Source organism: Campylobacter sp. RM9334, assembly GCF_020138145.1.
Classification (GTDB): Bacteria; Campylobacterota; Campylobacteria; order Campylobacterales; family Campylobacteraceae; genus Campylobacter_E.
Genome location: NZ_JACGAX010000002.1, coordinates 1 through 115343, shown reverse-complemented (window position 1 = coordinate 115343; position 115343 = coordinate 1). Strand labels below are relative to the sequence as shown.

The window sequence follows — 115343 nt, the reverse complement described above, 5'->3', positions numbered from 1 at the left end:
AATCACAGCTTTTAATTTACACCAATTTGGAGGTCAAAATGGCTTTGGATTCGGCAAGAAAAGCTGAAATTATCAGCAAATATGCAAGATTTGGTGGCGACACAGGTTCGTCTGAAGTTCAAATTGCTTTACTTACAGAAAGAATTGCAATATTAACAGAACACTTAAAAGTATTTAAAAAAGACTTTTCATCAAGACTAGGACTACTTAAATTAGTTGGTCAAAGAAAAAGACTTTTAAAATATTTAAAAGCTACAAAATACGATGTTTATGTTAAATTAATTAACGAATTAAACATTAGAGATAAATAATTCTTAGCCCCTTTTTGGGGCAAAATACTATGATTTTATACGATAATTTAGAAGAAATTACCTACCTTGAAAAACTAGCAAATTATCTAAGCTCTAAAGATATTGAGCTTGTTTTAACCAATAATGATGAAATGCAAGAAATCAATAAAAATACAAGAAATATTGATAAAACTACTGATGTTTTAAGTTTTCCACACGATAATTCTTTTTTAGATACTAATTTTTTAGGCTCATTAGTTATTAATACCGAACTAGCAAAAACTAAAGCTTGTGAATTAGGGCATAGTTTAGAAGATGAAATATCTTTATTATTTATTCATGGAATGTTACATTTATTAGGGTATGACCACGAAATAGATAATGGCGAAATGAGAGCAAAAGAGATTGAGCTAATAAAAGAATTTAATTTACCAACAAGCCTTATAGTAAGAACTTTAGATTAAATCTTTTTATGTAGAATGATAACTATTTTATTTTTTAAAAGGATATTCTATGGAACAAAATGCTTTAGTTCAATTTTTACCATTAATCGTATTATTTGCGATTTTTTATTTTTTAATTATTCGCCCACAACAAAAACAAGCAAAAGCACATAAAGAAATGCTAAATTCACTTACTAAAGGTGATAAAATAGTTACTAATGGTGGTTTAATTGTTGAAGTTGTAAAAACTGAAGATGATTATTTAAAAATTAGATTAAATGATGATGTTGTTGCTAAATTAGATAAAAATTTTGTAGCTAGAAAAGTAGAAAACACAAATAATTCGGAAGCAACAAAATAATGCGTAATCAAAAAACAAAAAGTATCACATATCGTTTTTATGTTTTAGTTTTTGTTACACTTTTTGGCATATTTTTAAGTGTGCCAAGCTTTTTTTCTATAAATGGTCCTAAGATTAATTTAGGGCTTGATTTACAAGGCGGACTTCATATGCTTTTAGGTGTAGAAACCAATGAAGCTATAAAGTCTAAAGTAAAATCAATCGCTTCAAGTATTAATTATTCTTTTAATAAAGAAAATATTTTAACTGATGGATTTAAAAGTAATGATGGTGTAATACATTTTGAACTACTAGATAAAGATGATACTGCTAAAGTAGATAAAATAATTAAAGAACTAAAAGGCTTAAAAGTTAGTGTTAATAATTCTTTTTATGAGATTACTTTAACACCTGAAGAAGAAGTTCAAACTGCTAAATTTGCAATAGATCAAGCTGTAGAAACTATTAGAAATAGACTTGATTTATTTGGACTTTCAGAGCCAACTGTTGCTAAACAAGGTGAAGATAAAATCTTGGTTGAAATTCCAGGCGTAAAAACTGCTGAAGATGAGCAAAGAGCTAAAGATTTAATAGCTAAAGCTGCACATTTACAACTGATGGAAGTAGATAGAGCTAAGGCTGATCAAGGCAATATGTTAAGTCCTGAAGAAGCAGCAAGTTATGGAGATATTATTTTACCTGATGTAAAAGATAAAAATATTAAATATGTTTTAAAAGAATTACCTATTTTAGATGGCTCTATGTTAATTGATGCTAGAGTAGGATTTTCTGATAAAACTGCTCAACCTGTTATTAATTTTACACTTAATTCAGAAGGTGCAAAAATATTTGGAGATTTCACAGGTAAAAAAGTAGGTCATCAATTAGCAATAGTTTTAGATGGTAAGGTATATTCAGCTCCTAGAATTAATGAAAGAATAGGTGGTGGTAGCGGACAAATTAGTGGGAATTTCAGTGTTGAAGAAGCACACGATTTAGCTATTGCACTAAGAAGTGGGGCTTTATTAGCACCTGTTAAATTACTTGAAAAAAGAAGCGTAGGACCAAGTTTGGGTGCTGATAGTATCGAGCAAAGTTTAGTTGCACTTTTAGGTGTATTTTTGATGATTGTTGTTTTTATGGGAGTTTATTACGGAATTAGTGGTTTGTTTGCAAATATTGCTCTAATTTCTAATATATTCTTATTAGTAGCAGTAATGGCACTTTTTGGAGCAACGCTTACTCTTCCTGGTATGGCTGGAATTGTTCTAACCGTCGGTATGGCTGTAGATGCGAATGTTATTATTAATGAGCGTATTAGAGAGCTTATAAGAGATGGCGTTAATTTAAGAGATGCTATAAATAATGGTTATCATAACGCAATGAGTGCGATTTTGGATAGTAATCTAACTACTTTAATTACAAGTGCTGCATTATATGCTTATGGAACTGGTGCTATTAAAGGATTTGCTGTTACTATGAGTATAGGAATAATTGCATCTATGATAACAGCAATTATAGGAACTCATGCTTTATTTGATTTGTTTGCTAATAGAATTGAAAAAAGTGGCAATACAAGACTTTGGTTTGGTTATAGGAGAGTGTGATGCAAGTATTTTCTAGTAAAAAAATATATGATTTTATGAGGCTTAGATTTGCATCTATTGGCTTATCTTTTGTTTTAGTTATTGGCTCTATTATTTTATTATTTACACAAGGTCTAAATTACGGAATTGATTTTAGTGGTGGGACTTTAGTTCAGATAAAATATACTAATAAAAATGCTCCTTTAGATGATATTCGTAATATTTTAAATCAAAATGAAGCTTTAAAAGGTGCTAGCGTTACGGAATTTGGAAGTAGTGATGAAGTAGTAATTAGATTTTCAAGTTCAAGTGATAGTTTAGGTAAAGATGTAGGAGATACTATTGTAAAAATGTTATCTTCAACAGGTGATATTGAGCTAAGAAGAGTTGATATTGTTGGACCAAAAGTTGGTGGAGAATTAAGACAAAAAGGTTTAATGGCTATTTTAGTATCTTTTGCACTTATTTTAGTGTATATAGCTATTAGGTTTGAATGGCGTTTTGCTATGGCTGCAATTATTAGTGAAATTCACGATATTGTAATAGTTATTGGAGCGATTTCTCTTTTTCAAATTGATGTTAATCTTGATACCTTAGCAGCTATTTTAACCGTTTTAGGCTATTCACTAAATGATACAATTATTATTTTTGATAGAATTCGTGAAAGCATAAAAGAGAGTAAAAGCACTAATTTAGGCAGTATTATTAACGAAAGCGTATCAGCAACCCTATCAAGAACAACTCTTACATCAGGAACAACACTCTTTACGGTTTTAATTTTGTTTTTTTATGGTGGAGATATGATACACGGCTTTTCTCTTGCTTTAATAGTTGGGGTTATTGCAGGAACTTTAAGTTCAATTTTTGTAGCAAGCCCACTTTTAATGTGGTTTAATTTTAGTGTTAGTAATTATAGAACTAAAGAACTTGATAAAATCAAGAAAAAAGAAGAAAAAGAACGCCTAAGAGCAATGTATGAAAAAGGACAATTATAATGGATTTTGGAAGAGTAATTCATATATTCTTTACATTGATGAGCTTAACTACAACGGCTGGCTTTTTATATTATCAAAGCCCTGTGGCATTATTTATAGCAGCTAGCATTAATTTGGTTTCAACACTTTTAAAAATTGGTGTTAGAAATATTTTAAGCACAGAGATTTTTGCAAGTTCACTTGTAACTGATGTGCATTTAATAATAGCTTTTGTTTTAACTCAAATTTATGGAACTAGTATGAGTGATTTGGTATATAGTATGACAATAGGTGCTGTAATATCAAATATATTTACACTTATTTTAGTATTGATTGAAGCTATTAAAAATAAAGATGAATTTTAAGGACTAATTTATGTACAACGCAAAAGAAGTTGAGAAAAAATGGCAAGAAATTTGGGATAAAGAGAATTATTACGAACCTAGTAATGATTTTAGTAAAGAAAAAAAATATATATTATCAATGTTTCCATACCCAAGTGGTAAAATCCATATGGGACATGTAAGAAACTATGCAATAGGTGATGCTTTAGCAAGACGCTTTAGAACTATGGGCTATAATGTTTTACACCCACTAGGGTTTGATAGTTTTGGTATGCCTGCTGAAAATGCTGCTATAAAATATGGGCTTCATCCTAAAAAATGGACTTATGAAAATATTGATTATATGAAAAAAGAGCTTTATTCTTTAGGTTTTTCGTTTTCTAAGACAAGATTGCTTGCTACAAGTGATGAGATTTATACTAAATTTGAGCAAGAAATTTTTGCAAAAATGTATGAAGCAGGTCTAATTTATACAAAAAAAGCTAATGTAAATTGGTGTGATAATGATAAAACCGTTTTAGCAAACGAACAAGTTGAAGATGGCAAATGCTGGAGATGTGGTCATGAAGTAGAGCAAAAATCTATGAATGGCTATTATGTAAGAATTACAAAATATGCTGAAGAATTATTAAAAGATTTAAAATATTTAGAAGATAAATGGCCAAATCAAGTTTTAACAATGCAAGAAAATTGGATAGGCAAAAGCGATGGATTGGAATTTGAATTAGATGTATCAAGTTCTAATAAAGATTTAGATGGATTAAAATTCAGTGTATTTACAACCCGTGCTGATACGATTTTTGGACTTTCTTATTTTGCTTTAGCACCTGAACATGAAATTACTAAAAAAGTTTTAGAAACTAATTTAATAAGTGAAAATGATAAAGACAAAATTAAAGCTATGCAAAATATGAGTGCTAAAAATAGAGCTCAAAGTGAAAAAGAAGGCGTATTTTTAGGTATTTATGCAATTCATCCAATAACTAAAGAAAAATTACCTGTATGGGTAGCAAATTTCGTTTTAGCTGATTATGGTAGTGGTGCTGTTATGGCAGTTCCAGCTCACGATGAAAGAGATTTTGAGTTTGCTAAAAAATATAATTTAAATATAAAATATGTAATAAATGGCGAAAATAAAAAAGATAATGAACCTTTTACTGAATATGGAATTTTATTTGATAGTGCAGAATTTAGTGGCTTAGATAGTGCTAGTGCTAGAATTGCGATTGCTAAAGAATTTGAAAATAGAAAAATCGGTAAAAGTATAATCAATTATAAATTAAGAGATTGGGGTATATCTCGTCAAAGATATTGGGGAGCTCCTATTCCGATTGTTAAATGCGATACTTGTGGAAGTGTAGTTGAGAATAACTTGCCTGTAGCTTTACCTGAAGATGTAGTAATTGATGGAGAAGGAAATCCACTTGAAAAACACCCTACATTTAAACAATGTAAATGCCCTAAATGTGGAAAAGACGCAATTAGAGAGAGCGATACAATGGATACATTTTTCCAAAGTTCTTGGTATTTTGCAAGATTTGCAAGTAATCCTAGCAATTGGAATACAAAAGCAATTGATGATGAAGCAAAATATTGGATGAATGTAGATCAATATATTGGTGGTATTGAACACGCGATTTTACACTTATTATATGCTAGATTTTTCCAAAAAGCTTTAAGGGATTTAGGATATTTAAATGTAGATGAGCCGTTTGAACGCCTACTTACTCAAGGTATGGTTTTAAAAGATGGTGCTAAGATGAGTAAAAGCAAGGGTAATACGGTTGATCCTGATGATATTATTAAAAATTACGGAGCTGATACTGCAAGACTTTTCATACTTTTTGCTGCACCACCTCAAAAAGAATTAGAATGGAATGATAGTGCGGTTGAAGGTGCTTATAGATTTTTAAATAGACTTTATGATAAGGCTTTAGGGATTAATGTAGTTGATTTTAGTAATATAAATCACGCAAATCTTAGTAAAGATGATAAATTAGCAAGACTTAAAGTATATGAAGCTTTAAAAAAGGCTGATGATGTATTTAATAAAACTTACGCATTTAATACATTAATAGCTGCTTGTATGGAAGGCTTAAATGCTTTAAATAACGCAAGTAGTGATGAAGTTTTAAGTGAAGGTTTTGCAATAATTTTAAGCATACTTGACCCAATTATTCCACATTTAGCAAGTGAGTTAAGTGAGAAATTATTTAATAGAACAAATATTAAAACTTATGAATTAAAAGAAGAAGTATTTGTAAGTGATACAATAAAACTTGGAATTAGTATTAATGGTAAAAATAGAGCAGAGATTGAAGTTGATGCAAATGCTAATCAAGATGAAATTATCAAAATAGCAAAAGATAAAGCAGCTAAATGGCTAGAAGATAAGATTATCGTAAAAGAAATTTATATTCCTAATAAATTAGTAAATATTGTAATTAAATGAAAAAAATACTTTTAAGTTTTACATTATTTTTTTGTGCTTGTGGCTATGCACCTTTGAATGTAGCCACTAGCAAAATGTTAGGCGAAAGTGTCAATGTAATTACTATTATAAATAAGGCTGAACCTAAAGATAGTATTACTTTAAATGATAATTTTACGAATTATGTAGAACATTATATGCATAAAAGTGTTAGTAAAACTGCAGATAGTAAGATTATTTTAAGAATTCTTAGTAGTGAATTTATACCTTTATATTATGATGAATTTGGATACGCTAAGAGCTATAAAGCTATTATTAGATTAGAATTTAATGTAACTTTTCAAGATGAAACAACTAAAAAAATTATAACTTCAGGCGAGCATATTTTTAATACAAATACAATTAGTGTTTTAAGTGATGAGCAAAAAAGTAGAGCTATTAATTTAGCTAGCCAAAAGGCGTTTAACGAATTTGCTTTAAGAATTATTATGTAGTTAATAATTAATTTTGTTTTGTTAGTATTAAGAAAAAATTTTAAAGAGAAAAAATGTCTATTAATATTAATGTGATTGCTAAAGAAACAATTGTAGAACTTACCAAAAGGAACTTATTATTAACTCCTGAAAATTATTCAGAAGTTTTTGATGAGATTGCTAAAAAGTATGGAAGAACAACTCAAAATATTGATAAAATTCAAGGGTATATTTCTAAATTAAATCCCACATTAGCTCAAGATGTAAAAGGAAGAAATGTAAAAAGCTTAGAAGAATTAGTAGTATTTTTAATCTCTAAAGCTAATGGTATAAAAGAAGATAATAGTGATAAAAAGCTCATAATAAACTATAATATAATTTGTAAAAAATTATTAAAAATATTATCAAATTTACCAAATAAATCAACTAAAACTCTTAGTGAAGAAGCTTTAAATAAATTAAATAATTCAAGTCTAAAAACATTAGAAGAATTAAAAAAAGATTGGATTAGGGTAGATGATGATTTATTAGAACTTAATAATAAAATTCAACATTTAGGATTAAACTCAAGAGATGATTTTTTAGAAATTTTAGATGAATTATCTTTAAAAATTGAAAGAAATAATTCTAATGCAGTGTGTGAAAATTTAGCTCCATCTGTGGCTTATTCTTTAACTCCATCAATTGCTAATTATGTAAATGATGAAATCAATCAGTTTTGTGAGAGTATAAATGCAGAACCGCAAATATTAGGCGTAAAGCAAATTACAGAGCAATTTAGAAATCTAGTTAAAAAAAGAATAGATATTGATAGAGCAGAAATTTCAAGTTCAAATAAAGTTTTAAATGATGTTTTAGAGCAAATTAGCGATAAGATTGTAAGTATTCTTAGCATGGCTACAAATTCTCAACAAAAAGTTCAAGAAATTAAAAAAGAAATTGAAAGTATTAAAGCTGAAGATGAAGCTATGCAGACTATTAAAGCAAGATTGATAGCTATAGTTGCTATGTTTGAAAAAGAAATAATAGATTTAAAAGAAAAAACAAAATTAGATGCCGATACTTTAGGTGATCTTAAAATTAAAGTTCAAGGACTAGAGCAAGAAATTAACAAACTAAGAGAAGAAACTCAAGTAGATTTTCTAACTCAACTTGCAAATAAGCGTCAATTAGAAGAACAATTAAAATTAGCCGAAGAATCTTATGAAAGATATAATATAAATTATTCAATAGCATTTTTTGATATTGACCATTTTAAGTTTATAAATGATACCTATGGACACGCAGCAGGAGATACTATACTTGCTAATTTAGGAAATATTATTTTAAATAACATTAGAAAATTAGATTGTGCGGGGAGATATGGTGGGGAAGAATTTATGGTAATTCTTCCACATTCATCAATTGATGATGCAGTAAAATTTGCTGAAAAAATTAGAGTTTTAGTATCAGAGCAAAAGTTTTTATGTAAAGGTAAGACTATTAGTATAAAAGTAAGCGGTGGGGTTAGTGATAGAAGAAGCTATGAGACCCAAGAGCAATTTATTGAAGCTGTTGATAAATTATTATACGCAGCAAAAAATGCAGGTAGAAATAATATAAAAAGTGCAAGTAGAAAATAAACTTTCAAATTATTTAGATAATTTAGCGGAATTTTACGAGAAATTTGACCTTTTTAAGGCTCATAGATTTAAGCATTTGCTAAATTATGATTTTGATACAAAAGTAGTGCAAATTTTAGGCACTAATGGTAAAGGTAGTACGGGAAGATACCTTGCTTTAATGCTTAGTGATAGCGGGTATAAAGTAGGGCATTTTATAAGTCCACATATATTCTCTTACAAAGAAAGATTTAGTATATTTCAAAATCAAGTTATGCAAGATATTGATTTAGACATAGCTCATAATATTTTGCAAGATAAATTAAAAAATCTTAATTTAAAAGAAAATCTTAGTTATTTTGAATATTTATGCTTTTTATCACCTATTGTTTTTAGTGAGTGTGATTATGTTATTTTTGAAGCTGGACTTGGTGGAGAATACGATGCTACAAGTATTTTTAAAAGAGATTTATGTGTATTTACTCCGATTAGTATTGACCATGCTGATATTTTAGGTTCTAATTTAGATGATATTTTTAGAACTAAAATTAAAGCAATGTGTGGTGTTAATATTTTTGCTAATAAAAATGAGATGATATTAAAAGCGGCCATTCAAAAAGGAGTTAAGGCTAGTTTTTTGAGTGCTGATTATTCAAAATTATGCCTTGATGAAAATGAGTTTTTAAAACATAATTTTAGCTTAGCTCAACTTGCATATTTTGAGTTAGAAAAACATTTTTATATAGGTAAAGCAATTAAATTAGATTTAAGAGCAAGATGTGAAAAATTAGCAAGTAATTTAATAATAGATGTAGGGCATAACGCTGCAGCTGCAAAGAATTTAAATCAAGAAATTAAAAAACAATTCCCAACTAAAGTTAGTTTAATTGCTAATTTTTTTGCTAATAAAGATGTAAAAGATATTTTAAGTATTTTAAAGCCAAGTATTAATGAAGTTTTGGTTTTTAACTATGAAAGCGAACATAGAGCCTTAGCAAATGTTAAAGAGATTTGCAAAGAATTAGATATTAAATGTAGTGATTTTAGTGATTTTGATACAGATAAAAATTATGCAGTTTTTGGCTCTTTTATGCTAGTAGAAAGGTTTTTGAGATTTTATGCAAGCAAATCTTTATGAGTATTTAATAAATAATAAAAATTATGCAAAAATTATTATATGTGAAGACTTAAACGAAGCAAAATCTTTATCAAATGTAGCTTTATATTTAGGGATAAATAGTTTTATTTTACCTGATTTTAGAGCAGAGATTAATGACGATTTACGCTCGTTTTCTATGGAATTATTTGATATTTCAAAAGTTTTAAGTGATTATTACGATTATCAAGATAAAAAGATTTTAATAATCCCTATTAATACTATTAAAAAACCACTTCCAAGTAAAGATAATTTAAAGTGTTTAAAGATTGAATTTGACGATAGGATTAATTTAAATTCTTTAGCAAAAGAGCTTTTAAGGTTAAATTATAATTTAGTTGATATGGTTCAAAGTCCAGGAGAATTCAGCATAGGTCATGAAAAAATTGATATTTTTTCATTGAAATATGAAAATCCAATTAGAATAGTTTTATTTGATGATGAAGTAGAAAGTATTAAATATTTTGATGCAAGTTCTGGACTTAGCTATAAAGAAGAGTGTGAATATTGCGATATTTTGCCGTTAATTTCTTATGTAAGCGAAGAAAAATACGAAGAAATCAAAGAAAGTATTTTAAATAATGATGATTTAAATGAATACGAAAGCGTATTTTATTGGCATTTAAAACTTAGTAATTATTTAGAGTTTTCTTATGTTTGCACGAAAGAATTTGAATTAGGAAATATAATTTCTAAAGCTAAAAAATATAGCGATATGGTGTTTAATCCTAGCAATGATTTTTTCAAATTAAACTCAAATAAAAAAATAAAATTACTAGCTAGTAATGAGAATAAATTCTTAGATTATAAATTAGGTGAAAATGTAGAAAAAATCATCTCAAATGCAGTTTTAAATATTCAAAGCGATGATGAATTAATATTAAGTCTTAATAAATATTATAAAAAAGAGAAAAAATATAAATCAAGCATAGTTTTAGATGAGCTTATAAAAAATGATTATGTAGTTCATGAGCGATACGGCGTAGGTAGATTTTTAGGATTAGAATTAATAGAAAATGAAGGAAAAAAGCAAGAATTTATTGTGATTGAATATCAAAATGAAAACAAATTGCTACTTCCAACTAGCTCACTTTATTTGCTTGATAAATACATTTCAAGCTCAATTCCTGAACTTGATAAATTAGGCAAAAATACTTTTGTAAAACTCAAAGAAAAACTTAAAACTAAATTATTAGCAATTGCAGGTGCTATTACTGAACTAGCAGCAAAAAGGCAGTTAATTGTAACAAAGGCTATTAAAAAACCACTTGATTATGAGATATTTAAGGCTAAAGCAGGATTTGTTTTAACAAGTGATCAAGAAAAAGCAGTTAATGATATTTTTGAAGAGATAAGCAAATGCACTCCTATGGATAGATTACTTAGTGCTGATGTTGGTTTTGGTAAAACCGAAGTCGCAATGCACGCAATTTTTGCCTGTGTTAAAAATGGTTTAAATGCCTTATTTTTTGTCCCGACTACACTTTTATGCTCTCAACATTATAAAACACTTAAAAATCGTTTAGAGCCTTTTGGAATTCAAGTTTTTAGACTTGATAGATTTTCTAATACTAAAAAAGCTATTATGAATACAAAAGAGCCAAAGGTTATTATAGGAACTCACGCTTTACTTAGCTTAGCAATTGATGATGTTGGGCTAATCGTAATTGATGAAGAGCATAAATTTGGTGTAAAACAAAAAGAAAAATTAAAAGATATAAGCATAAAAGCTCATCAATTAAGTATGAGTGCTACCCCAATCCCAAGAACGCTTAATCAAGCCTTAAGCACACTTAAGACTTATTCTCAAATTCTAACTCCACCTAATGATAGATTAGATGTAAGAACTTTTGTAAAAACTTATGATGACGCTTTAATTAAAGAAATCATAGCAAGAGAGCTTAGGCGTGGTGGGCAAGTATTTTACATACACAATCACATAGCTTCAATTGAACATAAAAAACGCTATTTAGAAGAGCTTTATCCAAAGCTTAGAATTTTAGTTTTACATTCAAAAATACCAGCAAATGAAGCTGAAGAAAAATTATTTGAATACGAAGAGAAAAAATATGATTTATTATTATGCACGAGCATTGTTGAAAGTGGAATTGACTTAGCAAATGCAAACACCATAATAGTAGAAAAATCAAATCATTTCGGCATAGCTGATTTGCACCAACTTCGTGGTAGAGTAGGTCGTAGCAAAATACAAGGATTTTGTTATTTTCTAGTTGATAACGAAGAAAGTGTTAGTGAAGATTCTAAGAAAAGATTATTAAGCTTAGCTAGTAATTCGTATTTAGGCAGTGGTAGCACTCTAGCTCAAATGGATTTAGAAATAAGGGGTGGTGGTAATTTATTAGGTGCTGAACAAAGCGGTCATATAGAACAACTTGGCTATGCGCTTTATATTAAAATGCTAGAAGCTGAAATTAATCGACTAAGTAAAGGAAATATCACAAAAGAGATTAAATACGAGCAAAAATTATTAGTAAATGCTTATATAAGTGATTATTTAGTGCCTAACGATAAGCTAAGATTAAGCCTTTATAGAAAAATAAATGAGTGCGATAATTTAGCTAGTTTATCTACTATGCAAGATTCTTTTAACGATAGATTTGGCAAATGCGATAGCTATACAAGAAATTATTTTTCACTTATGGCAATTAAAATTTTATGTATTAAGCACGGATTTTGTGAAGTTAGTAATTATGAGCAAAATATAAAACTTTTAAAAGATAATGATGAAAGAATTATTTTAAAAGCACCAAGCAAAAGCGATGATGATATAATAGATACTTTATTAAAATATTTAAATTCTTTATAAGAATTTAAATATTAATTCGGATTAATTAATTTGCTCAAGCATACTTAAAACTTCTTCAAAAGCAAAAGCCTCATCATTTCCTTGTCTTAAAAAATCATTCATATAATCTTTTTTACTCATTGCAAAATCAAGCTCTTTATCGCTACCTTTTACATAAGCACCAATTCTAATTAGAGTTTCGTTTTCTTTTAAAACTGAATTAAGCCTTTTAAACTTAGCCGCATTTTTTTTATGTTCAGGCGTTACTACATCTCCCATAACCCTACTTGCTGAATTTTGAATATTAATCGGAGGATATATTCCAAAATCAGTTAGGCTTCTATCTAATACAATATGCCCATCAAGAATTGACCTACTTTGATCAGCAATAGGATCACTCATATCATCGCCATCAACTAACACGGTAAAAAATGCTGTAATAGTTCCTTTACCTTCTTCTTTACCAGCTCGCTCCATTAATTGTGGCAATAGATTAAATACACTTGGTGGATAGCCTTTAGCAGTAGGTGGCTCTCCAAGAGCAAGACCGATTTCGCGTTGAGCCATAGCAAAACGAGTAACGCTATCCATTATAAATAATACATCCATTCCTTGCTCTTTAAAAAATTCAGCCACACTCATAGCACAAAATGCCCCATATTTACGCATTAATGCACTATCATCGCTAGTGGCAACTATCATAACGGTATCATCCATTTTACCACCTAAATTCTTATGTATAAACTCAGGAATTTCTCTACCACGCTCACCTATTAAAGCAACTACTTTAACGGCTGCAGGGGCATTTTTAACTATCATTCCCATAAGAGTTGATTTACCAACCCCAGAGCCAGCAAAAATGCCTAATTTTTGTCCTACTCCACAAGTTAAAAGCCCATCAATACTTTTAATACCAACAGGAAAAGGCTCGCTTATAAGCCCACGCTTAAGTGCGTCTATTGGTGCTCTTAAAATGGGCATCATTTTACTTGGTGTGATTTTTTCTTTTCCATCTTTTGGACGCATAAATGGATCAACCACACGCCCAAGTAATTCCATAGAGCAAGGAATTTTCATTCCTGCTTCTTCTAAAAATGCTTTATCTCCGATTTTAAAGCCTTCTACAAAATCAAAAGGGCTTAAAAATGAAATATGCTCTTCAATCTTAACAACCATTGCATAAGCGGTTTTTTCCTCGTTTTCAAGTCTTATAACATCGCCTACGCTAGTGATTAATCCTTTAATCTCTATACTAATTGCAGAGATTTTGTATATAAAGCCAAAATTTTGTGAAATTGGTATTTTTGATATTTTATTTTTAAGTTTTTCTAAGTTCATTTTATTAGTGAATAAAATTCTTTCCTAGTTCTTTCATCACTTAAAAATATGCCTTTAAGAGAACTTGTTATTGTTTTAGAATTTACTTTTTGAATTCCACGCATTTGCATACATAAATGCTCAGCTTCAATAGTTACAGCAACACCTTTTGGCTTTAATATTTCATATAAAGCTAGGCTAATTTGTTCGCATAATTGTTCTTGGATTTGCAATCTTCTTGAATAAACTTCAACAAGTCTAGGTAATTTTGAAAGCCCAACTACTTTTCCATTAGGTATATAAGCAATATGAACTTTTCCAAAAAATGGTAATAAATGGTGTTCGCATAAGCTATAAAAATCAATGTCTTTTACTAAAACCATTTCATTGTTATCAGTGTTAAAAATAGCTTCGTTTAAAATTTCTTTTGGATTTTTTGTATAGCCACTACATAAGAATTCATATGATTTTTGAACCCTTTCAGGTGTTTTTACTAATCCTTCTCTATTTGGATTTTCACCAATTTTTATTAATAAATTTTTAATTAAGTCTTGCATTCTTTACCTTTATATTTTGCCAATGATTAATTTTTTTAGCTAGAATTGTGCGAAATATTTTACAAAAGGTAGTTTAATGAAACTTAGTACAACAAAAATTGATGAAATTAATTACTCAGTAAGTGGTGTTATAGAAAAATCTTTAATAGATGAAAAGGTTAAAGAAATAGCTGTAAAAGCTAGTAAAACTATGCAAGTTGCTGGTTTTAGAAAAGGCAAAGTTCCTGTAAATGTTGTTTTGGATAGATATAAAGATTCTTTACTAAAAGATGCAGAACAAGAAGCGATTACAAGTGCTTATAAAAATGCAGTTAAAGAAACAGGTAAAGATGAAAAAGAATTAATCGGCGAGCCAAGCTTTAAAAAATTCGATAGAAAAGATAATGGAATTGAATTTGAATTCGTAGTTTCTTTTAGACCAACAATTGATTTAAGTGGTTATGAAGCATTAGTTCCTGCATTAAAAATAGAAGAAATTAAAGAAAAAGATATTAAAGCTAGAAAAGAAGCTATGCTTAAGCAATTTGCTCCATTAGAAAAAACTAAAAAACAAATCTTAAAAAAAGGTGATTATGCTAAGTTTGATTTTGAAGGATTTGTTGATGGCGTTGCTTTTGAAGGTGGTAAAGCAGAAAATTATATGCTAGAGATTGGAAGTGGTCAATTTATACCAGGATTTGAAGATGGTATGATAGAGCTTAAAGTTGGCGAAGAAAAAGATATAGAAGTAACTTTCCCTGAAAATTATCAAGCAGCTCATTTAGCGGGTAAAAAAGCAGTATTTAAAGTAAAATTACATGAAATTCACGCAAGAAAATTACCTGAAATTGATGAAGAAATGCTTAAAAAATTACTTCCTGGTGTAGAAAACCCAACTGAAGCAATTTTAGATGAAAAAATAAAAGAACAATTAGAAACAGAAGCTAAATTTAAACAAATTGATGAAAAATTAAAACAAGAATTTGTTGAAAAAATGCTAGAAAAATATACTTTTGCAGTTCCACAAAACATTTTAGAACAAGAAACTAATTTACAATTTAATCAAGCTGCAAGAAGCTTTAGTAAAGAAGAATTTGACAAATTAAAAGATGATAAATATTTAGAAGAAAAAAGAAAAGAATATGAAGCAGAAGCTTTAAAAAGCGTAAAATTAACTTTCATTGTTGATGAATTAGCAAAATTAAGAAATGTAGTTGTAAATGACCAAGAAGTAGCACAAGCTATTTATTTTGAAGCTTTAAGATATGGAATGGACCCTAAACAACTAATAGAAAACTATACAAAAAATGGCACATTACCAGCTGTTAGAATGAGTTTGGTAGAAGAAAAATTATTTGCTGATTTATTTTTAGGAAAAGATAAATGAGCTACATACCTTATGTAGTAGAAAAAACTAGCAAAGGCGAGAGAAGTTATGATATTTACTCTCGCTTACTTAAAGATAGAATTATTCTTTTAAGTGGTGAAATAAATGATGATGTAGCTGCTAGCGTAGTTGCACAATTATTGTTTTTAGAAGCTCAAGATTCTACTAAAGATATTTATTTGTATATAAATAGTCCTGGTGGAGTTGTAACTAGTGGTCTTAGTATATTTGATACAATGAATTATATTAAACCTGATGTTAGTACAATTTGTATAGGACAAGCTGCTTCAATGGGAGCATTTTTACTTAGTTCTGGAGCTAAAGGTAAAAGGTTTGCTCTTCCAAATGCTAGAATTATGATACATCAGCCTTTAGGCGGTGCAAGAGGTCAAGCGACTGATATTGAAATTCAAGCAAAAGAAATTTTAAGATTAAAAGCAATGCTTAACAAAGTATTAGCAGAAAATACCGGTAATAAATTGGCAAAAGTTGAGAAGGACACTGAACGCGATTATTTTATGAGTTCAGAAGAAGCTTTAAAATACGGACTAATTGATAAGGTATTAGAAAAAAGTTTTAAATAGGATAGGGCTTTGAATAAAGAGATAATACACGATGAATCTCCTAAGATTCAGAAATTAAGCGGTGGAGAATTTGAGAAATTTACTCAACAAGTAATTAAACAACTTATAGAGGATAATGTTCCACCAACTCCTACTAATTATTCTATTTATTTTGAAAAAATGTTAGATACTAAGCCTATGGCCTTTAAAAAAAGAGTAACAGAAATGATTACTTATGAAAAAGAAGACCAAAGTAATAAAGTTGCTGTAATAGAACAAGACATTAAAGAAACCTTTGTAAATATAAAACAGCTAGTAGGTTCTATTGCAACAATTTATAAAAATATAAGCACAATGAAAGCTTTAATTAAGAAAAAAATAGGCGATTTGAGTATCGCTACTGGTTCTTTATCTATTCAAAATATTTTAAGGTCTTTAGATAGTGATATGGCTAAACTCACCACAGCCCTTGATATTCAATTAAATAGTATAAAAAAAGGTTATGATGAGATTGTAAAAATACATAATAGGGTGAATGAGCAGAGTGAATTTGATGATAAATTCGGAGTGTTTAATAAAAGATATTTATATAATAATATTACTCAAGACATAGAAGATATTAAAAAATATGGTTATTCAATATCATTGATGTTTGTAAAGATTAAAGATAGTTTATTAAATACAATTGAATTACAAAAAGATAAAAATCTTTTGATGAGAAATGTTGCGAAATTATTATTAAAAACCTCAAGAAGAAGCGATGTTGTGGCACATTATGGAGATGGTATTTTTGTAATGGCAATGAAACATACAAATATAGTTAATGCAAAAAAAGCTTGTGAGAGAATTTCAGACTTATTTTACAATACAACATTTTTTATAAATGATAATGAAATTGATATTAATATAGAAATGAGCGTTGTAGCACTTAGTGGCGATAATTATGAAGAACAGATTCTTGAGGCTATTAGCGTATTACCGAATACTGGTAAAAATAAAGAAATTTATGCTGTAGTTGGAGATAGTGAAGAAAATGATGCTTAAATTAATAACTTATCCTAATAAATTATTATTTACTAGGAGTGAAGAAGTTAAGGTATTTGATGAAGAGTTACATACATTTTTAGATGATATGTATGAAACTATGATTTCATCTAGTGGTATAGGTTTAGCAGCAATACAAGTTGCAAAACCTTTAAGAATATTTTTGATTAATTTATTAAATGAAAATGAAGAACAAAATAAAGATGATTTGATTGAATTTATTAATCCAATAATAACACCTATTGGAGAAGGAACGCAAGTTTATGAAGAAGGTTGTCTTAGTGTTCCTGGTTTTTTTGAAGAAGTAACTAGATATAATAAAATTAAAGTTGATTATTTAGATAGATTTGGAAATCAAAAAACTTTAGAAGCTGAAGGGCTTTTAGCAGTTGCTATTCAACACGAAAACGACCATCTTGATGGACATTTATTCATAGAAAAAATATCATTTAGCGGAAGAAAAAAATTAGAAAAACATTTAAAAAGTTCTAAAAAGCCTAAAAAATAATTATGGCTTTTTAGATTATTGTTTATATCTTCATTTATTTTTCAAAATAATTTATACTTTTATAATTCATAGTGATATTTTAAAAAAAGTATAAAAATATTTATTGTTAAAATCTTTTGGAATTTAATTTACAATGCTTTTATAGAACTTACTTTGTATTATGCTTGTAGTTTAAATTATTTGATTAGTTTATAAATATTATTAGATAGATTTGATATTTAAAACTTAAGTGAATATTAAAAATTACGCAGCTTATAAATATAGTAATTTATATTAATTTAAATAAAATAATTGGTTTTAATAAGATATTAAAATACTTAAATTGATACTAAAAATTAAAATTGCAATTAAGCAGAAAAAATCGGATATTATTTTTTATTACAAAATAATTTTTAACAATACAAGCACTAAATACTAGATATTTTTATAAGATTTTCATTAGTTATTTTATACTTTTAAAAACTATTAAACAAACCTAGAAATTAAATTAATATCAAGATTTTAAATATTTTATAGTTGATATATCATTTCTATAATTTAAAATATTGACTATCTTAGATTTAAAATTTATATTAAAATCTTAAAAATAAATTTATATTTGACACTTTTTTGCCACTACATATTTTTATAATAAATTGATTTTTTAGAAGGAGTATAGATGTTATCAAGGAGAAATTTTATAAAAGGAGTAGCGGGAGTTGGCCTTAGTGCACCTTTAGCATTAAACGCTAATGATAATTTAGGAAAAGACATAAAATTTGATGAAATAGCTGATGTTATTATAATCGGAAGTGGTGTGAGTGCTCATATTTGTGCTGCTTATTTAGTAAAGAATAAAATTGATGTTTTAATGATTGAAAAGATGGATAGAATTGGTGGTAATTCAGTTCTTTCTCAACAAGATTTTGCTGTTCTTAATTCAGATTTACAAATTAAAGCTGGTATAAAAGATAGCGAAGAATTATTTTTAAATGATTTAAATAAAGCTGGAGCTGGATATAATCATTTAGAACATTCTTTAAGAATTATAAGAAATTCAAATGAAGCATATGAATTTGCTAAAAGTTGTGGGGTTAAATATGCTGATAAGCTTAAGTTTTTAGGCGGTCATAGTGTTGCTAGAAGTGTTGAGACTATTGGCGGTGGCGGTGCTTGTATTAGCACTTTAAATGAATTTTTTATAAAACATAATGGAAAGATTAAAAACGAAACTAAATGCGATGAAATCATTCAAGATGAAAGTGGCAAAATAATTGGCGTAAGCGTTAGAGAAAATTATAGATTTAATAGAAATCTAGCAAATGATGATAGAGAGAATTTAAGTGGAGATAAAAAGCACTATAAAGCAAGGCTTGCGGTAGTTTTTGCAACAGGTGGATTTAGCCGTGATATTGAGTTTAGAAGTATAGTAAATCCTAGATTAAGGTTGGCAAAAAGCCCTTCAAGTTTAGGTCAGACTGCTGGTGCATTAAAACAAATGTTAAGGGTAGGAGCAATACCAACTCAATTAGCACTTAGTAGATTTTCTTTTGGAATTCCTACAGAAGATTTAATTTATGGGATTATGGTTGATTGCAATGCTAAAAGATTTTTAAATGAAGATGGGGATAGACAAGGTTTATCAAATAAAATCTTAGCTCATATGGAAAAGATTAACACAACAATTTATCCAATAATTATTTTTGATAGCACAGGATTTGCTAATTCGCACGACCCTAATAGAATGCAAAGTTTTATTACTGCAGGGAAAATGAAGAAATTTGATAGCTTAAGTGATTTAGCTAATAATTTTAAGCTTAATGAAAATGATTTATCAAAGACAATGCAAGATTATGAAACAGGCATTTCAAATAATAAAGATGAGTTCAAAAAAGATTTAAGTAAGATTAAAAATTCTAGTATGAGCAAAGCACCTTTTTATGCAATGACAGCTGCACCAGGTCTTAGTTATACTCCAGGTGGTGTTTATGCTGATATAAATATGAGAGTTTTAAATATTAGTAACTATGAGCCAATTAAAGGGCTTTATGCGATTGGTGAGGCAACTGGTGGTGTTCATGGACAATCAAGGCTTACTAGTTGTTCTATTCCTGATTGTATGACTTCAGGAATTGCTTGTGCGAAAGATATTTTAAAAGGAGTATAAATGCAAAAATTATTAATGATTTTGATATTAAGTATTTTTGCATTAGGTAATGAATTTGCAATAAAACCACATCATATTGAAGTGAAATTAAAATGCACAGATTGTCATAAAGAAGCAAATGAAAAAGATTATAAAGCACTTGATTCTAATTCATGTCTAAGTTGTCATGGAAGTAAAGAGAAATTAGCAAAAAGGCTTGATTTTTTAAAAGGTAAAAACCCGCATAATAGTATTCATGATAATGCGAATTTAAATTGTTACACCTGTCATAATGAGCATAAGCCATCATTTAATATGTGTAATACTTGCCATAATACTAAAACTTGGATGAGGGAGATAAAATGAAAAAAACTATTATTTTTGTTTCATCTATTGTGGTTTTAACTTTAATTTTTGTATTTTTATCTCATAAAGCTATACAAATGACTGGAGATGATAAATTTTGTGCGAGTTGTCATGTAATGCAACCGATGAAGGAAGCTTATATTAAAGATGTTCATAGTGGTAATAATAATCTAGGTATAAAGGCAAATTGTGTAGATTGTCATTTGCCACACGATAATATAGTAAATTATCTAAGCACAAAAGCTTATAATGGCATTAAAGAATTTAGTATCACTGCTATTGGAGCTGATGAAAAGATAGATTGGTATGAAAAACTCAATCATAAAAAAGATTATGTTTATGATAGTGGATGCTTAAAATGTCATCAAGATATTACTAAAATTAATTCTAAAAATGAAATGCAAAATACAATGCATAAAAGATATTTAGATTACGCAAATGAATTAAAATGTGTAAGTTGTCATACCCATGTAGGTCATGATGGTTTAAGGGGTAAATTAGATAAAAAATGAAAAAATACACAATTTTATATGCAGAAGATGATTTAAATCTAGCAAATCAAGTTATTGATTTGCTAGAACTACTTGATTTTAATGTGCTTTATGCTAAAGATGGCTTAAGTGCTTTAGATATATATTTGGCTAAAAAGCCTGATATATTATTACTTGATATTTCTATGCCAAAACTTGATGGTTTAAATTTATTAGAAAATATAAGAAATTCTGATAATAAAATTCCTGCTATTATGATTACAGCTTTAAGTGATAAACAAACTTTATTAAGTGCAGTTGAGCTTAATATTTGCAAGTATTTAATAAAACCTTTTGATAGGATTAAACTTGAAGATGCTTTAAAAAAGGCTATAAAAAGTATTAATAATAAAATTAAATTAAGCAATAATATATATTTAGATATTGATTTAAATGAGTTATTAATAAATGATGAGATTATTAAGCTTAGCAAAAAAGAATTTTTATTGCTTGAAATTTTGTTAAAAAGTAGTCCTAACATTGTAGATATTTATAAGATTTGCGATTATGTATATAATGATTATGATGTAAGTTCTGATGCTATTAAATCACTCATTAAAAATCTTAGAAAGAAATTAGGCGATAAAGGTATAATTCATAATGCAAATTCTCGTGGATACTATATCAAAATTACTTAATATAAGCATTCGCAAAAAAGCTTTTATATTTGTTTTAACTTTGATTATTTTTTTATGTTTTATTTTGAATTTTTTATATATTTCTTGGCATAAAAATTATTTATTTCAAAACAAAAATAGTTTTAATGATAGGTTTGAATATTTTTATAGTGATTTTTTAAATAATTTATTAAACAATACGCTTAGTATTAGTTATGAATTTAGTTCTAATTTAGATTATTTAAAAAATGATGAAAAGCTAAATAAATTAAATAAATTATTTTTAAATCTAAGCTCAAATGAGGCGTATTTAAAGGATATTAAATTATTTATTTTAAAAGAAAATATTTGCATAGAAAAAGATAAAATAAAATTAAATTGCCAATATGATTTTAATAATCAAACAGATATTTTACTTAGATTAAATACCGAACCAGTTTATTTAATTAATTTAAAAATAAATGAAAATTATGCGATTACTTATACAATAAGTGCAAAAAAATTATTAGATAATTTAAAAATTCAAGATGATTTTTTAGCTGCTTTAAAGTATGAAAATGAGTATTTTTATAATGAATTTGATTGGCAAAATAAAACTAAACTTTTAAAAAATGATGAAGATATAATTAAGTTAGATGATAAATATTATTTAAGTAATGAAATTATTTTAAATGATAGATTTTTAATATTGATTAAAAAAGATATTACAAAAGATTATAAAACTCATTTACATATAATAAAAAAGGCTTTTATAATTAGTGTGATTTTGGTATTTTTTGCTTTTATTGGGGTATATTTTGTTTTAGGATTTTTAATTAATAAATTATTAAAAACTGAAGAAAAACTAAGAAAATTAAATGCAAATTTACAAGAAGAAGTAAAAAATCAAGTTGAAATAATTAAGGCTAAATTAGATGAAAATACACAAAAAGAGCAATTGCTAAATCATCAATCAAAATTAGCTGCATTAGGTGAAATGATAGCTTGTATAGCTCATGAATATAGACAGCCATTAGCAACTTTAGGTGCAATTTCTAGTTATCTTGAGATTAGTTTAGAAAAACAAAAAATTGATGATAAGTTTCATCAAAAATTAAAAGAGATAAATCCTATTTTAAATTATATGTCAAAAACTATTGATGAATTTTATGATTTTTATAAGACAAAGCAAGAAAAAAGCTCTTTTTATGTTTATGAAGCTATTTTAAATTCTTTAACGATTTGTAATGCAAGCCTTACAAGGAATGCAATTAATACTACTTTAAGACTTGATAAGAATTTAAAAATAAATTCATATAAAAATAGTTTAGCTCATGCAATAATCAATCTCATTACAAATGCAAAAGATGCTTTAGTTAATATAAAAAATCCTTATATTATAATTAATCTTTATGCTTATAAAAATAATATTTATATTAGTATAAAAGATAATGGAATAGGGGTTAAAAAGGATTTAGAAGAAGAAATTTTTAAACCTTATTTTAGCACGAAAAATGGTTCAGGGCTTGGGCTTTTTATGATAAAAAATATTTTAAATAGCGAGTTAAATGCTGATGTATTTTTAAAAACTAGAAAAATTGGAGCTAATTTTTATATTAGGATTGCTTATGAATGAGTTGTTTTGTTTAATTGTAGGTAGTGGTATTAGTGGTTTAACATTGGCGAATTTATTGGTTAAACAAGATATTTTATTAATTGAGCAAGATGATGAATTAGGCGGAGCTAAGAGTTATTTAAATTTTGCTGCTAGTAATTCATCTTTTCAGCAACTAGCAAATATAAAAGATGATAAATTTTATGATGATTTGATTTCTTATTCAACTAATTATGCTGATTTTACTTTATTAAAAGAGCTTAGTGAAAAATCAGCACAAGCTACTCAACTTTTAAAAAGTTTTGGGGTTGAATTTGAATTAGCTATATTAAATAGCTTAAATCATTCAGTTCCTAGAGAATTACACCCTTTAAAAAATGCTAAAGAAAGTGTGATAAATCCATTAATCAACAGATTGCTTAGTAAAAATGTAAATATATTAACTAAGGCTAAATTAATTGATTTTGATAATGGTATTGCAAGTATTTTACATAAAGATGAAATCATAAAAATTAAGGTTAAAAATATAGCTTTTTGCACTGGTGGATTTGCAAACGATAAAGAATTTATAAAAATTCATTATCCACTAGCTTATTATGCTAAAACTATGTCTAAGAACAATTCAAATTCTTTAAAGATTTTATTAAAAAATGGAGCAATCCCAACTCAATTAAGTCTAATGAGATTTGCTTTTGTTTTGCCTATGGATATTTTTAAGTATGGAATTTTAATTAATTCTGATTTTAAAAGATTTGTTAGAGAAGATAGCTCAAGGCAAGATTTAGCAATAGCGATTTTAAATGAAATTAAAAATAATAAATTAGTTAAATTACTCCTAGATAATCACGGAATAAATTATATAAATGATACAAGTATATTTTACAAATACTATTCTTTAGAAGAAATTGATAAAAGATTAATTAATTGCGTTGATGAATACAATAGTTATTTTAGTAATAGGATTGATAAATTGGGTAAAAATCTTAATAATATTTCTATTAAAGCAATTAATAAGCCTATGTTTTATTTGGCTAATGTAGATGTTTATTTAAACTATACTTTAGGTGGGGTTAAATCAGATATATTTGCAAGAGTAGTTGATATAGATACTAATACAGCTAAGAATAATATGTTTGCTATAGGAGAAGTTAGTTCTATGTTTGGAGAAGCAAGGCTTAGTGGAGCTGCTAGCATAGCTTGTGTTGTATTTGCTATGAATGCTAGTCAATTTATGCTATCAATTTGAAAGTATTAATAATTTTTTTATAATCTAGCTAAATAGGAGAAAATATGAAGAAGAAATACTCATTTTTTAAAAACGCAAGTTATGCTTTAGCAGGGGTTAAAAGAGCTTTAAATGAAAGTGCTTTTAGGATAGAATTTGTAATAGGAATTTGCTTTATTTTATTTGCTTTATTTTATCCTTTTTCTTTATTTGAAAAGGCATTTTTAATAGGTGTTATTATTTTAGTATTTGCTGCTGAATGCTTTAATACCGCTATTGAGAGCGTTGTGGATTTGGCAACTTCAAAATACCATAAACTTGCAAAAGATGCAAAAGACTTAGGCTCTGCTGGAGTATTTTTTACTATTTTAATAGCTGTTTTAACTTGGCTTAGCGTTTTATATAAGGAATTTTTATGAAAATAAGTGAGATTTATAAGGTTTTAGATGAATTAAGCCCTTTTAATACCCAAGAAAGTTGGGATAATAGTGGGTTAATTTTAAGTAATGATGATAGTTGCGAAAGGATTTATCTTAGTCTTGATTTAGATTTTAATCAAGTAAAATCATTTTTACCAAATTCATTGATTATTACTCATCATCCTTTGATTTTTAAGGGTATTAAAAGTATTAAAAATGATTATGCTGGTAATATTTTAAAAGAATTAATCAAAAAAAATTGTGCTTTAATTTCTATGCATACGAATTATGATTTAAGTCATTTAAATAGATATTTTTGTGAAAAGCTTTTAGGCTTAGAAATAATTGAAAGCGATGGGTTTTTAGCTTATGCTAAGAATAATTTTAAAGATATTTATGAATTGGCTGATTTTTTAAAGGCTAAATTAAACTTAAAAAAAATATCAATATCTTTAGCAAAAGAAATAATTCAAACTGATTTAATAGGAATTTGCACGGGTTCTGGAATTTCATTGGCTAGTGAGCTTAAGAGTAATATATTTTTAACAGGAGATATTAAATATCACGACGCTTTAGCTCTTAGTGAAAATAATATAAGTTTAATTGATATTAAGCATTATGAAAGTGAGATTTGTTTTGCTAATTCTTTAGTGAGTAATTTGCAAAAATTACCGATAGAGATTATAATCAGCTCTTCAAAAAATCCATTTTTAGAGTATTAAGGACATACTATGAATAAACACCTATCACAATTAGTAGAGCTTTCTAAATTAGATAAAGAAATAGATAGTTTTTTACCACAAATTGAAAGTGCTAAAAGAGAAGCGAACAATTTAGAAGATAAAATTAAAAGTCTTGAGAATAAAAATTCAAAATTAGAAGAAAGCATAAAAGAAATTAGTGAGAGTAAAGTAAAAGTAGAAAATCACATAGCTCAATTTTCAACAAAGATAAATGAAACAGCTAAAAAAATTGCTTTAGTAAAAACAGAAAAAGAAGCAAATGCTTTAAAATTAGAAGAAGAAATCGCAAGAGAGCAATTAGAAGCTGCAAATGAAGAAATATCAAAATTAGAAAAAATAGTAGATAATAAAAAAGAAGAAATTAAAGAAAATCAAAAAGAAATTACTAAATTAAATGATGATTTAACTATAGCAATAGCTAATCAAAAATCAGCACTTGATGCTATTGAAGAAAAAAGAAAAGAAATTTATGTAAGAAAAGATAAGTTAGCTAGCGAAATTGATAGCAAAGTTTTCGGATTTTATGAAAAAATTAGAAAATGGGCTAAGAATACTGCAGTAGTTCCTGTTAAAAAACAAGCTTGCTATGGTTGTTTTATGCAACTAAATAGCAAAACTTTTAGTGCAGTTTTAAAAAGTGAAGAGATTAATAACTGCCCACATTGTGGAAGAATTTTATACATAGAAGAGTAATTTTTATAATTTAAAAAATGTATTTTTTTTATATTCTTGTTTCTATTTTAATTTATCCTTTATTCTTATTGGCTTTAATTCCTTTAAGTTTTAAGGATAAATATTCTAAACTTTATCAAAAATTTTTACCATTCAAAAAGCATAAAATAGCAGATATTCATTTTCACTTTGCAAGTTATGGAGAAGCTGTCGCTTTAGGCGAGTTGATTAAATATTATAAAAATAAAGGTTTTAAAATATTACTTACTTGTTCATCAAAAACAGGACTTATGAAAGCAAAAGAATTTGATGATAATGCTTTTTTACTACCTTATGAGCCATTATTATATTTATGGCTTAAACCTGCTAAGACTTTAATAGTATTTGAAGCAGAATTATGGTTAGCTTTACTTAAAATATATAAAGATTTTGATAAAAATACTATTTTATTAAACGCTAGAATGAAAGAAAATAGCTTTAAAAATTATAAAAAATTTAGTTTTTATTATGCAAAAATATTTTCATATTTTGATTTAATCCTTGCTCAAAGTAATGAAGATAAAGAAAGATTAGAATATTTTAATGCGAAAAATATAGAAGTTTTTACAAATATAAAGATTACAAATAAGCCAATAGTTACTAAGAAATTAAGCAAAAATAAAGAAATAATTTTAATTGCAAGTACTCACGAAAATGAAGAAGAAATAATTCTAAATAAGCTAGATAAAAATTTCTTAAAAGATAAATGTCTAATAATAGCACCAAGACACCCTGAAAGATTTCATAAGGTTGAAAAATTACTTTATAATAAAGGCTTTAACATTGTAAAATATAGCAATGATTGTGATGGATATTTAAAAAGTGAAGTATTTTTGCTAGATACTTTAGGAGAATTAATTAATTTTTACTCAATTAGTGATTATGTGATTTTAGGTGGTTCTTATACTAAAATAGGCGGACATAATTTCGCCGAAGCTGCGTTTTTTGGCTGCAAAATCACTTCAGGAACTAATGTGTTTTCTCAATATTCAAGTCTAAAATGTATAGAAAATATAAAAATTAGTGATGATATTGATTTTACAAATGTTAAAAATGCTAAAATCAAAAACGAATATACATTCAACGCATTATGCGAAATATTAGATAGGAAAATAAATGAAACAAGATAAAGCATATAAATTATTAGCAATTCAAGAAGGAATTTCAAATTCAGCTGCTAAAGAATTAATAGATTTAGGTTTAGTAATGCACGGGGGCAAAAGATTAGAGATTGCAAGGGGTCTTATGCCTGTTAATACTATTTTTAAACTTGCAAAACCAGAGCTTAGCGTATTGTTTGAAGATGATAATTTATTAGCTATTAATAAGCCAATTGGTATTGCGAGCGAACATATTAAAAATAATTACACTCTTTTAAATAGACTTGATAAGGATACAAGTGGCATTGTATTATTTGCTAAAAATGAAGAGTTTTTAAAGGCTGCAAAAAACGAATACAAAAAAGAAAAAGTGCAAAAACTCTACCTAGCAATTACTAATAAAATCGTAAGCGAAGGAATGGAGATTGATGAGCCGATTTTAACCATAAAAGGCAAAAGTGCATTTAGTAAAATTAGTAATAGTGAAAACGCAAAATACGCTTATACTAAAATAGAGCCTTTAATTATAGAAGGTAAAAAAACTTTATTAAAAGTGCAAATTGCAACAGGTAGAACCCATCAAATAAGAGTTCATTTAAATAGCGTTGGTCTAGGAATTTTAGGCGATGTTAAATATAGTAAAATAATTAGCTCAAGGCTAATGCTTCATTGTGCTAGGACAAAAATATTTGATTATGATATAAAAACTCCTATGCCAAATGATTTTCATAAAGACTTTGAATTAAAAGGGCTTAATTTAGACTTTTTATTTTAATTTTTAATGCTTTTAAGATAGTTTTTATTTTAAAAGCATTGGAATTTTATAAATTATACTTTACCAACGATAAAGCTTATAATTATTACACTTTGTTTAATTGCTGAAATTAAAATAAATCCCTTTAAGCATAGTAAAGGAATAATAATGTTAGATGTAATGCAAATTCAAGAAATTTTACCACATAGACCACCATTTTTGTTAGTTGATAAAATCACAGAAATCAATCTTGATGAAGGTTATGTATTAGGTTATAAAAATGTTAGTATAAGTGATCAAGTATTTGCAGGACACTTTCCAGGTCATCCGATTTATCCAGGAGTTTTAATATTAGAAGGAATGGCTCAAACGGGTGGAATTTTAGCTTTTCAGAGTATGAAAGATAGTGTTGATCCTAAAAGCAAGGTAGTATATTTTACAGGAATGGAAGAAGTAAAATTCAAATCACCAGTAAGACCAGGCGATAAATTAGTATATAAAATGAGCGTTGTTAAAAATCGTGGAGCAATGTGGGTGTTTAGTGGCGAGGCTTATGTAGATGATACATTATGCACTCAAGCAATTTTAAAAGCGATGATAGTAGATAAATGATTTCAGATTTAGCAATAATAGAAAATGGTGCAAAAATAGGCAAAAATGTTAACATTGAGCCTTTTGCATATATAGGAAGTAATGTAGAAATTGGTGATAATTGCATTATTAAAAGTGGTGCAAGAATTTTAGGAAATACAAAAATAGGAAATAATTGCAAGATTTTTTCTTATGCTATTTTAGGTGATATTCCACAAGATATTTCTTATAAAAACGATGATTTTTCAGCTTTAATAATAGGTGATAACACAACTATTCGTGAGTTTTGCACTATAAATTGTGGCACACAAAAAGGCGATGGATACACAAGAGTTGGAAATAATAATTTCATAATGGCTTATGTTCATATTGCACACGATTGCACCTTAGCTGATAATATAATTTTAGCAAACAATGTAACCTTAGCAGGGCATGTTGAAGTTGGCTCATTTAGTGTGATTGGCGGACTTACTCCGGTTCATCAATGGGTTAAAATAGGCGATTATTGTATGCTTGGAGGTGCTTCAGCATTATCTCAAGATTTACCACATTTTTGTCTAGCTGAAGGTAATCGTGCTTATGTTAGAAGTCTTAATTTAGTAGGGCTTAGAAGACATTTAGAAAAAGATAAAATAAATGAATTAAGTGAAGCATTTAGTAAGATTTTTAGAAGTAAAACAGGGCTAATTAGCGATAGAGCAAAAGCTTTATATGAGAGTTCAAATTCTGCCGAAGTTGTTAAATTATGCTCGTTTATTTTAAATACAAAGCGTGGAATTCCAGTGAAAGGAAATGATAATGAGCAATAATATTTGTAGTTTTTGTGGCAAATCTTATCCGTTTGACCTACTTTCAAATGGCAAAAATAATACAATTTGTCCTACTTGTGCTGGTGTTATATTTAAAATGTATGATGCTAAAAATAAAGAATTAGCAGTAGATGAGGTAGCTGATAGTTTAAAAGATATAAGTTCAAAAGCTTTAAAATCTCATTTGGATAATTATGTAATAGGTCAGGATAGAGCAAAAAAGGTTTTAAGCGTAAGCGTTCATAATCATTATAAAAGGCTTATGAGTAATGCCGATGAGAGTGATGTAGAATTAGCAAAATCAAATGTTTTATTAGTAGGACCTACAGGAAGTGGTAAGACGCTTTTAGCTCAAACTATGGCAAAAGCACTTGATATTCCTATAGCAATTTGCGATGCTACGAGTTTAACTGAAGCTGGATATGTAGGAGAAGATGTTGAAAATATCTTAACAAGACTTTTACAAGCAGCTGATTATAATGTTGAGCGCGCAGAATGTGGGATAATTTTCATTGATGAAATTGATAAAATCGCAAGAAAGGGAGAAAACCGCTCAATTACAAGAGATGTAAGTGGAGAAGGCGTTCAGCAAGCATTGCTTAAGATAATAGAAGGTAGCGTTGTAAATGTCCCACCACAAGGCGGTAGAAAACACCCAAATCAAGAATTTATTCAAGTTGATACTTCAAATATTTTATTTATTTGTGGTGGTGCTTTTGATGGAATTGAAGAGATTTTAAAGCAAAAGCAAGGCGAGAATGTAATGGGTTTTGATACTACTAGTGTTAAATTTAGTGAAGATGAATTGTATTCACATATTGAGCCTGATGATTTGATTAAATTTGGTCTAATTCCTGAATTAGTTGGAAGATTGCACGCAATTGCAAGTCTTAATGAAATTAGTGAAGAAGATATGGTAAGAATTTTAATTGAGCCAAAAAATTCAATAATTAAGCAATATCAAAAGATTTTTGAATTTGATGGTGTTAAATTAGAATTTGATAAAGACGCACTTTTAGCTATTGCTAAAAAAGCTCTTGATAGAAAAACAGGAGCAAGAGGTCTTCGTGGGATATTAGAGCAATTATTACTTGATTTAATGTTTGATTTAGATAAATATGAAGGTTATGAAATCGTTATAAATAAAGATTTTGTTAATGGCGAAGGCGATGCTATTTTTTTAAAAATTAAGGATAATAAATGATACTAGACCATTTAATAGGGTTATTTTCAAGTGATATGGGTATTGATTTAGGCACAGCAAATACTCTTGTATTGGTAAAAGATAAGGGTGTAGTAATTGATGAGCCAAGTGTTGTAGCAGTTCAACATACAAAATATGGAAAGAGCAAAATTTTAGCAGTTGGTAAAGAAGCTAAAGAAATGCTAGGTAAAACTCCTAGCGATATTCAAGCAATTCGCCCTATGAGAGATGGGGTTATAGCTGATTTTGATATGACTGAAAAAATGATTAGATATTTTATTGAAAAAACACATAAAAGAAAGAGTTTTTTACGCCCTAGAATATTAATATCAGTTCCTTATGGTCTAACTCAAGTTGAAAGAAAAGCAGTTCGCGAAAGTGCTTTGAGTGCCGGTGCAAGAGAAGTGTATTTGGTTGAAGAGCCAATGGCTGCAGCAATTGGTGCAAATCTTCCCGTGCAAGAGCCTGTAGGCTCATTAGTAGTTGATATTGGTGGTGGAACTACTGAAATAGGAGTTATTACTCTAGGTGGTCTTCATACTGCAAAAAGTATTAGAACAGCAGGAGATAAGCTAGATAGCTCAATTGTAAATTATGTAAAAGAAAAATACAATCTAATAATTGGCGAAAGAACTAGCGAAGATATTAAAATCCAAGTTGGTTCAGCTATTCAATTGCCTGAAGAATTAACTATAGTTGTTAAAGGAAAAGACCAAGTAAAAGGGCTTTTAAGTAAGGTTGAGCTAAGTAGTGAAGATATTCGTGAAGCTATAAAAGAGCCTTTAAAAGAAATTGCTGATGCACTTAAGTTTGTATTAGAAAATACAAAACCAGAACTTGCAGGCGATATTGTAGAAAATGGTATAGTGCTAACTGGTGGTGGAGCATTAATCCGTGGAATTGATAAATATTTAAGCGATATTGTAAAATTACCTGTTTATGTTGCTGATGAGCCACTTCACGCAGTAGCAAGGGGAACTGGAAAAATACTTGAAGAGATTTCTTTACTAAGACAAATAGTAAATGATGAATAAATTTAAATTATTACTCCTAATATGCGTTTTGCTTACATCTTCTTATTATTTTGTAGCAGATGTTAAAAATGCTGTTTTAGGGGTTAATGATTTTGTTTTAAATAAGCTTTATAATGCTTATGATTACACCAAACAAAATATTACTAAATATTTTAATCAAGTAAATCAGATAGATGAATTAAGCACAGAAAATAAAAAGCTAAAACAATACAAATTCTTATATGATAATTTAGTTATAGAATATAACAATCTTGCAAAAGCCCATAATCTTAAAAAATATGAATTTGAATTAGCCTTAACTAGGGTATTATCTTATGAAAAAATTGGAAGTTTAACTAAATTTTGGATGAGTTATGATGGTATAAAGCCTGATATTACTTATGGTTTGATATATGATAATAATGCAGTGGGGATTATGTATTCAAATAATAATAGAGCTTATGCACTTAGTTTAAATGATGAAAAATGTGTTTTTTCTGTGGTTGTTGGGGAAAATAAAACTCCTGCTATTTTACAAGGTAGTAAAAATTCAATTTATGTTAATTTTGTTACTGATTATAAAGAATTAAATATAGGAGATTTGGTTTATACGAGTGGAAAGGATTTGATTTTTCCAGAGGGTATTTATGTTGGAAAAGTAGTAAAAATCATAGATGAAGCTGGGTATAAAAGAGCTATTTTAGAAGATACAAAAACTCTTAGTCCTTATAGATATGTTTATATGGTAAGTGCTAAAGAGAACTCACAAGAAATTAAAAATTAAAATCTTAAATTATTTTTTATTAATTTACCCTTTGTTAATAGGGGGGGGGGTGTAGAATAATTACTTCATTTTAAAAAAGGAGTAATTATGGATAAGAGTTCCATTTTAATGTTGCTTGATAATAAAATTTCAAGCGAGCAAAAGTTTATGCTAAATGATAAACTTGATAATTTAAGCAAAGAAAAATATAAAAACCTACCACTAATCCCGTTAAAAAGTCCAATTTTAGCAGCAGTTTTAGGATTTTTCTTCGGAGTTTGGGGTGTTGATAGATTTTATCAAGGAAATATGCTTTTAGGATTTTTAAAAATAGGTCTATTTTTAATAGGCTTGGCTTCGACACTTATATTTATCGGAGTTTTTATTTTATGGGCTTTATATATTTATGTATTAGTTGATATATATTTTGTATATAAAGCAGTTCAAAAAGACAATTACACAAAAATATTACAAATAATAGGATGATTTTATGAAAACAGATTTTTTAATTTCTAACAAAGGTCAAGAATTAATCAAAAACGAAGAAGAATTGAGAGTAAAGTTGAGTGAATTTGTAGGAGAATTGCCAAATGCTGCAATAGTTGATGAATTAAGCAATGCGGCAAAATACTATACAAATAATGGCGAATCAAATACAGCAAGATATTCTTTTAGACTAAAAGATATATGCCTTCCTACATTATTGTTTAGTTATTTTAGTTATGCGTTGCGTTCTATGTGGATTTATGCAGGAATTGTTTATGGGGCAATTGTGGTTTTATCTTTTTTTGGTTATTTTTATTTTAAACCAAAGGGCTTATCAAATTCTTTTGATTTTTCTTATATTAGCTATGCTTTAATTTATGTGATTATCAGCGTTTTAACAAGTGCAACTTATAGATATTTTTTATTAAAAGAATTTTTCACTAAATACGAGCTAACGCCTATTAGCAAACCTAGAAAACCCATAAATATTTTAATAGCTATTGGATTTATTATTGCTTTATTGTTAGTTATAAAATTAATTAGCCTTTTTATTGTAGGTGCTAGTGTAATGGCTATTGGTGGTGTAACTAGATGGTAAGAATAGGAATTTAAAATTCCTATTTTATATAGCTTAAAGATTTTTTAAGCTTTTTTAATCTTTCTAAATCTTTATGCTTTAATTTTAATAAAGTTTCAATTAATTGAGTATGCAAAGCTTGTAATTCTACTAATTCATCTTTACTTAGAGTATCTAGCCAATTGCTATTTATTTTATCTTCTAGCTCATTGGCTAAACTTTCTAATTCGTAAAAGTCTTCATTAACTAATGCTAATTTGATTTTAGTTATCAATGTTTGCTCTCTAAATATGAAATTACGCCTAAAGCAGCGTTAGCACCATCAGCCGCAGCACAAACAACTTGTCTTGGAGCATCTACTCTTAAATCTCCTGCAGCAAACAAGCCTTCAACACTCGTTCTCATTTTTAAATCAACCTTAACAGCATCTCCTACTATTTCGCATAAAAATGAGCCATCAGTTTGTTTTAATACTTCATTTCTCACATCAAGTCCTACGAAAGTAAATATCCCTGGAACTGCTAAATCTTTTTTGCTACCATCATTAAATACTATTTTAACGCCTGTAACTCCAGCATTATCTCCTACAACTTCTTCTACTTTAGCATTTAAAATAAACTCAATTTTTTCATTTTTCTTAGCTCTTTCAACGGTTGATGGAGCTGCACGAAAACCTTCTCTTCTGTGGATTAAATATACTTTAGAGCATAGATTAGCTAGATAAAGTGCTTCTTCAAGTGCGGTATCTCCACCACCTAAAACTGCTACTTCTTTTTTTCTATAAAATGCACCATCACAAGTTGCACATGTGCTTACTCCACGACCAAAAAATTCATTTTCGCCTATAAAACCAGCTTTTTTAGGAGCTGCTCCTGTGCAAACTATAACAGCTTTAGCATCTTCGCTTGAATTATCAGAGAAAATTATTTTAAAATTCTCGCCATTTTTTTCAACTCTAATTACTTCTTTTTGCTCAATTTTTAGACCAAATCTAGTGCTTTGCTCACTCCAAGGTGCCATAAAGCTAATTCCATCCATTACGGTTGCAACGCCTGGGTAATTCTCCATCTCACTTGAGCTTGTAATTTGTCCGCCTGGCATAAATTTTTCATACATTACAACATTTTTAAGCCCACCACGAGTTGCATATAATCCCGCACTAAGACCAGCAGGGCCACCACCAATAATAGCTAAATCTAACATTTTATCTCCTAATTAATAATTTTTATTATTTAATAATAACTTTATTAAGTTAATCAAGTTTAAAAATATACTTTACTTATATGTAATATTTCCAAACGGTGTATTAAATATATTTTGATATATTATATTAATTAAATCTTCAACAGATTCTCCTATTAAAATATTATTTGTGCATTGCGACCAAACTTGCTTATATTTGCTTTCATTCACAAGTTTCATTTCATCTTTTGATAAGCCTAAAGTAATTGCATAAATTTCTGCATTTTTACCAGTAATTTGTTTAATACCATTTTTTAATCTTTGACATAATCCTGCCTTAAAAAGTGCTTCATCATTATCACTTGCTGCTGATGAAAAAACTAATATTTTCACATTTGGATTATTACTTTTAGACTTTGTAGCCATTAGTGCAGCTCTAATAAGTCCTACACTTGCAAAATCTTTATTTAAAGGAGTTACCACATCATAAGAACCTCTATCAATTTTAAATGGTATTTCATTTAAAATATTAATTTCTTTTATATCACTTGGAGTTTGAATTTTTAAAGGTTTTATTTCAACAAATTTCATAGCATTTGCAATTGTTTGCTGAGTAACCCCACCTAATAAAAATGCCATATAACTATTCCCTAAAGCCTTTCCTTTAAAATCAAAATTTGCATTTAAATCACTTTCTGCATTTTTATATTTTCTAAAAGCTTCATTCATCATTCCTTCAAGTTTGGTAATTAATTCGTAGTTTAATTCGTCACTTAAAATACTGCTACCATTTAAAAACCTACTTGTATTATTTAATCTATCCAATTCTGTTTGCTTATCATCTAAATCTCTTTTAAGAATATTTCTTTTGTCAAATTTACTCTTTAATGGTTCTTTTGAAAAATCGCAAAACTTTGGTTCCTTTTCTATATTTTTTGAGTCTTCACAATATCTAAATTGAAATGTATCTATTCTATTAAAGTCAGCTTGTAATTTTTTCACTTCCTTACTAAGCTCTTGTATTTTCTCTACTAAAACTGTACTAATTGTAATTTTTGGAGCTTCTTTTGGATAAGTTGGAGCGATTATTATTTTAAAATAAGATATTGTTTTGTATTTGTTTTTGTATTTAGTTAGTAATTTTGTGATTAAGCTATAGTCTTTATCGTAAAGAGCATTGTTTATTAAATCCCAATCAGCATAACCCTCATCATCACCTTTTAAATCAACCATATCATAATACCCTTGATAATCTTCTCCTTCTATATAATTATGAAGATTTAATAAGTCTTTTTCAAATTCTTCTTTAGTTTCATAAAGTTTAGGAATTGAAGTTGAAGAGCATTGTTCGGCTTGTTTTATATAATTCATTGCCTCACTAAATTTATTTTTTGCTTCACTTAAATTATTATTTCTTAAGGCTGATTCGTAATCTTCAAACGCGTACATCATTTCATCGCCATTAATTCTGCAATCATTTATCTCATCATATCCATAATAACTGCCATCTTCTCCAATTATATATTTATTATAATAAACGTTATATAAATTTAAAGCATAATCTGTATCAAAGTCATTATTAAAAGAACCATCACCAACACTACTATTTAAAACATTTTTAACTATTGCCAAAGCCTCTAAATAGCTTTGATATTCTTTTTCAGCTTTTTGCATAGCTTTTGCTGTTTGTATTATTTCTGTATTTGAACCTTTAATTAAAAGCCTATCAACCTTTGGATTATAAAGTCTAAAAATCATACTTTCATTTTCGCTAAAAGCATTATTTATAGTATTTTCTATTCTAGTTTTATCTTTTTTAAACTCGCCTTCATTTAAGCCTGGTTTTTGATTATCGTATCCTAAATCAAATGTTTTAATGGCATCTTCAATATCTTTTTTAGAATAATTTTGTAATCTTTCATTATTTAAATCAAGTGCAAATTTTCTAAGCAAAAAATCCCCCGAAAATTCATTTGTAAAAATAGTAGTATCAATATTTAAAGCTTTTAAACGATTTAAAACTAATATATCAAGCTTAGAATTTGCATGATTTAATATGTTTTTTGGATAATACCTAGAAAAAAAATCAACTTTTTTAAACTCACTTGGAACATAAATATCCATTGGGTCAATATAATAATATGCGTTTTCATATTCACTTTTTGTTAATCCATCGCCTTTATCTACAATAGTTTTTTCATATAAATCTTTACCTTTTACCATCACGACATTAGAATAAGGTACAAAACCAAAATACTGTTTATTTTCACTATCGTATTCTTTGGCAGTTTTAATTATATTTGCAATCATTGTTTGTGTTACATCTATGATTTCTTTTTTACCTAAAGGAGGATTGCAAGCTCCATATTTAATTAGCTTTTTATTATCTTCATTGCAAAGATTTTTTAAAGTGGAATTTAAAAGCGTACTATTTTCTGCTCCTGACTTTCCGAAAGATATGGCAAAAATATAATCAGTATCGCTAATTTTGCTAGATGGTTGCATTCCGTAAATGCCTTTAGTGCTTATGCTTTCATCATCTACTGATATAAATTTATTAAAAATACCATTATTTGTAATATCTGCTGTGACTTTTGTAATCCCATCAATTTGCTTTATTTGTATATTTGATACATTTTTATCACTTCCTAAATATTCACTCACTAATATTTTTACTCTATCTTCTAAATTCTCTTCATTGGTGGCACTTAAAAAACTAGCCTCTCTTAAAGCATCTTGTAATCTTGAATGATTTTTAAGTGTAATACTTAAATCATAAGCAATCACACAAAGTCCAAAAATAAAAGGTAAAATTAACGCTACACTTACTAAAGCAAAAGCTCTTTTTTCTAAAATAAATTTCATTTTATCTTCCATATACTATTGAACTTGCAAGTGGCTCTAATGCTTTTAAGCTAATACCATTAATAGGCATAAATAAATCATCATTTTTAGTACAAAGAGTTACTTTATAAATGTTTGTATTAGTATTAAATTTTGTAATAAAATTTAAATTACTTGTATCTTTTAAACTAGTATCTATTTTACATTCCACTTCACCTTTTGTATAGCTTCTATAATTCATATCACCACTTTTATCTGTCTCTAAACACTCTACTATTAGACCCAATTCTTTATCTAAAGTTTTTTTATTTAAAACTAAAGCAATTTTAAATAGTTCATCTATGTCTTTATCATTTACTAATTTTGCACTATATAAATAAGACCTTTCTCTAATAATCCCTGCTAGTGAATAGCTTATTTTTTCTAATGAATTTTGAGTTTTTATAAGCTTTCCCACATCTGCACTAAGTATCAAAAAAATCGTAAAAAGCATTAACATTCCACACATTTCTATGCTTACACTTGCACCTTTTTCTTTTAAAAATTTAATCATTTTTTCCATGTCTTTCGTTGTAATATGCTAATTTGCTCTTTAAAACCTTGCCTTTTTCTATCCAATTAAATAAAAAAATAGTCCTTACTCTATATGTAAGTTCATATAAATTTATTATGCTTTCATCATTATTTGACTCACATTTTTCTTTACTTAATTCGTTTAAATCATTGCAATACGCTATGCTTATATCAAAACTTCCATCGGTTAAGAAAAATCCTATTTTTTGTCTTTGTCTATCTAATTCTTCTTTATATTTTGTTAAATAATTTTCTTTATAAAAAAAACTTGAAGCATAGGTTGCTGCTTGGCTATTTACATAATCAATCGCAACGCTAGTATAAACTAACAATAAAACCTCAACCAAAATCGTAACAAATACTAAAAAAGGAAAAAGCAGCATAGCGGTTTCTATCGCTGCTATGCCTTTAATATCATTTAGAAAATTTTTCATTTGTATTTATTTGCTTAATATTTATTAATAATTTTTTTGGCTCTTTAGCTAAATTTTCTCTTTTTATTATTTCAATAGCTTCACTATCTCTATTAAGTTTAGCTAGTGCAAAAACTAAATTATTAATAATTTTTAAATTCTTATAATTTCTATTGTATAAAGGTAATAAATAATCAACTCCAATAGCATAATTACCTTCTGATATTTCTAATAAACCTAAATTATTATTTACTATTTCATCAGCTAAAAATAATGATTTTGCTTTTAGAAAAGCTATTTTTGCATCTTCGTATTTATTTTGCTTTGCCTTTACTATACCTATTACATTATAAGCTTCTGGATTTTTTGGATTTAGATTAATACTTTTTATAGCATCATTTAAGGCTTCATTATAATTTTCTTTATAATCTTCAATTTTTGCTTTGAGTAAAAATGCTTTATAATTTTTACCATCTTGTAATAATGGCTTTAAATAATAAAGTGATGAATCAAAATCATTTATATCGTAATAATTTAAGGCTAGTGCAATTCTTGTTTCTGGGGTGTCCTTTTTTTGTAATTTTTCTTTATTGATTTTGATTAAATCATCATAATTTTTAATAGCTGTATAAATCTTTTCTTTGGTTAAAGTATCATCTAAAATATCTTGTTTTGATTTTAAAGTGGCTTGACAACCTGTAAAAATAAAAATTGATAAAAATAAAACTGTTAATTTTTTCATAAAATTCCTCCTAATACTCTCATTACTCCTGGTGCAGCGATTACTATAATCACTGGAAACATAAAAAATAAAATAAGTGGAACACTCATTTTAGCTGATAATTTACCTATGGCTTCTTCTGTTTGAAGCAAGGTACTTTCTCTAATTTCAGCACTTAAACTCATCAAACTTTCATAAATTCCACTTCCATATTTAACGCTTTGTTTTAATGTAGAACACATCATTGATATTTCACGACTAGGCAATTCATTTTGTAAATCATTTAATGCAGCTTCAAGCCCATTTACATTCATTTTGATAATTAATTTACTTAAAAAAGGTGCGAAAGCTTCATTTAATGAAGTAATACTGCCTTCTAAAAATTTAATAGCATTTTCAATACTCATTCCAGATTGCACACAAACTGCTAATAAATCTACAAACATAGGAATATCAGTACTTATTTTTCTAATCCTTGATTCAATGATAAATTGCTGTAAATAGCTTGGTGCAATAATTACTAATATAAAAATAAAAATTCCTAAAGCCGCTAATGTATTTTGAGAGATTTTTAATAACCCGCTTGTTTTTAAAACATAAAAAATCATAAAAATACTAAATGCAAAAAAGACTTTTAAAACCACATTAGAATCAATTTTTCTTAAATAATATAAAGTTTTATCGCTCTTTTCAAAAATATCATAAGCATTGGTTATGTTTATAAATTCGCTAAAACCTGTATTATTTACAACCAAACTATATTTTTTCATAGTATTTTGTTTATTTATTGCATAAAACATCAAAAATACTCCAAAAATCATTGATAAAATATAAAAACTTTGCATTATATTTTCCTCATCAAATACATAATCATAAGAATTCCAACCAACTCACTACCTAAAAAATAATATAAAATATAACGACCTTTCTCATCATATAAAATAAAATCAAAATTTTCAGGGCTTATAAATTTGGTTAAAAATAAAAATACAAACGGTATAGCCGCTGTTATTTTTGCACTCATTCTAACTTCACTTGTCATTGCTTCTTTTTTCTTTTCCATTGCTTTGGCTTTTGTTCCTGAAGTGGCTAATCTGCTTAAAATTTCTTTAAGTCTTGCACCACTATTAAGACTTACTAAAAGTGAAGTTAAGAAAAAATAATAATTTTTAAAAGGTAGTCTTTTATAACTAGCTTCAAAAACCTTTTGCGTATCATCTCCTATGGCAAGTGCTTTTACTATTATTTTAAGCTCGGTTCTTAAAACTCCTGAAATTACATTAGAGCAATCTTGTAAAGCTTGATTTACATTGCTACCAGCACTAATTGCTCCGTTTAAAACTACTAAAAGCTCTGGGAAATTCTTATCAAAATCATCTTTTATTTGTTTGAAAGCTAATTTATTTATAAAATAAATTCCAAATACACAAGAAGCAAAAAACACAATAATTACATTTAGATTTAAGAATGTTTTATTTATAAATAACAAAACGCACACAATTACAACAAAAATTATGAGATTTTTTCTATTTAATCCAGTATTTTTGTCATAAATATTCCTAAATATAAACGCTAGATTTGCATTTATATTTAATTTCTTTTGTTTTTGAGTGTTTTTAGCTAAATCACTTTTTAAGAATTTATTTCCGTATATTTTAAGCCTTGATTTACCTAAACCAAAATATAAAAGATAAAAGCCAAAAAGTAGAGTTAAAATAAATATATTTTCCATTTTAAGCCCCCACTATTTCATCTAAATAATCTTTTATATTAAACATAATCGCATTATTTGTAATGACAGAGTCTTCTCTTAATCCATAAAATTCATAATCGCCTATGATTTTATCTTTTTCATCTCTATAAGGTCTTGGCTTAAATTTATAAATAGGATAAAGGCTAGTTATTCCATTGTCATTAATCTTTCCTATTTCGGCTATTTCTATAACCCTTCTTGAACCATCATTTAATCTTGCAATTTGCACTATTACATCAACAGCACTTGCCACATTGTAACGAATTGCTGAAATTGGCAAATCAAACCCGCTCATCATAACTAAGTTTTCAAGCCTACTTAAAGCATCTTGTGGGCTATTTGCGTGTAGGGTTGTCATTGAGCCATCATGCCCTGTATTCATAGCTTGAAGCATTTCAAATGCTTCACCACCTCTACACTCACCTACAATTATTCTATCAGGTCTCATTCTAAGAGCATTTATTACTAAATCTCTCATACTAACTTGCCCACTTTGCTCAACTCCTGCCATTCTAGTTTCTAGCCTTACTAAATGTGGTTGCATTAATTTAAGCTCGGCTGCATCTTCAAGAGTAACAATTCTTTCATCATTACTAATATGCTGTGAAAGTGCGTTTAAAAGAGTAGTTTTACCACTACCAGTTCCACCAGAAACAATTATATTGCATCTTGAATATGTAATTAATGATAAAAATTTTGCCATCTCTAGTGTCATTGAGCCACCGATTGCTAATTCTTCTAGTGTTTTTGAACTTTTATTAAATTTTCTAATAGATATGCTAGTCCCATCAAGTGCAATAGGACTAATTACCACATTTAAACGGCTTCCATCAGGAAGTCTTGAATCAACGAGTGGCTGAGCTTCGTCAACCCTTCTTCCCATTTTAGCTACCATTCTTTTTGCAATATCTGTTAGTTGGTTATTGTCTAGAAACTCTAAATTACTTTTTTGTAATTTTCCACCTTTTTCTACATAAATATTATTAGGGCCATTTACTAAAATATCACTTACACTATCATCTTCCATTAATTCTCTTAAAGGTCCAAGTCCCATAATTTCATTTGTAATTAACTCAGCAATATATGAAAAATCCTTAGGAGATAGGTATTTTTTATTTGTAATGCTTACTTTTTTTACTAAAGTTGAAATCTCTTTTAATAAAAGTTGCCTATCGGTAGCTAATTCTTCAATCTTATCTAAATCAATAATAGCTAAAGTCTGTTCTCTAATAAATCTAATTTCTTGTTTAAAAGCTACATTATTCATATTTTTCTCTTAAATAAACTTAAAGGTTTTTCTTTTATGCCAATTACTAGATTTACTAGACTTGATATTGCTTTATTGATTTTTGAAGCACCATTGTTTTTTACTTCTTTTATGCCAGATTTAAATGGAATTATTAAATCAATTTTTCTTTTTAATAACTCTTCAATATCTCCTATGCTAAGAGTTTTTATAGGGCTTAATTCGTTTAAAACTAAAATAATTCTTTTAGCACCTTGATTTACGCTAAGTAAAAAATCATTAGTTTCTAATACTTCTTTGGTTTTTTTAATTGATGCTAGTTCTTTATTTATTACTAAAACTACACAATCAGAATTTGATAAGGTAAGTTCTATATTTTCTTTACTTGCATTATAAATACCTTGGTCATATACCATAAAGTTAATTTTATGCTCTGAGTATTTATTAAATCCTACGAAATTATCTTCAAGTGATTCTTTATATAAACATATTCCTTTATCTTGAAAATATTCTGTATTAAAACTAATATCTGAAAATAAATCTATATTAAAAGAACTATTTGCACCTTGCAAAAGTAATGTTTTATTACAAAACCTATCATAAATATTTTTTGCTAGTAAATACGCTATAAAAGAAGTACCTATGCCACCTTTAGTTCCTAAAACACTAATTTGAATAGAGCTAAAACTACCCTTATTCTCACTTTGTGAATCTAGTTCATAAAACAACTCATTAAATTGCGTTTCATAATGTAAATATCTTAAACCTTTATTTAAAAACTCTTGCCTAATAGTAATAGAGTCATTATCTGCAAAAACAATGCAAGTATTGTCTTTAGGTAAAATGGTATTTAATATATTAATACTCTCATTTACATTTTTTATTATTCCTAAATCAATTATTATGGCTATTAAATTAGAGCCTAAATCTTTAGCATTTATGTCTTTATAATTCTTAATTAATGTCTTTACATCTAAACCTTTTATACTTAAATGTTCTTTTATATTTTTTGCTCTAATTTCATCTAAGGAGATTACTAAGATTAATTTTTTTATAATCTTATCATTTGTATTTTTAAAAAACATTTTTTCTCCTTATTTTATAAAATCAATATTTGAAATAAAATTAGCAGTTTCTGCTTCTTTTAAAGCGATATTTTGAATATTGTCTATATTAAACAATGAGCTAACTAAAGTTTTTTTATGAATATTTGGCACTTGAATATATTCTTGTGTAACTGGCTTTGTAAGGTTGATAGTCATTACTACTAAAAGCTCTGTTTTTGATTTAGTTTTTGAATTTTTCTTAAATACTCCACCTAAAATTGGTATATCTCCAAGCCCAGTAATTCCTCTTAGATTTTCAATATCACGCTCATCAATAAGCCCACCTAATATAAAACTATCCCCATCGGCAAGCTCTACCACACTTTGGGTTCTTCTTTTTTTGATATTTGCTGTGCTTGTAGTTTTACCTTCAACTACACTTGCAATATCACTTACTTCTTGAGCTATATTTAAAACTATCCTATCTTTGCTATAAACTTTAGGTTGAACTGTAAGCGAAATACCATAATCAATAGGAGTTTGTGGATTAATTTCTGTAACACCATTACTTGCTATCGTCATTCCTGTCGGAGTATATTGAGAAGTTACTTGAAATGTAGCACTCTCGCCACTAATAACTGAAATATTTGGCTGTGCTAAAATTCTAGCTACATTTTCATCTTTTATTGCATCAATAATTGATGTAATTCCTATTGTTTTAAGATTTAATGGTAAAGAATGTATTTTTGAATTTGTAATAGGTATTTCAAAATGTCCATTATTAAAATCAATTCCTAATTTTTCTACAATTGATTTTTCTACATCTGCAATTATAAGTTTTACATTTACTTGCTTTGGAGCTAATACTTCTAAATCATCTACTAATCCATCAATAGTTATTTTTTCTAAAAAATCTAAATTTTCACTACCATCTCTTGAAATATCTACACCTGTATTTGAAGTTTTAGAAATATTTTGTCTTTTAATCTTATCTGATTTTATATTTAATCCAAGTGCAGTTGCTGCTGTTAAATAAGCTTTATCCCTGCTTTCTAAATTAGGCACAACTCCACTTATAATATAACCCTTTTTTGAACTTGAATTACCATTTTCTTCTATTGATAATTTTTCAAGCTTTATTTTTGAATCAGGATTTTGCCTTTCAATTAGCTTTGCAATTTTTGCTAGATTTGGACTTTCCGTATCAATATTAGCACTTATGTTTAAAATAACATTATTTCCTTTTTCACCAAAAGCTTTAATCTCGGCATATCCATTTGTCTTTGAAAAAACAGCTAAAGTTGTAGAATTAATTACTTGATAATCAAGTACCTTTGGCTCACTCGCAAATACTGTTGTTATTTTTTCTTTGGTACTAAAAACTTTTGATTCACCTGGTTTTAGTGTCAAATAATTAGCACTTAAAATTGTCAAAAAACACGATAAAAATATAATTATTCTCATTTTTCATCTCCTCTTAATTCTTTTACATGCTCTTTTACTAATATTTTTTCAGCTGAAAAATTTTCTTTACTATTTTTATCGGCAGGGAAAATATAAAAATGTCCTAAATTTTCTATTGCATAAATAGTTTTAATATCATTTGCATTCATTTGTAAAATTACTTGATTTTCTCCATTTATGCTAGTTTTATTTAACAATCTTTTGTCTTTAAAAAATAAAACTAGATTTACAAGGTTTGCATTATCTTTGTTTGATTTGTTTATATTGTCGCTTTTTGTTACTATGCCTAAATCTTGATTTTTTGTTTTTTCTTCGTATTTAAAATAAACATCAACATTTTCACCCTTTTTTATACCTTTTAAAATGTTAAACTCACGTTCATTTAAAGTAAAAGAAAAGGCTAGTTCTCCTTGAATGGAAATATCTAATGAATCATCTAAAATATTACTTTTTAATAAATCTTCATATCTTAAAAGACTTTTTGCACTTAAATCTTTATTTATAGAGAATTTTCCTTCAATAATATAATCAGTACTTTTATCAATAATTAAAGAATCTTTTAAATAATCACTATTTAATTCTTTATTTTCAATCTTTAAGTCACCATCTTTTAGGATTTCTCCTTTTTTAATATCTTTTGTTAATACCAAAATACTATAAAGTTTTTTTTCATCAGCATTAGGTAAATTTTGTTTTTGATTAATAATCCCAAAGCTAGAGATTATAATAATCATTATTGCTAAAATAATAATTAATTTTGAATTCATTACAAACCTTTACAATATAATTCATAAAAAATAATTATGTGGCTAGTAGCTATTGCTGGGGCATAAGGAACACTTTTATTTTTAAAAAATAGTAAAACAAATATCCCAATAAAACAGCCAAAAACCGACATTAAAAATAAAAAATCAATCAAATTTTCTTCCCTAACGCAAAGCAAATAAACGCAAATAAGCTTTACATCAGCAGCTCCAAAAAGCTTGATTTTCCATAATAAAAAGCCTACTAATAAAGCATATAAACTCAATTTATAATTTAATTTATATTCAAATGTAAATGAGGCAACAACACATAAAAACAAAGCAATCAAAACTTGATAATTGCTAACTTCTCTTTTTTTAAAATCTGTAAAACAAATAGTAATTAAAAGTAAGAAAAACCCACCTAAAATTACGTTATTTACCACTTTCTTCCTTGGTTATTGTAAGGGCATCTTGAATACTTTTAAATGAATCTTTTATTTTACTTATAAGACCATCATCGCCACTACCCAAAACCAAAAACAGCATTGCAGAAATCGCAACAGCAATAAGTGCATATTCAATAGCAGTAACTGCTTTAGTATCTTTAATAAAAATTAAAAATTTACAATAAGTTTTAATAATAAATTGATTCATATTTTATCCTTAAAATGAATTTAAAGTACTTATTATATTTTTATAAACTAAATTTAATATTAAAATCATTATCAAAATAAAATTTTATTATTGCCTGTTAAATTAAAATTTATTATACTTTAATTCGTTACCAAACAATCTAATTTTGTCTTTTTTATAATCGCTTCTAAGTGGGCTTAAATAACTTTTATATTCAATCGGATAAATTCCTGCAATATCACAAATTAAATGTATTAAATCATCGCTCATAAAAGGCAAATCTTTAGCTTTATTTAAATCTTTTAATAGTTTTTTATGATTTTCTTCAAAAGAATTTGAATAAAGGATTATAAAAGGTATTTCAGCAGTAATTTTATCTAAAATATGCCCTAAAACAGATTTACTTTTATCATCATATAAGCTTTCAGCATGGTCACTTAAATAAATTATCAAACTATCATCATTTTTAAATATATCATAAATATTTTGGATTATATAATCAGTATAAAGTATGGAATTATAATATTCTGCTATGCTTTTTTTATCGCTTATATTAGTTTTAATATCGCTTTCATTAAATTTTGCAAATTCTTTAGGATAGCGTTTTTTATAATTTCCGTGATTTCCTAAAAGATGAATTACTATGAAATTATTATCACTTAATTTTAGGTTTTTAATAATAGGCAATAAAACCCCATCATATTTTGCATAACTTAAAGTATCGCTAGAGCTCATATATTTATTTGTAAAATAAGAAAAATCACTCATAATACCAACACTAGCGGCATTATTTCCCCATTCGCTAATATAGTCTTGATTAGATATCCAAAAGGTTTTGTAATTTGCTAATTTGAATAAATTAATAATGTCTAAATTCTCATAAAATTTTCTTTCACTTAAATTATCTAAATTAGCAAAATTAAGCAGTACACTCATTACTGGATTTGTAGAAGCATAAGGGGCAATAACATCAGAATAAATTATTTTATTTTTTATATTTATTAGATTAGGCGTGGTGTTTAATCCTTGCCCGTAGTCTTGATAAGCACTTCTTCTTGAGCTTTCTCCTATTATTAAAACTATATTTTTTATGTTTTCATTAGCTTTTAATTTTTCGTGATTATTAGCAATTTTTAAATAACTCTCTTGCATTATTTTAGAATTAATCAAAATATCATCTGTATAAATTAATTCTTTATTAAATTTAATAAAAGGAATATTTATATATCTACTAAAATCATATTTAATAGCTCTTCTTAAATCATTCCCAAAGCACACTGCAAATATTAAAATAATAAAAGCTATGTTTAATTTGTTATTTATTTTTATATTTATTTTAATTTTTAATAAAAATAAAGCCACAATCATAAAAATTAAAATTCCAAAGAATTTAAAATTAATATATATTGATACAAACTCAATACTTTCAGCCATATTTGTATTTAAAAATGCTTCTAAGAAACTTGGATTTAAAAAATTATTAAAATTAATTACTAAAAAAGATTGAATAAAGATTACAAAGAAATTATAAATTATTAAAAATCTTAAAATACCCCCCCCATAAGGGATTTTAGATTTTAGAATATAGATTAGAAAATATACAAATAAGATTATAAAAATTAGTGTAACTGAAGTAGATTTTATATATTTTAAATCTTGAATAATGCCTTGATTTATAATCTTATTAGAAAACAATACTAAGCAAAAAATATTGCTTAGTGTAAAATATAAAAATATTCCAAAATGCTTTAAAACAAATTCAGTAAAATTATTCTTCATCTTTAGCCTTTTTTTGCAAGATATTTAGGGTTGTATTTACTATACTAAATGCTAAAGCAGTATAAATATATGCTTTATTTATATGAATATTTAAACCTTCAACTATTAAAACGCCACCAACTAAGACTAAAAATGTTAAAGCTAGAGTTTTTAATTCTTGGAATTTTTCTACCAAATCTCCAATCCATTTACTAGCAATCATCATAAACATCATAGCAATTATTACAGCTAATATCATAATGCTAAGCTCATCAGCAATTCCTACCGCAGTAATTACACTATCTAAAGAAAAAATTATATCAATTAAAGCAATTTCAATTATTACAACAAAGAAATTTGAGCTAGCCTTAAAATTACTATTATCACTATGCTCGTTTTTTTGCATTGATATTAGTTCTTTAATTGATTTAATTATTAAAAATATTCCCCCACCAATTAAGACAATATCTCTACCGCTAAAATCTTGACCTAAGATATTAAATAAAGGTTTTGTAAGTTTAACAAGCCAAAAGATACTAAATAAAAGTGCTATACGAGTTAGCATAGCAAAACCAAGTCCTAAAATACGGCCTTTATTTTGAAGGTGTTTTGGTAATTTACTTACTAAAATAGTAAGAAAAATAATATTATCTATACCTAAAACTATCTCAAGTAATACTAAAGTTACGAAAGATAATATGCCTTCTGAAGTGAAAATCCATTCAAACATAATTGTCCTTTTTATTGATTAAAAAATGCTATCCTAACCGAAATTTTTTAAAGGAGATTAAATGAGATTAGAACACGATTTTTTAGGTGAACTTGAAATTGCTGATGATATTTATTATGGAGTTCAGACCTTAAGAGCAGTGCAAAATTTTGACATTTCAGGAAAGCGTTTAAAGGACTTTCCAAGACTAATTATATCTTTTGCGAAAGTAAAAAAAGCAGCAGCTTTAGCTAATTATGAATTAGGCTTAATTAATGAAGAGATTAAAAACGCTATTTGTTTTGCTTGTGATGAATTAATAGCTGGAAAATATAAAGACCAATTTGTTGTAGATATGATACAAGGTGGTGCAGGAACTTCTACAAATATGAATGCAAATGAAGTTATAGCAAATATTGCTTTAGAAAAATTAGGGCATAAAAAAGGTGAGTATGAGTATTGCCATCCAAATGACCATGTGAATTTATCTCAAAGCACAAATGATGCTTATCCAACATCTTTAAGAGTTGCTTTATATGATTATTTAAGCGATTTAATGAAAGCTATGAATTATTTAAAAGCAGCTTATGAAAGAAAAGCAATTGAGTTTAAAGATATTATAAAAATGGGAAGAACCCAGCTTCAAGACGCAGTTCCGATGACTTTAGGAAGAGAATTTAAAACTTTTGCTGTAATGCTTGGCGAAGATATACAAAGAGTTAGCGAAGCAAGAAGCTTAATTTTAGAAATTAACTTGGGTGCAACTGCTATTGGAACAGGAATTAATTCTCATCCTGATTATCCACCAATCGTTGCAAAACACCTTCAATATATAACAGGTGCAAATTTTGTAATAGCAGATGATTTAATAGAAGCTACACAAGATACAGGAGCTTTCGTTCAAATTAGTGGAGTTTTAAAAAGAGTTGCAACAAAATTAAGTAAAGTTTGCAATGATTTAAGATTGCTTTCTAGTGGTCCAAAATGTGGCTTAAATGAAATTAACTTACCAAAAATGCAACCAGGCTCATCAATTATGCCAGGTAAGGTAAATCCAGTTATCCCTGAAGTAGTAAATCAAGTGTGTTATTATGTAATTGGTGCTGATGTTAGTGTTACTTTAGCTTGCGAGGGCGGACAATTACAATTAAATGTATTTGAACCACTTGCAGCATATAGTTTATTAAATAGTATTTGTATGCTTGAGCGTTCTATGAAGACTTTAGCTGATAAATGTATAGATGGTATCACAGCAAATAAACAAATATGCGAAGATTTTGTGATGAATAGTATAGGAATTGTAACTGCACTAAATCCTTATATAGGTTATGAAAATAGTGCAAGTATTGCAAAAGTTGCATTGCAAACGGGTGCAAGAGTTTATGATTTAGTTTTAGAGCGTAAATTAATGGATAAAGAAAAGCTTGATAAGATTTTAAGCCCTGAGTTTATGTTAAAGCCACATATGGGAGAAATTAAATAATATTTTGAAATAGGAATTTTAAATTCCTATTTCTTTAAAAAGTAATAGATAATAATTTAATCTAAATAATAAAAATTATTATTTATTGCTTTTGTTTAAATTTAGCTAATTTTTTTTAGTTAAAATTTATCTTTAACAATCACAAGGAATAACAATGTATAAGATGATATCAAGTATGAAATTAAGCATAATTTTGTTTTTGTTGTTTGCTTTTGCTAGTGGTTTAGCAACTTTTATAGAAAGCAAATATGGAACTCCTACAGCTTGGGCTTTAATATATGCTAGCTGGTGGTTTGCTGCTATTCAGGTATTGCTAGGAATTAATTTATTTTTTGCAATATTTAGATATAAAATGTATGAAAAATTACCGCTTTTTATATTCCATCTTAGTTTTTTATTTATGCTACTTGGCTCGGCACTTACTAGGTATTATGGATTTGAAGGATATATTCATATAAGAGAAAATGAAACTTCAAATATAGTAAGCTCAAGAGAAGCATTTTTTAGTATTTCTGCTATGAAAGATAATAAATACTATTCAAGCGATGAGTTTAAATATATAAGCGTAATAGGTCATAATGATGTAGATATTAACTTAGATTTAGACGGCAAAATAGCTAATTTAAAATTAGAAAAAGTTATTTTACACGCAAAACCAGCTTATAAAGAAGAAATAGGCGGAAAACCTTTCGTATTATTAAATGTTTCAGGAGAGCAAGGCTCAAGTGCATTAGCCCTTGATGAAGGTAGATTTGTTGTATTAGGAGAAGTTGTAATAGCAAATAAAAAAACTATTTCAATGAATGCTAAGCTTTTAGAATTTAACGAAAACAAAATTAAAGCGAATTTTGATTTAGAAATATTTGATGTTAAAAATAAGAAAAATATAAAATTATTAGCTGATAATGAATTTAGCCTTGATGATGGAATGGTAATTTCATTTGAAAATTACAAAATTGGATTTGATAAATTTTACAAAAACGGCGTTAAATACTACGAAGATAGCAAAGATAGCGAGTATCCAAATGCTTATTTAGTAAAAGTAACTTATGATAATGATAGCTTATACGCATATTTATTTGAAGGAGAAGGACAAAAAATCACTCTAGCAAATCAAACTTTTAGCATATCTTATACTGCTAAATTACTTGAATTACCATTTAGCTTTACTTTAAACAAATTTGAATTAGAGCGTTATATGGCTTCAAATTCTCCGAAATCTTATGCAAGTTATATTAGAATAAATGATGATGAAAGTAAGGATTATAAGATTTATATGAATAATGTATTAGACCATAAAGGTTATAGATTTTATCAAAGCTCATACGATAAAGATGAGCTAGGAACTATTTTAAGTGTAAATCAAGACCCAGGCAAAATACCAACTTATATTGGATACTTATTATTAGGTATAGGATTATTTTTAAACTTGATTTACAAAAACTCACGCTTTATGATTTTAACAAAACGCTTAGCAAAAATGAGTTCATTAGTGCTTTTACTTAGTGCTTTAACTCCACTTTTACATTCTGATGACATTAATGAAGCTATAGATAATGCTAATAAAAATCTAGCCCCAGTTAGCCTAGAAGAGCATGTAAAAGAATTAAGCGTTTTACCAGTTCAAAAAGACAATGGAAGAATAGCTCCATTTGGCTCATTAGCACTTGATTTAGTAAATAAAATTCATAAAACAAGCACTTATCAAGGCAAAGATGCAACAGAGCTTTTAATATGGATTATGAGTGATTTTAAAGACTTTTCTAAAGAAAAATTTATTTATCTAAGCAATCAAGAAATAAGAGATTTTTTAAATCTTGGCAAGGGTAAATATGCTAGTTTTTACGATTTTTTTCCAAATAATATATATGCTTTAAAAGATGAAGTTGATAAGGCTTTAAGAACCAATCCAAACAAGCGTGGAACTTATGAAAAAGAATTATTAAAAGTTGATGAGCGTTTAAATCTTTTATATTACGCTTCTTTAGGTGGTTATGTAAGAGCTAGTTTTGAAGATGGTAAAGCTTTAAATGTTTTAGAAACTAGCAAACCTGATTTAAAAGCTTATTTTTTATCATTAATAAATGCAAATAAAGACAATAATTATGCTTTAAGTTCAAAGATTTTAAATGAGATTAAAGCTAGTCAAGGAACTAATATTGATGAAGCAAAATTTAAATTAGAAATTGCTTTTGATAAGGTAGGGATTTTTACAAAATTAAGCCCTGTTTATTTATTAGGTGGTTTAGTGCTATTAATTTTAGTATTTTCAAGAATGATTAGTGGTAAAACAAGTCTAAAAACTGCCTTTAAAATAGTTTATTATCTAAATATTTTAGTTTTCATAGTTCATACAATTGCACTTGCTATTAGGGGATATTTAAGTGGTCATGCACCTTGGTCAAATTCTTATGAAAGTTTATTGTATATTTCTTGGGCATTAAGCTTAAGTGGTATTGTATTTTCTAAAAAAAGTCCTATTTCATTATCGCTTACATCAATTCTTGCAGCTATTGTTTTAATGGTAGCTCATCTTAGTTCAATTGACCCACAAATAGGCAATCTCGCACCTGTTTTACAAAGTTATTGGCTAACAATTCATGTTAGTATCATAACTGCTAGTTATGGATTTTTAGGTCTATGTGCTTTACTTGGAATTTTTGTATTAGTTTTATTTATTATGTTAGGAAAAAATAAAAAGCTAAATGAAAGAATAAAATCAAATATAAAAGAAGCTACAATGATTAACGAAATGGCTATGATTTTAGGCTTATCATTGCTTACTTTAGGCAATTTCTTAGGTGGTGTTTGGGCTAACGAATCTTGGGGAAGATATTGGGGCTGGGATAGTAAAGAAACTTGGGCTTTAGTATCTATTTTAGTTTATGCTGCAGTTTTACATATTAGAATGATTAAAGGAATAAATAATCAATTTACATTTGCAGTATGCTCTATGTTTGCATATTTGAGTATTATTATGACTTATTTTGGAGTGAATTACTTTTTAACAGGTATGCACTCATATGCTGCAGGAGAAGCTGCTAGCGTGCCTATTTATGCTTACATTAGCGTAGGAGTTATGGCATTATTAGCAATTGTTGCAAGTAAAAATAAAAAGGAAGCAGAACTTTTATGAGAGATAATGTATTTATAATTGTCGGTGTAGTAGCTTTTTTAGTAATTATTGCTCTAGTTTTTTATTTTATAATCAAGAGCTCAAAAAATAAAGAAAATCAAATTCTTACACAAGAAAAGCAAGAAGTAGTCAAGAAAGTAAATGCTTTAGATGATTTGATAAAAGCAGCAAAGAGTGCAAAAACTCCAGCTGCTTTAAATAAAGTAGTTTTAGCGTTTTTACAAAGTCAAAGTCTTGAAAATAGAACAAGTCTTACAACTTTAAGTGAAGATGCTAAAAAAAAATTAGGATTTATTAGTGTTGTTTGTGCTAACAAATGTGCTGAAGCAAAATTAATTGCTTTTTTAAATCACGAATTGGGTAAAAAATATCCAAGTTACAAAAGAGAAATAGATTTATATGAGAATTTAGGACTTGCAAGAAGAAGGATGAAGTAATTGAATAAACTTTATTTTAGATATCTTGCTAGCCTTTATCTTAAAAATTGTTTAATTTTTATTATTGCTTTTGTAGGATTTTATTTATTTATAGATATTTTAATTAATTATAAAAAGCTGCATTTAAATACCAATATATTCTTATTATATATTGTATATACAATGCTTACAGCTTTTTATTATATATTGCCAATAGCGTTAATACTTGCTATGATTTTTACAAAAATATCTCTTATTAAAAAAAATGAATTTATAGCGTTTTATTCTTTAGGACTTAGCAAAAACGCAAGTGTTAAGCCTATAATGTTTATAAGTTTAATAATAAGTTTTATCGCAATTTTTTTAAACTATACAAATATTGCTTATGCAGAAAACTATAAAAGCAATATTTTAAAATACGGATATTTAAGCAAAGAACAAATGGATTTGTTTTTTAAATATCAAGATGATTATATTTATATAAAAAGCTATGATAAATCTACAATGAATGATATTAAAATTATCAAAAAAACAAACAATGAAATATCTAAAATCATCTTAGCAAAAAGAGCAAATTTTATTGATAATAATTGGGTTTTAGAAGACGCAAAAGTTATGGAATTTAAATTAGGAAATAATTTTGATGATACCTTTATAATTAATCAAAATTTAGAAAAAGAAATGATTTTAAAAGATTTTAACCCAAGTTTGCTTGATAATTTAGGCACTGATGATAGCTCTTTAAAGGACGCATTTTTTTATCTTAATAATTTTGAAGCTAATAAAAACATAGCAAGAGCTAGTATTTATAAGCAAAGTATATTTTTATTATATGCTCCATTTTTTATGCTTATAATTTTTTACAATATTCCTATTATGCCAAGATATAATGATTTAAATATCTATGCTTTAACATATACAAGTTTATCTTTATTAGTTTATGGAGTTTTATTTTTGCTATTAAGATTTGCTAGTAATGGTAGTATAAATCCTGAACTAGCTATTCTTTTGCCAATAAGTATAATTATTGTATATTCATTAATGAAGTTTAATAAAAATAAGTGATTATAAAAGGAGCAAAAAATGGACTTTTTAAAACTTGCAAATGGTATTAATACACCTTTTTATTTGTATGATTTTAACGAGATTGAAAATAGATTTAATAGTATTAAAAAAGCATTTAGTGGAGCTAAAAATAATATTTTTTACGCGGTTAAGGCTAATTCAAATTTATCTTTATTAAAGTTTTTAGCGAATTTAGATAGTGGATTTGATTGTGTTAGTGCTAATGAGATTAGAAGAGCTTTAAAAGTAGGTGCTAAACCTTATAAAATAATTTTTAGTGGGGTTGGTAAAAGTGCAAGTGAATTAGAATTTGCAATAGAGCAAAAAATACTTTATATAAATGTAGAAAGTAGTGCTGAATTAGAGCTTTTAGAAAGTATTGCAAAGAGTAAAAATCAAGTAGTAAATATAAGTATTCGTGTAAATCCTAATATAGATGCAAAAACTCATCCTTATATTTCAACAGGTCTTAAAGAAAACAAATTCGGAGTTAGTCTAGATAATGCTAGGGCTATGTTTTTAAAAGCACATAAATCAGATTATTTAAATCCAGTAGGAGTTCATTTTCATATAGGTTCAAATATCTTAGAATTAAGTAGTATTATCCAAGCTGCTATTTTGGTAGAAAAATTTATAAAAGAACTAAATACCGTAGGGCTAAATATTAAGTTTTTTGATATTGGTGGCGGAGTTGGTATTAAATACAAAAATGATGAAATTGAGCCTAATTTAGATGAGTTTGCACATATGATTAAAAATATTGCAAAAGCACAGGATTTGACAATTTGCTGTGAGCCAGGTCGCTATATTGTAGGAAATGCAGGTTATTTAGTAAGCAAGGTTTTATATGAAAAAATTAACGAAGGCAAAAGATTTGTAATATGCGATGCTTCTATGTGTGAGCTAATTCGCCCAAGTTTATACGAAGCATACCACGAGATTTTAAGCTTTCCTAGTGTAAATAAATTAAATGAAAGTAGCAAGGCTGATTTGGTTGGTGGAGTTTGTGAAAGTGGAGATTTCTTAGCAAAAGATGTAGTTTTACCACCTTTAATGGCAAATGATTTAGTAGTTATTAAAAGTTCAGGAGCTTACGGATTTGTAATGAGCTCAAATTATAATTCAAGAACAAAGGTTGCTGAATATTCTTTATATAACAATGAGTTAAAATTAATAAATAAAGCTCAAAGTTTTGATGAATTAATAGCTAATGAATTATCTTGTTTGTGAGTATATTATGAATTTAGAAGAAATTAGACAAAATATAAATAAAATTGATGATGAAATAATTAAATTATTAAATCAAAGAATGGAATTTGTAAAGCAAGTTGGTATTTTAAAGCATAATGAAGGTAGTCCAATTTATCGTCCTGTAAGAGAAAATGAGATAATAAATAGACTAAGCGAAAATAGCAAAGGCTTATTAGAAAAAGACGCAATTAAAGCAATTTATCAAGAGATTTTTGCAATTTCAAGAAATCTTGAATTACCACAAAGAGTTGCGTTTTTAGGTCCAATTGGCACTTATACTCATCAAGCAGCAAGATTGTGGTTTGGAGCGCTTAGTGAATATATTGAGATTGCTACTATTGAAGATGTTTTTGTTAGTTTAAATAACGATGAAGTATCTTATGCAGTAGTTCCTATAGAAAACAATACAGAAGGTGGGGTTGGAGCTACTCTTGATTGTCTTGCAAAATACGATGATATTTTGATTTTTGCTGAAAATTATTTAGATATTCATCATTCATTCGCAAGCACAACTGATGATATAAGAGATATTAAAGTGATTTTTTCTCATCCACAAGGCTATAATCAGTGTAAAAAATTCTTAGAAGCTCATAATATTTTAGATGTTGAGTTTGTCCCTACTAAAAGCACAGCCGCTGCTGCAAAATTAGCAAAAGATACGCCAAACTCAGCTGCAATTTGCTCAAAAATTGCAGCAAAACTAAGCGATTTGCCTTTAATGTTTGAATGTATTGAAGATAATAAGGCAAATAAAACTAGATTTTTAGTGCTTAGCAAACATTCTTGCGAAAAATCAAGCAATTCTAAAACATCAATTCTAGCAAATACAGCACATAAAGCAGGTGCTTTAGTTGATTTGCTTAATGAGTTTAAAGAAGCAAATATCAATTTAACTAAAATTGAATCAAGACCTTTAAAGAAAAAAGAATTTGAATATAGTTTTTTTATTGATTTTGACGGACATATTGATGATTTGAATGTGCAAAAAATCTTAAAAAATAAAACAAATATAAAATGGCTTGGCTCATATTTAAAGAATGATAAATGATTAAGCAATTTTTACAAGGAATAGGCAAGTTCTATTCAGGTTTAGAAAAAAAACAAAAACTAACTATATTAGCAGCCATTATTGCAACCGTTGCTTTTATAGTTTTTTTACTTGTATATAATTCTGGTAATAATAAAAACTACTCTGGTTATTCTGTTTTATTTGATGAATTAGATACTAAAAATTCAGCTGCAGTTGTATCAATATTAGAAAAAAATCAAATAAATTATATTTTAAAAGATGAAAGCACCATTTTAGTTCCAAGTGCTGATGTTTATAAGCAGCGTTTAGAAGTGGCAAGTGCTGGAATTTTAAAGGATAATAAAGTAGGTTTTGAGATTTTTGATAAACAAGAATTTGGAGCTACTGATGAAGAGCAAAAAATCAAGTTTAAAAGAGCTTTAGAAGGTGAATTATCAAGAACTATTGAGAGCTTAAATCCTATTAATAAAGCTGCAGTTCATATTGCTTTTGGTAAAGAATCTTTATTTGTAAAAGAAAAAGAGCCGCCAACAGCTTCAGTAGTTTTAAATATTAAAATGGGTATGAAATTAGGTCAAAAACAAGTTTTAGGGATTAAAAATCTTGTTGCTTCATCTGTTGCTAGTTTAAGTGTTGAAAATGTTAAGATAATTGACCAAAATGGGGTTAATTTAGGCGCTGATGAAGTAGGGCTTGATGTAGATGAATTAAACGCACAAATAAATTATAAAAAAGAATATGAAAATTCATTAGAGCAAAAGATTATAAATGTTTTAGCACCTGTTCTTGGTGGTTGGGATAGAGTTGTTGCTAGAGTTAATGCTGATTTTAATTTTGATAAGGCAAATAGTCAAAGTGAAGTATTTGACCCAAATTCAGTCGCTAGAAGTGAGCAAAGTTTAGAAGAGAAAAAAGAAGGCAAAAAAGGCAAAGAAGTAGGCGGAGTGCCAGGAGCAATATCAAATATTGGACCAGTTCAAGGCATTGAAGATGGAGAAAATAAAGAAAGTTATAGCAAAAATCAAAGCACAATTAATTATGAAATATCTAAAAAAATTACAACTATCAAAGGTCAATTTGCAACCTTAAATAGAATTAGTGCAGCAGTAGTAGTAGATGGAAAATACGAAATTGATGAAAATGGCGAAGTAAAATATGTAGCAATTAGCGATGATGAGCTTAAAAAATTACAAGGTTTAGTAAAAAACGCAATAGGATTTAATGATACTAGAGGAGATAGCGTTAGTGTTGATAATATTAGATTTAATAATATTAAAGCTCCAGTTCCACCATCAATTAAAATTACTAATTTCTTAGAAAGTTATATAATGCCGTTTATTCCACCTGCAAAATATATTTTTGCTATGGTGTTAATGTTTATATTTTATAAAAAGGTTATATCTCCGTTTATCAAGAAAATGCTTGAGGATAAGGTATTTACACCTGAAGAATTAGAAGAAATTAGGCGTGAAGAAGGTGCTGATGATGAAGAAGATGCGATAGAAAAATATCAACAAGCTAAAAAAAGAGTTGAAGAACAACTTGGAATTGACGCTGGATTTAGTGAAGATGAATTACAATATGATATTTTACTTGAAAAATTAAAAACTATTAGCACAGAAAAAAGTGATGAGGTTGCTATGCTATTTACTAGCTTACTTAAAAACGACAATGAATTTAATCAATCTCAAAAGGAAATGTAATGGCAAATTTAACTAACGAGCAAAAAGCCTTATATAATGATTTAAGTATCTTAGAAAAAATTGCAATATTTTTAATCCAAATGGGAGAAGAGCCAAGCACATTGATATTTTCTAATCTTGATATTGCTATGGTTTCAGAAATTACAAAATATATAGCTAGTGCAAGAAGCGTTGATAGAGCAGTAGCTACTGCTGTATTAGAAGAATTTCACGCTTTACTTAAATCAAATCAGTATATTAAAAATGGTGGTTTGGAATTTGCTAAAGAGATTTTATATAATACTTATGGGATTGAAGAAGCTGAAAAAATCTTATCAAAATTAGCAAAAACTTTAGATGGAAATCAAGCATTTTCTTACCTTAGCAATATTAAACCTCAACAATTAGCTGACTTTATCGTAAATGAATATCCACAAACAATAGCTTTAATTATTGCACATATGGAGCCTACTAAAGCGGCTGAGACTTTAGAGTTTTTTGAAGATAATTTAAGAAGTGAAGTAATTCATAGAATTGCTACTTTAGGTGATATTAGCCCAAGTATTATTAAAAGAGTTTCAACCGTTTTAGAGAGTAAATTACAATCTCTTACATCTTATAAAGTTGAAGTTGGTGGGACTAGAGCAGTTGCTGAAGTGCTTAATCGTCTAGGTCAAAAATCAAGTAAATCAACTATTGCATATTTAGAGCAAACTGATGAAAAACTTGCAACTACTATTAAAGATATGATGTTTACTTTTGATGATATTACTAAATTAGGCACAACAGCAATTAGAGAGATATTAAAAGTTGCTGATAAAAAAGATTTAATGATAGCTTTAAAAGGAAGCACGGAAGATTTAAAAGGTATGTTTTTATCTAATATGAGCCAAAGAGCAGCGGAGAGTTTTAATGAAGAAATGGGATTTTTAGGTGCTGTTAGGGTAAAAGATGTAGAAGAAGCACAAAGAAAAATCGTTGAAGTTGTTCAAAAGCTTAATGAAAGCGGAGTAATACAATTAGGCGAAAGTGATGAGATGATAGAATGATGAAAACTATTATTGATAATAAAGCCAAAGAGCATCATATTCAAAATTATAAATTTAAAATTCTAAGCTCATTTGACACTGATACAAGTGAAGAGCAGCTTAGTGAAGTTGTTGAAACTCCACAAGAAATAAAAGAAGAGCCTGTAATAATTAAAGAAATTACTCCGCCACCACCACCGCCACCAAATCCAATCAATGAAGAAATGCTTAAAAAAATGGAAACTTTAAGCGATAATGTAGTAAAACTTCAAATGAAACTTGAAAAACAAGAAGAAGAATTTGAAAAAAGACTTTTAAATGAGATTGAAATAGCTAAAAAAAACGCTTATGAAGAAGGTTTAAACGCAGGTAAATCTCAAAACGAAGATAAAATAAACGAGCTTAGTATAAATGTATCAAATAGTATTAAAAAGCTTGAAAATAAATGCCAAGAATTAAGTAATTTTTGTGAAAAAACAAAAAGCGATTTAAACGAAGCTGCTTATTTAATAGCTAAAGAAGTAGTAAATAAAGAGCTAGAAACAAGTTCAGCAAAAATTGCTCTAGCTTATGCAAATACGATAATGCAAGGAATTGATAAAAGCATTAAGATTAAAATCAGCGTAAATCCTAAGGATTTTGATTATTTAAATAAAGAATTAAGTTCAAATAGGATTGAAATCTTAGCTGATGATGCTATTAATAAGGGTTGTTTGATTATTAATTCAGATACATTAAATACTCAAATTAACTTAAAAGAAAGATTAGCACAAGCAAGGAGTATGATATTAGATGAAGCGTAAAATTGAAAATATCAAAAGCCTTAATGAAAACGAATTAAAAGAATTATGTAGTGATATAAGAGCTACAATCATTGAGCAAGTTAGCAAAAACGGCGGTCATTTATCGTCTAATTTAGGCGTGGTTGAACTAAGCGTTGTTCTTCATCATTTATTTGATATAAAGGAAAATCCTTTAATTTTTGATGTATCTCATCAATGCTACGCACATAAAATATTAACAAATAGGAATTTAGAAAATCTAAGACAATTTAATGGAATTAGTGGTTATACCGAGCCAAATGAGAGCGAGTATGATTTTTTTATAGCAGGGCATTCATCTACTTCAATATCTCTTGCAACGGGGGTTGCAAAGGCTTTTAGTCTTAATAAAAAAGATGCAATTCCAATTGCTATTATTGGTGATGGGGCGATGGGCTGTGGATTAGCTTATGAAGCTTTAAATGAATTAGGAGATAGAAAATATCCAAGTATTATTATCTTAAATGATAATAAAATGAGTATTAGTAAGCCTATTGGTGCAGTTTCAAGATTTTTATCAAAAAGTTTATCAAGTCCAATTTATCAAAAATTTAAAAAAGGCGTTGAAGCAATGCTTGAATACTTGCCTGAAGGTGCTAGATATACTGCAAAAAGATTTGAAGATGGATTTAAATTAATCACTCCTGCTGGAATGTTTTTTGAAGAATTAGGGCTTGAATATATTGGCCCAATTGATGGGCATAATATTGCTGATTTAATAACTGCATTAAATCTAGCAAAAAGTCTTAAAAAGCCTGTATTATTGCATATTCAAACAATTAAAGGCTATGGTTATGAGTATTCTTTAAATGATGAGGGTAGTTGGCACGGAGTTGGAGCTTTTGATATAAAAACAGGTAAGAGTTTAAGTAGTTCAAAAAAACCTAGTGCAACGGCAATTTTTAGTGATATTTTAGATGAACTAGCAAGTAAAAATGAAAAAATAGTAGGTCTTAGTGCAGCTATGCCAAGTGGCACTGGAATTGATAAATTAATAGCAAAATATCCTAATAGATTTTATGATGTAGGAATAGCAGAAGCTCACGCAGTAACTTCAATGGCTGCTATGAGTAAATGTGGTTTTATGCCTGTAGTAGCTATTTATTCAACTTTTTTGCAAAGAGCTTATGATAGTTTAATTCACGATTGTGCAATACTTAATCTTAATATGGTTTTTGCACTTGATCGTGCAGGGATTGTAGGAAATGATGGCAAAACTCATCAAGGAGCTTTTGATATTTCATATATATCTTGCATACCTAATTTTAAAATTTGTGCTCCAACGAATGCTAAAAGTTTTAAATTATTGCTTGAATACGCTACAAGTAAAGTTGGGCTAATTGCTATTCGCTATCCAAGGGGAAGTTTTGCCTTAGATGAGAGCTATGAGCCAAGCTTAAAAACTCATTTTATTAAAAATGTAAATTCTAATATAAGCTTTTTAGGTTTTGGAGAAGGCGTTGCAAAAGCTTTAGCAGTTAGTGAAGAAATAAATGCAAATGTAATTGATTTAGTATTTGCTAAACCACTTGATAAAGAGTTTTTATTAAATCTTGCTAAGAGTTCAAAAGAATGGCATATTTTTAGCGAAAGTGCAAAAATAGGCGGATTAAATTCTATAATTTCTAGCTTTTTAAAAGAATATGATTTAGACATTAAATTAATATCTTATGAATACGAAGATGAGTTTATAACTCACGGAAATACAAATGAAGTTATGCAAAGCTTAGGGCTTGATGCAAAAAGTATTATAAATAAAATTAAAGGCAATAAATGATAGTTAGTGCAGGAATAAGTGAGATTTATGATTACGCAGAGCCTATTGGATTAGGCAGTAATTGTTCTATAAAACTTAGCGAATTAATACTTAAAAAGCAGCCAAAAAGATTGATTTTCATAGGTTCAATGGGGCTTTATACTAAAGAAATTGAGCTTTTTAGCGTAAATGAGTTTAAAAGTGCTGTAAATATTGAATTAGCTATGTTAGATGATTTAGTTTATACCCCTATGAAAATGGATGAAATTCCTGTTTTAAATTCTTCTAATTATATTTGTAAAAATTATGAATACGCTAAGAAAATGAATGAAAAATACGGGATATTAGGCGAAAATATGGAGTGTTTTAGTTTTTTTGCGACTGCTAATTATTATAAAATCCCAGCTAGTGCAATTTTAGTAGCGACTAATTATTGTGATGAATTCGCACACGAAGAATATATAAAAAACATAGCAAAAGCTAATGAAATATTAGAAAATTACTTAGAAAACAAAGGACTTTTATGAAAGAATTATTAGATTTTTTACCAGAAGAATATAACCTTAGTCCAAAATATCTAAATAATGAATTAGCAAAATTTGTATATCAAAAATATATAAATGATTTTAGCGAAGCTACAAGTTTATCAAAAGCTCTAAGAGAGCAATTAAAAAATGAATTTAACATTATGCCACTTAGCTTAAAAATAGCTCAAACAAGCATTGATGGGAGTATTAAATTCTTATTTTCCTTGCACGATAATCACACAATAGAAAGCGTTTTGCTACCTATGAAAAAAGAAAGAATAGAAAATGGTGTGAAAAAAAGTGCAAAATACACTATTTGTATAAGTAGCCAAGTAGGTTGCAAAAGTGGTTGTGCCTTTTGTTTAACGGGTAAAAGTGGGCTTATTAGAAATCTTAGCACAGCTGAAATAGTAGCTCAAGTATTATTTATCAAAAAATACGCAAAAATCCCTTATGAGCAAGGTATTAATATAGTTTTTATGGGTATGGGAGAGCCACTTGATAATTTAAAAGCAGTTAGCAAGGCTATTAAAATCTTTTCTCATAACGATACTCTAGCAATATCTCCACGCCGTCAAACAATCTCAACAAGCGGTCTTGCAAAGCAAATTGAAGAATTAGGCAAGATGAATTTAGGTGTATTACTTGCAATTTCGCTTCACGCTGTAAATGATACTTTAAGAGATGAATTAATGCCTATTAATAAGGCTTATAATATTGAAAGCGTTTTAAATGCGGTAAGGAATTTCCCAATAGATGCTAGAAAAAGAGTGTTATTTGAATATTTATGTTTAGGTGGGATTAATGATGATTTAAGCCACGCAAAGGCTTTAGTAAAATTACTACACGGAATAAAAGCTAAGATAAATTTAATTTATTTTAACCCACACGAAGGCAGTATCTATAAACGCCCAAGTGAAGAAAAAGTAATTGCTTTTAGAGATTATTTACAAGCACACGGACAAAACGCTACCATTAGACAAAGCAAAGGGCTTGATATTAGTGCAGCGTGCGGGCAATTAAGAAATAACGAGGATGAAAATGCAAAAACCATCATATAGAATAGCTCAAATATTAGTAAGACTTTATAATGAAGAGATATTAAATAAGCACGATTTAGCTGAAGAATTTGGAGTAAATGCTAAGACTATTCAGCGTGATATTAATGAAAGATTATCAAAATTACCAATAATTGCTAGAAGAAATGGGGATTATAGTTTAGATAAAGCTTATATTAAAAGCAATCACGAAGAGATTAGAAAACTTATAAAAATATTTGATATTACTATGCTTCCAACAAGGCTTAGCGATGAGTTTTTAAACAATCTTTTTACTCAAAAAGAACTACCAATTACTAATATTAAAAATAACGAAATTGATGATATTAGTAGTGTTTATGAGAGCTTAACTAATGCGATTTTAAATAAGGTAAAAATTAAAATAACTTATAATGCAAAAGAAAGAACTCTAATGCCTTATAAATTAGTAAATCATCAAGATATTTGGTATTTATTAGCTTGTGAAGAAGCTGAACTTAAAAGCTTTACTTTATATAAAATCAAAAATTTATTAATCACACAAGAAGAATTTATCCCAAATGAAAGCACACAAGAGCTGATTAACAATAATTCAAGTAGTTTTATATCAAATAATATTACAAATGTTATTTTAGAATTAGATTGTGTTGCTAAAGAATATTTTTTAAAAAGAGCAATATTAAAAAATCAAAGAATAATCTCAAGCCATTTAGACAAAATCATAATAGAAACAGAAACAAGTTATGAAGATGAGATTATTAGGCTAGTTTTTAAATGGATTCCACATATTAAAATTCTTGAGCCAAAAAGCTTAGCAAATGAGTGCAAGGCTAGAATTAAAGAATATTTAAAGAATATTTAATGCAAAAGCAAAAGATATTTGAAATAATTTGTAATGAGTGTAAAGAAAAGCAAATTAGCATAGTAAATATTGAAGGATTTAGCATAATAAATGAAGAGATTTTTTGTCTAAAAAGCTCAAATAAGATTTCTTATAATGATTTAAGATATATTGATTTTGCTTATATTTTATTAGAAATTAACACTAAAAATAGTTTAATAAATGCTTTTAGTATAGCTGCAAAATTAGTAAGCGATGATTATGAAGAACATAAAGAATTATTAAAAAAATGCTTTTTGCTCTTAGATGATACAATGCATTTTAAAGACCTTGAAAAATGTTTAATAATGTTGCAATTAAAAGAAAGTTACGATAAGTTAGAAGATAAATTCTAGTAGATTATTTACTAGAATTATTGTTTTTTACTATTTGATGAAGACAAGAGCCATCTTTAACATTTATAAATTCATCATTTTTAGAAATAGCTACAAAGATTTCATCATTATTTTTTAAATAGTGTTTTTCTCCAAAAGGAGTATAAGATAAAGCACCTAAACATATCAATAAATTTGCAGGCTTACTAGCTATTAAAGGTCTTATATCTTCAAGGGTTGCTATGTCTATTTGATTATTTATAGTATCAATTAGCCAAGTGATTAATGTATTTGAATAATAAAAATAATTTTTTATATAATCTTCGTTTGCGTATTTTATTATCTCATTATCTCTTTTTAAATAGCAGTGGATTTTATAATCATTTAATTCATCAAGATTATTTAAAGGAACTAAATTCCCAATACCTTTACTAGCAGTTGAGAAGTTCTTTTTAGAAGATATTTTATTTTCATTTACTCTTTTACTAGCGTCATTAAACGCTGCATAAAATTGTGGTTTTAAATCACTTAGTTTATCATTTTCATAAAAAGCTTTAAAAATTACACATAATTCAGGTTCAATTTGAACAAAATCTCCATCTAAAATAAGCTCATTTTCACTAATACAAAATCTCTTTAAATATTCTTTATCACTATCTTTAGAGTAGAATGGAAACACACCTTTAGGTGCAAAATCACTTGTGTGTAATTCAGTAAAATCTTTAGCTTCGTTAGCTTGATTTAAATGATTAGGGACATTTCCTATTACACCTAAGCATAAATAGTCTTTAAACATTATTTTTCCTTAAATTGAAATATTTTTATAATTTATAGCATTAATTGATAAGTTTTATGTAAAATAAATATACTTTTTTTATTTTAGGAGAAAATATGAAAAAAACGATATTTCTATCCCTATGTGCGATAAGTGTATTGCACGGAAGTATGGTAACAACAGAAAATAAAATTAAAGGTATTTTTATTGGAAATGTTGATAATGCGTATGGTGCTGCACATACTAAACTTGAATTAATACAAGACTTTTATAATTATGGTCGTGATAATGCAATCATTGGTTGTCTTCACGGAAGACCTGGTAGTGATGCTTGGGCTTATTATGATTGCGCTTCTTTAATGCAAGTTTATAGTTATAAAGATGGTAGCGGAAATCCTGAAGCAGATAATGCAAATTATAGAGATAATGTATGGTGTATAGCTCAAGGTAGTAATGATTTAGGAACAAATAAAATTCCAACTGCTAGTGAGTTTATTGCAAATATTAATAAAGCTAATCTTGATGAAAAAGATGAACCTAATAAACCTAAAGTATTATATGTTTCAAAAGATAAGGTAAGTCCACATGTTCCATACAATACTAGTGTATATAATTATAGTTTAGGAAATTATCAAGAATCATATAAAGATTTTGGCGTAAATACTACAGGTAGGCTATTGGTAATTGCTAAAAGTGATGAGAGTAAACAATTTAGTTTTTATCTAAGCGATAATATTAATCTTGGCTCTTTTCCTAATGATTTTAAAAACTTCGTAAATCAAAATCTAGGCATACAAAATGGACAAATGATACCAGGAACAGGCTCAAAACGCTCTCATATGTATCAAAGTTGGGCTCTTTTAGCTCAAAGAACAATATCAGGTGGCAAAGATAGAGGTGCTTGGTGTAATCAGATTTATCATTGGGATAATCGTAATTTTAAAAATGGTAAAGGTTGTGGTTCTAGTGATTGGAATAGTTTAAGCGCTCATGGAAAATATGTTAGATTTTTCCATTCTTTATGGGGTTTAGGTTATCAATTTAGAGCTTCTACTGCTAGTGACCATGTTTACGATATGAAAACAGGTGCGGCTCAATATGGTGGAATAAAAAATGAATATGGTCAAGTAGTTCCTTTTGGAATTAGTGGAGACCTTTATGGTTCTGCAGAATTTAGAGGGGATGATTGGCATGTTAGACATTATCCAGAAGGCTATAAAAGAGATTTGTATTACCAAACTTATAATTTAAGAAAAATAACTGAAGCAATTACTTTAAAAAATATAAGTTTATACGGAACTAATGAGTTTAATAATAAAGATAATGTGTTTCCTTTTTTTAATAAGAATTTAGACCAAGGTAGCAATAATTCTAATGCTTTTGGTAATGATAATAAGATAGGAAAATGTTATTTTATTAATTTACAATATTATGGAAGTAAAAATCAAAATGGTTATGCAAAGTTTGAAGCTATGCAATCTAGCAAATTATTATGGAATAAACCAGCTAATGAGTTTTTGCAAAACTATATAAGTAGTTTAGATGGTAAATATGCAATCGCTAATTACTCAATAGATAGAAGTAATATTTATACTAGAGCAACTTCTGGTGAAAAGCATATATTTACTTTAAATACTAGACCTACAAGTTTTAGATATGCTGATGCGAAAAAATACGGAAATTCTCCAGTAAATACTGCTATTAATGCTCAATATAATTTATATTTTTATCCTGACGCTGATGGAGCTAAAACTACTGAAATTGATAAAAATTTAGTTCCTAGAAAAGCAAAAGTTGAAAATTTACCAAGTAGCTTTAATGAAAAAGAATTTTATGTTGTAACAGAGCTTAAATACGGAGTAAATAATAACGCTCAATTATCATTTACATACGAAGGCGTTGATTTAGACCCTAATAGATTAGGCTTTGAAAATAAACAAGAATGCGATGTAAGTAGTGGTAAAAACTGCTCTAATATGAAATTTAAATTTAAAGATTTCAAATACAAAACTTATAAATTAAGCAAAACTGATGGTGGCTTTAGAGTAATTAGTGAAGATAGCGAAAGGAATGGCTATTTTGCAAGTGATTACACAACTGATGTTATGGCATTAAGAGTTGATGATGGGCTATTAGATGCAATTAAATATAAATCTGGTGAATCAATCTTATTAGAACTTACACTTGATAGAGGTTTTTATGCTGATGATAGACCATTTTTTGAAACCAATTCAACTACTATCATTAATGCTAAATCATCAGGTAAGTTTTATGTAATTATTAGTGATATTAATTTTAATGCTAGTAATGTAGATTTTGGTTCTATTTGGAACAAACAAGACCCTGATAAAATGCCTGTATTAAACAGCACTAGCACAGGCTTTAACACTACGACTGCAAATACGAGAATAGCTGGAAAACCTGTTTATTTAGGTATTCAAAGCGCAAAATCATCAAATAAATTAAATAATATTGATAATTTTGTAACTTTTGATGTAATAGACGCAAATACTAATACAATAATTAAATCAGCAAATCTTACTTATTATGACAATGGAACAAGTAAAGTTAATATTAGTCACGAAAATGATTATTTAGTAGGCAATCCAATATTTACTCAAACAGGATTTAGTGGTGCTTATCCGTTTTATGATGGCGTTGTTAGAATTGATGATTTAAAAGTAGGTAGATATAAAGTATGCTATACAATATATTCTAAATCTCAAGTTCAAGAAGAAATCAATAAAAACAATAACAATAAAGACGCTAAAAGCCTAATTGAAGTGCCTGTTAAAGCTAGAAATTGCACTAATGATTTTAGTTTAAGACCTGCTTTAGTTGAATACACCACAAGCACTACATTTACAGCTGGAGAAAATGCTCTTGCGGGTGGAAAAGTAGCAGTATTTAATGCAGGATTAAAAGATGCTGATGATAAGCTAATAGTAACAAATGAAGAATTTGCTTTAACAAAAACTACTTTAAGTGTAAAAGATAGTCAAGGTAAAAATTATGATTTTAGTTTAAATGCAACTAATAAAAATACTATATCTGATAGCAATGAAGTTGCGTTTGTAAAAGACAATAATAATACCTATAAAATCAATGACGCAGTTGTAAATTTCCCATTATCAACTGATGCAAAACTTAAATTATACGAAGGTAAATTCACAAAACCAGATAGTATTAAAGGTTTATGTAATGCAAATGCTATCAATAATAAAGTAGATGAATATGGAAAAGTAGGTTGTTTAATTGATAGTAAAAGTGCTATAGATATTAACTTTAATAGTACTAAAGAGTATGTTTTAAGAACTCCTATAATAAACAACGCCTTTACAGATGAAAAAACATTCTTTAAGAGTGAAGTAGGCGATAATAATAGCTTAAAGATTTATTATGTATTTAATAATTTAGGTGCTAAGGATACAAATAGCTTAAATTATGTATATCATAAATTTAGCAAAGACCATAATCTTGAGTATGAATTAAATTTTGATAATACTGATAAACAAGCTAAAGATAGATATTTAGTAAATATTGATGAAAATTATACGGATAAAAGCTTTAATACGACAATTAATGGTGCAAATCAAATTCTAGTAGATAGAGTTATCATTACAAAAGATAAGTTAAATAAAGATTTTGATAAAAAATTAGAAGATTTATATAACAATACAAAAACAAATAACATTAATGCTGTTATAGCTGGATTTGCTGCACCAAAAGATAAAATATCTGTAGATTTAGAATTAGCTTACACTAAATACAAAAAAACTCCAGATAATAAAACAATAGATACTAATGCAAGTTTAGCTAAGCCAAGTGTTGCTGAGTTTTCATTATTAAAATCATCAAAAGTTTCTTTAGATGGAGCTAGCACTAATTTAGCTAATGAATACTCATTTATCTTTACTAATGTTACTTATAAAGATAATAAAGTAACAAATACTGACAAAATTACTTTAAATCCTACAACAGATTTAGAGCTTTATTATTTAAATAAGAAAAACGAAAGAACAAAAATACCTTTAAAGAGTTCTTTATATGATAAAGACGCTAGTGCTATTATTAATGAATTATCATTTAATGCTGAATATGGTTCAAGCTTTTTTAAAAATCCAAAAACAGGCGAAGTAACTATCACGCTAACACCTGATAATGCTAAAAAGCAATACATTAAAGAAGTAATTAATCTTAATAATACAAGTGATTTACATGGTGGTAAGTTCAGTTTAGAATTTACAAATGCTAAGTAATTTTAAGAAGGGTTTAAAAACCCTTCTTTTTATTAATGACAAGCTGGAGTGTTTGTCGTTGGTTGAATACTAGAATTATCAGCTTTAGTAGTGTTTAAAAACTCAATTAATTTAAATGCAGCTTCTTCATATCTTTTTGCTACTATTGAATTTGGCTCACACATAGAAATAGGCTTACCACTATCTCCACCCGTTCTAATTGATAAATCAATAGGAATACAAGCTAAAATAGAGCAATCATATTCATGAGCTAAATTAAGCGCTCCACCTTTACCAAAAATCTCATGCTCAACATCGCAATTAGGACAAATAAAACCACTCATATTCTCAATTACACCAGCTACAGGTATATTTAATTTATTAAACATATCTAAAGCTCTTTTACTATCATCAAGGCTTACTGCTTGTGGGGTGCTAACGCAAACTCCCGCACTAACAGGCACGCTTTGAGCTAGAGTAATTTGTGCATCACCTGTTCCTGGAGGCATATCAAGTAATAATACATCAAGCTCACTCCATAACACATCGCATAAAAGCTGCTCAATTGCTTTCATAACCATAGAGCCTCTCCACATTAATCCTTGTCCTTCTTCAATTAAAATTCCCATACTCATAAACTCAATTCCATAAGCTTTAACAGGACGGATTTTATTGCCTACTACTACAGGTTTTTCGTTTTCAGCACCAAGCATTCTTGGCATATTAGGACCATATATATCAGCATCTAGCACTCCTACTTTTTTACCAAGTTTTGCAAGTGATAATGCTAGATTTAGAGTAGTTGTGCTTTTGCCAACTCCGCCTTTTCCACTACTAATCATTACAAAATGCTTAATTTGTGGAGCTAGATTTTTGATTTTTGGTCTTTTTACTTCTGGTTCTTCTAATTTTGGTTGAATGATTTTAAGCTCAAGTTTATAATGATTATTTCTAGCTATTGCTTCACATTCATTTCTAATAGCGTTTGCTATTTCTACACTTGCAGCTGGAATTTCAATATCCATTAGGATAATATCTCCTGCTAATTCGCACCTTTTTACAAAACCAAAACTTACAATATCCTTTTGAAAATTAGGATATTTGACATTTTTGAATAGTTCAATTATTTCCATTTTTTTCTCCTTTTTTTTACCTTTTATGCTAACAAAAAAAGTAAAATAATAAGATGAAATTTGTATTTTTATTAATTATTAGTATTTTTTTAAGAGCAAGTGATATTAGTGTTTGTTATGTAAGTGATAGCTACAAGCGACTTGATACTATGTTTGGGCATATATTTTTAGCTTATAATAATAGAGCAGCTAGTTTTAATCTAAATAGTAATTTAAATATTAAAGATAATTTATCAGCACTTTTTGGAGTAGAAGGCATTATGCAAATTTTGCCTAAGGATAAATTAATTAAGTTTTATGAAGATGATGAAAGACAAGTAAAATGCTATCCGCTTAATTTAGATGATAGCCAAGAAGCCAATCTATCAGCTTTATTTTACGAAGATGAGATTTATGATACTTATACATTTTTGCATAAAAATTGCTCATCAGCTTTAAGTATGTATGCCAAAAACTATGGTGTTAATCTTAAATCAAGCCTAATTCCAATTCGTTTTGTATCACTTAATACTGATTATAAAAAGAACTTTCATAAAGTAGGATTATTTTATGAATATGATAAAAAAAATAGCCTTGATTTTGAGATAAGTATTCTTAGTCTAAATGATAAATTATCTCATAGTTTAAATATATTAAACTTTAATAAAAATTATATAAGCCCTATAAAAATTAGCGAATACGAAAAGATTAGCTATGAATTTGAATTAGGAATTAGATATAAAAAGGCTAGGGTATTTGCTAATTTTTTCTTAGGGTATTATTATGAAGGTTTTTTTATAGGGGCTAATAATTACGGCTTAAATATAGGTTATTTAAAGGATTTTGATAATTTTGGTATAAAAATTAGTGCTGATAAAAAACATATAAATCTTAATACTTATTTTGATTATAAAAATTATCGTTTAAGTTTAATTGCTAATCAAAATTACGCTAAAATCGGTCTTATACACTCATTTTAAGGATAATAATGAAAAGCGTTGCAGAGAATAAAAAAGCAAGATTTGAATATAGCATAATTGATACTTATGAATGTGGTTTTGCCTTATTAGGTAGCGAAGTTGTAGCTGTAAGACACGGCAAAATCAATTTAAAAGATTCTTTTGTAAGGATAATCAAAGGTGAAGCTTGGCTACTTGATAGCCACATAGGTCATATGAATACGGCGAATAAATACTTCACTCACGAAGATAGAAGAGCTAGGAAATTATTGCTTCATCGTGCAGAAATTGATAAATTAATAGGTAAAATCAGCACAGATGGATTTACTTTAGTAATACTAAATTGTTATTTTAAGCGTGGGATTTTGAAAGGAACTCTAGCTTTAGCAAAAGGAAAAAATCTTCACGACAAGCGTCAAGCAATCAAAGAAAGAGATTTAAAACGAGAAGCAAGAGCGTATTATTAATTAACTCTTAAATATTAAACTAAAATTATTTTATATTAAGGAAAAATATGAGAATTTATTTTGCAAACGACCACGCAGCAACTAAGTTAAAGTTTAGTTTGATTGAATACTTTAGTAAAGAATACGAATGTATAAATCTTGGTTGTGATAGTGATGATAGTGTGGATTATCCTGATTATGCTAATAAATTAGCAAATGAGCTTAAAAACGATACAAATGCAATAGGTGTTATTATTTGCGGAAGTGGTATAGGAATTAGCATAGCGGCAAATCGTCATAAGCATATTCGTGCAGCACTTTGTCATTGCGAAGATTATGCAAGATTAGCAAGAGAACATAATGATGCTAATGTTATATCTTTAGGCGCTAGATTTGTTGATTTTGAACTTGCAAAAAATTTAATCATAACCTTTATAAATACTCCATTTCTTGGTGGAAGACACGAAAATAGAGTAAAAAAATTAGGGCAATAAATGTTATTTATTTGGATAGTTATTACTGCTTTAGTTTGTATATGTATTTATTTTTTAGTGATGACTTATTATTATAAATCATTGCTTAATAAAGAAAGAGCCTCAAAAGAGTTTTTAAAAACTAATTTTGATGATACAGAAGTAGTTATGAGAAAGCTACAAACACAACTTCAACGCTCTTTAGGAAATATAGATGTATTAAATGAAGAATTAGATAAGGTAAAAAGTGAATTAACAAGCCTTAGGACAAGAAATTCTCAATATCGCTTAGAAAATAATAAATTAAACACAAAAATCAAAGAATTAGAAGCAAAAATTGAAAGCTTATTATAAGGATTAATATGAATATAGAAAAATTATTAAATGAGAAGATAAAAAGATATCCAAACTACCCAAAAGAAGGAATTGTATTTGCAGATATTACCACACTTTTAGCAGATAAAGAAGGTTGGCAAGTTTTAATAAATCACTTAAAAGATAAATATAAAGATGAAGAATTTGATTTTTTAGTAGGAGCTGAAAGTCGTGGCTTTATTTTTGCTGCTGCATTAGGAGCTATTTTAAATATCCCTTTTGTTCCAATTAGAAAGAAAAACAAACTCCCAGGAGAGCTATTAAGTATTGAATATGATTTAGAATACGGCAAAGATAAAATAGAGATGAAAAAGGACGCATTTTTAGGCAAAAAAGATGTAAAAGTTCTTTTTATGGATGATTTATTAGCAACGGGTGGCACTAGCATTGCTTGTATGAAATTATTAAAATTAGCAGGTGCTAAAGAGATTAAGAGTTGTTTTTTAATAGATATAAATATCGGTGGATATAAAGCTTTAAAAGAGTATTGTGATGATATTTATTGTATTTTAAAGGATTAGCAATGGATATGATAATTGATTTTATAAATTCCTTTTTTGCTGACCCTGAAGGGGTTTTAACTTCTTTATTTAGAGATAAAATCGTAATTGCTAGTATTATTATATTTTTATGGTGCACACTAGAAGGTGAAACTGCATTAATACTAGCAGGACTTGCAGCTCACGGAGAGCATATTCATATAGGACTTATCACATTTATAGCAGGTTGTGGGGGATTTTTGGGAGATCAGATATATTTTTATATAGGAAGATACTCAAAAAGCTATATTAGAAAAAAACTAAAAGCTCAAAGGCGAAAATTTGCAGTAGCACAGATTTTACTTCAAAAATATGGCTGGCCTATAATATTTATTCAACGCTATATGTATGGCTTTAGAACCGTTATTCCTATGAGCATAGGACTTACTAATTATAGTGCTAAAAAATTTGGAATAATTAATTTTATTTCAGCTCAAGTATGGGCTGCTATTACTATTTTTATAGTATATATTTTCGGAGAACAAATTTGGGCTATTATTAATTGGGCAAAAGAGCATTGGTATTTAGCAGCTATTTTAGTAATAGGATTTTTATGCCTAATTTTATATGCTTTTAAAAGTTTAGAAAATAAATTATTAAATAAGAAAGGTAAAAAAAATGAAAGTAGTATTTAATGAAAAAAATACTGATTTTAAAGTTTGTTTGATACAAAACAAAGATTTAAGTAGATTTGATGATAAAGAATTTTTTGAAATAAATGATTATAAAGGAGTTGGAGCGATTTGCAACCTAGCTAAAAGAACGCTTTATGTTGGCTTAAATGATGAATTAACTTATGCTAGTTTTATAGCTAGTTTAGGTAGTGCGATTAAGAGCATTAAGAACTTAAATATAAAAAGCATTAGCCTTGAATTTATTAATCTTGGTTGTGAGTTTTATAGTGCTTATGCTCATATTTATGCTGTTATTTCATCTTTATATGAGTTTAACAAATATCATAAAGAGCCTAAGAATTCTAAAATAGAATTAATAAGCCTTGAAACACAACAAAACGATGATATTCAACAAGGCGTTGAACTAGGTAAAGTATTAGCAAATGCTTGTGAAGATGTAAAAAATATAGTAAATGAAATTCCAAGCACTTATAATCAACTTAGTTTTGAAAAAGACGCTTTAAAATTAGCTAAAGAATTTGATTTAGAATGCAATGTTTATAGCGATGATTATTTACAAAAAGAAGGAATGAACGCATTTTTAGCAGTAAATCGTGCAAGTAGTTATCCTGCAAAATTAATCCACTTAGCTTACAAACCACAAAACGCTATTAAAAAAATAGTTTATGTAGGAAAAGGACTTGTATACGATACAGGTGGGCTAAGTCTTAAACCAGCTGATTATATGCTAACTATGAAAGCTGATAAGAGTGGTGCGGCTGCTGTTTTAGGTATTTTAAAAGCAGCTAGTATGTTAAAACTACCTTATGAAATACATGGAATTATAGGTGCAGCACAAAACTGCATAAGCGAAAAATCATATATGCCTGATGATGTATTGATTTCAAGAGAAGGTGTAAGTATAGAAGTAAGAAATACTGATGCTGAAGGAAGATTGGTTTTAGCAGATTGCTTGAGTTTTGCTCAAGATTTAAAGCCTGATTTATTAATAGATTTAGCTACTTTAACAGGTGCTTGTGTGGTTGGGCTTAGCGAATATACAAGTGGTATTATGGGATATAATGAAGACTTACAAAACGAGTTTTATAACAATTCAAAAAGAAGTGGCGAATACACTTGCGTTTTACACTTTAACCCACACATTAAAGAGCTTATCAAAAGCAAAATAGCTGATGTTAGCAATACAGGTAGCTCAAGATATGGTGGGGCAATTAGTGCAGGAATGTTCTTAGGCGAGTTTATTAGAAAAGAATATAAAGACAAATGGCTGCATTTAGACATTGCTGGACCTGCTTATGTAGAAAAAGTGTGGGGCGAGAATGCTTATGGAGCAAGTGCAGCTGGAGTTAGAATGAATATTATAAATTTACTTAGAATGGCAAGGAGTGCAAAATGAGCCTTAGCGTAGGTATTGTTGGACTTCCTAATGTTGGTAAAAGCACGACTTTTAATGCTTTAACAAAGGCAGCAAACGCTCAAGCAGCAAATTATCCATTTTGCACCATTGAGCCAAATAAAGCTATCGTTGAAGTGCCTGATGAGAGGTTAAAAGTCTTAGCAAATATAGTAAATCCTGAAAGAATAATGCATTCAATGATAGAATTTGTAGATATTGCAGGTCTTGTAAAGGGTGCTAGCAAAGGCGAAGGTTTAGGGAATAAATTCTTAGCAAATATTCGTGAAACTGATTTGATTTTACATATAGTAAGATGTTTTGATGATGAAAATATCACTCATGTTGAAGGTGGGGTTGACCCATTAAGAGATATAGAAATCATAAATCTTGAATTAATCTTAGCTGATATTGAACAACTTAATAAAAAGATTGATAGACTTAGCAAAGAAGCAAGAGCAAATCTTAAAGGTGCTAAAGAATGCCTTGAATTAGCACAGGATTTATTAAAACACCTAGAAGATGGCAAATTAGCTAGTGAATATGCAAATCGTGATAGCGAAGCTTTTATAACTTTAAATAAAGAATTAAGATTGCTTAGTGCTAAAGAAGTAATTTATGGCGTTAATGTAAGCGAAGATGAATTATTAGATGATAATGATTATGTAAAAAAGGTGCGTGAATATGCAGCCAAATCAAATCATAGCGTTTTAAAATTATGTGCTAAGCTTGAAGAAGATTTGGTTGGAATGGACGAAGCTGAAGCTAATGAGTTTTTAAAAGAATTAGGCGTAAATGAAAGTGGTTTAGCAGCTATTATTAGGACAAGTTTTGCTAAGCTTAATTTGATTTCTTATTTTACTTGCGGGGTTAAAGAAGTTAGGTCTTGGACTATTCATAAAGGTTATAAAGCTCCTAAGGCTGCAAGTGTAATTCATAATGATTTTGAAAAAGGCTTTATCAAAGCTGAAGTAATTAGCTATGATGATTTCGTAAATTGTGGTGGCGAAGCAAAAGCTAAAGAAGCAGGTAAATTACGCTTAGAAGGTAAAGATTACGAAGTAATTGACGGCGATATAATGCACTTTAGATTTAATGTATAAACCTTATTAGCAAGGCTTAAAAGTCTTGCTAATCTTTTAAAAATCCTTTTTTATTTATAGAATTTAGAAAAGCTAAAAATCTTTATAAGCAAACTTAAAATACTCAAATAAAAAATTAAAAGACAAATTAAAAATCTTTATAAGTTAAAAATATTATTGATTGAAGACAAATCAAATAAAATTAAAAGTCTTGCTAATCTTTTAAAAATCTTTTTTATTTATAGAATTTAGAAAAGATAAAAATCTTTATAAGCAAACTTAAAATACTCAAATAAAACATTAAAATACAAGTTAAAAATCTTTATAAGTTAAAAATATTAAAAATATTATTGATTGAAGATAAATCAAATACAATTAAAAGTCTTGCTAATCTTTTAAAAATCCTTTTTTATTTATAGAATTTAGAAAAGATAAAAATTTTTATAAGTTAAAAATATTAAAAGCATTGTTGATTGAAGATAAATCAAACAAGACTTAAAAAAGCCTTGCTTGATTTTAGATTAGAAATTATAAGAAAATCCTAAGTTTATATTGTAGTTATTATTAAAGTGATTTGTAATGCTCTTAGCAAAATCTAAATTAATGTTAGTATTAGCACTAGGTTTATAATCAGCTCCGAATTTGATTTCAAATCCTCTATCTTGAACCCTTTCAAAATAATAAGTCATACCATCATTAGCACTATTACTTGGACTTTCGTTTAAGTCTTTAATATAAGCAAATTCAGTATTTAAACCTACTTTATCATTGATTTTAGCACCAGCTTTAATACCTGCTTTTGCGGTATATTGAGCTGCTTGTTCTGTTTGAATTCCTAATACTGCTCCATCAATATTTACTTTTGGATAGCGAGTAGCTATTAATTTAACATTAGGCTCTACATAATAATCAGAGCCAAATCTTTGTCCTACTTTAACTTTTGCTTGCCATAAATTATCATATCTTGTAGTATTTATCATCGCTAAATCACTCTTATAATTACCCTTTAAAGTTAGTAAATTTAAGTCATAATCAACGAAAAATCCAGAATTAAAATTCGTGCTAGCATAAAGTCCAATGCCAGTTATTCCAACATCAGTGCTTAATGCTTTATTAGCTTTTAGTTTTGCTTTAGAAGCTTTTATACCATAAGCTACATCAAGATTTTTTAAAGATACTTTATTATCTACTCCGACATTAACTCTGCTACCTTTTAAATTATTTGAATCTGTTTCAAAATAACCATAATCAGAATTTATCCAAAAACCTTTATTTTTATCATCATTTCTTAAGTAATTAAATCTTAAGTCATTATCATCAATATAATATCTAGCAACATAATATGGTGTATACATTATGTTTTTAACCGCACTTGTAACAGCTGGGTCAAGATATTCTAAAGTCAATAAATCCTTATCATCAGCACTAACCTTACCAAAACCTTTTAAAGCTTCTTTATCTATTTCTAAATTAGACCTAATGCTATCTTTATTAATTATTGGGTCTTTATCTGTTAAACCTAAACTCCATACTCCATCTTTACCTATTTCATCAAAGCTTAAAACCTTAGTATTATAAGTAGCTAAAACGGTTTTATAAGTTACTTTAAAGTAAGCTTTATCTTTTTCATTATCTTCTTTTTTACCATTTACAATAGCAATAGGAACTCTTGTATTTACTAGCTTACTTAAGTTCGTATTGTATAAAACGATTTCGTTATTTTCTCCTAAAGCTTCTTTATTTACTATGATAGGACCACTGAATTTATCTTCTAAACTAGTATCAATTCCACCACCATAAATATAAAACTTAGAATTATTAGCATTTAGAGTATTAGTTACAACTTGTGCTTGAATGTGTGAATTATCCACTATTAAATTATCAGCTCTAATTCCACCTATACCATTGCTATTTGTATTAGTAGCTCTTATTGTTGAATTTTTGATTGTATAAGTGCTATTTTTTAAATCGCTTGTCTTATCATAAGTATTTGTAGCCAAATCATCAATGCTTGATATAGGTTTAGTTCCTGTAATTTCTATGAAGGCATTATCAGCATTTAGCGTATTTGTTTTAAATGTGTTTGCAGTGAAATTACCTGAAATATCTGAATTATTATGCACTAAAATATCTTTATTAAAGGTATTATTTAAGTTCGCATTTATATTGCATTGTTCTACATTGTTATTATAAATTCCATTGCTAGTGTTTAATGTCCCACACTTATTATTGTCATATTTAATAGCAGCATTAATAATAGAATTATTTACATTCAATTCTGAATTATTTGTAATATCTTCGCTTACATTTTTAACATTTGTAAGACTTAAAATACCGCCATCATCATTTGTAATTTTGGTTGCTAATTCGCCTATATTATTAAAGTCTAATTTAGATTTATTTCCATTATTTTTAATACTTGTTCCAGCGATTTTATCAGTATTATTAATGCTTAAATCTCCGCCATTTTGATTTGTAATATTATTAAATGATTTAATATTATCTAATACCACTTTAATAGCTTCATTTACTAAATCTTTCATAGAAGCATTGCTTAATTTAGTATTGCCTTTGCCTTTTAGTGTTAAATCATTATTAAATGTTGAATTATTTAAATCATTTGTCCCACCATCTATTGTAGTTTTATTGTTAAATTGTGAGCCATTATCTTTTACATTCTTAGCTATAACTTCGCCATCAAATGTAGTTTGATTAGAATCTAGGCAATCTACTTCTACTTTTCCTTTAAGAGTTGTCGTGCTATCTGGTTTAAAACAAGCTTTATTTCCTTTAACGCTTATATCATTTTTTAAAGTTGAATTACTTACTTTAAATTCCCCACTAGCATTTAATTTAGCGTCTAATTTAGATTTATCATCAATATTTTTAATATCCAAATTATTCGCATTAAATGTAACATCTTTGCCTATATTAACACCATTTTTACCATCAATATTGCTTAAGCCTGTGCTAGTGATTGTAACAGGAGTTGTATCATCGCTACAAATACTAGCTTTGTTATTTAAATCCAAATCCTTAGTATCAATGCTAGAGCAAACTTTAGCATTATTAGTTAATGTGGTTTTTCCATTATTTGCAGTGATTATTGCGTCTTTTCCTTTAAACTCCCCACCACTAATAGTAATATTCCCAGAATTTGAAGTAGCTTTAATATTATTTGATTTAGTGTTGTTTAAATTAATATCATTATTTGCATTTAAATTCGTATTATCTTTTATAGTTGCATTAGTTACATTGATATTTTTATCTGCTTTTAAATCAGCATTAACTTGCGTAGGCTCGCTTCCTTTGATTGTGATATTTTCTTTTGAAGTTAGTTTAGAATTAATCTTGCTTGGATTATTCTTATCATCTGAAGTTACAACAATATCTTTTATAGCATTAATTGTCGCATCAATTACGCTATTTGCTATATTTGCCATTCCTTGCAAGATAATATTAGAACTCTTATCATCTTTACCTATTTGAGAATTATTAGCATTAAGATTATTAGCATTTACATTACTTGAGTTCAATGCAGCATTTGTAGCTGTAATATTATTAGCTTTATTAATATCTGCATTTATCGTTGTATCTTTTCCTAAAGTAATATCATTAGCATTTTTTATAGTAGAGTTAATGGTAGTTTTCTTATTAGCAGCAGGTGGTTCTGGACTAATTCCATCATGCTCTCCTAGATTTTGAGCGTCATTGCTTAAGATTATATTACCTGCTACATCAATATTTCCGCCAGCAACTTCAGCCCCATTTGCAATTAGTAGCGTTCCACTAGGATTTTTGCTAGTTAAATCTCCTTTTATAGTAGCGTTATCAATTGTAGCATTGTTAAAATTACTATCTGCATTAATCACTGCACCTCTTCTAGCTACTAATTCATTAGTTTCTATTGCTTTATTAATTGTAGTAGTTGTGTTATTAGCACAAGAGCCACCACCTATTATATCTACTCTACCGCTACTATTAATATTTGAATTAATAATAGAGCCATTTTGCACGGTAACTAAATTAGTTCCTTTAATTAAACCATCATTAGTAGTAGAGCAATCTATTAAGGCTTTATTTGTAAATAATTCTCCTAAAACATTTACAACTGATTGTTTAGTAGCTGAAAAATCACTAGAATTACCATTATTTAAAGTTACGCTAGATGAACTTATATCAGTATTTTTTGCATTTAGAGTATTTGTTTTTATATTTTTAGAATTTGTAATGCTTAATTTCTCATCAGCTTTAATTAAATTAGCATCAATTTCTTTAGCTTCTTGTGTATTTAAGATATTAGTATTTTTAGCACTGATAGTATCTCCAGTAAATTTAACATCATCTAAAGTTAAATCATTTAAGCGTTTGCTAGTATCATTACCTATATTTGCATTAGTTAAATCTACATTTTTAAGATTTAATGTATCATCTATACTTGCTGCATTTATATTAGAATTACTAATCTTAGAATTAGCAATTTTTAAATTCCCATCAATTCTAACATCATTATTTTTATTAGCATCTTTATTTTGAATGTTTAATTTTTCTAAAAGCATATCTTGAGCTAATTGTAATAATGTTTTATTAGCTTTGATTGTAGTTTCTTTTGAATTGTCTAATTTAGAATTAATGAAATTAACTTCATTAGAAGTTAGATTTCCCGATAAATTAGCGTCTTTTATAGTAGTAGTGCTTTTGATATTTACATTACCACTAAGTGTAGCTTGATTTCTTACTTCTAAATTATCAGTATCTTCAATTGACGCTAATACTTTTGTATCTTTTCCATCTATTATGATTTTACCACCATTAGTATTTGTGCTAAGCTTTGTGCCTTCGTTGATTACGCTTTTGTTTTGTAAGGTTATTGTATTAGCATTTATGATAGCATTTTCTGTTTTTGAATTATCAATCGTTATATCTTTAGCTTTTAAGCCACCTTGTATAGTTGAGCCATTATTTACTTTTATATCAGTAGCATTAATTTGTGAGTTTGTTTTAGTGCTACTATCGTTTAAAGTAACGCTATTAGCATTTACAACACCACTTTCTCCTAAAATAGCTCCACTTTCAAATTCTGCTGTAGTAGTTATTGTAGAATTAGCATTTAATGTAGCACCATCTTTTACAAGCAATTTATTAGCATTAATTGTCCCTTTTATATTGGTATCTTGAGTATCTGTTACAGGAGCGTTATCCATAAGCATTTTATTACTTAAAATAACGCTTCCACTATTTGTTATAAACTTAGCATTTTCATCTGACTTAGCTCCATATCCTAAGAGTATATCACTATTTTTAGATTCTAATTCTCCGTTTATAGTCCCCCAATATGCTTGGATTTTATTATTTGCCTTAATTGTTGCAGTTTTTTCTACATTTGCATTTAATAAATCCACACTATCATCTATATCTAAAATACCTTTTATATTTCCACTTCCTATTCTTGCACTATTTGCTTTGATTGTTTTATCTGCATTTAAGGTAGCATCACTATACATATTTAAAAATCCACTTGCATTTATATTGGCATTGATTATTGTATTTGTTTCATAAATGTCTATATTTTTAACATTTATAATATCTGCATTTAGCTTACTTCCATAAGATATTTTTGCATCACCACCTATATCAAGGGCTGAATTAATTTCGCTATTGTTATCTATAATTACATCGCCAGTTGATTTAAAGCTATTTCCATTATAAGTTGAGTTTTGAAAATAAGCTCCGTCTGTATTGATATTTGCACCACTAACACTTGCATTAGTAGATTTAAAATAATTACTTGTAAATTCTCCACCACTAACATTAGTTTTGTCTTTACCTAATTCTCCAATATTAATAGAATTTGTGCCAGTAAATACTCCACCATTTATATTGCTACCTGATTTAACATATATATCATTTGCATTTAATTCTCCACTACTTACATTACCACCAGAATTAATGTTTATAGTGTTATTTGCAGTGATTTTACCGCCACTTATATTGCCACTAATATCAGCTTGATTTGTAGCGTTTAGCTCTGATGAGCCACTTATATTTCCGTTTTGATTTAATTTAATATTAGTAGCTTTGTGAGTTCCTTTGCTTACATTTGCACCACTTTCAATGATGATATCAGCTCCTGCTATGGTATTGCCTTGTATATTAGACTTGCCTTTATAAGTAACATCGTGAAATTTACTTTCTAAAGTAGCGTTTTCGCTTGTATTTGAACTATCTAGCGTAATGTTTCCGCTCTCAGCTGTGATTGTGCCTGATTTGATATTTGAGTTATTGTTAATATTTACATTTTCATTAGCTTTAAGTGTTCCAGAAAGTATATTTGAATTGTTAGTAATATTGATATTTTTACCATTTATGTTCTTTGCATTACTATCTGTATTATCTAAAGTTACACCGCCTTGAGTTGATGTTACTTCTGTTTTTGACATTAAGGCTTTATCGGTTTTATTATCCTTAATTGTTATATCGCTACCACTTTTTAAGGTTACTAAATCTAGCTTAGAATTAGTTATATTTATTTTATTTCCACTTTGAGTAGACCAAATACCACCATCTTTAGTGTTGTTTGAAGTAAGATTTGAATTAGTAATATCAATAGTTGAATTTGCTTTACCTACAACTATATGCTCAAAATTAACATTAGAATTATCTATCTTAACATTACTATTTGTGCTTATTCTTCCGCTAGTAGTTACAGAGCTTTTCTCTATTGTAAGATTATCAGCGTTTATTCTATCCCCACTTATATTTGCATTATCTGTGATAGTTAGTTTTTGTATAGCGTGTGTTGAAGTGCCACCCGTTGTTCCTATATTAACATCAGTATATTTACCACCTTTGATATTAATCCCACCTTTTGTGCTGCCTTTTTCTTGTCCTATATCAGAATTACTCGCAGTAACATTTACAAGGTTTAGAGTTTTATCTTTACCACCTATTATATTAACAGCGTTTTTGCTAGTTCCAACGATTGTAGTGCCTGTTATGGTTGTATTATCTCTAGTAAAAGTAGCAGCATTATTATCTTTTGTATTTATCGTGCCATTTAGTAAATTAGAATTTATATTAAAGCCAGCTGAATTGATATTAATTGTATTATTAGTGCCTAGACTATCAGCACTATCACTACCTAATATTACACTCCCACCATTATGAGTAATAGTATTGCCACTTGTATTGCCATTAATATTTAAAGTCCCACTATCACTTGTAATAGTTGAATTACTAACTTCTTTTGTAGTTAAAGTCCCACCTTTATTATTTATGGTTGATTTATCAATTTGATTTTTAACTTCTAATGTTCCACCACTATTGCTATTTATGGTTGAGTTATCTTTAACATTATTAACGCTTAATTTTCCATTAGCATTACTATTAATAGTTGAGCCTAGAACATCGCCTGATATAGTTAAATTACCATCTGTATTACTATTAATAATTGAGTTATTTGTAACATTTTTAGTAACTTCAATTTTAGCACCATTGCTATTGATAGTTGAGCTATCTATATTGTTTGCTACCTTTAAAGTCCCGCTAGTTCCATCAATTGTAGAACCTATTACATCATTTTTAACATCAATAGTCCCACCATTATTTTTAATAGTTGAGTTAGTTATATTTTGATTTACTGTAAGATTTCCACTATTTTCACTATTTATAGTTGAATTATCAATATTATTTGTAACATTAATAGTCGCACCTTTACTATTGATAGTAGATTTATTTGTGATATTTCCCGCAGTTAAAGTTCCACTATCGCCTTCAATTGTTGAATTGTCAATATTGCTATTTACTTTAATAGTCGCACCTTTACTATTGATAGTAGATTTATTTGTGATATTTCCCGCAGTAATATTTCCACTTGTGCCATTTACTACTGAATTATTAATTTCATTTGTAACAGTTAAATTCCCGCCATTACTTTCAATAGTTGAATTATCAATATTATTTGTAACATTAATAGTTCCACCACTTTCGCTATTGATGATGGAATTATTATTGATATTTTTAGAAGTTAGAGTTCCGCCTTTGCTATTAATAGTTGTAGATGAAATAGTTTCAGCTTTTAGATTGCCTTTGCTATTTTCTAACTTAGAAGTAGAAGAGCCATTACCTTCTAAGGTATTTAATGTCATTTCTCCCCATTTGTTTTGTAAAAATGTATTTTCTAATTTCGTATTACCTTTTACTATAAATGTTGCACCATTATCATTTACTAGATAGGTATTATTACCTATTAGATTGCCTTCTACAAGTAATGATGCTTTTAGATTTTGCATATAGATACCATCTTTACTTTTAAGCTCTGTTTCATTTAAGCTACTAGCATTGTTAATATCCCCATTAATAGTAAAATCTTTTTTGACTGTCATCGAGCTATCAAAATTCATCCATAAGGTGCTTCTATCTTCTCTATTTTGCTGACCTGTATTTATGTGTTTTGTGCTATCAATAGTGAAATTATTAAATGTCCCATTAAAACCATGTATTGGGTGAAAATCCCCACCACCACTCATAGTAAAGTTAGTAGTTTCAGCACTTGTTCCATTGGTAAAAGTTATACTTTTTATATTTGTTTGGTTAACACTACTATATTTATCATCTATATTCTCAATAGTTAAAACTTCTTTGTCAAAAGTCGCTGCTTGAACTGAACTAATTATCGTAAATGCTAGTAATGACATTCTTATGGTCTTATTCATATGAAATCCTTAAAAAGTTGCTTGATTTTTATTAATGCTAAAAAATTGATATAAATCAAGGTATTATATTTATAAATTGAAAAAACAAAGCTTAAAAAATGATAATTTTGCAACAATTTTTGCTAAATTTTTCGCAATAAAATACTTAAATATTACAAGTTTTCTAATAGTAATTTAGTTGTATTTAAAATGCTTTATATATTGTTGTAGTAGATAAAATATTAATTTATAAAAATTTAATATTTATTATTAAATATTTAAAATCTTAAATATAAATTAATTTTTATTAGTAAATATAAAAATATATATTTTATAATTTTTCTTAAGAATTTCATTTTCAAATTCTAATTATTCAAAGAAGACTAAAAATACCTTATAACTTTATGATAATACTTACTATATAAAATGTTCTTTTATATTTTAAAAAGGAGAAATTATGGCAATTTCAAGAAGAACATTCCTTAAAGGTTCAGCAATTACAGCTAGTGCGATTACTTGTCCTTTGAGTGCTGATACAAATTTTTATGATATCAAGCAAATCCCACACGCTACACATTTTGGTGCATTTACAGCCGAAGTAAATAGCGAAGGAAAAATAATCAATCTTATCCCACACGAAAGTGATAAAAACCCAAGCGTAATCACTAAAGCTATCATAGATAGAACATATTCAGATACAAGGGTAAAATATCCAAGTGTTAGAAAAAGTTTTTTAGAAGGTAAAAATCGCCCTGATTTAAGGGGTCGTGAGCCTTTCGTTCGTGTTAGTTGGGATGTAGTGCTTGATTTATTATATAAAAAGCTTAAAGCTACAAAACCTGAAAATATCTTTAACGCAAGTTATGGTGGATGGGGTCATGTTGGCTTACTTCATAATTGTAACGCAGTTGCAGGTAGATTTTTTAACACCGTTTTAGGTGGAGCAATAGGCACTGATGGAGAGTATAGTAACGGAGCAGCGGGTAAAGTAAATACTGCTATAGCAGGGGATTTAGAAGTTTATAGTTTGCAGACAAATTACGAGCAAATGATTAAAAACTGCGAAGTTTATGTAATGTGGGGTTGTGATATTTACAAGGATAATCAAATAGATTTTAAGGTAGCTAATCGTGAGAATGATGGTTGGCTTAAAAAATACGCAGCTAGTAATATAAAGTTTATTAACATTGACCCACAATACACAAAAGCGGCAGAAATTACAAAGGCTGAATGGATAAAAATCGTCCCAAATACCGATGTTGCAATGATACTTGGGATGTGCCATTATTTATATACAAGTGGAAAATACGATAAAGAATTTATAGCTAAATATACAGATGGATTTGATAAATTTTTACCATATTTACTAGGTAAAACTGATGGAGTAGAAAAAACTCCTGAATGGGCGGCTAAGATTTGTGGAATTGATGCGATTAAGATTAAAGAATTATGCGATTTATTCGTTAGTAAAAGAACATTTTTAGCAGGTAACTGGGCAAATCAAAGAGCACATCACGGCGAACAAGCTGACTGGGCTATCATAACTTTAGCTTGTATGATTGGTCAAGTAGGACTTGCTGGTGGTGGATTTGGCTTTTCTATGCATTATTGCTCGGCTGGTGGAGCGTTTAGTGGAGCATTACTTCCTGTTGGATTACCACAAGGAAAAAATAGCGTAAATATAAATATCCCTGCAAGTCGTGTAAGCGAAGCTATCCTAAATCCAAATAAAACTATCAATTTTAAAGGCAAAACCTTTACATATCCAGAGATTAAAATGTTTTATGTAGCAGGTGCTAGTGTTTTAGGTCACCATCCAAATACTAATGAATTAATTCATGCTTTAAGACAACTTGAAACAATAGTTGTTCATGAGCCTTGGTGGACGCCGATGGCAAAAATGGCTGATATAGTAATCCCAGCTACAACAACACTTGAGCGTGATGATATAAGTTTTGGTGGTTCATATTCGCAAGATTGGGTATATGCTATGAAAAAAGTAATCGAGCCTGTATATGAAAGCCGCAATGATTACGATGTTTTCTATGAATTAGCAAAGAGATTTGGCGAAAGAGAATTGGCTAAGTTTAGTGGTGGCAAGAAAGACCATTTAGAATGGATAAGAAGTTTTTATGAGAAGAGTGATTGTATAAATGAAATGGAATTTGATGAGTTTTGGGAGAAAGGCTCACTTCATTTTGAAATTCCAAAAGAAGCTTATGAATTTGTTCGCCACGCTGATTTTAGAAAAGACCCAGTGAATAATAAATTAGCAACAGAAAGTGGAAAATTCCAAATCTATTCACAAAAATTTGCTGATTATAATTTACCTGATTTTAAAGGTCATATAACTTGGTTTGAACCGGCTGAATATTTAGGAAATCAAGAATTAAGCAAAAAATATCCATTCCATTTATTAAGCCCACACCCAAGATATAGAATTCATTCTCAACTTGATAATACTTGGGTAAGAGAGCTTTACAAAATCCAAGGTCGTGAGCCTGTAGTAATTAATACTGAAGATGCTAAAAAGCTTGGTATTAAGCACGGCGAAGTGGTAGAAGTATATAATAATCGTGGTAGATTATTAGCAGGTGCATTTGTAAGTGATGATATTAGAAGTGGCGTTGTAGCTATTCAAGAGGGTGCTTGGTATGACCCTGAAGATGATAAAGATAATGCAAGATGTAATCAAGGTCATGTAAATGTGCTTACTTCATCTCGCCCAACTTCTCAAATGGCACAAGCAACTAGCGTAAATACTTGCTTAGTAGCGATTAGAAAACTTGATAAAAATGAAGCTGTTAAACCATATAAAAACACAACACCACCAACAATTATAGGAGCGTAAAATGAGAAAAATTATAGGATTATCATTAATTACTTTAAGTGCTTTTGCATACAAGCCTGATTATCAGCAAATATTTTTACCAACTCCTGCAAAAGTTGAGACAAAAAAGCAAGAATTTGCTAAAGATATTAGATTTATCTTAGATGAAAAAGCGACAATGCTAGATGAAAATCAAAAGCAAATCGGAACGATTTATGAAGGAACTATGGTTAAGCTAATTGAAACTAAGGGAGATTTAGCTAAGGTTAGCATTAGTGGAGAAGTTGTAGGAGATAAATTAGCATTTAATAAAAATGCGGAATTTGTCTATTTAGAGAGTAAAGACGCTAAGCCTGAAATGAGCTTTTGGGTAAAATCAAGCTCTTTAACTACTGATAAAGACGCTGCTTTTGAAGGTGTTGAGGTGTTTTATTATGATTCTTGCACGAGTTGTCACGCAGCACACGCTCCAAGCGAACACGCAATAGATGAATGGGACGCTTATTTAGGAGCAATGCAAATGAATGCAAAAATTACTGACGAGCAAAAGGATAGAATATTACGCTATATGCAAGCACATTCTAGCAATGGAGCTTTTAAGTAAATTAGAATAGAATTTGTAATTAGGATTAATTACAAATTCTTTTATTATTTTTCTATTTTTGTTTTACAATCTAAGCACTCTATAAATGTGCCTTTTTTAAGTTCTTTTATAATCATTATTCCGCCACAATTAGCGCATTTTTCTTTAGCTAGTGGGTATGAGCTAATGAAATTACATTTAGGATAAGAACTGCACCCATAAAATGCACCCCTTTTAGAAAATCTTTGCACCAAATCGCTACCACATTTAGGGCAAGGGACATCTAGTTTTACTAATTCTTTTTTAGGTTTTTCTTCTTTGTTGTCGGTTTTTGTATCGTTTAAATTCCTTGAATATTTGCATTTTGGATAACCACTACAAGCTACGAATTTACCGAATTTGCCTTCACGAATTAGCAATTCTTTACCACAATCAGGGCAATTTTCTCCTAGTTTTTCTACTTGTTTTTGACTTTGAATACTTGTTTTCCCATCGTTGATTTTAGTAATGAATGGCTCATAAAATTCATTTAAAACTTCATCTAAATCACGCCCATGAGTTGCAATCTCATCTAAACGCTCTTCCATATTGCTAGTAAATTTCGCATCTACTATTTGCATAAAATGTTCTTCTAAAAATTCTATGATTTTTTCGCCTTTTTCTGTAGGGATTAGTTGTTTTTTCTCTAACTTCACATAATCTCTATCAATTAAAAGGCTTGTTGTAGGTGCGTAAGTGCTAGGACGACCTATGCCTAATTCTTCAAGTTGCTTAATAAGACTTGCTTCGTTGTATCTTGCAGGTGGCTCTGTGTGTAAGGTCTTTATTTTTGAGCTTTGTAAAGTCATTTTATCGCCTTTATTTAAAGCAGGTAAAATCTTATCTCCACTAGCATCATCATTCAATCTTAAATGTCCATCAAAAAGCACTCTTCTTCCACTTAGTTTAAACTTCGCCTTATTACTTGTGATATAAATTGTGTTGTTTTCTATCTTCGCATCAGCCATTTGGGTCATTAAAAATCTATCATAAATTAATTTATACAATTTATATTCATCAGCCTTTAAATACTCTTTAGCAATTTCAGGAGTAAAGCTAACATTAGTTACACGAATAGCTTCGTGAGCTTCTTGAGCGCCTTTGCTTTTAGTCTCATAAACTCTTGCTTTAGTCGGTAAATATTCTTTGCCATAGTCTTTTGCGATTTGCTCTCTTGCTGATTTTATTGCTTCTTCGCTTAAGTTTAAGCTATCAGTTCTCATATAAGTAATTGCACCCATAAATCCTGCGTGAGTTTGAACGCCTTCATATAAAGTCTGTGCTAACATCATAGTTTTTTTAGGAGAAAAACCTAATTTAGAACTAGCAGCTTGTTGTAAAGTAGAAGTCATAAAAGGTGGCTTTGGACTATCTTTACGCTCTTTTATACTGATTTCATCTACGATAAAATCCGAGCTTTTAATGTGTTTTAGGATTTCTTCGGCTAAGGCTTTTTCAGTAATGCTTGTTTTTGATAATTTCTTGTTATCAAATTCTATTAATTCTACTTCTAAATCTGTTTTAAACTTAGTATCAAGCTCATAATACTCAATGCTTACGAAATTTCTTATTTCTCGCTCTTTTAAGATAATTAATCTTAAAGCCGCACTTTGAACCCTACCAGCACTAAGCTTGCTTGCTACCTTGCTTGATAATAAGCCACTTAATTTAAAGCCCACAATTCTATCTAGCATACGCCTAGCTTGTTGAGCATTTACGCTATTTAAATCTATTTTTCTTGGGTGTTTAATAGCGTTTAAAATAGCGTCTTTTGTAATTTCGTGAAAAACTATTCTATCATAGCCTAAAACATCTCCGCCTAAGATATTTGCTAGATGATATGCAATTGCTTCTCCTTCTCTATCTTCATCGGTTGCTAGTAAGACTTTAGCACCTTTGCTAAGGCTTTTTAATTCTTTTACTATGCTTGAGTGAGTTTTACTGATTTCATAATTAGGTTTAAAATGTCCATCTTCTATATCAATTCCTAATTTATTTTTAGGCAAATCCCTAATATGACCTTTAGACGCAATTACGCTATATTCACTACCTACAAATCTTGAAATTGTTTTAGCTTTGCTTGGTGATTCTACTATTATTAGGGTATTACTCATTCGTTCTCCTTGATTAAAACATTGGCAAATTCATCATATAATTTTCTATATTCATCGCCAAGTTTTACTAAATCTTTATTTGTGCTAATGTATTCTAAATCCTTTAACACTGCATAATCTTTTAAAAAATTATTTGCATTTTCTTTTTTAAGATAAGTTTTTGCAAGTTCGTTATATACATTTAAAAATTCCTTTTGAAAATCTTCAAATTTTTCTAAATCAACGCTTAATAAAGTATCATTTGAAAAGCTTAAAACCTTGCTTTTAAACAATATCGCTAAAAATATCAAACCTTCACAATAATAAGGCTCTATTTCTTTAGTGCTTTTATAAGCCATTAAAGATACTGCTCTACTTGTTATATTTGCTAATAAGGCCTTTTTGTATTTTTCATCAAAATGATTACAAAAATCATATATCCCACCAGCACTTGCTTTAAATTCTTCAATATTTTTAAATACTCCATTAGTATTCATTAAGCTTTCTGTATCGCTACCTATAAAGAAAATATGTCCTGCTTCGTGTCCAATGGTGCTAATCTCATAAATCTTTTTCCATAAAAACTCATCATTTAATACGCTTTTATTGTAGTCGTTAAAGGCTTTATCAAATACTTTTTGATTTAGCATTGTTCTTGGTTTTGATTTTGTTTTTTTATAGACAAAATCTAAAAATGCAAATATTTTTTTGCCATAATTTGCTGATACAAATTCATCATTTGGCACAACTTGAGCTGAAAATAAGCCATTTAATTCTGCTCCATAATAAAGTATAGGTTTGCTAATATGAAGTTCAATTTTGTCTAAATTAGCTAAGCTTAGATTTAATGCGTTTTGATTAGTTATATTAGCGTTTTTATAAGCTTTATTTAAGCTATTTTTCATCTTATTAACAAAACTTTCACTATTAAAATCATAATTATCATCAATTCTAATATCCCACTCAAGTGCTACTGAATGAGTAAAAGCGTCTTCGTAATATTCTAAAAAATGCCCAACTTGAATGAAGTCTTTTGCCCCCATCCAAGCTATTTCAGCATTTTGCCAAGGCTTTAGGCTAAGCTCTTTACTCATTAAAGCATTTTGCAAGGCTTTAAGATATTTTATATATGCTTCATTTTTATGATTTAATTTAAAAAACTCATTAAAGTATTCATCAATCTTTTTAAATTCTTCTTCAAAATATAAAGAATATGGTAAAAGCTCTGGTTTAGTATCCAAATTAATTGCTATTGCATAAATCCTAGTAGCTATTTCATCATTTTCATCAAGATAATAAAGCTTATTATTTTTTATAAACTCATAAGGATTTTCTAAACTTTTAAAAAATTCATTATTTTTTTCAATTGCCTTATCCCATTTAGGCTGAATACTATTAAAAACAAGACCGATTTTATGCACTAGATTTAATAAATCTACATAAAATTTATCTAAACAAGGGCTTAATTTTTCAATGATTTTTATATGTCTTTGCTCGTAAAATTCTTTTACTCTTTTATATGCTAAATCTTTTGCTTTTGCTAAGTTTATATTATTTTTTTTGCAAGTATTTTCATAATTTGTAGTATTTAGCTCAATAATTCTTAATAAATATGAATTGAAATTCATATCATTTATTTCTAAGCCAAGTTCTTTTAAATCATTATTTATAAGTCTTGCTAAATCGTGATTGCTTGATGAGTTTAATTTGTATAATGAGAATAATTCTTCTTCGTGCTCTTTTATGATTTTTCCTAACATTTTTGCTCCTTTTTTCGCATTTTGCCAAAAAATATTTAAATATGGAACACACTTTGCTATATAAGTAAAAATATTTTTAAACAAGGATAGAAAATGGCAATTTCACCTATGAATAATACTGCTATGAGTGTTAATACAAGTATCGCTGCACAAAATGCTAATACGCTTTCTGATAAGCAAAAATCAGAGGGCTTTAGTCTTGATAATACCGTTCATACAAGTGATGTAAAAAAGCAAGAAGCAGATGCAAAAGCCTTAAAAGAAGCTGATGGAACTAATCCAAATTCTAAGATTTCTCAAGAAGCTTTTATGAGATTATTACTTGAAGAATTAAAGCATCAAGACCCAACAAGTCCAATGGATAGTGATAAAATGCTAACTCAAACAAGCCAACTAGCAGCTCTTGAAACTCAAGAAAAAACTAATAAAACTATGGATGAATTAGCTAAGAGAATGGAATTACTTAGCAATAGTGTAGGAATTGGTATGATTAATGCAGTTGGTAAAATGGCTGTGCTTAAAAAAGATACCTTTACTCACGATGGTAAGGCTGTTGATTTGCCGTTTAACTTATACTTTCCAAATGGTGCTCCAAATGATGTAGTAATAGGTGTATTTAACTCAAATAAAGAGCAAATTGACTCAATTAAAGTTGATAAAGACATTATTCAAAAAGGTAATAATAATTTTATTTGGGATACTAGATATGAAGATGGAACTATTAGAGAGAAAGGCGATTTTAAATTCGTAGCTCAATATGAAGATGAACACGGAAATATAGTTCAAATTCCTAGTGGTTATTTTAAGGTTGATGGGGTTACTTTTGAAGATGGCAAGGCTTATTTAAACGCTTCTGGTATTAAAATCAGCTTTGATGATATAGCACAATTTCAGGATGAAAAACTATGATGCGTTCATTTTATAACGGGGTTAGTGGGGTAAAAACTCATAGTTTTGGAATGGATTTATTAGCTAATAACATTTCAAACATAAACACCGTTGGCTACAAGGCTGCTATGCCTGAATTTAAAGACATATTTTATCAAACAGGCAATGATGTTGGTGGCTTAAATAATTTTGGGGCAAATCAAGTCGGACTTGCTGCAAGTGGTTTAAGCTCAACTTTTTCTCAAAAACAAGGAGCTTTAGTTTCTAGTCAAAATACCTTTGATGTAGCACTTGAAGGCAAGGGATTTTATGGCATAAAAGATTACGATGGTAATACTTATTATACTAGAAATGGGGCTTTTAATATTGATAGCGATTTTAATTTGGTTGATAGTTTTGGAAGATTTGTGCTAGGGACTATGAATGCTGGATTTAATGCGAGTGCTATGAGTGAAAATATTAAAGAAATGTTTGGAAAAGTTAGTTCAAATGCTGGTTTTACAATATCTAATAATGATTTAGATATTAAACTAAACGCACCAAACGCACAAACTCCTATAACATTGCCAAGAACACTTTTTATGAATGCAGTAGCAACTACAAATGTAAATATTAAAGCAAATCTTAGCAATGCTTTTCACGAAGAAGATAAGTATATAAATCTTGATAATATTGAATTAGAAATTGATAATAATAAAAGCACTTTTAAAGCAAGTAATCTTGAGCCTAATGCTAGAATTTTATTAGAAGTTGATAGGGGAGATGGAAGCGATACTATAGAAGCATTTGCTGATGAGTTTGGGAATTTAGAAAAGACAATTAGTGGGAATGTAAATAGCTTTAGTGCAAGGCAAGTAAAGACTATTAATGTAGGTGCTAATAATAAATTTGATATAGCAACTTATGATGTGAATGGAAATATTAGAAAAATTGATTTGCAAATACAAGCTATTGATAAGCTTAATTTCAAAGCTACTGCTATTTTAAAAGATACTCAAGGAAATACTATTAGTGAAGCTAGTGGGAATATTATTTTTAATACCGATGGTTCATTAAATACAAATGAATTAAATCAAATAGATGGAATAAATCTAAATCTAGGAAGCCCAAGAGTTGATGGCAAGGGTGGATATGATGGATTAACTTGTATTGATAATGCAAAAATAGAGCGTTATGTAGAAGCAAACGGCTATCCAGCAGGAGTTTTAAAAGATTACGCTATTGATGAAAGGGGCAATATATTAGCTAATTTTACCAATGGTAAATCTCAAGCTGTAGCTAAGTTTGCAGTGTTTAATTTCGTAAATGAGCAAGGCTTACATAAAAATGGAGAAAATGAGTTCAGCACTACTCCTGATAGTGGAAATCCTATATTTTTTACCGACGCAAATGGTAATGTAATAAACTCATATAAAATCAAATCAAATTATTTAGAGCAAAGCAATGTGGATTTAGGCACGGAGCTTACTCAAGTGATTATTTTTCAAAAGGCTTATGAAGCAAACGCTAAGAGCATCACAACAGCCGATCAAATGCTAAAACGCGCAATAGAGATGAAAAAATAATACAAAATAAATTATATTTAGCACAATTTTTCGTGTTAAATATAATTAAAAATATATTTTAAATAAATTATTTAGTATAAAAATATTTAAAAATTGTGTGTTTAATACTATTTTTAAAATATTTTCTACTAAATATTAGATATAAATGCTTTATTTTTAAGAGATAAATTATTAGTTTTACTTAATTAGTATTTTGGAATTATTTTTGATTTATAAGAACAATATTTTATAGTAATTTTTAATATGTTTTGATTTTGTTACTTTAAAAAGTTTTATTATTTATACAATTTATTTTACTTATAATTTAACTTTATATCAATTTAACTTATACATAATCATATAGTAATTAGACTAAACATAATTTTTAATTTTACTTATTGCTATTTTTAAGAAAGATTAATTTATAGCTAAAATTAAGGATTATTTAGAGTATGTTTTAGACTTGTTTGATGGATTGAATATAAGATATAAATATATGTTTAGTGAATATATGCTGTATTATAAAGATAAGGTTATAGGTGGTATTTTTGATAATCAATTATTATTAAAACCTACAAAATCAGTGTTGAAATACTTAAATGAACCTACTTTTTTATTGCCTTTTAAGGGTGCAAAAAATGAGATGGTTTTGTTTGATAAAGAAGATAAAGAGCTTTTGAGTATGATTGTAATAGCAATGGTTGATGAATTGCCAAATCCTAAAAAAAAGCTTAAAAATAGTAAAAATTGTATTAGTAATTAAAATATTTATAAAAATTCTTAATTTTAAATTCTCATAGCTATTTTGATTGAAATCTTGTGAAAAGTATTTAATATATTTATAATATATCAAGATAACTTGATATTTAGAATACTATAATAAATTTTCAAAATTATTTTATTTTGAAAAAGGATTTTTATGGAATTTACAAGTGAGAAATTATTAGAAACTTTTTATGAGTTTTTGTTTTTAACTGCTGAAATAAGCTTTTTATTTATTTTTATCAATATGATTATGTTTTATATTAATTCAAGATATAGCTTTAATAAATATTTAAAAAATAATATTTTTTCATATTTTATAGCAATATTTTTAGGCTCAATTACTACTTTTTGTTCTTGTTCAACTATACCTGTTTTTAATTCTTTAATTAAAAACAATATTAATCACGGAGTAGCTAGCGCTTTTTTACTAACTTCGCCATTAATTAATCCTATGCTAATTACTATGCTACTTAGTGCATTTGGTTTTAGCATAACTTTTTATTACATTATTTATATAGTTATATTTGTATTTATTATAAGCTATTTAATAGGTTTAATACCTGCAAGATTGCTATTAAAAGATATTGTAACTAAAGAATTTCAATTTAATCAAAATACCAAGCTTAATTTGTATGAATGTTTATACAAGTCTTTAAAATCATATAAGGATATTTTTTATTATGTATTATTTGGTATGTTAATAGGTGCTTTTTTGCATAATTTTATGCCTGTTGAATTTATTAAAGATTATTTATCTAGTTTTGGAATTTATGGTATATTTTTGGCTAGTTTTGTTGGTTTGTTGCTTTATATACAAACTTGCTTGATTATTCCATTGGGAGTAACTTTAATAAATGTTGGGTTTCCTATCGGTATATTTTTTAGCTTTTTAATAGCTGGTGGGGGTTGTTCTTTGCCTGAATTAATTTTACTTAGGTCAATGTTTAAAATTCGTATGATGATAATATTTATCATTAGTATTTTATCAATGGCAAATATTTTTGGAATTTTACTTTATTTATTTTATTAAGGATTAAAATGAAAAATTTATTAAATTATACAGCAGCTATAAATGATGAAACTAGGCTTAAAATCTTAGCTTTTTTAGATATTCATAAAAAATGTTGCGTATGTGAGATATGTGAGAGTTTTATGATGCTTCAATCTAGGATTTCAAGGCATTTAAAGATATTAAAAGATGCTGATTTATTAATAGCTAGTAGAGATGGGGCGTTTATTTATTATGAGATAAATTATGAAAATACTAAAGAGATTTTAGAGCTTTTAAAAAAGGCTAATTTTACTTTACCTGATTTAAAAACCCCAAAAGAATGTAATTCCTAGAAAATCTAGGAATTAAAATAAAAATCCAACAAAGCCATTAACAATAAGAGCATTTACAATATCTACTAAAAATCCACCCATAATAGGAACGATAATAAATGCTATTTTGCAAGGTCCGAAGTGATTTGTTACTGCTTGAAGATTTGCAATCGCGGTTGGAGTTGCACCCATACCAAAGCCACAATGTCCTGCTACAAGGCAAGCTGCTGCGTAGTTTTTGCCACAAATAACAAAGGTTACATATCTTACATAAATAATAATTGCTATTGTTTGAATTATTAATAAAACGCTGATTGGAACAGCTAATTTTATAAGTTCAACGATATTTAAAGTCATAATTGACATAGCAAGGAATAATGATAAAGCCACATTTCCTATCACACCTACTTCTCTATCAAATACTTTATGAATATTTAGTGAGCTAAAGCCATTTCTAATAATAATACCTGAAAATAAGCACCATACAAATGTTGGCATACTATCTAAGAATTTTAAAAAGCCATTTTCTTTATTTGTAGCTACATTTGCTGCTTGACACGCATAATCAATCGCATTACCAATCACTAAAGCAAGAGCAATTAAACTTAAGCTTGTAATAAAACTATAGCTTGTAATTAATCTTACTTTTTGCGGACTCGTAAATGCTTCATCACTTGATTGTTCACTACTTTCTATTTCATCGCTTTTTAGATTAAATTTCTTTACTAAGTAATTAGCCATAGGACCTCCAATTAAACCACCTGCAATAAGTCCATAAGTAGCACACGCCATTGCTATATCGGTTGCTTGTGCGAAGTTATAAGGTGATTCTTGAAATGTAGCTCCCCAAGCAGCACCAGTTCCGTGTCCACCACTAAGTGTAATTGAACCGCCTAATAAACCAATTAATGGATTTTCACCCATAGCACTCATTACTCCAACACCAATTGCGTTTTGAACTACTAATAGAGCAAAAACAGCAATAGCAAAAGTTACTAGCAATTTTCCACCCTTTTTAATACTGTTAAAATCAGCACTAAGCCCAACCGTTGCATAAAATGCTAATAAAAGTGGGGTTTTTATATCTTCTGCGAATTTTACAGTAAAATTTGCATAATAACTAGATAAGAATAAAATAAATGCTACTATGATACCACCAGTTACAGGCTCTGGGATATCATAATTTCTTAGAAAGCTAGAGCAATTTGTTACAACTCTTCCTAAAATAAGAACCAACATAATACAAATAAATGTGCTATAAAAATTAAGTTCAAGCACACTAGTGCCATTATCATTGCTAAGCAAAGTTGCAATACCGAGATTGATTTTTTCCATTAAAACTCCTTTTATTAAATCGCTTTATTTTGTCTTAAAATATTTAATTTGTTACAAATATAAGCAATTAATTTTGTTTTTTTAAAAAAGTGAGTAATTTTGTAATAATTTTGAGATTTTATTTAATAAAGTTTTGATTGATATATAAAGAAGAGCTACCTAAAAGGTAGCTTAGAAATTATTTGCTTTCAGCGTCTTTTTTTTCTGCTTCTGGCTCAACTGCAACTGCTTGTGCGTTTGCATCAGCATTTTCTACTGATTGAGTTTGTTCTACTGGTTGAACTTTTGTAGCGTCTGTATTTTCTTCTGCGAATAAACCTGCACTAAATGCACCTAAGATAGCTGTTAAAACTAATAACTTTTTCATTTTTTCTTCCTTTTTAATTAAAATGCGCCGGCATTCTACTCCTACAATCTTAAACTTTACTTAAAAAAAATAAATTTTGAAAAAATATTCTGAAATTCCTAATATATAGTCAAATTAGCGATTTTAAATTAGCAAAATATTTATAAAATTATTAAATATATTTATATAATTTAAATTAAACAATTATGGATTTTAAAATAGGAATTTAGTTCCTATTTTGTTGATTTTGTTTTTGCATTATCTGTGTTTAGTAAAGAACTAATTCTTACTCCATTAAGATAAATTATCCAAGAAAAATAAAGCCATATAAAGAAAAATAAAACAGCAGAAAAACTACCATAAATGCTAGCATACACTTTATTTAGTGATATATAAAATACAAAAAGACTTTTAAAAATGCTCCAAACTAAAGCTACTAAAAAGCTTACTAGAGCTATGATTTTAGGATTTAAATGTTTATTAATTGATATATGAAAACATACAAAAAACAAAGCCCAAATGATTAAAAAAGGTAAAATCCCTAAGAAATTAAACTTAAGTCCTATTGCATCTATATATTTTTGAATTTTATAACTTAAATAAAAGCTAGTTAATAATCCTAAAGGCGCTAGAGTAATTAGCGACCAATATGTGCTAAGTGATGAAAAAAAGCCCTTTTTGGGAGTATTGCTAATGTGCGAGATGGTATTTTCATAAGCATTAAAAAACATAAATAAAGCAAAAACCATAGCGATAATTCCTGCTACATCAAGTTTTGTGCTATTTTGTAAAAATTGCTCTATGTAATTTACAGAATTTGCTTCTTGGTTTGGCAAAATTAAGCTAAATATAAAATTATTTAATTGGCTGCTTTGTTCTTTAAAACTTGGCATATGAGCGAATACAAAAAAACTTAAAGATAAAATCGGAATAATATTTAAAACACTATAAAAAGAAAGCGAGCTAGCGTGTTGTAAAATACCTTTATCACTTACATTAATGATTGTTTTTAAAATGTGTAAAATCTTTTTCATAAAAATCCTAGATAAATAAAAAATATTAAGTTCAAACTTATAACAAAAATTGCTAAATACCTATGAAAAATTGATAAAAAACTAAGTATTAAATAAATGAAAAAATATTTAAATTCCAATTTAAAATTAATTGCAAACATTTTAAAATCTAAAAATATTAATAAGTATTTATCCAATAAATCTCCTAAATTAATAATATGTAAAAACAAAACTAAAGGATAAAAAATCACAAAAATAGGAGTTAAAATAATCCCTAATAATTGTTGAAAGCTAAGCAATGGAAAAAAGTATAAAACAGGTGCAACCATTGCAAAAAAGGTGCTAAGTTCAAGGCAGATTAGTTTTGTAAGTGAATTAGCATTAAAATGATAAATAAATAAAAATATATAAAAAACCCCTAGACAAGAGAAGAAAAATCCTACATTAAATAAAAAGCTAGGATTAATAGCAATGCAAATAAAAAATGCTAAAAATAAATGTGAAAAACTAAGAATTTTAATTGCTCTAATTATAAAATAAAATCCCAAAATAGCCATTATAAATGAGCGAAAATAGCTTGCAACTAGACCAATTTCATAAAAATATAAGGCTAGGATTATGAAAATAATTATTCCTAAATCAAAATGAATTGACCTATATGGAAAAAATCTTTTTTGAAAATATTTATAAATAATTGAAAATATAAAGAAAAATATGGAATAAATAAGCCCTAAATGATAGCCTGATATTGCTAGTAAATGTGCAATTCCATAGTAATTTACGCTATCTCTTAAATCCTTGCTAATGCTTTTTGCAAAAAATAAAGCTCCAAAAAATTGCTTCATAGTTAAATTCTCGTGCTGATTTATAAAATAACTTACAAAAGCGTTTTCTTTAATCTCATCTAATTCTTCTAAAGCATAGCTTGGTAAATAAAATCTAGCTTGTAAGTATTCATAAAAATTAAGCTTATTTTTAGCTGCGAATTTTAAGCTGATTTGATTGGATTTAATTTCTTTTTTAGTAGTTGTGTATATTAAAACATCTTTATATGCAAGTGCTAGAACATAATAACTTTTATTATTTTTAGTTTTTAAATAATTATTGTTTATTTTTAACTCATAACTATCTTGTTCTAAAAACTCGCAAAAATCTAAGAATTTCAAATGCACTTGCAAACAAAATATAGCAATTAAAACAATAAATATTATAAAATAATGTTTTTTATTGATTATTAGAGTTCTTTTGCTCTTTATATTCATCACATAAATCGTTTAAAAAACAATTATTACAATCAGGTTTTTTAGCCTTGCAAATATATCTTCCAAACAAAACCATTCCTTTATGCAATTTATCAAGGTCAGTTTTAAATAGTTTTGTAAGCTCTTTAGCACAATCATTAGGAGTTTTTGCATTTGATATTTTTAACCTTTTGCTAACTCTAAAAATATGAGTATCTACAGCCATTACATTTGCACCCAAACTCTCGCATAAAACCACATTAGCAGTCTTTTCTCCAACCCCTGCAAGATTTATCAAATCATCAAATCTCATAGGTATAATTCCTGAATGAAATTCCACAACACTTTTTGCCATTTTGATAAGATTTATAGCTTTGTTTTGATAAAAATTACAACTTTTAATTAATTCTTTTATATTCATTAAATTTGCATTTGCTAAAGAATTTATATCAGGATAGTTTGCAAATAAACTTGGTGTTATTAGATTAACCCTACTATCAAGGCATTGAGCTGATAGCATAACACAAACTAAAAGTTCATAATCATTATTAAAAATTAATTCACTTTTTGCGTTTTTATAATTATTTAAAAATCTATTTTTAATTTCTTTTTCTCTTCTTCTCATAATTACTATCTTACTATTTTTTTACACAATATTTGTAAAATGATATATCAAATCAATTGAAAAAGGAAGATATTATGAAAAAAATTTCATTAGTTCTAGCAGGACTTTTATGTGGTGTAAGCTTAAATGCAGCTGTGGTTGCAACTTATAAAGGTGGAGAAATTACAAGCGATGATTTAGCACCTTATTTAGCTCAATTTCAAATAAGCGATGTAAGTGCGCTTCCAAAAGAAGTTAAAGATGGTTTAATAAGAGATGTATTATCAAAAAGACTTTTTGCTAAAGAAGCTGAAAAAATGAAATTAGATAAAGATGCGAAATTTCAATCAGCTTTAAATAGTGCAAAAGAATTATTACTTGCTCAACAATATTTATTGAAAAAATTTGAAGGTATCAAGGTAAGTGATGCTGAAATTAAAAAATATTATGATGAACATTTAAATGATTTTAAAGTTCCTGAAGCTGTAAAAACTAAACATATTTTAGTTGCTAGTGAAGCTGATGCTAAAGAAATATTAAAACAATTAAAGGGTCTTAAAGGAGATAAATTAGTAGCTAAATTTAGCGAACTTGCTAAATCAAAATCACTTGATAAAGGTTCAGGAGCAATGGGTGGCGATTTACCTTATATGAGTGCAAATGAATTAGTTCCTGAGTTTTTCAATGCAGCTAAAAAACTTAAAAAAGATGAAGTGTCAGAACCTGTAAAATCTCAATTTGGTTTTCATGTAATCTTAGGAGAAGATTTTAGAGCTAGCAGACAAGGAAGCTTACAAGAAGCAACTCCATTTATTGAAAATGGTTTAAAAAATGAAAAACATAAAGAATTAATTAAAAACGAAGTTGAGAATTTGATTAAAAATTCAGGCTTACAAGTTAAATAAGGATTTATAATGGGTGTTTTAGAATTGGTAAAACCAGGTGTTATTTATGGTAAAGATTTAGAGCGCGTTTATGCTTACGCAAAAGAAAATAAATTTGCAATTCCAGCAGTAAATGTTGTAGGAACAAATTCTATAAACGCCGCATTAAAAGCTGCTCGTGAAGCAAATTCGCCTATTATTATTCAATTTAGTAATGGCGGAGCAAGTTTTTTTGCAGGAAAAGATTGTCCTAATTCAGCAGTAATTGGGGCAATTGCAGGTGCAAAGTATGTGCATGAAGTAGCAGCTGCTTATGGAGTAGTTGCTATTTTACATACCGATCACGCAGCAAAAAAACTTTTACCTTGGATAGATGATTTAATTAAGGCAAATGAAGAATTTTATGCAATTCATAAAAAACCTTTATTTAGTTCTCATATGCTTGATTTAAGCGAAGAAAGTTTAAACGAAAATATTGAAATTTCTTGCGAATATTTTAAGAAATTTAACGCATTAGAAATCGGTATAGAAATTGAATTAGGTTGCACTGGTGGAGAAGAAGATGGAGTTGATAATACAAATATTGACAATGCTAAATTATACACTCAACCAAGCGATGTAGCACTAGCTCATAAAGAATTAAGCAAAATTGGGACAAATTATACAATCGCAGCAAGTTTTGGTAATGTTCATGGGGTTTATAAACCAGGAAATGTAAGACTTGAGCCAGTAATTTTGCATAATTGTCAAGAATATTTACAAAAGGGTGCAAAACCACTTAATTTTGTATTCCACGGCGGAAGTGGTAGTGAAGCAGAAAAAATCACTGAAGCAATCAATTACGGCGTAATTAAAATGAATATAGATACTGATACTCAATGGGCATTTTGGGATGGTGTTCGTGAATATGAAGTAAAAAATCACGGATATTTACAAGGACAAATCGGAAATCCTGAAGGCGATGATAAGCCTAATAAGAAATATTATGACCCAAGAATGTGGTTAGTTGCTGGAGAAAAATCTATGCAAAAACGCCTTTTACAAGCGTTTAGCGAGTTAAATTGTATGAATAGGAATTAATCTTGCAAACAATAATTGTTAAAAAGAAGAAAAGTGTATTTTCTTCTTTTTTATTTTTAATCTTTTTACCTTTATTAGTCTTCGTGTTAGCGATTTTAGCTTATTTAAATATTATAAAACTTATTATGCCATTACATACTATTATAATGTGTGCTGTGCTTTTAGTATTTGCTATGTTTTTTGCACCGCAAAATGAATATTGTGTATATGCAAAAATTAAAAAGAATTCGTCAATTTTTGAAAATGATTTAAAAGATTTTATTAAAGATAATTCTTTAAGAATTGATGAAATTAGTAAGGCTAATGTGAGTTTTGATGAATTTTTTGATAATTATTTACATAAGCTAAAGCCACTTTCATTTGGATATATTGCTAGTGCTGTTTTTCCAATGATTGGAATTTTAGGAACATTTATAAGTATTGCAATATCTATGCCTGATTTTAAAGTAGGTAGTTCAGCTGCGCTTGAAGGAGAAATTAGCTTATTGCTTAGTGGAATTTCAACTGCTTTTTATGTTTCAATTTATGGGATTTTTCTTACTATTTGGTGGATGTTTTATTCAAGACTTGGTATTGCTAAAATTAATAATTTTAAAGAAAATTATAGAATTAATAGTAAAAAATATTTTTGGAGTAAAGAAGAATTAGAAAGAATTTCTCTTAGAAAAAATAGTGAGTTATTTTCTAATACAAATTTATTATTATCAAAGCTTTATGATAATGAGTTTTTTAATGAAATATCAAAACTCCATCAAGATAAATTTACAGGTTTTAAAGAATTATTTAAATCTTATGAAAAAATTGCGATAGTTCATACAAATTTAGCTCAAAAATCTTTAGAATTAAGCAATAAAAATACTAAGCAAATGCAAGAAAAGATAGATGAATTTTCATCAAGAATTGAAAATAGCTTGAAAGAATTTGCTAAATTAAAAGAAGATTTAGAAGCTAAATTATTAGATTTTAAAAATATTTATGAAGATGAAAAACACGAATTTAGAATAGTTGATGAATTAAAAGCTGATATTGAAAACCTTAGTAAAGAAGCAAATCAGGTATTAAATAAAATAAATAATGCGTAATAAAGATAATAATAATTTTTGGATAGTTTATGCTGATTTGATGGCTGGATTATTGTTTGTATTTATTTTAGTTCTTAGTGCTATTGTTTTAAAATATATTTTTACACAAAATGAGCTAAAAAATGAACAAAAACATTTAGATGAATCAAAAGCTTTAATAATTAGCAAAGATGAGCTTTTGAGCTCGTTAAATGAAGAGCTTGAAAAACTCAATATTTCATTAAACGATGAGCTAAATAAAAATAAAGATGCAAATGATTATATTAAAAAATTGCTTCTTAATTTAGATGAAAATGCAAAAAACAAGGAAGAATTATTAAGCAATATTGACAAAAAAGACGCACAGATTTTAATGCTACTTAAAAATCTTGAAGATACTGAAATAAAAATAAAAAATAAAGATGATAAAATAGACGAATTAGCAAAGCAATTGAGTGGGTTTAAGGTTGAATACGAAAAGCTTAAAAATAATAAAACAAAATTAATTCAAGCTTTACAAAATAAATTATCAAATGATATTTTAATCAATCTTAATTCAGGCAGTATTAGCTTAAATGCTAGTATTTTGTTTGATAGTGCGGAGTATTTGATTAAAGATAGTGCAAAAGAAGAGCTTAAAAAAACTCTAATTAAGTATTTTGATGCCTTGCTTAGCTCACCTGAAATTCTAGCTAATATTGATAGTATAGTGATTGAAGGACATACTGATAGCGTTGGTGGATTTACTTATAATCTTGAGTTATCTCAAAAAAGAGCTTTGGAGATTATGAAATTTATTAATTCGTTTTATAATGATAAAAGATTAGAAAAATTACTTGTAGCAGTTGGCAAAAGCTATAATGATTTAAAATTTAAAGATGGCGTTGAAGATAAACAAGCAAGCAGAAGAATAGAAATAAAATTACAATTTTCAAATGAACAAGCAATCAAGGAATTTGAAAGTGTAATTTCAAAGGATTTAAGTGAAAATAGCAATAATTAGACTTAGTGCAATGGGCGATATTTTTCATATGCTATGGCATATTAATTATATAAGAGCTGCATATCCTAAAGCTAGGATTGATTTTTTTGTAGATTCTAGGTTTTATTTTTTACTTGATGGACTTATTTGGTTTGATAATATTTATTCGTTACCACTCAAAAAACACCCAATAAAAGCATTAAAAGAGATAAAACATTTAAAAAAATCATATGATATTAGTATTGATTATCAAGGAAGAATAAAATCAGGTTTTTTAGCAAATTATTTGAGCGCAAATTCTTATGGATATTCTAAAAATGGTTTAAGAGAAAAGTTAGCTTATTATTTTTATAAAAACCATTGCAATTGTGATTATTTAGAAAATGTGTATAAAAGAAGCCTTGAATTAACTCGCTTTGCTTTAAAAGAATTTAAAAATGATGAGTTAGTAACTAGCGATATATTAATTTATGATGAGATAAAAACTCAAAATATTATGAATAAAATAAAGCCTTTAATAGAAGATGAATTTATATTATTACATAATGGCTCAAGTAAAATAAATAAAATGCTCCCTTTAGAAAAATTGATTGATATTTGTAAAAATTGTGATTATAGAATATTGCTTAGTTGGGGTTCTCAAATAGAACTTGATAGAGCAAATGAGATTGCAAAAGAATGTAAAAATGCTAAAGTCTTGCCTAAAATTTCATTAAATGAATTAGTGTTTTTAAGCAAATTAGCAAAATTAATCATAGGAAATGATAGCGGGACTACTCATATTGCTGTGGTTTTAAATCGTCCTAATATAACTTTTTTAAACGAATGTGATAAAAAACCTGCAAAAAGATTAATAAGTCCATCTAATTTACAACATTATTTTTATAAATTTAGCGATGTAAATAAAGAAAAAGTTTTAGATATTATTAATAAGGTTTTTAGCAAATGAGAGATTATTTATATATTTTTATTTTTTATTTTTTTAATTTTTTACTAAAATTAATTCCCAATAAGATTTTAAAATTCTTTGCTAATTTAATCGGTAGCCTAGCATTTAGAATTAATAAAAAACATAAAAATATAATCTTAAAAAACTTAGAGCATTTTTGCAAACTCACACAAGCTCCAAAAAGTATAGAAATTACCAAACAAGTTTATAAAAAATTTGCCTTTTATATATTATCAATGGTAAAAAATCAAAATATAAGCCAAGAAAAATTATTAAAACAAATAAAATTATTCAAAAACGAAGAATATTTACAAGATTTATTAAGTGCTAATGCAAAAATAGTTTTTACAACAGCACATTATGGATATTGGGAGATTTTGCCATCTGCTGTTGCTATTAAGTATAATTGTAAAATTAATATAATTGGAAGAGCTTTAGAGAGTGCAAAAATTAATGCCATACTTACTAAATATAGAGAAAATTTCGGAGTAAAACTAATAGAAAAAACAAATGCTTTAAGACCTATGATTAAGGCTTTAAACAATAATGAATTAGTAGGAATTGTAAGCGATCAAGACGCACATATTAAAGAAAGTAGCGAGTTTATTTTATATGGTAGAAAAGTTACTCAAAGCAATGCAGCAAGTCTTATAGCTAAAAGGTGTGATGCTTATTTATTGCCTGTTTATATTTATGAAATTAGCGATGGTTATTGTATAGAGTTTTTTAAGCCATTAAAGGCTAGTGAAAAAACAATAGAAGAACTTAGCTTTTATCAATTAGAATGCACTAAAAAAATGTGGGAGAAAAATCCTAGTGAGTATTTTTGGTTTCACAAAAGATTTAAGACATTTTATGGGGATGAGTATTGAAAATTTTTATATATTTACCTAATTGGTTAGGCGATGCTATTATGGCTGCTGGTGCTATTAATGCTTTAATTAAAAAATATCCTAATGCAAAAATTACTTTTTATGGAAGTTTTGTAGCTTGTGAGCTTTATAAGGATTTAGGTGAAATTGTAGTAGAGATAAAAAAACAAAGATTAAAACAAATTAAAGCTTTAAAAGAAGAATTTGATTTAGGAATTTCATTTAAAGCAAGTTTGTCATCTAAGTTTTTGTTATTTATATTAAATGCTAAGAAAAAATTTTATTTTAAAGCAAACAAAAGTGATAATACTCATCAAGTTTTAAAATATTTTAATCTAATAAAGCCACTTGGATTGGATGAACAATTAAACACAGCTTTACCTTTTAAAAAGCTTAAAACAAGAAAACTAATAGGAATAGCAGCTGGTGCTAATTATGGTGCTGCTAAATGCTATGAGCCTAGTTATTTTGCAAAAATTGCTAGCACTTTTAAAGAGCATAAAATAATACTTTTTGGGACTCATAATGAAGCTGGAATTTGTAATTTTATTGAAGATGAGCTTAAAAAATACGATATAAAAGCCATTAATTTGTGTGGTAAAACTAATATTAAAAGATTGGCTTTAGCAGTTTCTAGCCTTGATTATTTATTGGCAAATGATAGTGGAATTATGCATTTAGGTGCTAGTTTTAATATAAAAGTTCTAGCATTTTTCGGACCTACGAATACAAAACAAACATATCCTTTTTGTAATAATGGTAAGTTATTTTCATTGTTTTTGCCTTGTTCTCCTTGTGCTAAAAAAGTATGCCCTTTAAAGCACCACAATTGTATGAAACAAATGACACCTGAATTTGTATTAGAACAAATGAGATAAATCAAGTCTTTTTATTTCTTTAAAGAGTAAAATACTCCTAAAATTATTCAAAGGAGATTTTATGAAATTTAATGTAATTTATGAAGTAAAAGAATGGCAAGGTAATTCAAGTGAGTTAAAAATAACTCCAATTTATGATGATGAAGCAAACAAAGAAATCCAAATTATTTTACCAAAAGGTAAAATTATGCAAGAGCATAAAGCTCCAGGAGTGATTGTGGTTCAGGTTTTAAAAGGGGATATTGAGTTTGTAATTGATAATAAAAGTATAAATCTAAAAGATTTGATGAGTATAAAAGTAGCTGCTAATATTAATCATAGTTTAATTGCTAATGAAGATAGTATAATTAGACTAAGTCTTGCAAAAAATGATAATTTTAGTAGGGTAAAAAGCGTTCAAATTGATTAATACTTTAGAGGTTTTTCAACCTCTAAATAATTAGCAAGAATATGTAGTTTTAAATTCATATGCAGTTGGGCGTTGTTCTACTGGCCAAACTTGATTTTTAAACTTCATATGTTGATAATCTTGTATGCAAACATCAGTAAAAGCAGGTTTTAAATAAGCATTATCACGGATTAGGCTCTCTAAAGCACCCCTTAGAGTATGTGGTAATTGCTCTATTCCTTTTTCTCTAATTTCATCAAGGCTTAATTTAAATAAATTCTCATCCATAGGTCCAGCTGCAGTAAGCTCATTTTTAATTCCATCAAGACCTGCTAAAAGCATTGATGAAAATGCCAAATACACATTGCTAGAACTATCAGGAAAACGCATTTCAACTCTAGCACTTTTTTCGTTAATTCCATAAGGCACTCTACAACTAGCTGAACGATTTTGACAAGAGTAAGTTAGAATTGATGGAGCTTCAAACCCTGGGATTAATCTTTTATAAGAATTAGTAGTTGGATTTGTAAATGCTGTTACACTTCTTGCGTGTCTTAAAACCCCACCTATATAATGAATTGCAGTCTTGCTAAGTCCTGCATAGCCACTTTTATCATAGAATAAGTTTTTGCCATTTTTAAATAAGCTCATATGAACGTGCATTCCGCTACCATTATCAAGATGAAGTGGTTTTGGCATAAATGTAGCAGTTTTACCATTTAGATGAGCTACCATTTTTACTACATATTTATATATTTGAACATTATCAGCAGCTTCTACTAAAGTATTAAACTTAACCCCGATTTCTCCTTGACCTTGTGCGTTTTCGTGGTGATGAACAAAGCATTCAATACCAACACGCTCTAAAACTTGAACCATTTCAGCTCTTAAATCTTGCATACTATCAACAGGAGGAACTGGAGTATAACCACCTTTTCTTCTTGGGCGATGACCGGTGTTATAAGCGTCTTCATAATGCTTACCATCATTCCATTCACCTTCTTCTGTGTCTATTTGATACATAGCATAATTCATTGTATCTACGATTTTAATATCATCAAAGATGAAAAATTCATTTTCAGCACCAAAATACGCAGTATCAGCAATATCACTACTTTCTAGCATTTTAAGAGTTCTTTTTGCTATTGTTCTTGGGCATTTTTCATAAAAATCATTTTTATAAACATCAAAAATATCACAGATTACAATAACGGTATTGTCGCTTGTAAATGGGTCAATAAAAGTTGTTGTAACATCAGGGATTAATATCATATCACTTTTTTCAATTGGTTGCCATCCTTTATACGAGCTTGCATCAAAAGGAATTCCATTAGTAAGTGTATCTTTTGTTACACTTTTCATAGTGTATGTATGATGATTCCAAGTGCCATCAAGAGAAGTAAATCTAAAATCTACAAACTTTATTTCATTGCTTACGCAAAAATCAAAGAATTCGGTAACATTATTTACAAATTTAGCCATTTTTTTAACCTTAAGTTAGATTTGATTAGCTATGATTTTAGCTAATATTTTTTAATTAAGTATTATTTTAAGGAAGAAAAATAATGACGCAAGAAGAATTAGATGCTTTAATGGCTGGTGGGCTTGATGATTTTGAAGATGAAATTGTTAATGATATAAAAGAAGAAGTTGTAGAGCCTAGTGAAGCAATTGAAGATTTAGAAGATGAAGAATTGAGTTTAGAAGAAGAATATAAATCATATAGACCAGATTCAAGGAAATCTTGGCCACCACCACCACCAACAGAAGATCATAAGGTTGTAAATCAATTAGATGATGTAACTCGTGATAGTGAAGTTAAAGCTACTGAATTACTTGAAAAAATTGAAACAATGATGGATTATTTTGCAACTGCTGAAAAGATTATAAAAACCTTTAAAAAATCAGTTCAAAATCAAGTTGAGTTATTTACAACTTTAAATGAGAAATTTCCTAATGTTAATAAATTTAGTGAATGTTTAGCTGAATGCAAAGAACAATTAGCAAAAATTGATGAAGCATTAGATAATTTAGCAATGGGACAAGATGAAGCTATGATGGCAATGGATGCTATGCAATATCAAGATATTCATAGACAAAAAATTGAGCGTGTAATTAATGTAATGAGAGCGTTATCTAAGTATATGAATAGCTTGTTTGAAGGTAGAATTGATGATGAAAAAAGAGTTAGTAGTGCTGTTCATATTGAAGGAGATAGCACAGCTGATTTGGTTACAAATGATGATATTGAAGCATTAATTGCATCATTAGGTAAAAAATAATGCTAACTCCACAAATAATTGCTCCAGCAGGTAATTTAAAAAAATTAAAAATTGCTGTAAATTATGGTGCTGATGCTGTTTATGCAGGACTTTCATCGTTTTCTTTGCGCTCTCGTGCTGCTAAAGAATTTGATGAAACTAGCTTTGCAGAAGGTATAAAATATGCTCATAGCAAAGGTGTGCAAGTTTATGCAACGGTTAATGGTTTTCATGTGAGTGCACAACTAGAAGGTCTTAAAAGACATTTAGCCTTACTTGCCGAGCTAAAACCTGATGCGTTAATAATCGCTAGTATAGGTGCTATGAGATTAGCAAAACAAATAGCTCCTAATATTCCTATCCATGTTAGCACTCAAGCAAATATTTTAAATTATGAAGATGCTTTAGTTTATAAAGAATTAGGTGCAAAAAGAGTTGTAATTGCTAGAGAATTAGGCTTAAAAGATGCTTGTGATATAGCAAAAAATGCAGATATTGAAATAGAAGCATTTGTGCATGGCTCAATGTGTTTTGCTTATAGTGGAAGGTGTTTAATATCAGCAGTTCAGAGTGGAAGACGCTCAAATCTTGGTGCATGTGCTAATGATTGTAGATTTCCTTATGAATTATATGCGAAAAATCCAGAAAATAATGCTTTATTTAGAATAGTAGAAGATGATTTAGGAACACATATTTTTAATTCTAAAGATTTAAAACTTGCTAATTATATAGACAAAATTATGGAAAAAAATGCCATAAATGCCTTTAAAATAGAAGGAAGAACTAAGAGTGAATATTATGTAGCTTGTGCAACTAGAACTTACAAACAAGCTGTAATTGATACTTTAAATAATCAATTTGATGCAAAAAAATATGATGATGAGTTAAATACTTTAAAATCTCGTGGATTTACTGATGGGTATTTAATGGCTAGACCTTATGAAAAAGATGATACTCAAAATCACGAAACTTCAATAATGCAAGGCACAATGCAAGTGCATGGGTTTAGCGAAAATGGTAAAAGCATAGCTAGTAAGGGAATTATTAAAAAAGATTATGAATACGAAATATTTGCTCCATTAAATGCGAATATTGAATTAGTAAATAATGAAATAGGCGAAATTTATAAGCGTGATGATAAATATTTTTGCAAATTTAAAAAGCTTATAAATGAGAATAACAAAGAATTTGGCGAATTACATAGTGGCAATATAAATGAGATTTTAAGCCCATCTTTATTGCCAGAATTTAGCTTTTTAAGAGCATAGGAGTTTTTTATGCAAACATATCTTGAACTTAGTGAATTTTGCAAATTAGTTCATTTGAATGAAGAAGTTGTAATGGCTATGATTAAAAGTGGTTCATTAAAACACAAATATGAAAATGAAAAGCTTTTAATAGAAGCAAATGCAGGGACTTTTGCAATCGTTCCTGTAAAAGATAAAAACATAGAAGTTCAAGATATTGCAAATACCCCTGCAGGTAATTTTATAGAAAAGACAATAGGAACTATTCTTAATCTTCACGAGAAAGTCTTAGATGCAAAGGATGAGACTTTAGAAGTTTTAAGGGGCGAAAATGCCTTTTTAAAAGAAGCACTTTATTCTATGCAAGAGCTTTATGATGAAGATAGAAAAATAATAGATACTCTAAATAAAGAATTAGAATTAGCTAGAGAAGAAATTGAATATCTTAAACGCAAATATAAACTGATGTGGAATAAAGCTGTAGAAAATTATCAAAAAGATATTAAAGAATAAAAATGAGAAAATTCTTATTATTTGTATTTATTAGCGTGTTTTGTTTTGCTAATCAAGGTTTAGAGTATTATAAAAATAAAGAATACGAAAAAGCTGCTAAAATTTGGGAAAAAGAATGTGCTAAAGATAATTTTAAGTCTTGCAGTTTTTTAGGTTATATTTATAGTCAAGAAAAATATGTAAAGCAAGATTATTCAAAAGTAATTAAATTATTTAAAAAAGCTTGTGATGCAAATGAGTTTGGTGCTTGTTTTGGTTTAGGCTGGATATATAAAAATGGAAAAAGTATAAAACAAGATGACAAAAAAGCAAATAACTTATATGAAAAAGCTTGTAATGCAGATGTTTTTGAAGCGTGTTATAATTTAGGTAATTCTTATTATATTGGACAAGGTGTAAAGCAAGATTATAGTAAATCAATCAAGTTGTATGAAAAAGCTTGCGATGGAGAAGTTTTTAATGCTTGTTATAATGCTGGCGTTTCGTATAGCGAAGGAAAAGGCGTAAAACAAGATTACAATAAAGCAATTAAATTATATGAAAAAGCTTGTGATGGAGAATATCCTATGGCTTGCAATAATTTAGCTCTTGCTTATTTTAATGGTGAAGGTGTAAAAGAAGACTATAATAAAGCGCTTAAATTAAGTAAAAAAGCTTGTGATTTAGGCGAGCAGATGGGTTGCTATAATTACGACATACTTAATCAAATAAAGTATTAGAATTTAAATCATTCATTATAGATTTAAATTCCACATAATAATTTGCGTAAAATATACTTTTTTTTATTACAATCAATAATATTACAAAAAGGAGAAATTATGAAAGTTTTATTAATTAAAGATGTAAAAGGCTTAGGTAAAGCCGGAGAAGTTAAGGAAGTAAAAGATGGTTATGGTCAAAATTTCTTAATTGGTAAAGGTTTTGCAAAAGTTGCTAGCACAGAAGTGCTTAGAAAACACGCAAGTGATTTAAAGAAAAAAGAAGAGCAAGACAGATATGAGCTTGAATTAATGAATAAATTAAAAGATAGTTTAGCTGATAAAAAAGTTATTATTAAAAAACAATTAGGTGCTAATGGAGCATTATTTGGTGGAGTTACAAAAGATGAAATTTCACACGCTATTAAAGAGCAATTCAACCTTGAACTTGATAAAAAAAGCATTCAAGATTATGCTATTAAAGCAGAAGGTGAGTATAAAGTGAGTGCAAAATTAGGTCATGGCATTGTTGCTGAATTTGTAGTAGTGGTAAAAGGTGCTTAATGTTTCACGCTACTACGATTTTAGCTTATAAAGGAAAAGATGCTTCAGTAATTGGTGGTGACGGGCAAGTTACTTTTGGAAATACGGTTTTAAAGGGTAATGCAGTAAAACTTAGAAAGCTTTATGAAGGAAAAGTATTAGCAGGTTTTGCAGGAAGCACTGCTGATGCTTTTACTTTATTTGATATGTTTGAAAAAATGCTTGAGAGTAAAAAAGGAGATTTAGAAAGAGCTGTTATTGAGTTTTCAAAAGAGTGGAGAAAAGATAAATACTTAAGAAAACTTGAAGCTATGATGATAGTTTTAAACAGAAAACAAATCTTTTTATTAAGCGGGACAGGCGATGTAGTTGTGCCACAAGATGAGTGCATTTGTGCTATTGGAAGTGGTGGAGCATACGCACTTAGTGCTGCAAGAGCATTGCATAATCATGCAAATTTAGATGAATTAACTTTAGTTAAAGAAAGTCTTAAAATTGCAGGAGAGATTTGTATTTATACAAACACAAATATAACTACTTATGAATTAAGGGATTAAGAATGCAGATGTTACCTAAAGAAATTGTTGAATTTTTAGATGAATATGTAATAGGTCAAGAAAAAGCTAAAAAGGTAATTGCTATTGCTTTAAGAAATAGATATAGAAGATTAAAGCTTGAAGAAAGTATGCAAGATGATGTTGTTCCTAAAAATATTTTAATGATAGGAAGCACAGGTGTTGGTAAAACAGAAATTGCAAGAAGAATTGCTAAATTAATGGGCTTGCCTTTTATTAAAGTAGAAGCTAGTAAATATACTGAAGTTGGTTTTGTTGGTCGTGATGTAGAAAGTATGGTAAGAGATTTAGCTAATGCAGCTTTAACTTTAGTAAAAAATGAACATTTAGAAAAAAACAAATCAAGATTAGCTGAACTAATAGAAAA

Annotated in this window: 106 protein-coding genes and 1 pseudogene; 78 read left to right on the top strand and 29 right to left on the bottom strand. The window is 28.0% G+C overall.

Features of this window, described 5'->3' with window-relative positions; translation table 11 throughout:
• Positions 1–38: 38 nt before the first annotated feature.
• The 11 genes from rpsO to AVBRAN9334_RS01475 are packed head-to-tail and all read left to right on the top strand — an operon-like array spanning position 39 to position 12465.
• Positions 39–311 (top strand): 30S ribosomal protein S15, encoded by a 273-nt coding sequence (rpsO, locus tag AVBRAN9334_RS01525; protein ID WP_214115856.1) that lies wholly within the window; start codon positions 39–41, stop codon positions 309–311.
• Positions 312–340: 29 nt separating this feature from the next.
• Positions 341–754: an rRNA maturation RNase YbeY gene (gene ybeY, locus AVBRAN9334_RS01520; protein ID WP_214116010.1), complete on the top strand. Its 414-nt coding sequence runs from the start codon at positions 341–343 to the stop codon at positions 752–754.
• 49 nt (positions 755–803) lie between these two features.
• A complete protein-coding gene (gene yajC, locus AVBRAN9334_RS01515; protein ID WP_336606831.1) occupies positions 804–1094 on the top strand; it encodes a preprotein translocase subunit YajC in 291 nt (96 codons plus the stop codon).
• A complete protein-coding gene (gene secD / locus AVBRAN9334_RS01510; RefSeq protein WP_214115854.1) occupies positions 1094–2680 on the top strand; it encodes a protein translocase subunit SecD in 1587 nt (528 codons plus the stop codon). The genes yajC and secD overlap by 1 nt, the downstream gene beginning before the upstream one ends.
• A complete protein-coding gene (gene secF / locus AVBRAN9334_RS01505; protein WP_214115853.1) occupies positions 2680–3654 on the top strand; it encodes a protein translocase subunit SecF in 975 nt (324 codons plus the stop codon). The genes secD and secF overlap by 1 nt, the downstream gene beginning before the upstream one ends.
• Complete coding sequence (locus tag AVBRAN9334_RS01500) at positions 3654–3998, top strand: DUF6394 family protein (RefSeq protein WP_214115852.1); 345 nt, start codon at positions 3654–3656, stop codon at positions 3996–3998. Before secF ends, AVBRAN9334_RS01500 begins: the two co-directional genes overlap by 1 nt.
• A 10-nt stretch (positions 3999–4008) precedes the next feature.
• The gene (gene leuS / locus AVBRAN9334_RS01495; protein ID WP_214115851.1) at positions 4009–6429 is read left to right on the top strand and encodes a leucine--tRNA ligase; all 2421 of its coding nucleotides are present in this window, start codon (positions 4009–4011) and stop codon (positions 6427–6429) included.
• On the top strand, positions 6426–6902 hold the full coding sequence (locus tag AVBRAN9334_RS01490; protein ID WP_214115850.1) for a hypothetical protein: 477 nt from the start codon (positions 6426–6428) through the stop codon (positions 6900–6902). Before leuS ends, AVBRAN9334_RS01490 begins: the two co-directional genes overlap by 4 nt.
• Positions 6903–6955: 53 nt before the next feature.
• Entirely contained in the window at positions 6956–8503 is a 1548-nt protein-coding gene (locus AVBRAN9334_RS01485) for a GGDEF domain-containing protein (RefSeq protein ID WP_214115849.1), read from the top strand.
• The gene (locus tag AVBRAN9334_RS01480) at positions 8487–9620 is read left to right on the top strand and encodes a Mur ligase family protein (RefSeq protein WP_336606830.1); all 1134 of its coding nucleotides are present in this window, start codon (positions 8487–8489) and stop codon (positions 9618–9620) included. The genes AVBRAN9334_RS01485 and AVBRAN9334_RS01480 overlap by 17 nt, the downstream gene beginning before the upstream one ends.
• Positions 9601–12465 (top strand): DEAD/DEAH box helicase, encoded by a 2865-nt coding sequence (locus AVBRAN9334_RS01475; protein WP_336606829.1) that lies wholly within the window; start codon positions 9601–9603, stop codon positions 12463–12465. The genes AVBRAN9334_RS01480 and AVBRAN9334_RS01475 overlap by 20 nt, the downstream gene beginning before the upstream one ends.
• Positions 12466–12486: 21 nt before the next feature.
• On the opposite strand, the gene fliI is transcribed toward AVBRAN9334_RS01475, so the two are convergent.
• Together fliI and folE are read right to left on the bottom strand one after the other, a co-directional pair.
• Entirely contained in the window at positions 12487–13782 is a 1296-nt protein-coding gene (gene fliI / locus AVBRAN9334_RS01470; RefSeq protein WP_214115846.1) for a flagellar protein export ATPase FliI, read from the bottom strand.
• Positions 13779–14318 carry a GTP cyclohydrolase I FolE gene (gene folE, locus AVBRAN9334_RS01465; RefSeq protein WP_214120540.1) on the bottom strand — a complete coding sequence of 180 codons (540 nt, stop codon included), beginning with the start codon at positions 14316–14318 and terminating at the stop codon, positions 13779–13781. Before folE ends, fliI begins: the two co-directional genes overlap by 4 nt.
• A 76-nt stretch (positions 14319–14394) precedes the next feature.
• Between folE and tig the strand changes: the two genes are divergently transcribed.
• From tig to AVBRAN9334_RS01355, 22 genes are all read left to right on the top strand, one after another.
• The gene (gene tig / locus AVBRAN9334_RS01460) at positions 14395–15684 is read left to right on the top strand and encodes a trigger factor (RefSeq protein ID WP_214120539.1); all 1290 of its coding nucleotides are present in this window, start codon (positions 14395–14397) and stop codon (positions 15682–15684) included.
• Entirely contained in the window at positions 15681–16268 is a 588-nt protein-coding gene (gene clpP, locus AVBRAN9334_RS01455) for an ATP-dependent Clp endopeptidase proteolytic subunit ClpP (RefSeq protein WP_214115843.1), read from the top strand. The genes tig and clpP overlap by 4 nt, the downstream gene beginning before the upstream one ends.
• A 9-nt stretch (positions 16269–16277) precedes the next feature.
• The gene (locus tag AVBRAN9334_RS01450; protein WP_214115842.1) at positions 16278–17291 is read left to right on the top strand and encodes a GGDEF domain-containing protein; all 1014 of its coding nucleotides are present in this window, start codon (positions 16278–16280) and stop codon (positions 17289–17291) included.
• Positions 17281–17799 (top strand): peptide deformylase, encoded by a 519-nt coding sequence (gene def / locus AVBRAN9334_RS01445; RefSeq protein WP_214115841.1) that lies wholly within the window; start codon positions 17281–17283, stop codon positions 17797–17799. The genes AVBRAN9334_RS01450 and def overlap by 11 nt, the downstream gene beginning before the upstream one ends.
• 658 nt (positions 17800–18457) lie before the next feature.
• Positions 18458–19945 (top strand): FAD-dependent oxidoreductase, encoded by a 1488-nt coding sequence (locus AVBRAN9334_RS01440; protein WP_336606828.1) that lies wholly within the window; start codon positions 18458–18460, stop codon positions 19943–19945.
• Positions 19946–20290 carry a cytochrome c3 family protein gene (locus tag AVBRAN9334_RS01435; RefSeq protein ID WP_214115839.1) on the top strand — a complete coding sequence of 115 codons (345 nt, stop codon included), beginning with the start codon at positions 19946–19948 and terminating at the stop codon, positions 20288–20290. It abuts the gene before it with no gap.
• Complete coding sequence (locus tag AVBRAN9334_RS01430) at positions 20287–20802, top strand: cytochrome c3 family protein (RefSeq protein WP_214115838.1); 516 nt, start codon at positions 20287–20289, stop codon at positions 20800–20802. Before AVBRAN9334_RS01435 ends, AVBRAN9334_RS01430 begins: the two co-directional genes overlap by 4 nt.
• On the top strand, positions 20799–21458 hold the full coding sequence (locus AVBRAN9334_RS01425) for a response regulator transcription factor (protein WP_336606827.1): 660 nt from the start codon (positions 20799–20801) through the stop codon (positions 21456–21458). Before AVBRAN9334_RS01430 ends, AVBRAN9334_RS01425 begins: the two co-directional genes overlap by 4 nt.
• Positions 21421–23052: a sensor histidine kinase gene (locus AVBRAN9334_RS01420; protein WP_336606826.1), complete on the top strand. Its 1632-nt coding sequence runs from the start codon at positions 21421–21423 to the stop codon at positions 23050–23052. The genes AVBRAN9334_RS01425 and AVBRAN9334_RS01420 overlap by 38 nt, the downstream gene beginning before the upstream one ends.
• On the top strand, positions 23045–24277 hold the full coding sequence (locus AVBRAN9334_RS01415) for an FAD-binding protein (protein ID WP_239803400.1): 1233 nt from the start codon (positions 23045–23047) through the stop codon (positions 24275–24277). The genes AVBRAN9334_RS01420 and AVBRAN9334_RS01415 overlap by 8 nt, the downstream gene beginning before the upstream one ends.
• 44 nt (positions 24278–24321) lie before the next feature.
• Positions 24322–24675, top strand: coding sequence for a diacylglycerol kinase (locus AVBRAN9334_RS01410; protein WP_336606825.1), 354 nt, complete (start codon positions 24322–24324; stop codon positions 24673–24675).
• Positions 24672–25397: a Nif3-like dinuclear metal center hexameric protein gene (locus AVBRAN9334_RS01405; protein WP_336606824.1), complete on the top strand. Its 726-nt coding sequence runs from the start codon at positions 24672–24674 to the stop codon at positions 25395–25397. The genes AVBRAN9334_RS01410 and AVBRAN9334_RS01405 overlap by 4 nt, the downstream gene beginning before the upstream one ends.
• 9 nt (positions 25398–25406) lie before the next feature.
• Positions 25407–26111: a zinc ribbon domain-containing protein gene (locus AVBRAN9334_RS01400; protein WP_214115832.1), complete on the top strand. Its 705-nt coding sequence runs from the start codon at positions 25407–25409 to the stop codon at positions 26109–26111.
• Between the two features lie 17 nt (positions 26112–26128).
• Positions 26129–27259, top strand: a complete 1131-nt coding sequence (locus AVBRAN9334_RS01395) for a glycosyltransferase N-terminal domain-containing protein (protein ID WP_336606823.1) — start codon at positions 26129–26131, stop codon at positions 27257–27259.
• Entirely contained in the window at positions 27246–28004 is a 759-nt protein-coding gene (locus tag AVBRAN9334_RS01390) for a pseudouridine synthase family protein (protein WP_214115830.1), read from the top strand. The genes AVBRAN9334_RS01395 and AVBRAN9334_RS01390 overlap by 14 nt, the downstream gene beginning before the upstream one ends.
• Before the next feature lie 147 nt (positions 28005–28151).
• Positions 28152–28595, top strand: coding sequence for a 3-hydroxyacyl-ACP dehydratase FabZ (gene fabZ, locus AVBRAN9334_RS01385; protein ID WP_214115829.1), 444 nt, complete (start codon positions 28152–28154; stop codon positions 28593–28595).
• Complete coding sequence (gene lpxA / locus AVBRAN9334_RS01380; protein ID WP_214150290.1) at positions 28592–29383, top strand: acyl-ACP--UDP-N-acetylglucosamine O-acyltransferase; 792 nt, start codon at positions 28592–28594, stop codon at positions 29381–29383. The genes fabZ and lpxA overlap by 4 nt, the downstream gene beginning before the upstream one ends.
• Complete coding sequence (clpX, locus tag AVBRAN9334_RS01375) at positions 29373–30587, top strand: ATP-dependent Clp protease ATP-binding subunit ClpX (protein WP_336606822.1); 1215 nt, start codon at positions 29373–29375, stop codon at positions 30585–30587. Before lpxA ends, clpX begins: the two co-directional genes overlap by 11 nt.
• On the top strand, positions 30584–31621 hold the full coding sequence (locus AVBRAN9334_RS01370) for a rod shape-determining protein (RefSeq protein WP_214115826.1): 1038 nt from the start codon (positions 30584–30586) through the stop codon (positions 31619–31621). The genes clpX and AVBRAN9334_RS01370 overlap by 4 nt, the downstream gene beginning before the upstream one ends.
• Positions 31614–32384 (top strand): rod shape-determining protein MreC, encoded by a 771-nt coding sequence (mreC, locus tag AVBRAN9334_RS01365; RefSeq protein ID WP_214120317.1) that lies wholly within the window; start codon positions 31614–31616, stop codon positions 32382–32384. Before AVBRAN9334_RS01370 ends, mreC begins: the two co-directional genes overlap by 8 nt.
• An 87-nt stretch (positions 32385–32471) precedes the next feature.
• Positions 32472–32849 carry a TM2 domain-containing protein gene (locus tag AVBRAN9334_RS01360; protein ID WP_336606821.1) on the top strand — a complete coding sequence of 126 codons (378 nt, stop codon included), beginning with the start codon at positions 32472–32474 and terminating at the stop codon, positions 32847–32849.
• A gap of 4 nt (positions 32850–32853) precedes the next feature.
• Positions 32854–33447 (top strand): hypothetical protein, encoded by a 594-nt coding sequence (locus AVBRAN9334_RS01355; RefSeq protein WP_336606820.1) that lies wholly within the window; start codon positions 32854–32856, stop codon positions 33445–33447.
• A 19-nt stretch (positions 33448–33466) separates the two neighbouring features.
• Here AVBRAN9334_RS01355 and AVBRAN9334_RS01350 read toward each other — a convergent pair whose 3' ends face one another.
• The 16 genes from AVBRAN9334_RS01350 to AVBRAN9334_RS01275 form a co-directional block, all read right to left on the bottom strand.
• A complete protein-coding gene (locus AVBRAN9334_RS01350) occupies positions 33467–33700 on the bottom strand; it encodes a hypothetical protein (protein ID WP_214120319.1) in 234 nt (77 codons plus the stop codon).
• Positions 33697–34629: a thioredoxin-disulfide reductase gene (trxB, locus tag AVBRAN9334_RS01345; protein WP_336606819.1), complete on the bottom strand. Its 933-nt coding sequence runs from the start codon at positions 34627–34629 to the stop codon at positions 33697–33699. Before trxB ends, AVBRAN9334_RS01350 begins: the two co-directional genes overlap by 4 nt.
• A gap of 72 nt (positions 34630–34701) precedes the next feature.
• Positions 34702–37473: a TadE/TadG family type IV pilus assembly protein gene (locus AVBRAN9334_RS01340; protein ID WP_336606818.1), complete on the bottom strand. Its 2772-nt coding sequence runs from the start codon at positions 37471–37473 to the stop codon at positions 34702–34704.
• Position 37474: 1 nt separating this feature from the next.
• Positions 37475–38005 carry a tight adherence pilus pseudopilin TadF gene (gene tadF, locus AVBRAN9334_RS01335; RefSeq protein ID WP_214142652.1) on the bottom strand — a complete coding sequence of 177 codons (531 nt, stop codon included), beginning with the start codon at positions 38003–38005 and terminating at the stop codon, positions 37475–37477.
• Positions 37998–38459, bottom strand: coding sequence for a TadE/TadG family type IV pilus assembly protein (locus AVBRAN9334_RS01330; RefSeq protein ID WP_336606817.1), 462 nt, complete (start codon positions 38457–38459; stop codon positions 37998–38000). Before AVBRAN9334_RS01330 ends, tadF begins: the two co-directional genes overlap by 8 nt.
• A complete protein-coding gene (locus AVBRAN9334_RS01325) occupies positions 38440–39180 on the bottom strand; it encodes a tetratricopeptide repeat protein (RefSeq protein WP_214115816.1) in 741 nt (246 codons plus the stop codon). The genes AVBRAN9334_RS01330 and AVBRAN9334_RS01325 overlap by 20 nt, the downstream gene beginning before the upstream one ends.
• Positions 39177–40004, bottom strand: a complete 828-nt coding sequence (locus tag AVBRAN9334_RS01320) for a type II secretion system F family protein (protein WP_336606816.1) — start codon at positions 40002–40004, stop codon at positions 39177–39179. Before AVBRAN9334_RS01320 ends, AVBRAN9334_RS01325 begins: the two co-directional genes overlap by 4 nt.
• A complete protein-coding gene (locus AVBRAN9334_RS01315) occupies positions 40004–40891 on the bottom strand; it encodes a type II secretion system F family protein (protein ID WP_267524186.1) in 888 nt (295 codons plus the stop codon). The genes AVBRAN9334_RS01320 and AVBRAN9334_RS01315 overlap by 1 nt, the downstream gene beginning before the upstream one ends.
• 1 nt (position 40892) lies before the next feature.
• On the bottom strand, positions 40893–42179 hold the full coding sequence (locus AVBRAN9334_RS01310) for a CpaF family protein (protein ID WP_336606815.1): 1287 nt from the start codon (positions 42177–42179) through the stop codon (positions 40893–40895).
• Positions 42176–43243, bottom strand: a complete 1068-nt coding sequence (locus AVBRAN9334_RS01305) for a hypothetical protein (RefSeq protein WP_336606814.1) — start codon at positions 43241–43243, stop codon at positions 42176–42178. Before AVBRAN9334_RS01305 ends, AVBRAN9334_RS01310 begins: the two co-directional genes overlap by 4 nt.
• Before the next feature lie 9 nt (positions 43244–43252).
• Positions 43253–44668 (bottom strand): pilus assembly protein N-terminal domain-containing protein, encoded by a 1416-nt coding sequence (locus AVBRAN9334_RS01300; protein ID WP_336606813.1) that lies wholly within the window; start codon positions 44666–44668, stop codon positions 43253–43255.
• Positions 44665–45435, bottom strand: coding sequence for a hypothetical protein (locus AVBRAN9334_RS01295; protein ID WP_336606812.1), 771 nt, complete (start codon positions 45433–45435; stop codon positions 44665–44667). The genes AVBRAN9334_RS01300 and AVBRAN9334_RS01295 overlap by 4 nt, the downstream gene beginning before the upstream one ends.
• Positions 45435–45857, bottom strand: coding sequence for an A24 family peptidase (locus AVBRAN9334_RS01290; RefSeq protein WP_336606811.1), 423 nt, complete (start codon positions 45855–45857; stop codon positions 45435–45437). Before AVBRAN9334_RS01290 ends, AVBRAN9334_RS01295 begins: the two co-directional genes overlap by 1 nt.
• Entirely contained in the window at positions 45847–46068 is a 222-nt protein-coding gene (locus AVBRAN9334_RS01285) for a Flp family type IVb pilin (RefSeq protein WP_214115808.1), read from the bottom strand. The genes AVBRAN9334_RS01290 and AVBRAN9334_RS01285 overlap by 11 nt, the downstream gene beginning before the upstream one ends.
• Before the next feature lie 102 nt (positions 46069–46170).
• Positions 46171–47826, bottom strand: coding sequence for a phosphoethanolamine transferase (locus AVBRAN9334_RS01280; RefSeq protein ID WP_336606810.1), 1656 nt, complete (start codon positions 47824–47826; stop codon positions 46171–46173).
• Positions 47816–48535, bottom strand: a complete 720-nt coding sequence (locus AVBRAN9334_RS01275) for a TerC family protein (RefSeq protein WP_214120322.1) — start codon at positions 48533–48535, stop codon at positions 47816–47818. The genes AVBRAN9334_RS01280 and AVBRAN9334_RS01275 overlap by 11 nt, the downstream gene beginning before the upstream one ends.
• A 61-nt stretch (positions 48536–48596) precedes the next feature.
• Here AVBRAN9334_RS01275 and aspA point away from each other — a divergent pair, with 61 nt between their 5' ends.
• The 14 genes and pseudogenes from aspA to AVBRAN9334_RS01205 all read left to right on the top strand — a co-directional run bounded on the left by aspA (position 48597) and on the right by AVBRAN9334_RS01205 (position 64982).
• Positions 48597–49997: an aspartate ammonia-lyase gene (aspA, locus tag AVBRAN9334_RS01270; RefSeq protein WP_214115804.1), complete on the top strand. Its 1401-nt coding sequence runs from the start codon at positions 48597–48599 to the stop codon at positions 49995–49997.
• A 1087-nt stretch (positions 49998–51084) separates the two neighbouring features.
• Positions 51085–53133 (top strand): annotated as a pseudogene (gene ccsA / locus AVBRAN9334_RS01265) (cytochrome c biogenesis protein CcsA); the annotation flags it as partial.
• The gene (locus tag AVBRAN9334_RS01260) at positions 53130–53570 is read left to right on the top strand and encodes a hypothetical protein (protein ID WP_214150513.1); all 441 of its coding nucleotides are present in this window, start codon (positions 53130–53132) and stop codon (positions 53568–53570) included. The pseudogene ccsA and the gene AVBRAN9334_RS01260, both read left to right, overlap by 4 nt.
• The gene (locus tag AVBRAN9334_RS01255) at positions 53571–54614 is read left to right on the top strand and encodes an LptF/LptG family permease (RefSeq protein WP_214115801.1); all 1044 of its coding nucleotides are present in this window, start codon (positions 53571–53573) and stop codon (positions 54612–54614) included. It begins immediately after the preceding gene.
• 18 nt (positions 54615–54632) lie between these two features.
• A complete protein-coding gene (lysA, locus tag AVBRAN9334_RS01250; RefSeq protein WP_336606808.1) occupies positions 54633–55844 on the top strand; it encodes a diaminopimelate decarboxylase in 1212 nt (403 codons plus the stop codon).
• 4 nt (positions 55845–55848) lie between these two features.
• Entirely contained in the window at positions 55849–56913 is a 1065-nt protein-coding gene (pheA, locus tag AVBRAN9334_RS01245; protein ID WP_336606871.1) for a prephenate dehydratase, read from the top strand.
• Positions 56910–58598, top strand: coding sequence for a flagellar basal-body MS-ring/collar protein FliF (fliF, locus tag AVBRAN9334_RS01240; RefSeq protein WP_336606807.1), 1689 nt, complete (start codon positions 56910–56912; stop codon positions 58596–58598). Before pheA ends, fliF begins: the two co-directional genes overlap by 4 nt.
• Positions 58598–59626: a flagellar motor switch protein FliG gene (gene fliG / locus AVBRAN9334_RS01235; RefSeq protein WP_336606806.1), complete on the top strand. Its 1029-nt coding sequence runs from the start codon at positions 58598–58600 to the stop codon at positions 59624–59626. Before fliF ends, fliG begins: the two co-directional genes overlap by 1 nt.
• A complete protein-coding gene (locus tag AVBRAN9334_RS01230) occupies positions 59626–60408 on the top strand; it encodes a FliH/SctL family protein (protein WP_336606805.1) in 783 nt (260 codons plus the stop codon). Before fliG ends, AVBRAN9334_RS01230 begins: the two co-directional genes overlap by 1 nt.
• Positions 60398–62203: a 1-deoxy-D-xylulose-5-phosphate synthase gene (gene dxs / locus AVBRAN9334_RS01225; RefSeq protein WP_214115796.1), complete on the top strand. Its 1806-nt coding sequence runs from the start codon at positions 60398–60400 to the stop codon at positions 62201–62203. The genes AVBRAN9334_RS01230 and dxs overlap by 11 nt, the downstream gene beginning before the upstream one ends.
• The gene (locus tag AVBRAN9334_RS01220; RefSeq protein ID WP_336606804.1) at positions 62200–62709 is read left to right on the top strand and encodes a phosphorylase family protein; all 510 of its coding nucleotides are present in this window, start codon (positions 62200–62202) and stop codon (positions 62707–62709) included. The genes dxs and AVBRAN9334_RS01220 overlap by 4 nt, the downstream gene beginning before the upstream one ends.
• Positions 62706–63770: a 23S rRNA (adenine(2503)-C(2))-methyltransferase RlmN gene (gene rlmN, locus AVBRAN9334_RS01215; RefSeq protein ID WP_214115794.1), complete on the top strand. Its 1065-nt coding sequence runs from the start codon at positions 62706–62708 to the stop codon at positions 63768–63770. Before AVBRAN9334_RS01220 ends, rlmN begins: the two co-directional genes overlap by 4 nt.
• Entirely contained in the window at positions 63751–64608 is an 858-nt protein-coding gene (locus AVBRAN9334_RS01210) for a helix-turn-helix transcriptional regulator (RefSeq protein WP_267525300.1), read from the top strand. The genes rlmN and AVBRAN9334_RS01210 overlap by 20 nt, the downstream gene beginning before the upstream one ends.
• Positions 64608–64982, top strand: a complete 375-nt coding sequence (locus AVBRAN9334_RS01205) for a hypothetical protein (RefSeq protein ID WP_336606803.1) — start codon at positions 64608–64610, stop codon at positions 64980–64982. The genes AVBRAN9334_RS01210 and AVBRAN9334_RS01205 overlap by 1 nt, the downstream gene beginning before the upstream one ends.
• Before the next feature lie 4 nt (positions 64983–64986).
• Here AVBRAN9334_RS01205 and AVBRAN9334_RS01200 read toward each other — a convergent pair whose 3' ends face one another.
• Positions 64987–65757, bottom strand: a complete 771-nt coding sequence (locus AVBRAN9334_RS01200; protein ID WP_336606802.1) for a DUF5718 family protein — start codon at positions 65755–65757, stop codon at positions 64987–64989.
• Positions 65758–65852: 95 nt separating this feature from the next.
• Between AVBRAN9334_RS01200 and AVBRAN9334_RS01195 the strand changes: the two genes are divergently transcribed.
• Positions 65853–69995, top strand: coding sequence for a hypothetical protein (locus AVBRAN9334_RS01195; protein ID WP_336606801.1), 4143 nt, complete (start codon positions 65853–65855; stop codon positions 69993–69995).
• 32 nt (positions 69996–70027) lie between these two features.
• On the opposite strand, the gene AVBRAN9334_RS01190 is transcribed toward AVBRAN9334_RS01195, so the two are convergent.
• On the bottom strand, positions 70028–71107 hold the full coding sequence (locus AVBRAN9334_RS01190; RefSeq protein ID WP_336606800.1) for an Mrp/NBP35 family ATP-binding protein: 1080 nt from the start codon (positions 71105–71107) through the stop codon (positions 70028–70030).
• A gap of 53 nt (positions 71108–71160) precedes the next feature.
• On the opposite strand from AVBRAN9334_RS01190, the gene AVBRAN9334_RS01185 reads away from it, so the two are divergent.
• From AVBRAN9334_RS01185 to ychF, 8 genes are read left to right on the top strand one after another with little or no spacing between them, the layout of a single operon-like run.
• Positions 71161–72066, top strand: coding sequence for a lipoprotein N-acyltransferase Lnb domain-containing protein (locus AVBRAN9334_RS01185; protein WP_336606799.1), 906 nt, complete (start codon positions 71161–71163; stop codon positions 72064–72066).
• 8 nt (positions 72067–72074) lie between these two features.
• Positions 72075–72512, top strand: a complete 438-nt coding sequence (gene smpB, locus AVBRAN9334_RS01180; RefSeq protein ID WP_214115787.1) for an SsrA-binding protein SmpB — start codon at positions 72075–72077, stop codon at positions 72510–72512.
• 32 nt (positions 72513–72544) lie between these two features.
• Positions 72545–72985: an RpiB/LacA/LacB family sugar-phosphate isomerase gene (locus tag AVBRAN9334_RS01175; protein WP_336606870.1), complete on the top strand. Its 441-nt coding sequence runs from the start codon at positions 72545–72547 to the stop codon at positions 72983–72985.
• The gene (locus AVBRAN9334_RS01170) at positions 72986–73318 is read left to right on the top strand and encodes a hypothetical protein (RefSeq protein ID WP_336606798.1); all 333 of its coding nucleotides are present in this window, start codon (positions 72986–72988) and stop codon (positions 73316–73318) included. It abuts the gene before it with no gap.
• An 8-nt stretch (positions 73319–73326) separates the two neighbouring features.
• The gene (gene apt / locus AVBRAN9334_RS01165; RefSeq protein ID WP_336606797.1) at positions 73327–73860 is read left to right on the top strand and encodes an adenine phosphoribosyltransferase; all 534 of its coding nucleotides are present in this window, start codon (positions 73327–73329) and stop codon (positions 73858–73860) included.
• 2 nt (positions 73861–73862) lie between these two features.
• Complete coding sequence (locus tag AVBRAN9334_RS01160; RefSeq protein ID WP_336606796.1) at positions 73863–74513, top strand: DedA family protein; 651 nt, start codon at positions 73863–73865, stop codon at positions 74511–74513.
• The gene (locus AVBRAN9334_RS01155; RefSeq protein ID WP_214115784.1) at positions 74497–75909 is read left to right on the top strand and encodes a leucyl aminopeptidase; all 1413 of its coding nucleotides are present in this window, start codon (positions 74497–74499) and stop codon (positions 75907–75909) included. Before AVBRAN9334_RS01160 ends, AVBRAN9334_RS01155 begins: the two co-directional genes overlap by 17 nt.
• Positions 75906–77009 carry a redox-regulated ATPase YchF gene (gene ychF, locus AVBRAN9334_RS01150; RefSeq protein WP_336606795.1) on the top strand — a complete coding sequence of 368 codons (1104 nt, stop codon included), beginning with the start codon at positions 75906–75908 and terminating at the stop codon, positions 77007–77009. The genes AVBRAN9334_RS01155 and ychF overlap by 4 nt, the downstream gene beginning before the upstream one ends.
• A 500-nt stretch (positions 77010–77509) precedes the next feature.
• On the opposite strand, the gene AVBRAN9334_RS01145 is transcribed toward ychF, so the two are convergent.
• A complete protein-coding gene (locus AVBRAN9334_RS01145) occupies positions 77510–85702 on the bottom strand; it encodes a hypothetical protein (RefSeq protein WP_336606794.1) in 8193 nt (2730 codons plus the stop codon).
• A gap of 436 nt (positions 85703–86138) precedes the next feature.
• Between AVBRAN9334_RS01145 and AVBRAN9334_RS01140 the strand changes: the two genes are divergently transcribed.
• Both AVBRAN9334_RS01140 and AVBRAN9334_RS01135 read left to right on the top strand, forming a co-directional pair.
• Positions 86139–88532, top strand: coding sequence for a molybdopterin-dependent oxidoreductase (locus AVBRAN9334_RS01140; RefSeq protein ID WP_336606793.1), 2394 nt, complete (start codon positions 86139–86141; stop codon positions 88530–88532).
• Position 88533: 1 nt separating this feature from the next.
• A complete protein-coding gene (locus tag AVBRAN9334_RS01135) occupies positions 88534–89115 on the top strand; it encodes a hypothetical protein (RefSeq protein WP_336606792.1) in 582 nt (193 codons plus the stop codon).
• A gap of 44 nt (positions 89116–89159) precedes the next feature.
• Here the strand turns inward: AVBRAN9334_RS01135 and topA are convergent, their stop codons facing one another.
• Entirely contained in the window at positions 89160–91247 is a 2088-nt protein-coding gene (topA, locus tag AVBRAN9334_RS01130) for a type I DNA topoisomerase (RefSeq protein WP_336606791.1), read from the bottom strand.
• Positions 91244–92986 (bottom strand): invasion protein CiaB, encoded by a 1743-nt coding sequence (gene ciaB / locus AVBRAN9334_RS01125; RefSeq protein WP_214149754.1) that lies wholly within the window; start codon positions 92984–92986, stop codon positions 91244–91246. Before ciaB ends, topA begins: the two co-directional genes overlap by 4 nt.
• Before the next feature lie 93 nt (positions 92987–93079).
• Between ciaB and AVBRAN9334_RS01120 the strand changes: the two genes are divergently transcribed.
• From AVBRAN9334_RS01120 to AVBRAN9334_RS01100, 5 genes are all read left to right on the top strand, one after another.
• Entirely contained in the window at positions 93080–93895 is an 816-nt protein-coding gene (locus tag AVBRAN9334_RS01120; RefSeq protein ID WP_336606790.1) for a flagellar hook capping FlgD N-terminal domain-containing protein, read from the top strand.
• A complete protein-coding gene (locus AVBRAN9334_RS01115; RefSeq protein WP_336606789.1) occupies positions 93892–95439 on the top strand; it encodes a flagellar hook-basal body complex protein in 1548 nt (515 codons plus the stop codon). Before AVBRAN9334_RS01120 ends, AVBRAN9334_RS01115 begins: the two co-directional genes overlap by 4 nt.
• A gap of 442 nt (positions 95440–95881) precedes the next feature.
• Positions 95882–96181 (top strand): competence protein TfoX, encoded by a 300-nt coding sequence (locus AVBRAN9334_RS01110; RefSeq protein ID WP_336606788.1) that lies wholly within the window; start codon positions 95882–95884, stop codon positions 96179–96181.
• Between the two features lie 156 nt (positions 96182–96337).
• Complete coding sequence (locus AVBRAN9334_RS01105) at positions 96338–97213, top strand: permease (RefSeq protein WP_336606787.1); 876 nt, start codon at positions 96338–96340, stop codon at positions 97211–97213.
• 8 nt (positions 97214–97221) lie between these two features.
• Positions 97222–97527, top strand: coding sequence for an ArsR/SmtB family transcription factor (locus AVBRAN9334_RS01100; protein ID WP_336606786.1), 306 nt, complete (start codon positions 97222–97224; stop codon positions 97525–97527).
• Between the two features lie 12 nt (positions 97528–97539).
• Here the strand turns inward: AVBRAN9334_RS01100 and gltS are convergent, their stop codons facing one another.
• The 5 genes from gltS to nth all read right to left on the bottom strand — a co-directional run bounded on the left by gltS (position 97540) and on the right by nth (position 102066).
• The gene (gene gltS / locus AVBRAN9334_RS01095) at positions 97540–98841 is read right to left on the bottom strand and encodes a sodium/glutamate symporter (protein ID WP_336606785.1); all 1302 of its coding nucleotides are present in this window, start codon (positions 98839–98841) and stop codon (positions 97540–97542) included.
• Between the two features lie 178 nt (positions 98842–99019).
• On the bottom strand, positions 99020–99208 hold the full coding sequence (locus tag AVBRAN9334_RS01090) for a hypothetical protein (RefSeq protein WP_214115772.1): 189 nt from the start codon (positions 99206–99208) through the stop codon (positions 99020–99022).
• 212 nt (positions 99209–99420) lie between these two features.
• On the bottom strand, positions 99421–100221 hold the full coding sequence (locus tag AVBRAN9334_RS01085) for a YihY family inner membrane protein (protein WP_214115771.1): 801 nt from the start codon (positions 100219–100221) through the stop codon (positions 99421–99423).
• Positions 100218–101462: a ComEC/Rec2 family competence protein gene (locus AVBRAN9334_RS01080; RefSeq protein ID WP_336606784.1), complete on the bottom strand. Its 1245-nt coding sequence runs from the start codon at positions 101460–101462 to the stop codon at positions 100218–100220. The genes AVBRAN9334_RS01085 and AVBRAN9334_RS01080 overlap by 4 nt, the downstream gene beginning before the upstream one ends.
• Entirely contained in the window at positions 101425–102066 is a 642-nt protein-coding gene (gene nth, locus AVBRAN9334_RS01075; RefSeq protein ID WP_214115769.1) for an endonuclease III, read from the bottom strand. The genes AVBRAN9334_RS01080 and nth overlap by 38 nt, the downstream gene beginning before the upstream one ends.
• 74 nt (positions 102067–102140) lie before the next feature.
• Here nth and AVBRAN9334_RS01070 point away from each other — a divergent pair, with 74 nt between their 5' ends.
• The 8 genes from AVBRAN9334_RS01070 to AVBRAN9334_RS01035 all read left to right on the top strand — a co-directional run bounded on the left by AVBRAN9334_RS01070 (position 102141) and on the right by AVBRAN9334_RS01035 (position 109160).
• Positions 102141–102950 (top strand): peptidylprolyl isomerase, encoded by an 810-nt coding sequence (locus AVBRAN9334_RS01070; RefSeq protein WP_214120118.1) that lies wholly within the window; start codon positions 102141–102143, stop codon positions 102948–102950.
• A gap of 9 nt (positions 102951–102959) precedes the next feature.
• The gene (fbaA, locus tag AVBRAN9334_RS01065; protein WP_214115767.1) at positions 102960–104009 is read left to right on the top strand and encodes a class II fructose-bisphosphate aldolase; all 1050 of its coding nucleotides are present in this window, start codon (positions 102960–102962) and stop codon (positions 104007–104009) included.
• 2 nt (positions 104010–104011) lie between these two features.
• The gene (locus AVBRAN9334_RS01060) at positions 104012–105091 is read left to right on the top strand and encodes a MotA/TolQ/ExbB proton channel family protein (RefSeq protein ID WP_336606783.1); all 1080 of its coding nucleotides are present in this window, start codon (positions 104012–104014) and stop codon (positions 105089–105091) included.
• Positions 105084–106073: an OmpA family protein gene (locus tag AVBRAN9334_RS01055; RefSeq protein WP_214115765.1), complete on the top strand. Its 990-nt coding sequence runs from the start codon at positions 105084–105086 to the stop codon at positions 106071–106073. Before AVBRAN9334_RS01060 ends, AVBRAN9334_RS01055 begins: the two co-directional genes overlap by 8 nt.
• Positions 106054–107001, top strand: a complete 948-nt coding sequence (locus AVBRAN9334_RS01050) for a glycosyltransferase family 9 protein (RefSeq protein ID WP_336606782.1) — start codon at positions 106054–106056, stop codon at positions 106999–107001. Before AVBRAN9334_RS01055 ends, AVBRAN9334_RS01050 begins: the two co-directional genes overlap by 20 nt.
• On the top strand, positions 106998–107873 hold the full coding sequence (locus tag AVBRAN9334_RS01045) for a lipid A biosynthesis lauroyl acyltransferase (RefSeq protein ID WP_336606781.1): 876 nt from the start codon (positions 106998–107000) through the stop codon (positions 107871–107873). Before AVBRAN9334_RS01050 ends, AVBRAN9334_RS01045 begins: the two co-directional genes overlap by 4 nt.
• Entirely contained in the window at positions 107870–108751 is an 882-nt protein-coding gene (locus tag AVBRAN9334_RS01040; protein WP_336606780.1) for a glycosyltransferase family 9 protein, read from the top strand. The genes AVBRAN9334_RS01045 and AVBRAN9334_RS01040 overlap by 4 nt, the downstream gene beginning before the upstream one ends.
• A 61-nt stretch (positions 108752–108812) precedes the next feature.
• Positions 108813–109160 (top strand): cupin domain-containing protein, encoded by a 348-nt coding sequence (locus AVBRAN9334_RS01035; protein ID WP_336606779.1) that lies wholly within the window; start codon positions 108813–108815, stop codon positions 109158–109160.
• Between the two features lie 30 nt (positions 109161–109190).
• On the opposite strand, the gene glnA is transcribed toward AVBRAN9334_RS01035, so the two are convergent.
• Complete coding sequence (gene glnA / locus AVBRAN9334_RS01030) at positions 109191–110621, bottom strand: type I glutamate--ammonia ligase (protein WP_336606778.1); 1431 nt, start codon at positions 110619–110621, stop codon at positions 109191–109193.
• A gap of 83 nt (positions 110622–110704) precedes the next feature.
• Here glnA and AVBRAN9334_RS01025 point away from each other — a divergent pair, with 83 nt between their 5' ends.
• From AVBRAN9334_RS01025 to AVBRAN9334_RS00995, 7 genes are all read left to right on the top strand, one after another.
• Positions 110705–111421: a chemotaxis protein gene (locus tag AVBRAN9334_RS01025; RefSeq protein WP_214115759.1), complete on the top strand. Its 717-nt coding sequence runs from the start codon at positions 110705–110707 to the stop codon at positions 111419–111421.
• On the top strand, positions 111421–112668 hold the full coding sequence (locus tag AVBRAN9334_RS01020; RefSeq protein WP_214115758.1) for a peptidase U32 family protein: 1248 nt from the start codon (positions 111421–111423) through the stop codon (positions 112666–112668). The genes AVBRAN9334_RS01025 and AVBRAN9334_RS01020 overlap by 1 nt, the downstream gene beginning before the upstream one ends.
• A 9-nt stretch (positions 112669–112677) precedes the next feature.
• On the top strand, positions 112678–113160 hold the full coding sequence (locus tag AVBRAN9334_RS01015) for a DUF3972 domain-containing protein (RefSeq protein WP_336606777.1): 483 nt from the start codon (positions 112678–112680) through the stop codon (positions 113158–113160).
• A 2-nt stretch (positions 113161–113162) separates the two neighbouring features.
• A complete protein-coding gene (locus AVBRAN9334_RS01010; RefSeq protein WP_336606776.1) occupies positions 113163–113879 on the top strand; it encodes a tetratricopeptide repeat protein in 717 nt (238 codons plus the stop codon).
• A gap of 99 nt (positions 113880–113978) precedes the next feature.
• Positions 113979–114422, top strand: a complete 444-nt coding sequence (gene rplI, locus AVBRAN9334_RS01005) for a 50S ribosomal protein L9 (protein WP_214120108.1) — start codon at positions 113979–113981, stop codon at positions 114420–114422.
• The gene (hslV, locus tag AVBRAN9334_RS01000; protein WP_214115754.1) at positions 114422–114958 is read left to right on the top strand and encodes an ATP-dependent protease subunit HslV; all 537 of its coding nucleotides are present in this window, start codon (positions 114422–114424) and stop codon (positions 114956–114958) included. The genes rplI and hslV overlap by 1 nt, the downstream gene beginning before the upstream one ends.
• 2 nt (positions 114959–114960) lie before the next feature.
• Positions 114961–115343, top strand: a 383-nt coding sequence (locus tag AVBRAN9334_RS00995) for an AAA family ATPase (protein ID WP_336606775.1), incomplete at its 3' end; no start/stop codon positions are given.

Excerpts from the sequence above, each read along its gene's own strand:
- glnA (WP_336606778.1), bottom strand. The coding sequence starts at position 110,621 with ATGGCTAAATTTGTAAATAATGTTACCGAATTCTTTGATTTTTGCGTA.
- ciaB (WP_214149754.1), bottom strand. The coding sequence starts at position 92,986 with ATGTTAGGAAAAATCATAAAAGAGCACGAAGAAGAATTATTCTCATTA.
- dxs (WP_214115796.1), top strand. The coding sequence starts at position 60,398 with ATGAAGCGTAAAATTGAAAATATCAAAAGCCTTAATGAAAACGAATTA.
- AVBRAN9334_RS01390 (WP_214115830.1), top strand. The coding sequence starts at position 27,246 with ATGAAACAAGATAAAGCATATAAATTATTAGCAATTCAAGAAGGAATT.
- AVBRAN9334_RS01395 (WP_336606823.1), top strand. The coding sequence starts at position 26,129 with ATGTATTTTTTTTATATTCTTGTTTCTATTTTAATTTATCCTTTATTC.
- fliG (WP_336606806.1), top strand. The coding sequence starts at position 58,598 with ATGGCAAATTTAACTAACGAGCAAAAAGCCTTATATAATGATTTAAGT.
- nth (WP_214115769.1), bottom strand. The coding sequence starts at position 102,066 with ATGAGAAGAAGAGAAAAAGAAATTAAAAATAGATTTTTAAATAATTAT.
- AVBRAN9334_RS01410 (WP_336606825.1), top strand. The coding sequence starts at position 24,322 with ATGAAGAAGAAATACTCATTTTTTAAAAACGCAAGTTATGCTTTAGCA.
- AVBRAN9334_RS01145 (WP_336606794.1), bottom strand. The coding sequence starts at position 85,702 with ATGAATAAGACCATAAGAATGTCATTACTAGCATTTACGATAATTAGT.
- trxB (WP_336606819.1), bottom strand. The coding sequence starts at position 34,629 with ATGTTAGATTTAGCTATTATTGGTGGTGGCCCTGCTGGTCTTAGTGCG.
- AVBRAN9334_RS01500 (WP_214115852.1), top strand. The coding sequence starts at position 3,654 with ATGGATTTTGGAAGAGTAATTCATATATTCTTTACATTGATGAGCTTA.
- AVBRAN9334_RS01405 (WP_336606824.1), top strand. The coding sequence starts at position 24,672 with ATGAAAATAAGTGAGATTTATAAGGTTTTAGATGAATTAAGCCCTTTT.
- topA (WP_336606791.1), bottom strand. The coding sequence starts at position 91,247 with ATGAGTAATACCCTAATAATAGTAGAATCACCAAGCAAAGCTAAAACA.
- AVBRAN9334_RS01045 (WP_336606781.1), top strand. The coding sequence starts at position 106,998 with ATGAGAGATTATTTATATATTTTTATTTTTTATTTTTTTAATTTTTTA.
- AVBRAN9334_RS01140 (WP_336606793.1), top strand. The coding sequence starts at position 86,139 with ATGGCAATTTCAAGAAGAACATTCCTTAAAGGTTCAGCAATTACAGCT.
- AVBRAN9334_RS01315 (WP_267524186.1), bottom strand. The coding sequence starts at position 40,891 with ATGGAAAATATATTTATTTTAACTCTACTTTTTGGCTTTTATCTTTTA.
- AVBRAN9334_RS01295 (WP_336606812.1), bottom strand. The coding sequence starts at position 45,435 with ATGAATTCAAAATTAATTATTATTTTAGCAATAATGATTATTATAATC.
- AVBRAN9334_RS01280 (WP_336606810.1), bottom strand. The coding sequence starts at position 47,826 with ATGAAGAATAATTTTACTGAATTTGTTTTAAAGCATTTTGGAATATTT.
- ybeY (WP_214116010.1), top strand. The coding sequence starts at position 341 with ATGATTTTATACGATAATTTAGAAGAAATTACCTACCTTGAAAAACTA.
- secF (WP_214115853.1), top strand. The coding sequence starts at position 2,680 with ATGCAAGTATTTTCTAGTAAAAAAATATATGATTTTATGAGGCTTAGA.
- rpsO (WP_214115856.1), top strand. The coding sequence starts at position 39 with ATGGCTTTGGATTCGGCAAGAAAAGCTGAAATTATCAGCAAATATGCA.
- AVBRAN9334_RS01330 (WP_336606817.1), bottom strand. The coding sequence starts at position 38,459 with ATGAAAAATTTTCTAAATGATATTAAAGGCATAGCAGCGATAGAAACC.
- clpP (WP_214115843.1), top strand. The coding sequence starts at position 15,681 with ATGAGCTACATACCTTATGTAGTAGAAAAAACTAGCAAAGGCGAGAGA.
- AVBRAN9334_RS01135 (WP_336606792.1), top strand. The coding sequence starts at position 88,534 with ATGAGAAAAATTATAGGATTATCATTAATTACTTTAAGTGCTTTTGCA.
- apt (WP_336606797.1), top strand. The coding sequence starts at position 73,327 with ATGAATATAGAAAAATTATTAAATGAGAAGATAAAAAGATATCCAAAC.
- fabZ (WP_214115829.1), top strand. The coding sequence starts at position 28,152 with ATGTTAGATGTAATGCAAATTCAAGAAATTTTACCACATAGACCACCA.
- AVBRAN9334_RS01035 (WP_336606779.1), top strand. The coding sequence starts at position 108,813 with ATGAAATTTAATGTAATTTATGAAGTAAAAGAATGGCAAGGTAATTCA.
- AVBRAN9334_RS01070 (WP_214120118.1), top strand. The coding sequence starts at position 102,141 with ATGAAAAAAATTTCATTAGTTCTAGCAGGACTTTTATGTGGTGTAAGC.
- aspA (WP_214115804.1), top strand. The coding sequence starts at position 48,597 with ATGAGATTAGAACACGATTTTTTAGGTGAACTTGAAATTGCTGATGAT.
- AVBRAN9334_RS01210 (WP_267525300.1), top strand. The coding sequence starts at position 63,751 with ATGCAAAAACCATCATATAGAATAGCTCAAATATTAGTAAGACTTTAT.
- AVBRAN9334_RS01190 (WP_336606800.1), bottom strand. The coding sequence starts at position 71,107 with ATGGAAATAATTGAACTATTCAAAAATGTCAAATATCCTAATTTTCAA.
- AVBRAN9334_RS01120 (WP_336606790.1), top strand. The coding sequence starts at position 93,080 with ATGGCAATTTCACCTATGAATAATACTGCTATGAGTGTTAATACAAGT.
- ychF (WP_336606795.1), top strand. The coding sequence starts at position 75,906 with ATGAGCCTTAGCGTAGGTATTGTTGGACTTCCTAATGTTGGTAAAAGC.
- AVBRAN9334_RS01485 (WP_214115849.1), top strand. The coding sequence starts at position 6,956 with ATGTCTATTAATATTAATGTGATTGCTAAAGAAACAATTGTAGAACTT.
- AVBRAN9334_RS01340 (WP_336606818.1), bottom strand. The coding sequence starts at position 37,473 with ATGAAATTTATTTTAGAAAAAAGAGCTTTTGCTTTAGTAAGTGTAGCG.
- AVBRAN9334_RS01425 (WP_336606827.1), top strand. The coding sequence starts at position 20,799 with ATGAAAAAATACACAATTTTATATGCAGAAGATGATTTAAATCTAGCA.
- rlmN (WP_214115794.1), top strand. The coding sequence starts at position 62,706 with ATGAAAGAATTATTAGATTTTTTACCAGAAGAATATAACCTTAGTCCA.
- AVBRAN9334_RS01105 (WP_336606787.1), top strand. The coding sequence starts at position 96,338 with ATGGAATTTACAAGTGAGAAATTATTAGAAACTTTTTATGAGTTTTTG.
- def (WP_214115841.1), top strand. The coding sequence starts at position 17,281 with ATGATGCTTAAATTAATAACTTATCCTAATAAATTATTATTTACTAGG.
- hslV (WP_214115754.1), top strand. The coding sequence starts at position 114,422 with ATGTTTCACGCTACTACGATTTTAGCTTATAAAGGAAAAGATGCTTCA.
- tadF (WP_214142652.1), bottom strand. The coding sequence starts at position 38,005 with ATGATTAAATTTTTAAAAGAAAAAGGTGCAAGTGTAAGCATAGAAATG.
- AVBRAN9334_RS01055 (WP_214115765.1), top strand. The coding sequence starts at position 105,084 with ATGCGTAATAAAGATAATAATAATTTTTGGATAGTTTATGCTGATTTG.
- AVBRAN9334_RS01355 (WP_336606820.1), top strand. The coding sequence starts at position 32,854 with ATGAAAACAGATTTTTTAATTTCTAACAAAGGTCAAGAATTAATCAAA.
- AVBRAN9334_RS01420 (WP_336606826.1), top strand. The coding sequence starts at position 21,421 with ATGCAAATTCTCGTGGATACTATATCAAAATTACTTAATATAAGCATT.
- tig (WP_214120539.1), top strand. The coding sequence starts at position 14,395 with ATGAAACTTAGTACAACAAAAATTGATGAAATTAATTACTCAGTAAGT.
- AVBRAN9334_RS01025 (WP_214115759.1), top strand. The coding sequence starts at position 110,705 with ATGACGCAAGAAGAATTAGATGCTTTAATGGCTGGTGGGCTTGATGAT.
- AVBRAN9334_RS01100 (WP_336606786.1), top strand. The coding sequence starts at position 97,222 with ATGAAAAATTTATTAAATTATACAGCAGCTATAAATGATGAAACTAGG.
- AVBRAN9334_RS01430 (WP_214115838.1), top strand. The coding sequence starts at position 20,287 with ATGAAAAAAACTATTATTTTTGTTTCATCTATTGTGGTTTTAACTTTA.
- mreC (WP_214120317.1), top strand. The coding sequence starts at position 31,614 with ATGAATAAATTTAAATTATTACTCCTAATATGCGTTTTGCTTACATCT.
- AVBRAN9334_RS01275 (WP_214120322.1), bottom strand. The coding sequence starts at position 48,535 with ATGTTTGAATGGATTTTCACTTCAGAAGGCATATTATCTTTCGTAACT.
- AVBRAN9334_RS01260 (WP_214150513.1), top strand. The coding sequence starts at position 53,130 with ATGAGAGATAATGTATTTATAATTGTCGGTGTAGTAGCTTTTTTAGTA.
- AVBRAN9334_RS01185 (WP_336606799.1), top strand. The coding sequence starts at position 71,161 with ATGAAATTTGTATTTTTATTAATTATTAGTATTTTTTTAAGAGCAAGT.
- AVBRAN9334_RS01115 (WP_336606789.1), top strand. The coding sequence starts at position 93,892 with ATGATGCGTTCATTTTATAACGGGGTTAGTGGGGTAAAAACTCATAGT.
- clpX (WP_336606822.1), top strand. The coding sequence starts at position 29,373 with ATGAGCAATAATATTTGTAGTTTTTGTGGCAAATCTTATCCGTTTGAC.
- AVBRAN9334_RS01195 (WP_336606801.1), top strand. The coding sequence starts at position 65,853 with ATGAAAAAAACGATATTTCTATCCCTATGTGCGATAAGTGTATTGCAC.
- AVBRAN9334_RS01220 (WP_336606804.1), top strand. The coding sequence starts at position 62,200 with ATGATAGTTAGTGCAGGAATAAGTGAGATTTATGATTACGCAGAGCCT.
- fbaA (WP_214115767.1), top strand. The coding sequence starts at position 102,960 with ATGGGTGTTTTAGAATTGGTAAAACCAGGTGTTATTTATGGTAAAGAT.
- fliI (WP_214115846.1), bottom strand. The coding sequence starts at position 13,782 with ATGAACTTAGAAAAACTTAAAAATAAAATATCAAAAATACCAATTTCA.
- secD (WP_214115854.1), top strand. The coding sequence starts at position 1,094 with ATGCGTAATCAAAAAACAAAAAGTATCACATATCGTTTTTATGTTTTA.
- AVBRAN9334_RS01200 (WP_336606802.1), bottom strand. The coding sequence starts at position 65,757 with ATGTTTAAAGACTATTTATGCTTAGGTGTAATAGGAAATGTCCCTAAT.
- fliF (WP_336606807.1), top strand. The coding sequence starts at position 56,910 with ATGATTAAGCAATTTTTACAAGGAATAGGCAAGTTCTATTCAGGTTTA.
- rplI (WP_214120108.1), top strand. The coding sequence starts at position 113,979 with ATGAAAGTTTTATTAATTAAAGATGTAAAAGGCTTAGGTAAAGCCGGA.
- AVBRAN9334_RS01415 (WP_239803400.1), top strand. The coding sequence starts at position 23,045 with ATGAATGAGTTGTTTTGTTTAATTGTAGGTAGTGGTATTAGTGGTTTA.
- AVBRAN9334_RS01205 (WP_336606803.1), top strand. The coding sequence starts at position 64,608 with ATGCAAAAGCAAAAGATATTTGAAATAATTTGTAATGAGTGTAAAGAA.
- lysA (WP_336606808.1), top strand. The coding sequence starts at position 54,633 with ATGGACTTTTTAAAACTTGCAAATGGTATTAATACACCTTTTTATTTG.
- yajC (WP_336606831.1), top strand. The coding sequence starts at position 804 with ATGGAACAAAATGCTTTAGTTCAATTTTTACCATTAATCGTATTATTT.
- AVBRAN9334_RS01305 (WP_336606814.1), bottom strand. The coding sequence starts at position 43,243 with ATGTTTTTTAAAAATACAAATGATAAGATTATAAAAAAATTAATCTTA.
- AVBRAN9334_RS01090 (WP_214115772.1), bottom strand. The coding sequence starts at position 99,208 with ATGAAAAAGTTATTAGTTTTAACAGCTATCTTAGGTGCATTTAGTGCA.
- AVBRAN9334_RS01360 (WP_336606821.1), top strand. The coding sequence starts at position 32,472 with ATGGATAAGAGTTCCATTTTAATGTTGCTTGATAATAAAATTTCAAGC.
- smpB (WP_214115787.1), top strand. The coding sequence starts at position 72,075 with ATGAAAAGCGTTGCAGAGAATAAAAAAGCAAGATTTGAATATAGCATA.
- AVBRAN9334_RS01080 (WP_336606784.1), bottom strand. The coding sequence starts at position 101,462 with ATGAATATAAAGAGCAAAAGAACTCTAATAATCAATAAAAAACATTAT.
- AVBRAN9334_RS01325 (WP_214115816.1), bottom strand. The coding sequence starts at position 39,180 with ATGAAAAAATTAACAGTTTTATTTTTATCAATTTTTATTTTTACAGGT.
- AVBRAN9334_RS01435 (WP_214115839.1), top strand. The coding sequence starts at position 19,946 with ATGCAAAAATTATTAATGATTTTGATATTAAGTATTTTTGCATTAGGT.
- AVBRAN9334_RS01320 (WP_336606816.1), bottom strand. The coding sequence starts at position 40,004 with ATGCAAAGTTTTTATATTTTATCAATGATTTTTGGAGTATTTTTGATG.
- AVBRAN9334_RS01475 (WP_336606829.1), top strand. The coding sequence starts at position 9,601 with ATGCAAGCAAATCTTTATGAGTATTTAATAAATAATAAAAATTATGCA.
- AVBRAN9334_RS01300 (WP_336606813.1), bottom strand. The coding sequence starts at position 44,668 with ATGAGAATAATTATATTTTTATCGTGTTTTTTGACAATTTTAAGTGCT.
- AVBRAN9334_RS01085 (WP_214115771.1), bottom strand. The coding sequence starts at position 100,221 with ATGAAAAAGATTTTACACATTTTAAAAACAATCATTAATGTAAGTGAT.
- AVBRAN9334_RS01400 (WP_214115832.1), top strand. The coding sequence starts at position 25,407 with ATGAATAAACACCTATCACAATTAGTAGAGCTTTCTAAATTAGATAAA.
- AVBRAN9334_RS01015 (WP_336606777.1), top strand. The coding sequence starts at position 112,678 with ATGCAAACATATCTTGAACTTAGTGAATTTTGCAAATTAGTTCATTTG.
- AVBRAN9334_RS01440 (WP_336606828.1), top strand. The coding sequence starts at position 18,458 with ATGTTATCAAGGAGAAATTTTATAAAAGGAGTAGCGGGAGTTGGCCTT.
- lpxA (WP_214150290.1), top strand. The coding sequence starts at position 28,592 with ATGATTTCAGATTTAGCAATAATAGAAAATGGTGCAAAAATAGGCAAA.
- AVBRAN9334_RS01160 (WP_336606796.1), top strand. The coding sequence starts at position 73,863 with ATGGATATGATAATTGATTTTATAAATTCCTTTTTTGCTGACCCTGAA.
- AVBRAN9334_RS01230 (WP_336606805.1), top strand. The coding sequence starts at position 59,626 with ATGAAAACTATTATTGATAATAAAGCCAAAGAGCATCATATTCAAAAT.
- leuS (WP_214115851.1), top strand. The coding sequence starts at position 4,009 with ATGTACAACGCAAAAGAAGTTGAGAAAAAATGGCAAGAAATTTGGGAT.
- AVBRAN9334_RS01020 (WP_214115758.1), top strand. The coding sequence starts at position 111,421 with ATGCTAACTCCACAAATAATTGCTCCAGCAGGTAATTTAAAAAAATTA.
- AVBRAN9334_RS01370 (WP_214115826.1), top strand. The coding sequence starts at position 30,584 with ATGATACTAGACCATTTAATAGGGTTATTTTCAAGTGATATGGGTATT.
- gltS (WP_336606785.1), bottom strand. The coding sequence starts at position 98,841 with ATGGAAAAAATCAATCTCGGTATTGCAACTTTGCTTAGCAATGATAAT.
- AVBRAN9334_RS01490 (WP_214115850.1), top strand. The coding sequence starts at position 6,426 with ATGAAAAAAATACTTTTAAGTTTTACATTATTTTTTTGTGCTTGTGGC.
- folE (WP_214120540.1), bottom strand. The coding sequence starts at position 14,318 with ATGCAAGACTTAATTAAAAATTTATTAATAAAAATTGGTGAAAATCCA.
- AVBRAN9334_RS01010 (WP_336606776.1), top strand. The coding sequence starts at position 113,163 with ATGAGAAAATTCTTATTATTTGTATTTATTAGCGTGTTTTGTTTTGCT.
- AVBRAN9334_RS01285 (WP_214115808.1), bottom strand. The coding sequence starts at position 46,068 with ATGAATCAATTTATTATTAAAACTTATTGTAAATTTTTAATTTTTATT.
- AVBRAN9334_RS01155 (WP_214115784.1), top strand. The coding sequence starts at position 74,497 with ATGAAAGTAGTATTTAATGAAAAAAATACTGATTTTAAAGTTTGTTTG.
- AVBRAN9334_RS01310 (WP_336606815.1), bottom strand. The coding sequence starts at position 42,179 with ATGAATAATGTAGCTTTTAAACAAGAAATTAGATTTATTAGAGAACAG.
- AVBRAN9334_RS01170 (WP_336606798.1), top strand. The coding sequence starts at position 72,986 with ATGTTATTTATTTGGATAGTTATTACTGCTTTAGTTTGTATATGTATT.